General features: G+C 70.5%; 101 protein-coding genes, 6 tRNA genes and 1 pseudogene (2 of these 108 only partly in view). 47 read left to right on the plus strand and 61 right to left on the minus strand.

The window, feature by feature from the left end:
- The 3 genes from MVG78_RS13020 to MVG78_RS13030 all read right to left on the minus strand — a co-directional run.
- Window positions 1-509, minus strand: partial view of a vWA domain-containing protein gene (locus tag MVG78_RS13020; protein WP_247552090.1) — the 5' portion only. It extends 694 nt beyond the left edge of the window; 509 of the gene's 1,203 nt are visible here — the first part of the coding sequence; its start codon is at window positions 507-509; its stop codon lies off the left edge, out of view.
- The gene (locus MVG78_RS13025; protein WP_247552092.1) at window positions 496-1,380 is read right to left on the minus strand and encodes an AAA family ATPase; all 885 of its coding nucleotides are present in this window, start codon (window positions 1,378-1,380) and stop codon (window positions 496-498) included. Before MVG78_RS13025 ends, MVG78_RS13020 begins: the two co-directional genes overlap by 14 nt.
- Before the next feature lie 65 nt (window positions 1,381-1,445).
- Entirely contained in the window at window positions 1,446-2,084 is a 639-nt protein-coding gene (locus MVG78_RS13030) for an SRPBCC family protein (RefSeq protein WP_247552094.1), read from the minus strand.
- A 210-nt stretch (window positions 2,085-2,294) separates the two neighbouring features.
- Between MVG78_RS13030 and MVG78_RS13035 the strand changes: the two genes are divergently transcribed.
- A complete protein-coding gene (locus MVG78_RS13035; RefSeq protein WP_247552096.1) occupies window positions 2,295-2,798 on the plus strand; it encodes a DUF192 domain-containing protein in 504 nt (167 codons plus the stop codon).
- 84 nt (window positions 2,799-2,882) lie between these two features.
- On the opposite strand, the gene MVG78_RS13040 is transcribed toward MVG78_RS13035, so the two are convergent.
- The 3 genes from MVG78_RS13040 to MVG78_RS13050 form a co-directional block, all read right to left on the minus strand.
- Window positions 2,883-3,188, minus strand: coding sequence for a hypothetical protein (locus MVG78_RS13040; protein ID WP_247552098.1), 306 nt, complete (start codon window positions 3,186-3,188; stop codon window positions 2,883-2,885).
- Window positions 3,189-3,393: 205 nt separating this feature from the next.
- Entirely contained in the window at window positions 3,394-4,452 is a 1,059-nt protein-coding gene (locus tag MVG78_RS13045; protein WP_247552101.1) for an MBL fold metallo-hydrolase, read from the minus strand.
- A 10-nt stretch (window positions 4,453-4,462) separates the two neighbouring features.
- Entirely contained in the window at window positions 4,463-5,320 is an 858-nt protein-coding gene (locus MVG78_RS13050; protein WP_247552103.1) for an ATP-binding protein, read from the minus strand.
- Window positions 5,321-5,447: 127 nt separating this feature from the next.
- Between MVG78_RS13050 and yajC the strand changes: the two genes are divergently transcribed.
- A complete protein-coding gene (gene yajC, locus MVG78_RS13055; RefSeq protein WP_247552105.1) occupies window positions 5,448-5,798 on the plus strand; it encodes a preprotein translocase subunit YajC in 351 nt (116 codons plus the stop codon).
- 118 nt (window positions 5,799-5,916) lie between these two features.
- Here yajC and MVG78_RS13060 read toward each other — a convergent pair whose 3' ends face one another.
- Complete coding sequence (locus tag MVG78_RS13060) at window positions 5,917-6,552, minus strand: superoxide dismutase (protein WP_247552107.1); 636 nt, start codon at window positions 6,550-6,552, stop codon at window positions 5,917-5,919.
- A 98-nt stretch (window positions 6,553-6,650) separates the two neighbouring features.
- On the opposite strand from MVG78_RS13060, the gene MVG78_RS13065 reads away from it, so the two are divergent.
- Both MVG78_RS13065 and MVG78_RS13070 read left to right on the plus strand, forming a co-directional pair.
- On the plus strand, window positions 6,651-7,238 hold the full coding sequence (locus MVG78_RS13065) for a squalene/phytoene synthase family protein (protein ID WP_247552108.1): 588 nt from the start codon (window positions 6,651-6,653) through the stop codon (window positions 7,236-7,238).
- A gap of 17 nt (window positions 7,239-7,255) precedes the next feature.
- On the plus strand, window positions 7,256-7,468 hold the full coding sequence (locus MVG78_RS13070) for a hypothetical protein (protein ID WP_247552110.1): 213 nt from the start codon (window positions 7,256-7,258) through the stop codon (window positions 7,466-7,468).
- A gap of 315 nt (window positions 7,469-7,783) precedes the next feature.
- Here MVG78_RS13070 and uvrA read toward each other — a convergent pair whose 3' ends face one another.
- Window positions 7,784-10,786 (minus strand): excinuclease ABC subunit UvrA, encoded by a 3,003-nt coding sequence (gene uvrA, locus MVG78_RS13075; RefSeq protein ID WP_247552113.1) that lies wholly within the window; start codon window positions 10,784-10,786, stop codon window positions 7,784-7,786.
- A 409-nt stretch (window positions 10,787-11,195) separates the two neighbouring features.
- Between uvrA and ssb the strand changes: the two genes are divergently transcribed.
- From ssb to MVG78_RS13100, 5 genes are all read left to right on the plus strand, one after another.
- Entirely contained in the window at window positions 11,196-11,753 is a 558-nt protein-coding gene (ssb, locus tag MVG78_RS13080) for a single-stranded DNA-binding protein (RefSeq protein WP_247552116.1), read from the plus strand.
- Window positions 11,754-11,904: 151 nt separating this feature from the next.
- On the plus strand, window positions 11,905-14,586 hold the full coding sequence (gyrA, locus tag MVG78_RS13085) for a DNA gyrase subunit A (RefSeq protein ID WP_247560435.1): 2,682 nt from the start codon (window positions 11,905-11,907) through the stop codon (window positions 14,584-14,586).
- Complete coding sequence (coaD, locus tag MVG78_RS13090) at window positions 14,579-15,106, plus strand: pantetheine-phosphate adenylyltransferase (protein WP_247552117.1); 528 nt, start codon at window positions 14,579-14,581, stop codon at window positions 15,104-15,106. The genes gyrA and coaD overlap by 8 nt, the downstream gene beginning before the upstream one ends.
- Window positions 15,107-15,166: 60 nt before the next feature.
- The gene (locus MVG78_RS13095) at window positions 15,167-15,691 is read left to right on the plus strand and encodes a peptidylprolyl isomerase (protein ID WP_247552119.1); all 525 of its coding nucleotides are present in this window, start codon (window positions 15,167-15,169) and stop codon (window positions 15,689-15,691) included.
- 124 nt (window positions 15,692-15,815) lie between these two features.
- Window positions 15,816-15,888 (plus strand) — tRNA-Lys (locus tag MVG78_RS13100).
- A 32-nt stretch (window positions 15,889-15,920) separates the two neighbouring features.
- On the opposite strand, the gene ugpC is transcribed toward MVG78_RS13100, so the two are convergent.
- Genes ugpC through ugpB form a run of 4 tightly spaced genes read right to left on the minus strand, consistent with a single transcriptional unit; the run spans window position 15,921 to window position 20,136 of the window.
- Window positions 15,921-16,991 (minus strand): sn-glycerol-3-phosphate ABC transporter ATP-binding protein UgpC, encoded by a 1,071-nt coding sequence (gene ugpC, locus MVG78_RS13105; RefSeq protein ID WP_247552120.1) that lies wholly within the window; start codon window positions 16,989-16,991, stop codon window positions 15,921-15,923.
- Window positions 16,992-16,996: 5 nt separating this feature from the next.
- A complete protein-coding gene (gene ugpE, locus MVG78_RS13110; RefSeq protein ID WP_247552122.1) occupies window positions 16,997-17,866 on the minus strand; it encodes a sn-glycerol-3-phosphate ABC transporter permease UgpE in 870 nt (289 codons plus the stop codon).
- Window positions 17,866-18,747, minus strand: a complete 882-nt coding sequence (gene ugpA / locus MVG78_RS13115) for a sn-glycerol-3-phosphate ABC transporter permease UgpA (protein ID WP_247552124.1) — start codon at window positions 18,745-18,747, stop codon at window positions 17,866-17,868. Before ugpA ends, ugpE begins: the two co-directional genes overlap by 1 nt.
- 18 nt (window positions 18,748-18,765) lie before the next feature.
- Window positions 18,766-20,136 carry a sn-glycerol-3-phosphate ABC transporter substrate-binding protein UgpB gene (ugpB, locus tag MVG78_RS13120; protein WP_247552126.1) on the minus strand — a complete coding sequence of 457 codons (1,371 nt, stop codon included), beginning with the start codon at window positions 20,134-20,136 and terminating at the stop codon, window positions 18,766-18,768.
- Window positions 20,137-20,366: 230 nt separating this feature from the next.
- On the opposite strand from ugpB, the gene MVG78_RS13125 reads away from it, so the two are divergent.
- The 3 genes from MVG78_RS13125 (at window position 20,367) to msrP (ending at window position 24,003) form a co-directional block, all read left to right on the plus strand.
- Window positions 20,367-21,458 carry a glycosyltransferase gene (locus tag MVG78_RS13125; RefSeq protein ID WP_247552128.1) on the plus strand — a complete coding sequence of 364 codons (1,092 nt, stop codon included), beginning with the start codon at window positions 20,367-20,369 and terminating at the stop codon, window positions 21,456-21,458.
- An 11-nt stretch (window positions 21,459-21,469) separates the two neighbouring features.
- Window positions 21,470-22,948 carry an ArnT family glycosyltransferase gene (locus MVG78_RS13130; protein WP_247552130.1) on the plus strand — a complete coding sequence of 493 codons (1,479 nt, stop codon included), beginning with the start codon at window positions 21,470-21,472 and terminating at the stop codon, window positions 22,946-22,948.
- A gap of 86 nt (window positions 22,949-23,034) precedes the next feature.
- Complete coding sequence (msrP, locus tag MVG78_RS13135; RefSeq protein ID WP_247552133.1) at window positions 23,035-24,003, plus strand: protein-methionine-sulfoxide reductase catalytic subunit MsrP; 969 nt, start codon at window positions 23,035-23,037, stop codon at window positions 24,001-24,003.
- Between the two features lie 35 nt (window positions 24,004-24,038).
- Here msrP and MVG78_RS13140 read toward each other — a convergent pair whose 3' ends face one another.
- The 6 genes from MVG78_RS13140 to MVG78_RS13165 form a co-directional block, all read right to left on the minus strand.
- Entirely contained in the window at window positions 24,039-24,869 is an 831-nt protein-coding gene (locus MVG78_RS13140) for a hypothetical protein (protein WP_247552135.1), read from the minus strand.
- A gap of 67 nt (window positions 24,870-24,936) precedes the next feature.
- Window positions 24,937-25,386, minus strand: coding sequence for an NUDIX hydrolase (locus tag MVG78_RS13145; protein ID WP_247552137.1), 450 nt, complete (start codon window positions 25,384-25,386; stop codon window positions 24,937-24,939).
- 13 nt (window positions 25,387-25,399) lie between these two features.
- Window positions 25,400-26,467, minus strand: a complete 1,068-nt coding sequence (locus MVG78_RS13150; RefSeq protein WP_247552140.1) for a DUF4340 domain-containing protein — start codon at window positions 26,465-26,467, stop codon at window positions 25,400-25,402.
- A gap of 11 nt (window positions 26,468-26,478) precedes the next feature.
- Window positions 26,479-28,464, minus strand: coding sequence for a GldG family protein (locus MVG78_RS13155; protein ID WP_247552143.1), 1,986 nt, complete (start codon window positions 28,462-28,464; stop codon window positions 26,479-26,481).
- 5 nt (window positions 28,465-28,469) lie between these two features.
- Window positions 28,470-29,201, minus strand: a complete 732-nt coding sequence (locus MVG78_RS13160) for an ABC transporter permease subunit (RefSeq protein WP_247552145.1) — start codon at window positions 29,199-29,201, stop codon at window positions 28,470-28,472.
- Window positions 29,201-29,962 carry an ABC transporter ATP-binding protein gene (locus MVG78_RS13165; protein ID WP_247552148.1) on the minus strand — a complete coding sequence of 254 codons (762 nt, stop codon included), beginning with the start codon at window positions 29,960-29,962 and terminating at the stop codon, window positions 29,201-29,203. Before MVG78_RS13165 ends, MVG78_RS13160 begins: the two co-directional genes overlap by 1 nt.
- A 943-nt stretch (window positions 29,963-30,905) precedes the next feature.
- Between MVG78_RS13165 and MVG78_RS13170 the strand changes: the two are divergent.
- Window positions 30,906-31,202, plus strand: a pseudogene (locus MVG78_RS13170) (M10 family metallopeptidase C-terminal domain-containing protein); the annotation flags it as partial.
- A 752-nt stretch (window positions 31,203-31,954) separates the two neighbouring features.
- On the opposite strand, the gene recG reads toward MVG78_RS13170, so the two are convergent.
- Window positions 31,955-34,042 (minus strand): ATP-dependent DNA helicase RecG, encoded by a 2,088-nt coding sequence (gene recG / locus MVG78_RS13175; RefSeq protein ID WP_247552150.1) that lies wholly within the window; start codon window positions 34,040-34,042, stop codon window positions 31,955-31,957.
- A 135-nt stretch (window positions 34,043-34,177) separates the two neighbouring features.
- On the opposite strand from recG, the gene MVG78_RS13180 reads away from it, so the two are divergent.
- The 3 genes from MVG78_RS13180 to MVG78_RS13190 all read left to right on the plus strand — a co-directional run bounded on the left by MVG78_RS13180 (window position 34,178) and on the right by MVG78_RS13190 (window position 39,586).
- Window positions 34,178-34,534 carry a succinate dehydrogenase assembly factor 2 gene (locus MVG78_RS13180; RefSeq protein WP_428480655.1) on the plus strand — a complete coding sequence of 119 codons (357 nt, stop codon included), beginning with the start codon at window positions 34,178-34,180 and terminating at the stop codon, window positions 34,532-34,534.
- Window positions 34,531-37,998 carry a transcription-repair coupling factor gene (gene mfd / locus MVG78_RS13185; RefSeq protein ID WP_247552154.1) on the plus strand — a complete coding sequence of 1,156 codons (3,468 nt, stop codon included), beginning with the start codon at window positions 34,531-34,533 and terminating at the stop codon, window positions 37,996-37,998. The genes MVG78_RS13180 and mfd overlap by 4 nt, the downstream gene beginning before the upstream one ends.
- Before the next feature lie 169 nt (window positions 37,999-38,167).
- Complete coding sequence (locus MVG78_RS13190) at window positions 38,168-39,586, plus strand: MDR family MFS transporter (protein WP_247552156.1); 1,419 nt, start codon at window positions 38,168-38,170, stop codon at window positions 39,584-39,586.
- Between the two features lie 31 nt (window positions 39,587-39,617).
- Here the strand turns inward: MVG78_RS13190 and MVG78_RS13195 are convergent, their stop codons facing one another.
- A complete protein-coding gene (locus MVG78_RS13195) occupies window positions 39,618-40,286 on the minus strand; it encodes a DsbA family oxidoreductase (RefSeq protein WP_247552158.1) in 669 nt (222 codons plus the stop codon).
- Between the two features lie 187 nt (window positions 40,287-40,473).
- Here MVG78_RS13195 and MVG78_RS13200 point away from each other — a divergent pair, with 187 nt between their 5' ends.
- On the plus strand, window positions 40,474-41,439 hold the full coding sequence (locus MVG78_RS13200; RefSeq protein ID WP_247552160.1) for a D-2-hydroxyacid dehydrogenase family protein: 966 nt from the start codon (window positions 40,474-40,476) through the stop codon (window positions 41,437-41,439).
- A gap of 73 nt (window positions 41,440-41,512) precedes the next feature.
- Here MVG78_RS13200 and MVG78_RS13205 read toward each other — a convergent pair.
- A tRNA-Ser gene (locus tag MVG78_RS13205) sits at window positions 41,513-41,602 on the minus strand.
- A 62-nt stretch (window positions 41,603-41,664) separates the two neighbouring features.
- Here MVG78_RS13205 and MVG78_RS13210 point away from each other — a divergent pair.
- The 10 genes from MVG78_RS13210 to mazG all read left to right on the plus strand — a co-directional run bounded on the left by MVG78_RS13210 (window position 41,665) and on the right by mazG (window position 51,939).
- On the plus strand, window positions 41,665-42,753 hold the full coding sequence (locus tag MVG78_RS13210) for a lipid A deacylase LpxR family protein (protein WP_247552162.1): 1,089 nt from the start codon (window positions 41,665-41,667) through the stop codon (window positions 42,751-42,753).
- A gap of 121 nt (window positions 42,754-42,874) precedes the next feature.
- Window positions 42,875-43,858 (plus strand): lytic murein transglycosylase, encoded by a 984-nt coding sequence (locus MVG78_RS13215; RefSeq protein ID WP_247552164.1) that lies wholly within the window; start codon window positions 42,875-42,877, stop codon window positions 43,856-43,858.
- A gap of 130 nt (window positions 43,859-43,988) precedes the next feature.
- Window positions 43,989-44,828, plus strand: a complete 840-nt coding sequence (locus MVG78_RS13220; RefSeq protein ID WP_247552166.1) for a septal ring lytic transglycosylase RlpA family protein — start codon at window positions 43,989-43,991, stop codon at window positions 44,826-44,828.
- 121 nt (window positions 44,829-44,949) lie between these two features.
- Window positions 44,950-46,182, plus strand: a complete 1,233-nt coding sequence (locus MVG78_RS13225; protein ID WP_247552168.1) for a D-alanyl-D-alanine carboxypeptidase family protein — start codon at window positions 44,950-44,952, stop codon at window positions 46,180-46,182.
- A gap of 14 nt (window positions 46,183-46,196) precedes the next feature.
- Window positions 46,197-46,823: a dTMP kinase gene (tmk, locus tag MVG78_RS13230; protein WP_247552169.1), complete on the plus strand. Its 627-nt coding sequence runs from the start codon at window positions 46,197-46,199 to the stop codon at window positions 46,821-46,823.
- Between the two features lie 69 nt (window positions 46,824-46,892).
- Window positions 46,893-47,864: a DNA polymerase III subunit delta' gene (locus tag MVG78_RS13235; protein WP_247552171.1), complete on the plus strand. Its 972-nt coding sequence runs from the start codon at window positions 46,893-46,895 to the stop codon at window positions 47,862-47,864.
- 59 nt (window positions 47,865-47,923) lie between these two features.
- Window positions 47,924-49,447 carry a methionine--tRNA ligase gene (gene metG, locus MVG78_RS13240; protein WP_247552173.1) on the plus strand — a complete coding sequence of 508 codons (1,524 nt, stop codon included), beginning with the start codon at window positions 47,924-47,926 and terminating at the stop codon, window positions 49,445-49,447.
- Window positions 49,444-50,226 carry a TatD family hydrolase gene (locus tag MVG78_RS13245; RefSeq protein ID WP_247552175.1) on the plus strand — a complete coding sequence of 261 codons (783 nt, stop codon included), beginning with the start codon at window positions 49,444-49,446 and terminating at the stop codon, window positions 50,224-50,226. Before metG ends, MVG78_RS13245 begins: the two co-directional genes overlap by 4 nt.
- Window positions 50,227-50,239: 13 nt before the next feature.
- A complete protein-coding gene (locus MVG78_RS13250) occupies window positions 50,240-51,025 on the plus strand; it encodes an MBL fold metallo-hydrolase (RefSeq protein WP_247552177.1) in 786 nt (261 codons plus the stop codon).
- 62 nt (window positions 51,026-51,087) lie between these two features.
- Complete coding sequence (gene mazG, locus MVG78_RS13255; protein ID WP_247552178.1) at window positions 51,088-51,939, plus strand: nucleoside triphosphate pyrophosphohydrolase; 852 nt, start codon at window positions 51,088-51,090, stop codon at window positions 51,937-51,939.
- A gap of 4 nt (window positions 51,940-51,943) precedes the next feature.
- On the opposite strand, the gene MVG78_RS13260 is transcribed toward mazG, so the two are convergent.
- From MVG78_RS13260 to dusB, 10 genes are all read right to left on the minus strand, one after another.
- A complete protein-coding gene (locus MVG78_RS13260; RefSeq protein WP_247552180.1) occupies window positions 51,944-52,777 on the minus strand; it encodes an inositol monophosphatase family protein in 834 nt (277 codons plus the stop codon).
- A 7-nt stretch (window positions 52,778-52,784) separates the two neighbouring features.
- Entirely contained in the window at window positions 52,785-54,110 is a 1,326-nt protein-coding gene (hflX, locus tag MVG78_RS13265; protein ID WP_247560437.1) for a GTPase HflX, read from the minus strand.
- Window positions 54,091-54,411, minus strand: a complete 321-nt coding sequence (hfq, locus tag MVG78_RS13270) for an RNA chaperone Hfq (RefSeq protein WP_019459845.1) — start codon at window positions 54,409-54,411, stop codon at window positions 54,091-54,093. The genes hflX and hfq overlap by 20 nt, the downstream gene beginning before the upstream one ends.
- 93 nt (window positions 54,412-54,504) lie before the next feature.
- Window positions 54,505-55,101 carry an HAD family hydrolase gene (locus MVG78_RS13275; RefSeq protein ID WP_247552182.1) on the minus strand — a complete coding sequence of 199 codons (597 nt, stop codon included), beginning with the start codon at window positions 55,099-55,101 and terminating at the stop codon, window positions 54,505-54,507.
- Window positions 55,102-55,189: 88 nt separating this feature from the next.
- Window positions 55,190-56,062, minus strand: coding sequence for a D-amino-acid transaminase (locus MVG78_RS13280; RefSeq protein ID WP_247552184.1), 873 nt, complete (start codon window positions 56,060-56,062; stop codon window positions 55,190-55,192).
- Window positions 56,063-56,151: 89 nt separating this feature from the next.
- Window positions 56,152-57,561 (minus strand): nitrogen assimilation response regulator NtrX, encoded by a 1,410-nt coding sequence (ntrX, locus tag MVG78_RS13285; protein ID WP_247552186.1) that lies wholly within the window; start codon window positions 57,559-57,561, stop codon window positions 56,152-56,154.
- Entirely contained in the window at window positions 57,551-59,842 is a 2,292-nt protein-coding gene (locus MVG78_RS13290) for a sensor histidine kinase NtrY-like (RefSeq protein ID WP_247552188.1), read from the minus strand. The genes ntrX and MVG78_RS13290 overlap by 11 nt, the downstream gene beginning before the upstream one ends.
- Window positions 59,843-59,929: 87 nt before the next feature.
- Window positions 59,930-61,372 (minus strand): nitrogen regulation protein NR(I), encoded by a 1,443-nt coding sequence (gene ntrC, locus MVG78_RS13295; RefSeq protein WP_247552190.1) that lies wholly within the window; start codon window positions 61,370-61,372, stop codon window positions 59,930-59,932.
- Window positions 61,369-62,469, minus strand: coding sequence for a two-component system sensor histidine kinase NtrB (locus MVG78_RS13300; protein WP_428480813.1), 1,101 nt, complete (start codon window positions 62,467-62,469; stop codon window positions 61,369-61,371). Before MVG78_RS13300 ends, ntrC begins: the two co-directional genes overlap by 4 nt.
- A 95-nt stretch (window positions 62,470-62,564) precedes the next feature.
- Window positions 62,565-63,575, minus strand: a complete 1,011-nt coding sequence (gene dusB, locus MVG78_RS13305; protein WP_428480814.1) for a tRNA dihydrouridine synthase DusB — start codon at window positions 63,573-63,575, stop codon at window positions 62,565-62,567.
- Between the two features lie 388 nt (window positions 63,576-63,963).
- Here dusB and MVG78_RS13310 point away from each other — a divergent pair, with 388 nt between their 5' ends.
- Complete coding sequence (locus MVG78_RS13310; protein ID WP_247552196.1) at window positions 63,964-65,109, plus strand: bifunctional 2-C-methyl-D-erythritol 4-phosphate cytidylyltransferase/2-C-methyl-D-erythritol 2,4-cyclodiphosphate synthase; 1,146 nt, start codon at window positions 63,964-63,966, stop codon at window positions 65,107-65,109.
- A 21-nt stretch (window positions 65,110-65,130) separates the two neighbouring features.
- On the opposite strand, the gene MVG78_RS13315 is transcribed toward MVG78_RS13310, so the two are convergent.
- From MVG78_RS13315 to MVG78_RS13380, 14 genes are all read right to left on the minus strand, one after another.
- Window positions 65,131-66,222: an acetoin utilization protein AcuC gene (locus tag MVG78_RS13315; protein ID WP_428480656.1), complete on the minus strand. Its 1,092-nt coding sequence runs from the start codon at window positions 66,220-66,222 to the stop codon at window positions 65,131-65,133.
- Between the two features lie 163 nt (window positions 66,223-66,385).
- Window positions 66,386-66,462 (minus strand) — tRNA-Arg (locus MVG78_RS13320).
- A gap of 113 nt (window positions 66,463-66,575) precedes the next feature.
- Window positions 66,576-66,887, minus strand: a complete 312-nt coding sequence (locus tag MVG78_RS13325) for an ETC complex I subunit (protein WP_247552199.1) — start codon at window positions 66,885-66,887, stop codon at window positions 66,576-66,578.
- Window positions 66,888-66,936: 49 nt separating this feature from the next.
- Window positions 66,937-67,010: transfer RNA gene (locus tag MVG78_RS13330), tRNA-Pro, on the minus strand.
- Window positions 67,011-67,115: 105 nt separating this feature from the next.
- Complete coding sequence (gene serS / locus MVG78_RS13335; protein WP_247552201.1) at window positions 67,116-68,396, minus strand: serine--tRNA ligase; 1,281 nt, start codon at window positions 68,394-68,396, stop codon at window positions 67,116-67,118.
- Window positions 68,397-68,399: 3 nt separating this feature from the next.
- Window positions 68,400-69,164, minus strand: a complete 765-nt coding sequence (gene tatC / locus MVG78_RS13340) for a twin-arginine translocase subunit TatC (protein ID WP_247560438.1) — start codon at window positions 69,162-69,164, stop codon at window positions 68,400-68,402.
- 236 nt (window positions 69,165-69,400) lie between these two features.
- Entirely contained in the window at window positions 69,401-69,907 is a 507-nt protein-coding gene (gene tatB / locus MVG78_RS13345) for a Sec-independent protein translocase protein TatB (protein ID WP_247552203.1), read from the minus strand.
- 182 nt (window positions 69,908-70,089) lie between these two features.
- The gene (gene scpB, locus MVG78_RS13350) at window positions 70,090-70,680 is read right to left on the minus strand and encodes an SMC-Scp complex subunit ScpB (protein WP_247552205.1); all 591 of its coding nucleotides are present in this window, start codon (window positions 70,678-70,680) and stop codon (window positions 70,090-70,092) included.
- Window positions 70,670-71,452: a segregation and condensation protein A gene (locus MVG78_RS13355; protein WP_247552207.1), complete on the minus strand. Its 783-nt coding sequence runs from the start codon at window positions 71,450-71,452 to the stop codon at window positions 70,670-70,672. The genes scpB and MVG78_RS13355 overlap by 11 nt, the downstream gene beginning before the upstream one ends.
- Complete coding sequence (locus MVG78_RS13360; protein WP_247552209.1) at window positions 71,449-72,144, minus strand: site-2 protease family protein; 696 nt, start codon at window positions 72,142-72,144, stop codon at window positions 71,449-71,451. The genes MVG78_RS13355 and MVG78_RS13360 overlap by 4 nt, the downstream gene beginning before the upstream one ends.
- A 20-nt stretch (window positions 72,145-72,164) precedes the next feature.
- Complete coding sequence (nagZ, locus tag MVG78_RS13365; RefSeq protein ID WP_247552211.1) at window positions 72,165-73,151, minus strand: beta-N-acetylhexosaminidase; 987 nt, start codon at window positions 73,149-73,151, stop codon at window positions 72,165-72,167.
- Complete coding sequence (locus MVG78_RS13370; protein WP_247552213.1) at window positions 73,148-73,927, minus strand: SPOR domain-containing protein; 780 nt, start codon at window positions 73,925-73,927, stop codon at window positions 73,148-73,150. Before MVG78_RS13370 ends, nagZ begins: the two co-directional genes overlap by 4 nt.
- 65 nt (window positions 73,928-73,992) lie before the next feature.
- Entirely contained in the window at window positions 73,993-75,762 is a 1,770-nt protein-coding gene (gene argS, locus MVG78_RS13375) for an arginine--tRNA ligase (RefSeq protein WP_247552215.1), read from the minus strand.
- Between the two features lie 83 nt (window positions 75,763-75,845).
- Window positions 75,846-76,991, minus strand: coding sequence for a deoxyguanosinetriphosphate triphosphohydrolase (locus tag MVG78_RS13380; protein ID WP_428480815.1), 1,146 nt, complete (start codon window positions 76,989-76,991; stop codon window positions 75,846-75,848).
- Window positions 76,992-77,257: 266 nt separating this feature from the next.
- Between MVG78_RS13380 and MVG78_RS13385 the strand changes: the two genes are divergently transcribed.
- Window positions 77,258-77,632 carry a HesB/IscA family protein gene (locus MVG78_RS13385; RefSeq protein ID WP_247552219.1) on the plus strand — a complete coding sequence of 125 codons (375 nt, stop codon included), beginning with the start codon at window positions 77,258-77,260 and terminating at the stop codon, window positions 77,630-77,632.
- Between the two features lie 18 nt (window positions 77,633-77,650).
- Window positions 77,651-78,421, plus strand: coding sequence for an exodeoxyribonuclease III (xth, locus tag MVG78_RS13390; protein ID WP_247552221.1), 771 nt, complete (start codon window positions 77,651-77,653; stop codon window positions 78,419-78,421).
- A 21-nt stretch (window positions 78,422-78,442) separates the two neighbouring features.
- Here xth and MVG78_RS13395 read toward each other — a convergent pair whose 3' ends face one another.
- The 10 genes from MVG78_RS13395 to MVG78_RS13440 form a co-directional block, all read right to left on the minus strand.
- On the minus strand, window positions 78,443-79,399 hold the full coding sequence (locus tag MVG78_RS13395) for an SMP-30/gluconolactonase/LRE family protein (protein ID WP_247552223.1): 957 nt from the start codon (window positions 79,397-79,399) through the stop codon (window positions 78,443-78,445).
- Window positions 79,400-79,403: 4 nt separating this feature from the next.
- A complete protein-coding gene (locus tag MVG78_RS13400; protein WP_247552225.1) occupies window positions 79,404-79,700 on the minus strand; it encodes a hypothetical protein in 297 nt (98 codons plus the stop codon).
- Window positions 79,701-79,887: 187 nt separating this feature from the next.
- Complete coding sequence (locus MVG78_RS13405; RefSeq protein ID WP_428480816.1) at window positions 79,888-80,622, minus strand: 2OG-Fe dioxygenase family protein; 735 nt, start codon at window positions 80,620-80,622, stop codon at window positions 79,888-79,890.
- Window positions 80,623-80,647: 25 nt separating this feature from the next.
- The gene (locus MVG78_RS13410) at window positions 80,648-81,382 is read right to left on the minus strand and encodes a pyridoxine 5'-phosphate synthase (protein WP_247552229.1); all 735 of its coding nucleotides are present in this window, start codon (window positions 81,380-81,382) and stop codon (window positions 80,648-80,650) included.
- Window positions 81,379-82,404, minus strand: a complete 1,026-nt coding sequence (gene pdxA, locus MVG78_RS13415; RefSeq protein ID WP_247552253.1) for a 4-hydroxythreonine-4-phosphate dehydrogenase PdxA — start codon at window positions 82,402-82,404, stop codon at window positions 81,379-81,381. The genes MVG78_RS13410 and pdxA overlap by 4 nt, the downstream gene beginning before the upstream one ends.
- A 180-nt stretch (window positions 82,405-82,584) precedes the next feature.
- Window positions 82,585-84,303 (minus strand): dihydroxy-acid dehydratase, encoded by a 1,719-nt coding sequence (gene ilvD, locus MVG78_RS13420; RefSeq protein ID WP_247552255.1) that lies wholly within the window; start codon window positions 84,301-84,303, stop codon window positions 82,585-82,587.
- 234 nt (window positions 84,304-84,537) lie between these two features.
- Complete coding sequence (locus MVG78_RS13425) at window positions 84,538-87,234, minus strand: valine--tRNA ligase (protein WP_247552257.1); 2,697 nt, start codon at window positions 87,232-87,234, stop codon at window positions 84,538-84,540.
- A 121-nt stretch (window positions 87,235-87,355) separates the two neighbouring features.
- Window positions 87,356-87,997, minus strand: coding sequence for a DUF2497 domain-containing protein (locus MVG78_RS13430; RefSeq protein ID WP_247552259.1), 642 nt, complete (start codon window positions 87,995-87,997; stop codon window positions 87,356-87,358).
- A 2-nt stretch (window positions 87,998-87,999) separates the two neighbouring features.
- Window positions 88,000-89,388 (minus strand): TolC family outer membrane protein, encoded by a 1,389-nt coding sequence (locus MVG78_RS13435; RefSeq protein ID WP_247552260.1) that lies wholly within the window; start codon window positions 89,386-89,388, stop codon window positions 88,000-88,002.
- Window positions 89,389-89,657: 269 nt separating this feature from the next.
- Window positions 89,658-90,314 (minus strand): protein-L-isoaspartate O-methyltransferase family protein, encoded by a 657-nt coding sequence (locus tag MVG78_RS13440; RefSeq protein ID WP_247552262.1) that lies wholly within the window; start codon window positions 90,312-90,314, stop codon window positions 89,658-89,660.
- A gap of 145 nt (window positions 90,315-90,459) precedes the next feature.
- On the opposite strand from MVG78_RS13440, the gene MVG78_RS13445 reads away from it, so the two are divergent.
- The 6 genes from MVG78_RS13445 (at window position 90,460) to MVG78_RS13470 (ending at window position 95,295) form a co-directional block, all read left to right on the plus strand.
- A tRNA-Cys gene (locus MVG78_RS13445) sits at window positions 90,460-90,533 on the plus strand.
- A gap of 170 nt (window positions 90,534-90,703) precedes the next feature.
- Window positions 90,704-90,779, plus strand: a tRNA-Asn gene (locus MVG78_RS13450).
- Window positions 90,780-90,949: 170 nt separating this feature from the next.
- On the plus strand, window positions 90,950-91,558 hold the full coding sequence (locus MVG78_RS13455) for a flavin reductase family protein (RefSeq protein WP_247552264.1): 609 nt from the start codon (window positions 90,950-90,952) through the stop codon (window positions 91,556-91,558).
- A 43-nt stretch (window positions 91,559-91,601) separates the two neighbouring features.
- Window positions 91,602-92,756, plus strand: coding sequence for an alpha-D-ribose 1-methylphosphonate 5-triphosphate diphosphatase (locus tag MVG78_RS13460; RefSeq protein ID WP_247552266.1), 1,155 nt, complete (start codon window positions 91,602-91,604; stop codon window positions 92,754-92,756).
- Window positions 92,753-93,445 (plus strand): DUF1045 domain-containing protein, encoded by a 693-nt coding sequence (locus tag MVG78_RS13465; RefSeq protein ID WP_247552268.1) that lies wholly within the window; start codon window positions 92,753-92,755, stop codon window positions 93,443-93,445. The genes MVG78_RS13460 and MVG78_RS13465 overlap by 4 nt, the downstream gene beginning before the upstream one ends.
- Before the next feature lie 62 nt (window positions 93,446-93,507).
- Complete coding sequence (locus MVG78_RS13470; RefSeq protein WP_247552270.1) at window positions 93,508-95,295, plus strand: gamma-glutamyltransferase family protein; 1,788 nt, start codon at window positions 93,508-93,510, stop codon at window positions 95,293-95,295.
- Window positions 95,296-95,328: 33 nt separating this feature from the next.
- On the opposite strand, the gene MVG78_RS13475 is transcribed toward MVG78_RS13470, so the two are convergent.
- Window positions 95,329-95,997 carry a TetR/AcrR family transcriptional regulator gene (locus MVG78_RS13475; protein WP_247552272.1) on the minus strand — a complete coding sequence of 223 codons (669 nt, stop codon included), beginning with the start codon at window positions 95,995-95,997 and terminating at the stop codon, window positions 95,329-95,331.
- 434 nt (window positions 95,998-96,431) lie between these two features.
- Here MVG78_RS13475 and MVG78_RS13480 point away from each other — a divergent pair, with 434 nt between their 5' ends.
- Together MVG78_RS13480 and MVG78_RS13485 are read left to right on the plus strand one after the other, a co-directional pair.
- Window positions 96,432-97,319, plus strand: a complete 888-nt coding sequence (locus tag MVG78_RS13480) for an MFS transporter (RefSeq protein ID WP_247552274.1) — start codon at window positions 96,432-96,434, stop codon at window positions 97,317-97,319.
- Window positions 97,316-97,825 (plus strand): MFS transporter, encoded by a 510-nt coding sequence (locus tag MVG78_RS13485; RefSeq protein ID WP_247552276.1) that lies wholly within the window; start codon window positions 97,316-97,318, stop codon window positions 97,823-97,825. Before MVG78_RS13480 ends, MVG78_RS13485 begins: the two co-directional genes overlap by 4 nt.
- Window positions 97,826-97,905: 80 nt before the next feature.
- Here the strand turns inward: MVG78_RS13485 and MVG78_RS13490 are convergent, their stop codons facing one another.
- A complete protein-coding gene (locus MVG78_RS13490) occupies window positions 97,906-99,507 on the minus strand; it encodes an ABC transporter substrate-binding protein (RefSeq protein ID WP_247552278.1) in 1,602 nt (533 codons plus the stop codon).
- Between the two features lie 236 nt (window positions 99,508-99,743).
- Between MVG78_RS13490 and MVG78_RS13495 the strand changes: the two genes are divergently transcribed.
- On the plus strand, window positions 99,744-99,989 hold the full coding sequence (locus MVG78_RS13495; RefSeq protein WP_027280951.1) for an Lrp/AsnC ligand binding domain-containing protein: 246 nt from the start codon (window positions 99,744-99,746) through the stop codon (window positions 99,987-99,989).
- 87 nt (window positions 99,990-100,076) lie between these two features.
- On the opposite strand, the gene MVG78_RS13500 is transcribed toward MVG78_RS13495, so the two are convergent.
- Window positions 100,077-100,508, minus strand: a complete 432-nt coding sequence (locus tag MVG78_RS13500; protein ID WP_247552280.1) for a macro domain-containing protein — start codon at window positions 100,506-100,508, stop codon at window positions 100,077-100,079.
- A gap of 70 nt (window positions 100,509-100,578) precedes the next feature.
- Window positions 100,579-102,183 (minus strand): gamma-glutamyltransferase, encoded by a 1,605-nt coding sequence (gene ggt, locus MVG78_RS13505; RefSeq protein WP_247560440.1) that lies wholly within the window; start codon window positions 102,181-102,183, stop codon window positions 100,579-100,581.
- A 151-nt stretch (window positions 102,184-102,334) separates the two neighbouring features.
- On the opposite strand from ggt, the gene MVG78_RS13510 reads away from it, so the two are divergent.
- The 3 genes from MVG78_RS13510 to MVG78_RS13520 all read left to right on the plus strand — a co-directional run bounded on the left by MVG78_RS13510 (window position 102,335) and on the right by MVG78_RS13520 (window position 104,431).
- On the plus strand, window positions 102,335-102,676 hold the full coding sequence (locus tag MVG78_RS13510; protein ID WP_247552282.1) for a tRNA-binding protein: 342 nt from the start codon (window positions 102,335-102,337) through the stop codon (window positions 102,674-102,676).
- Between the two features lie 11 nt (window positions 102,677-102,687).
- Window positions 102,688-103,179, plus strand: coding sequence for a xanthine phosphoribosyltransferase (gpt, locus tag MVG78_RS13515; protein WP_247552284.1), 492 nt, complete (start codon window positions 102,688-102,690; stop codon window positions 103,177-103,179).
- A 292-nt stretch (window positions 103,180-103,471) separates the two neighbouring features.
- Window positions 103,472-104,431 (plus strand): glycosyltransferase family 2 protein, encoded by a 960-nt coding sequence (locus MVG78_RS13520; protein WP_247552286.1) that lies wholly within the window; start codon window positions 103,472-103,474, stop codon window positions 104,429-104,431.
- 44 nt (window positions 104,432-104,475) lie between these two features.
- On the opposite strand, the gene MVG78_RS13525 is transcribed toward MVG78_RS13520, so the two are convergent.
- On the minus strand, window positions 104,476-105,774 hold the full coding sequence (locus tag MVG78_RS13525; protein WP_247552288.1) for a hemolysin family protein: 1,299 nt from the start codon (window positions 105,772-105,774) through the stop codon (window positions 104,476-104,478).
- 231 nt (window positions 105,775-106,005) lie between these two features.
- Here MVG78_RS13525 and MVG78_RS13530 point away from each other — a divergent pair, with 231 nt between their 5' ends.
- From MVG78_RS13530 to MVG78_RS13550, 5 genes are all read left to right on the plus strand, one after another.
- Complete coding sequence (locus MVG78_RS13530; RefSeq protein ID WP_247552290.1) at window positions 106,006-108,891, plus strand: glycosyltransferase; 2,886 nt, start codon at window positions 106,006-106,008, stop codon at window positions 108,889-108,891.
- Window positions 108,892-108,976: 85 nt separating this feature from the next.
- Window positions 108,977-109,348: a DUF3429 domain-containing protein gene (locus MVG78_RS13535; RefSeq protein ID WP_247552292.1), complete on the plus strand. Its 372-nt coding sequence runs from the start codon at window positions 108,977-108,979 to the stop codon at window positions 109,346-109,348.
- Between the two features lie 66 nt (window positions 109,349-109,414).
- Window positions 109,415-109,678 (plus strand): hypothetical protein, encoded by a 264-nt coding sequence (locus tag MVG78_RS13540; RefSeq protein WP_247552294.1) that lies wholly within the window; start codon window positions 109,415-109,417, stop codon window positions 109,676-109,678.
- A 77-nt stretch (window positions 109,679-109,755) separates the two neighbouring features.
- Window positions 109,756-110,442, plus strand: coding sequence for a bifunctional 4-hydroxy-2-oxoglutarate aldolase/2-dehydro-3-deoxy-phosphogluconate aldolase (locus tag MVG78_RS13545; protein ID WP_428480657.1), 687 nt, complete (start codon window positions 109,756-109,758; stop codon window positions 110,440-110,442).
- Between the two features lie 5 nt (window positions 110,443-110,447).
- The gene (locus MVG78_RS13550) at window positions 110,448-111,374 is read left to right on the plus strand and encodes a sugar kinase (RefSeq protein WP_247552296.1); all 927 of its coding nucleotides are present in this window, start codon (window positions 110,448-110,450) and stop codon (window positions 111,372-111,374) included.
- Window positions 111,375-111,401: 27 nt separating this feature from the next.
- Here the strand turns inward: MVG78_RS13550 and MVG78_RS13555 are convergent, their stop codons facing one another.
- Window positions 111,402-112,759, minus strand: the 3' portion of a protein-coding gene (locus tag MVG78_RS13555; RefSeq protein WP_247552298.1) for a hypothetical protein. 67 nt of this gene lie beyond the right edge of the window; only the last 1,358 of its 1,425 coding nucleotides appear in the window; its start codon lies beyond the right edge, outside the window; its stop codon occupies window positions 111,402-111,404.

Genomic DNA, 112,759 nt, shown 5'->3' on the forward strand with positions numbered 1-112,759 from the left:
GCGGCGAGCGGCAGGGCGAGGCGACGGATCTCGCGCTTGGCGGCGGCGATCTCCTCGGCGCTCATCGCCTCGAAATCGAGCTGGCCCAGGCGTTCCGCCGCGCTGACCGAGAGGCTGGCCTCGTCCGGCTTCTCCTCCCGCTCGCCGCCGGCGGGGTCGCGGTTCGCCGCCAAAGCCTCGGCGAGGCGGCGGGCGGCGGGCAGGCGCTCCGTGGCTTCCGCACCGCTCTCCCCGCCGCCCAGGGGCAGGCCGGGGGCGCGCCACCAGAGGTCGAAGGCGCCGTCGAAGACCTCGTGGTGGTCATGAGCGTGCAGGAGCGTCGCGCGCAGCGCGGCGCGCACCGTGTCGCGCTCGGCGATCCCGGTGATCGCCAGCGCCTCGGCGGCGGCGAGGCTTTCCGCCGGGCCGACCGGAAGGCCGGCGCGCCGCAGCAGCCTGGCGAAGCCGATCAGGTTGCCGGCGAACTGCGCGCCCGAAGGCGCCGCCCCGTCGGGTTCAGGCTTCCGCACCTGACCTGGCCTCCGCCAGCAGTTGCGCCGCCTCCGCGCCGCGCAGCCGGGCGATGTCGTCCTGGTACTTCAGCAGGACGCCGAGCGTTTCCTCGACCAGGGCCGGCTCCAGCTCCCGCGCCCCCAGGGCGGCGAGGGCGCGGGCCCAGTCGATGGTTTCCGCCACGCCGGGCAGCTTGAACCAGTCCGGGCCGCGCCGCAGCGCCTGGACGAACCCCACGACCTCGCGCGACAGGCGATCCGAAAGGCCGGGCGCGCGGGCCTCCAGGATCTCGCGCTCCCGCGCCGCATCGGGATAGTCCACCCAGTGGTACAGGCAGCGGCGGCGGATGGCGTCGTGCACCTCCCGCGTCCGGTTGGAGGTGATGATCACCACCGGCGGCACCTGGGCGCGGATCGTGCCGAGTTCCGGCACGGTGATCTGGTTGTCGGCCAGGATCTCCAGCAGGAAGGCCTCGAAAGGCTCGTCGGCGCGGTCCAGCTCGTCGATCAGCAGGACGGCGGGGCTGCCCTCCAGGGCGGAGAGCAGCGGGCGTTCCTGCAGGAAGCGGCGGTCGTAGAGGCCGCGCTCCAGGGCCGCCGCATCGCCCGCGCTGCCGGAAGCCTCGGCGAGCCGGATCGCCATGAGCTGCTTGGCGTGGTCCCACTCATAGGCCGCGGCATTCAGGTCGAGCCCGTCATAGCATTGCAGCCGCACCAGCCGGCGTGGCAGGCGCGCGGCCAGGACCTTGGCGATCTCCGTCTTGCCGGTGCCGGGCTCGCCCTCCAGGAAGAGCGGGCGGCCCATCTGCAGGGCGAGATGCACCGAGGTCGCCAGGGCAGCATCGGCGACATAACCCCCCTCGGCCAGGAGCCGGCGGGTGTCGGTCACGCTGCCCGGGAGATGGGGGAAAGGATCTCGCCGCTCACGTCGCGGATGTCACGGTATGGGGAACCTCAGCCGAGGAAGATCAGCGCCATCATCAGGAGCCAGACGACCAGCCCGCCCCAGAAGATCATGCTCTGCCCCAGGAATTCGCGCGGCATCATGGCGCGTACAAGGGCCAGGCCGCTCACGGCGCTGTCGGCGGCCTTGGGAAGCGGGGATTCGACGGGGGTGGCAGCGGCGCTGGCGGCCACCTCCTCAGGCTCCGGCACGCCGATATTGGCCGCGAAGCGGTCGAAGAACTGGTCCGCCATCTGCTTGGCGGTGCTGTCCACCAGCCGGGCGCCGAGCTGGGCCATCTTGCCGCCGACCTGCGCCTTCACGGCATAGTGCAGCAGGGTGACGGCATCGGTCACCTCCTCCAGCTTCACATCGGCGCCGCCCTTGGCGAATCCCATGGCGCCGCCGTTGCCCTCGCCGGTGATGGTGTAGGATTCCGGGGCATTGATGTTGGTCAGGCTGACCTTGCCGCTGAACTTCGCCGCCATCGGGCCGATGCGCACCGCGACGCGGGCGGTGTAGCCGCCCTCCGGCGTCCGTTCCAGCGACTCGCAGCCGGGGATCGCGGCCTTCAGCGCCTCCGGGTCGTTCAGGGCATCCCAGACCCGTTGGCGCGGCGCCTCGATCCGCCGTTCACCGGTCATTTCCATTCGGGCGTCTCCATCACGGGAATCAGTGCGGTTCGGAAACTCATTCGTGCCTTAGCCTAGGGGGCGGGTATCCCGGGGGGAAGACGGGGGCCCCAAGGGAAACAGGCCGGATTTCGGGGGCCTGGCTCTTGGTGTAGAGCGGCAATGCCGGCAATCTGTGATGTGGGATTATTTCCCACACACTTCCCTCTCAGATGGAATGCAGACCCCATGGACCCGAAAGCGATGCGCCGCCGCCAGGTGACCTCCCTCCTGCTCGGTTCGCTGGCCGTGCTCCCGGCCCTGGCCGCGCAGCCGGCCCTGGCGCAGCAGGGGCCGCAGCCACCGCTGCCGGCCGAGCCGCTGACGATCGTCACCCGTGACGGCAAGCGCCATGTCTTCAACGTGGAAATGGCCACCGACACCGAGCAGCAGCGCATCGGGCTGATGTTCCGTCAGCGCGTGGCGCCGAATGGCGGGATGCTCTTCGACTGGGGGCGGCCGATGCAGAGCGGGATGTGGATGCGCAACACCATCACCTCGCTCGACATGATCTTCATCAAGCAGGATGGCACCATCGACCGTATCGCCGAGCGCACGGTGCCCCGCAGCGAGGCGGTGATCCAGAGCAACGGCCCGGTCCGGGCCACGCTGGAACTGGCGGCCGGTACGGCCGAGCGCCTGGGCATCCGCGTGGGCGACAAGGTGGAGCAGCGCATCTTCGGCAACGGCTGAGGCGGCCGGGCGGCCCCCTCAAGGGAAGCACCTCCGGGGATGCCTCCCGGGCGCAAACCTTTCCGCCCCGGCGCCGTTGGCCCTTCACGGCGGGGGTTCACGGCCCGCCGGAACAGGGGCCGCCGCGCCGGGACCCCAGCGGGTGGACCGCCGGGTGGATGCGGCGGCCGGCCCATCAGGAGAAGCCCGCTTGCGCCGAAATCCCGCCGTATCCTTCACCATACTGGGCCTGCTGGCCGCACCGCTGCTGGCCTCGCCCGCCTGGGCCCAGAGTTCCACCCCGCGCGACACGTCGAACAGCGGCAGCAGCAGCGTGGGGAAGGGCACCAGCAGCAGCCCGGCGGTGACACCGCCCCGCAGCGGCTCCACCCCGCGGGACAACTCCAACACCGGCAGCAGCCAGGTCGGCCCCGGCAGAGCCCAGAGCCCGGCGGTGACGCCCCCCAGCCCGGTGCGACGCCCCGGGACGAGTCGGGCAGCGGCTCCTCTGCCCGTGGCGGGCCCGGTACAGGCCCGGCGCGTTAAGCCGCTCCGCGACCCGGAGGGCGGGGTATGAACCCCCGCCCTTGCGGCGGCCTGCCACAAGGGTGGGCTTTCACAGGGGGAGGATCAGGGTTTCGCCAAAGGCCGGGACGCGGAAGGCCATGTCCGGCAGGCCGGCGGCGCCGCGGGCGGCCTCCAGGCCCTTCACCGGTGCGTCGAAAGCCTCCCGTGTCAGGCGGAAGGTGCCGAAATGCATGGCGATGGCCGTTTCGATCCGCAGATCGGCACGCGCCTGGACGGCCTCGGCCGGGTCGACATGCACCACATGCATGAACCAGCGCGGCACGAAGGCGCCGATCGGCACCAGCCCAACGGCGAAGGGCCCCAGCCGGGCACCGATCTCGGCCAGATGCAGTCCATAGGCGGTATCGCCGCAAAAGATCAGCCGCCCCCCGTCCCGGGCCCGCACCACGAAGCCACCCCAGAGCATACGGCCGCCGTCGAAGGGCGTGCGGGCGGAGAAGTGCTTCATCGGCAGATAGGTGGCCGTGGCCCCGCCGGGCAGAGGGGCATCCTGCCACCAGTCCAGTTCCACCGCCCCGGGCATCCCCCTGCGGGCCAGATAGGCGCCGTTCCCCAGCCCCGTGACGATCGGGACAGGATACAGCCGGCGCAAGGTCGGCAGGTCCATATGGTCGTAGTGGTTGTGGCTGAGCAGCACCGCATCGACCGGTGGCAGCTTCTCCAGCGGGATCGCAGGAGGGCGGACCCGCTTCGGCCCGGCGAAGGCGAAGGGGCTGCAACGCTCGCTCCAGACCGGGTCGGTCAGCAAGGTGGGGCCCCCGGCGAAGCGCAGCAGGAAGCTGCTGTGGCCGATGAAGGTGACCGCCACATGGCCGGGCGGCGGCTCGGCCGGGGGCGGCTGCGGCGGGTCCTCGACCCGTTCCGGCCAGGGCGGCCCGGCGGGCTCGCGCGACAGGCGCCAGAGTGCCCGCCGCGTCTGCCCGGCGCGCGTGCCGTCGGGGTTGAGGAATCGCCCCCGGACCCGCTGCGCACCCCGGGCCGGGCCGGCGGGCGCTTCGGACGATCCCCCGGCCGGTCCCGTATCGTCCAGGTTCCATACCGGGGCATCCTCCGGGACGTCCCCTGGGATGTCCCCTGGCAGGGTCATATCGGCCTGGTCATGCCGGCAGGGCATGCCCCAGGCGACCGGCGAGGTCGGTGACGAACTGCCAGGCGACGCGGCCGGAGCGGCTGCCACGCGTGACCTGCCATTCCTTGGCCTGGGCGTGCAGCTCCTCCCTCGGAAGGTCGAGGCCCAGTGCCCCGGCATAGCCTTCCACCATGGCCAGGAAGGTCGGCTGGTCGCAGTTGTGGAAGCCGATCCAGAGGCCGAAACGGTCGGACAGGCTGACCTTCTCCTCCACCGCCTCGCCCGGGTTGATCGCGGTGGAGCGCTCGTTCTCGATCATGTCGCGGGGCATCAGATGCCTGCGGTTCGAGGTGGCATAGAAGAGGACATTGGCCGGGCGCCCCTCGATGCCGCCATCCAGCACGGATTTCAGCGCCTTGTAGTCGGCGTCCTCGCGCTCGAAGGACAGGTCGTCGCAGAAGACCAGGCAGCGGCGCGGCTGGGCGCGCAGGATGTTCAGCAGCTCCGGCAGGGTGCGGATGTCCTCGCGCTGGATCTCGATCAGCACCAGGCTGCCGGGCTTCTCCCGGTTGGCGGCGGCATGGGCGGCCTTGACCAGCGAGGACTTGCCCATGCCCCGGGCGCCCCAGAGCATGGCGTTGTTGGCGGGCAGGCCCCGGGCGAAGCGCCGGGTGTTCTCCAGCAGCAGCGCCTTCTGCGCCTCGACACCCTGGAGGAGGGAGACATCGACCGCCGCCACGCTGGGCACGGGGGCCAGGCGCGGCTCGGGGGCGGGATGCCAGACGAAGGCATCGGCGCCTTCCAGTGACGGCGGGGCGGGGGAGGCGGGGGCCAGGCGCTCCAGCGCCTCGGCGATCCGGAGCAGGGCCGGCAGAAGATCGGACACTTGGAAGGGACTCGTTCGATGCGATGGACGGGAATGATGGGTTCGGCCCGTAAGGATGGGTTGACGGGCAGGGGGCGGAGGCTAGGTTCCGCCCCCATCCATCGCAAGCCGGGAAACTCCAACCCTCATGCTCGTCTCCACCGCCTACGCGCAGGACGCCGCCGGAAGTGCCGGCGCCGCCGGAATCGTGATGCAGCTCGCCCCGATGCTGCTCATCTTCGTGGTCTTCTACTTCCTGCTGATCCGCCCGCAGCAGCGCAAGGCCAAGGAGCACCGCACCATGCTGCAGTCGCTGAAGCGGAATGACCGCATCGTGACCGCGGGCGGCATCGTGGGCGTGATCACCAAGGTCAAGGAAGGCACGGACGAGGTCGAGGTCGAGATCGCCCCCAATGTCCGCGTCAACGTGCTGCGCGGCACGATCGGCAGCGTGGTGCGGCCCACCGCGGCCAACGACACGGCCGTGGCCAAGGGCTGAGGCGGGGGCCACCCGGGGCTGAACCCCTGGGGCGGTCGCGAAAAGGGGGAGCGCCAGCGATGGCGCTCCCCCTTTTCCGTTCCCGGGCGGCCCCCGCGGAGAGCCGCCCGGAGAGGGGTCAGGCCGACTGGCCGGACGTCAGGCCCTTGTCGAGCAGGCCGGCGACGAATTCCCAGTTCACCAGCTTGTCGAGGAAGTTGGACAGGTAGTCCGGGCGGCGGTTGCGGAAGTCCAGGTAGTAGGAGTGCTCCCACACATCCACGCCGAGGAGGGGCGTGCCCTCGCCGGTGGAGATCGGGTTGGCGCCGTTCGGGGTCTTGGTGATCTTCAGCTTGCCCGAGGCATCCTGGATCAGCCAGGCCCAGCCGGAGCCGAACTGGCCGACGCCGGCCGCCTTGAAGTCGTCCTTGAACTTCTGCAGGCCGCCGAGGTCGCTGTCGATCTTCGCCTGCAGCGCGCCCGGGATCTTGTCGCCGCCGCCATTGGGCGACATCACCTGCCAGAACAGGATGTGGTTCCAGTGCTGGCCGGCCTGGTTCAGCACGGGCTGGCTGTCGGCGCCGCCCTTGCCGGCTTCGGCCACGATCTGCTCCAGAGTCTTGCCGGCGAGGCCCTTGCTTTCGATCAGGCCGTTCAGGGCGGTGACATAGGCCTGGTGGTGCTTGCCGTGATGCAGCTCCAGCGTCTCCTGGCACATGCCGCGGGCGGCGAGCGCGCCGGGATCATAGGGCAGAGGCGGAAGGCTGAAGGCCATGAGAGGTCTCCCCAATGTTGAAACCGGCGGGAAGGTGGGCGGCTCCCCGTGAGGCGTCAACCTTGCGGGGCGGGCTTTGCGGCGCCAGAAGGCGGCCGATGGCTGAATTGTCGGAGATCGGCGCGATCGCGCGCCGCAGCGACCCGGATCGCTTCCTCTGCGCGCTCTTCGCGCCACCGGAGAAGCGCGAGGCACTGTTTACGCTGATCGCTTTCAACAACGAACTCGCCCGCGCCCGCGAGGTGGCGAGCCAGCCGATGATGGCGCTGATCCGCCTGCAATGGTGGCGCGATTCGCTGGACGAGATGGCGGCGGCCCGGCCGGCGCGACGGCACGAGGTGGCGGGGCCGCTGCACGCGCTCGTCACCGCCGGGGTGCTGGAGGCGGCGGATCTCCAGGCCATGCTGGATGCGCGGGAGGCGGAGGCCGAGGAGATCGAGAGCCGGGGGGCCTTCGAGAGCTATCTGCGCGGCTCGGCCGGTGGCTTCGCGGTGGCGGCGGGGCGGTTGCTGGGGGTGCCGCCGGCCCTGCTGCCGGCGCTGCAATCGGCGGGCGCCGGCTATGGGCTGGCCGGGGTGCTGCGGTCCCTGCCGCTCCAGGCGCGGCAGGGGCGCAACCTGCTGCCGGTGGAGATGCTGGCCGATGGGGAGAGGTGGAGGGGATCGCGCCCGATTCCCCCGCCGTGATCGCGGTGGCACGGCGCTTGGCGACGGAAGCCCTCCCCGTGCTGGCGCAGGCGCGGGAGGCGCTGCGGGGCCTGCCGAAGCCGGCCATCGCCGCCGCCCTGCCGCTGGTCCTGGCACGACGGGACCTGGGGCGGATCGCCGCCGGGGCCGACCTGTCGCGGCCGCCCGGGCCGCGCGGCGGCCTGGACCGGATCGCCGTGGCCTGGGCCGGGCTGCGCGGGCGGGTCTAGCGGGCACGGGTCGGTTCAGGTGCCGCGCTGCAACTGCGCCACGTAGGAGCGGTTCCAGCACGGGCTGATCATTACCTCCGCCTGGCTGCCCGAGGCGCGGATACGGCTGGCGAGACATCCTCCAGGGGCGTCGTCCGCCTTCCGGTGAGGAGGATCCCCGCGCCCTCCTCCGCCAAAGCGAGGGCCGCCGCCTCGCCGATGCCGGCCCCGTCACCCAGGCCACCTGGCCTGCCATTCCGCTCTCCCTCCACCGGAACGGGCGGGAGCGTGGGGCCGTCGCGCACCGCCTGGGAACAGGGGGTGCGGAGCCGGATGTCAGGCCCGCTTGCGCTTCGCCTTCGGTGCCGGCAGCAGGGGCGCCAGGAAGTGGCCAGTGTGGCTGTCCTTATGGGCCGCGACCTGTTCCGGCGTGCCCTGGGCGACGATGCGGCCGCCGCCCTCGCCACCTTCGGGGCCGAGGTCGAGCAGCCAGTCGGCGGTCTTGATGACCTCCAGGTTGTGCTCGATCACCAGCACCGTGTTGCCCTGCCGCACCAGCGCCTGGAGCAGTTCCAGCAGCTTGCGCACATCCTCGAAATGCAGGCCGGTGGTCGGCTCGTCGAGGATGTAGAGGGTGCGGCCGGTGGCGCGGCGGGACAATTCCTTGGCCAGCTTGATGCGCTGCGCCTCGCCGCCCGAGAGCGTCGTCGCCTGCTGGCCCAGATGGATGTAGCCCAGCCCGACCTCCCGCAGCACCACCAGCTTGTCGCGGATTGCGGGCACGGCGGAGAAGAACTCGCAGCCCTCGTCCACCGTCATCTCCAGCACATCGGCGATGGACTTGTCGCGGAAGCGGACCTCCAGCGTCTCCCGGTTGTAGCGCTTGCCCTTGCATGTATCGCAGGTGACATAGACGTCTGGCAGGAAGTGCATCTCGATCTTGAGCACGCCGTCGCCCTGGCACGCCTCGCAGCGGCCGCCCTTCACGTTGAAGGAGAAGCGGCCGGGCTTGTAGCCACGCGCGCGGGATTCCGGCAGTTCCGCGAACCAGTCGCGGATCGGCGCGAAAAGGCCCGTATAGGTGGCCGGGTTGGAACGGGGCGTGCGGCCGATCGGCGACTGGTCGATGTCGATGATCTTGTCGAGATATTCCAGCCCCTCGATCCGGTCGTGCGGGGCGGGGACGGTGCCGGAGCCCATCAGGCGCCGCGCCACGGCCTTGTAGAGCGTCTCGATCACCAGGGTGGACTTGCCGCCGCCGGACACGCCGGTGACGCAGGTGAAGGTGCCAAGCGGGATCTCGGCCGTGACGTCCTTCAGGTTGTTGCCGCGCGCGCCGATGACGCGGAGCATCTTCTCCGGATCGGGCGTGCGGCGCTCGGCAGGCACCTCGATGCGCTGGCGGCCCGAAAGATAGGCGCCGGTGACGCTGTCCGGGTTGGCCGCGACCTCCTCCGGCGTGCCCTGGGCGATGACGTTGCCGCCGCCCTTGCCGGCGGCCGGGCCGATATCGATCAGATGGTCGGCGGCGCGGATGGCGTCCTCGTCATGCTCCACCACCAGCACGGTGTTGCCGAGGTCGCGCAGCCGCCGCAGCGTGTTCAGCAGGCGCTCATTGTCCCGCTGGTGCAGGCCGATCGAGGGCTCGTCGAGCACGTAGAGCACGCCGGTCAGGCCGGAGCCGATCTGCGAGGCGAGGCGGATGCGCTGGCTCTCGCCGCCCGAAAGCGTGGCGGAGGAGCGGGACAGGCTGAGATAGTCGAGCCCCACATCCACCAGGAAGCGCAGGCGCTCGTTGATCTCGCGCAGGATGCGGCCGGCGATCTCCTGCCGCTGCACGGTCAGCGTGCCGTGGACATTGGCGAACCATTCCATGGCTTTGCGGATCGACAGCTCGCTGGCCTGTGCGATGTGGAGGCCGGCGACCTTCACGGCCAGTGCCTCGGGCTTCAGGCGGGCGCCCTGGCAGGCCTTGCAGGGGCGGTCGGCCTTGTAGCGCTCCAGATCCTCCCGCACCCAGGGGTTGTCCGTCTCGCGCAGGCGGCGCTCCAGGTTCGGGAGGACGCCCTCGAAGGGCTTCTTCACCTCGTAGGCGCGCAGCCCGTCCTTGTAGCGGAGCGTCACCACCTCGCCGCCCGTGCCGTGCAGGATGCCCTTGCGCACGGCGGCCGGAAGCTCGGCCCAGGGGGTCTTCATCGAGACCTTGAAGTGCTTCGCCAGGCTTTCCAGCGTCTGGTCGTAATAGGCGGAGGAGGAGCCGCCGGCCCAGGGGGCCACGGCGCCCTCGGCCAGCGGGCGCAGGTCGTCCGGCACCACCAGGGCCGGATCGAAATAGCTCTCCGTGCCCAGCCCGTCGCAGACCGGGCAGGCGCCCTGGGGCGAGTTGAAGGAGAAGAGGCGGGGCTCGATCTCCTCGATGGTGAAGCCGCTCTCCGGGCAGGCGAAGCGGGAGGAGAAGACGGTGCGCTCGCCGCTGTCGGCATCCTCCGCATAGGCGACGCCGTCGGCCAGGCCCAGCGCCGTCTCGAAGCTGTCGGCGAGGCGGGTCTCCATGCCGGGGCGGACCACGATGCGGTCCACCACGGCCTCGATGTCGTGCTTGCGCTTCTTGTCGAGGTTCGGCGCCTCCTCCAGCCGGTAGAGGGTGCCGTTGATCTTGGCGCGCTCGAAGCCGCGGCGCTGGAGCTCGGCCAACTCCTTCTTCCACTCGCCCTTCTTGCCCCGGGCGATGGGGGCCAGGATCAGCAGGCGCTTGCCCTCGCCCATGCCCAGGACGCGGTCCACCATCATGGAGACGGTCTGCGCCTCGATCGGCAGGCCGGTCGCGGGGGAATAGGGCACGCCGACCCGCGCCCAGAGCAGGCGCATGTAGTCATGGATCTCGGTGACCGTGCCGACCGTGGAGCGCGGGTTGTGCGAGGTGGTCTTCTGCTCGATCGAGATGGCCGGGGACAGGCCCTCGATGCTGTCCACATCCGGCTTGCCCATGAGCTGGAGGAACTGCCGGGCATAGGCCGACAGGCTCTCCACATAGCGCCGCTGCCCCTCGGCATAGATCGTGTCGAAGGCCAGCGAGGACTTCCCGGAGCCGGACAGGCCGGTGATGACCGTCAGCGTGTCCTTCGGAATGTCGAGATCGATGTTCTTCAGGTTGTGCTGCCGCGCGCCCCGGACCCGGATGGCCGGACCCTGCACCGGCCTCGGCGCCCCGCGCTCCGCGCCACATTTCGCGCCCTGCCCGGAGGCCCGGGCCGCCGCGCCGGCCTGCCGCGCCGGCCGGGTGCTGGCGGAGGCGGCGGCATCGGCAGTGGCGAGGTCGGTGTCGCGAGAGGCGGCCATGCTGGTGTCCTGGGCTGTGTCCTGGCCGGAGGCGGTGCGGCGGCCGGGACGGCGGGTCCGGGAGGGGGACCGGGGAGGAAGACTGTCGGGCAAAGCGGGTGGGTCCCTGAAGGTTCCCGTGGAACATGCTGTGAGGGGCGGATTATGGCAGGATCTGCGGCTCAGTTCACATTGTGTTCTTGCAACCGTGATACCATATCCACGCCGTGGGTGGAGGTCGCCGGGGGCGCCTCCGCCTGCTTCCCGGGCGAACTTCCCCTGGGGGTGGCGAGCGCCGCTTGCCTTGGGTAAGTTCGCCCGACCCTGTCGGCGGTGCCGCACGGGGCGATACGAGTCGGCCCGGTGTCCTGTCCCACTCTCCCCTTGGCCGGGGCGATGGGAGGCCCGATGCCAGGCAAGAGGTGGATGAATGGCCGGCAGCGTCAACAAGGTGATCCTGGTGGGCAATCTGGGGCGCGACCCCGAGGTCCGCAACTTCCAGAACGGCGGCAAGGTGGTGAACCTGCGCATCGCCACCAGCGAGACCTACAAGGACCGCGAGGGGAACCGCCAGGAGCGGACCGAGTGGCACTCCGTGGCGATCTTCAACGAGCGCCTGGGCGAGGTGGCCGAGAAGTACCTGCGCAAGGGCTCCACGGTCTATATCGAGGGCAAGCTCGAAACCCGGAAGTGGCAGGACAAGGACGGCCAGGACCGCTACACCACCGAGATCGTGCTGCGGAACTTCGGCGGCGAGCTGACCATGATCGGCGGCCGCCCCAGTGGCGGCGAAGGCGGTGAGGGCGGCGGCTTTTCCGGCGGCGGTGGCGGCTTCGGGGGTGGTGGACGCTCCGGCGGCGGCGACCGTGGCGGCTTCGGCGGCGGCTCCCCGGGTGGTGGTGCCGGCGGGCGGTCCCCGTCGCGCGGTGGCGGTGGTGGCGGTTGGGATGCGCCGAAGGGCGACCTGGATGACGACATCCCGTTCTGAGGCCCGATGACCGAACCGGCCCCCATTTTTGGCCCGAGCGAATTTCTAGGATGACAGCGTGAGCGAGACCGAGGACGGCGCCGACAACGGCGGGGATGAGAATGGCGCGGGCATTCCGCTGAGCGGGACGCCCGTCGCGCTCGAGGAGGAGATGCGCCGCTCCTACCTCGACTATGCGATGAGCGTGATCGTCTCGCGTGCCCTGCCGGATGCGCGGGACGGGCTGAAGCCCGTGCACCGGCGCATCCTCTTCGCCATGCACGAGGCCGGCTACACGCCGGACAAGCCGCACCGCAAGTCGGCCCGCGTGGTCGGCGACGTGATGGGTGTCTATCACCCGCATGGCGACGCGGCGATCTACGATGCCATGGTCCGCATGGCGCAGCCCTTCTCCATGCGGCTGCCGCTGATCGACGGGCAGGGGAATTTCGGCTCCATCGACGGCGATCCGCCGGCGGCGATGCGCTACACGGAGGCCCGGCTGGCGAAGTCCGCCGCCGCGCTGCTGGCCGGCATCGACGAGGACACGGTCGATTTCCAGCCGAACTACGACGAGAGCGCGCAGGAGCCGCGCGTGCTCCCGGCGGCCTTCCCGAACCTGCTGGTCAATGGCGCCAATGGCATCGCCGTCGGCATGGCGACGAACATCCCGACGCATAATGCGGGCGAGATCATCGATGCCACGCTGGCGATGATCCGCGAGCCCGACATCTCGCTGGAGGAGCTGATCCGGATCGTCCCCGGGCCGGATTTCCCGACCGGCGGGCTGATCCTGGGCCGCGCCGGCATCCGCTCCGCTTATGAGACCGGCAAGGGCGGCATCCCGCTGCGTGCGCGCACCGCGATCGAGGAGTTGCGCGGCGGCCGCAATGCCATCGTGGTCACCGAGATCCCCTATCAGGTCAACAAAACCTCGCTGCTGGAGCGCATCGCGGAGCTGGTCCGCTCCAAGCAGGTGGAGGGCATCTCCGACCTGCGCGACGAGAGCGACCGCTCCGGCATGCGCATCGTGATCGAGCTGCGGCGCGAGGCGACGCCGGAGGTAGTGCTGAACCAGCTCTATCGCTTCACGCAGTTGCAGATCTCCTTCGCCGCGAACATCCTGGCGCTGGACAAGGGCCGTCCGCGGCAGATGGGGCTGAAGGACGCGCTGCGCGCCTTCATCGACTTCCGCGAGGAGGTGATCCTCCGCCGTTCGCGCCACCGGCTGAGCAAGGCGCGCGAACGCGGCCACCTGTTGATCGGCCTGGCCATCGCCGTCGCCAATATCGACGAGGTCATCCGCCTGATCCGGCAGAGCCCCGATGCCAACACGGCGCGCGAGGCGCTGATGGCGCGCGCCTGGCCGGCGGGCGATGTCGGCGCGCTGCTGGCGCTGGTAGATGACAGCGGCAATGTCGTGATCGACGATACCGTTCACCTGACGGAGACCCAGGCGCGCGGCATCCTGGAACTGCGGCTCCAGCGCCTCACCGGCCTGGAGCGCGAGAAGATCGTCGCCGAGCTGGACGAGGTCGGCGGCCGGATCCGGGAGCTGCTGGACATCCTGGCCAGCCATGTGCGCCGGCTGGAGCTGATGTCGCAGGAACTCGCCGAGGTCCGCGCCCAGATCGCCACGCCGCGCGTCACCGAGATCGTCGATGGCGTGCTGGACCAGGACGACGAGAGCCTGATCGAGCCCGGCCTCATGGTCGTGACCATGACCCGCGACGGCTATGTGAAGCGCACCACGCTGGAAAGCTTCCGCGCGCAGAACCGTGGCGGGCGCGGGCGTTCCGCCGCCGGGACGCGCGAGGATGACGTGGTGGTGCGTTCCTTCAACGCGCACACGCATCAATGGGTGCTGTTCTTCACCAGCCGGGGCATGGCCTTCCGCGAGAAGGTCTGGAAGCTGCCGCTGGCCAGCCCGACGGCGCGCGGCCGGTCGTTGCGCCAGCTCCTGCAATTGCAGCAGGACGAACAGGTGACGGCGGTGCTGCCGCTGCCGCAGGATGAGAGCCTGTGGGAGAACCTGCATCTCGTCTTCGCCACGGCCAGCGGCAATGTCCGGCGCAACCGGCTGTCGGATTTCCGCAATGTCCGTTCCTCCGGCCTGATCGCCATGAAGCTGGACGAAGGCGACAGCCTGATCGGCGTGCAGACCTGCCGCGAGGGTGACGACGTGATGCTGGCGACCCGCAACGGGCGCTGCATCCGCTTTGTCGCGGAAACCGACACGCTGCGCGTCTTCGCCGGGCGTGACAGCACCGGCGTGCGTGGCATCAGGCTGGCGGATGGCGACGGGGTGATCGCGCTGTCCGTGCTGCGCCATGTCGAGGCGGACAGTGCCGAGCGCGCCGCCTATCTGAAGGCCGCCGCCGCCAGGCGCCGAAGCGGCGCCGAGGCGGAGGAGGGCGCCGAGGAGGCCGCATCCCCCGAAGCGCCTGTGGACGCGGATGAGCCTTCGGAGGATGGTGAGGAGGTCGCGCTCTCCGCCGAACGCTTTGCCGAGCTGGAGGCGGCCGAGGAGCTGCTGCTGGTCGTGACCGACCAGGGCTTCGGCAAGCGTTCCTCCGCCTATGAATACCGTGTCTCCGGCCGTGCCGGGCAGGGGATCGCCAATATCAGCCTGAGCAAGCGCACGGGACGCGAGGTCGTGGCGACCTTCCCTGCCAAGCCGGGCGATGATGTCATGCTCGTCACCGACAACGGTCGGCTGATTCGCCTGCCGGTGGATCAGGTGCGGGTCACGGGGAGGACATCGATGGGCGTCACCATGCTGCGGCTGGATGATAACGAACGCGTGACATCCTGTTTCCCGGTCGTGGATGACGGGGAGGGGGAGGATGGCTGAGTCCGGCCGCGCCGAGCGGGTCGGCCTCTACCCGGGAACCTTCGACCCGGTCACCAACGGTCACCTGGACGTCATCGGCCGGGCGGCGCGCCTGGTGGACCGGCTGGTCATCGGCGTCGCCGTGAATGCGGGGAAGGGGCCGCTTTTTCCGATGGAGGAGCGGGTTGAGCTCGTCCGGGCGGAGATGCAGGCGGTGACCGACCGGACCGGCACACCGATCGATGTGTGCCCCTTCGACAACCTGCTGATCGGCTTCGCGCGCGAGGTCGGCGCCAGAATGATCGTGCGCGGCCTGCGGGCCGTGTCGGATTTCGACTATGAGTTCCAGATGGCAGGCATGAACCACCGGCTGGACAATGGCATCGAGACGGTGTTCTTGATGGCCAGCGAGCGCAACCAGTTCATTTCCTCGCGTTTCGTGAAGGAAATCGCGCGGCTGGGTGGGGATGTCTCATCTTTCGTGCCCGCCCTGACGCTCGAACGCACGCTGGCCCGCGTGCGGAATGCCACGGGAGAGTAGTTCCAGATGCGGCGACGCACTCTGCTGACCGCCACGACGTTGATCGCCGGAGGATCCCTGATGAGCGAGAGTACCGAAGCCGCGGCGCCCGCCGACCGAGAGAACACCCTGCTGATGGACCTCAAGGACGGGCGCGTGGTGATCGAGCTGCGCCCCGACCTGGCCCCGAAGCATGTGGAGCGGATCAAGACCCTGGCACGCCAGGGCTTCTATGACGGCACGCCGTTCCACCGGGTCATCGAGGGCTTCATGGCCCAGGGCGGCGACCCGACCGGCACCGGCACGGGCGGCAGCCCCCTGCCGAACCTGCCGGCCGAGTTCAGCCCGCCGGCCAAGGCGCGCTTCATCCGCGGCACCTGCGGCATGGCCCGGACCCAGGACCCGAACAGCGCGAACAGCCAGTTCTTCATCATGTTCGCCCCGGCCGCGAGCCTGGACGGCCAGTACACGATCTGGGGCCGCGTGGTCTCGGGCATGGAGGCCGTGGACAAGATCAAGCGGGGCAGTGGCTCCAGCGGCATGGTGCGCGACCCTGACAAGCTGGTCCGCCTGCGTGTCGCGGCGGATGTGCCGGAAGGCCAGTAAGCCGGCTTCTCCTGAAGGGCGGGACCATAATGGTCCCGCCCTTCTTCTTTCGGCACCGGATGTGGGTTCCGCGCTCTTCGCGTGGCGCGGAGCCTGTGCTATCCGTCCGGCCGACCCTTCTTGGGCGCCTGTAGCTCAGTCGGTAGAGCACGAGACTTTTAATCTTGGGGTCCTGGGTTCGAGCCCCAGCGGGCGCACTCCAAACTACTCCCTCGGCTTGCCCCTGCCCTCAGGCGGCCTCCAGCCGTTTCCCGGTTCCGCCATCGAAGACATGGAGTTCCCTGGGGTCAAGGAGGGCCGTCAGGTTGCTTCCGGCGAAGGGCCCGTTCACCCGGACGGTGAGCGGCACGCCATCCGGCAGCCGGCCATGCACCACCGTCTCGGAGCCGAGCGGTTCCACGAGATCGACCGTCAGGGGCAGGGCGTCCGGCGCTTCGCCCACCAGCACATGTTCGGGCCGCAGCCCCAGCGTCAGGGGCATTCCTGCGGCACCGGGGCGCGGCCCGTCCGCGAAGACGATCCCCTGCCCCGAAGCCAGCCGCGCGCCGGTGCCGCCCTCCAGCAGCGTGGCAGGCAGGAAGTTCATCGAGGGGCTGCCGATGAAGCTCGCGACATAGGTGTCCGCCGGCTTCGCCCAGACCTCCATGGGAGAGGCGACCTGGGCGGCACGGCCCTGGTGCATCACCACCAGCCGGTCGCCCAGGGTCATGGCCTCCACCTGGTCATGCGTCACGAAGATCGAGGTTACGCCCAGCCGGCGCTGGAGGCGGCGGATCTCCGCCCGCATCTGCACGCGCAGCTTGGCGTCGAGGTTAGAGAGCGGCTCGTCGAAGAGGAACAGCGCCGGCTCCCGCACGATGGCCCGGCCCATGGCGACGCGCTGCCGCTGGCCGCCGGACAACTGGCGTGGGCGCCGGTCCAGCAGGGCGCCCAGGCCCAGGATCTCCGCGGCCTCCCGCACGCGCCGGTCGATCTCGGGGCGCGGCAGGCGGCGGATCCTGAGCCCATAGGCCATGTTCTGCGCCACCGTCATATGCGGGTAGAGCGCATAGTTCTGGAACACCATGGCGATGTCACGGTCCGCCGGCTCCAGCGGAGTCACGTCCCGCCCGGCGATCACCACCTTGCCGGAGGTCGGCGTCTCCAGCCCCGCGGTGATCCGCAGCAGGGTGGATTTGCCACAGCCCGAGGCGCCGACCAGCACCACCATCTCGCCATCCGCGACATCGAGCTCGATGCCGTGCAGCACCTGCGTCTTGCCGAAGGACTTGCGGATCTCGTCCAGCTTCAGGGTCGCCAAAGGGCTTACTTCTCCGTCTCGGTCAGGCCGCGCACGAACCAGCGCTGCATCGCCACCACCACGGCGACGGGGGGCAGCAGGGCCAGCACCGCCATGGCCATGATGGTGTTCCACTCGTTCTGGGAGTCGCCATTGCCGATGGTCTTGGAGAGGCCGACCACAATGGTCTCCAGCGAGCGGTCGGTCACGATCAGCAGCGGCCAGAGATACTGGTTCCAGCCATAGATGAAGAGGATCACGAAGAGCGCCGCGATCGAGTTGCGCGACAGCGGCAGCACCACGTCGCGCAGGAAGCGCAGCGGCCCGGCGCCATCGAGCCGCGCCGCTTCGGCCAACTCGTCCGGGATGGTCAGGAAGAACTGCCGGAACAGCAGCGTCGCCGTGGCGGAGGCGATCAGCGGCAGGGTGAGGCCGGTCATCGTATCGGTCAGGTGCAGGTTCACCATGACCTGGAAGGTCGGGATCAGCCGCACCTCCACCGGGAGCATCAGCGTGATGAAGATCAGCCAGAAGCAGGTCATCCGGAAGGGGAAGCGGAAGAACACCACGGCGAAGGCGCTGAGCATGGAGATCGTGATTTTCCCGACCGCGATGATCAGCGCCATCAGCGCGCTGTTCCACAGCATCACCCAGGCGGGCGTGGTGCGCATGCGGCCACCGCCCTGGGTCCAGGCGGTGACGTAGTTCTGCACTGCGTCCGGTCCAGGCAGCAGCGGCACCTCGCCGCGCCCCAGGGTGGAGGCGTCATGGGTGGACCCCATCAGCGCGATCCAGATGGGGAAGGCGAAGATGAAGACGCCCAGGATCAGCAGCGCATGGGTGAGCAGCTTCGCGCGCGCCTGCCGACGGCGCGTCGCGGTGGCGACATCCGCCATCAGTAATGCACCTTGCGGTCGATGAAGCGGAACTGGAAGGCGGTCAGCGCCACCACCAGCAGCATCAGGATGACGCTCTGCGCCGAGGAGGTGCCGAGGTTCAGGTTCTGCACGCCGTCCGACCAGGTCTTGTAGATCAGCGTTTCCGTGGCCCGCGCCGGCCCGCCCTGGGTGAGGGCATGGATCACGCCGAAGGTCTCGAAGAAGGCATAGGTCAGGTTCACCACCACCAGGAAGAAGATGGTGGGGGAAAGCAGGGGGAAGACCACGGTCCAGAAGCGCCGCACCGGGCGGGCGCCGTCGATCGCGGCGGCCTCCAGCACGCTCTGGGGGATGGACTGCAAGCCGGCCAGGAAGAAGATGAAGTTATAGGCCACCTGCTTCCAGGCCGAGGCGATCACCACCAGCACCATCGCCTGGGTGCCATTGAGCCGGTAGTCCCAGGCGAGGCCGGCGGCGTTCAGCGCACGGCCGATCAGCCCGATCTGCGGGTGGAACAGGAAGAGCCAGAGCACCGCCGCCACGGCCGGGGCCACGGCATAGGGCCAGATCAGCAGGGTGCGGTAGATGCTGGCGGCGCGGAGCCGCTTGTCCGCCTGCACCGCCAGGAACAGCGCCACCGACAAGGCCAGGATGGCCACGGAGGAGGAGAAGATCACCGTGTTCCAGGCTGCGTGGAGCCAGTTCGGGTCGGACAGGACCTCGCGGAAATTCTCCAGCCCGACGAATTCGCTGGAGAGGCCGAAAGCGTCCTCCCGCAGCGTGGACTGGATCAGCGCCTGGAGCGCGGGCCAGTAGAAGAAGACCGCCGTGATCGCGAGCTGGGGCAGAAGCAGCAGCAGCGGCAGCGCCTTGCCGCGAAAGGCGACCTTCTCGCTCATGGATCAGTCCCTGCCCGGTCAGCCCTTGTTGGTGCGCTCGAAGTTGCGCAGCACCTGGTTGCCGCGCGTCTGCGCATTGGCCAGGGCCTGGTCGGCGCTCTGCCCACCCTGCAGCGCGCGCTCCATCTCCTCCTGCATGATGTTGCGGATCTCGGCGAAGCCGCCGAGGCGGATGCCGCGGCTGTTCTCCGTCGTGTTGCCGCCGCCGCGCAGGAGCTGTTCCACCGGCACGTCGGCGCCGGGATTCTTGTCGTAGAAGCCGGATTCGCGGGTCGCCTTGTAGGCTCCCATGGAGACGGGGAGGTAGCCCGTGTCCTGGTGCCACTTCGCGGCGATGTCCTGGCGGCCGAGATAGCGGAAGAACTCGGCGATGCCCTGGAGCTCGGCCGGGGAGCGCTGCGCCCGAGGCCCGCCCTGCATCACCCAGAGGCTGGCGCCGCCGATGATGCTGTTGATCGGCGCGCCCTTCACGTCCGGATAGTAGGGCAGCATCGCCGCGCCCCAGTCGAACTTCGCTTCCTTCACGGTGCGGGCGCGCAGGCCGGAGGAGGCCATGATGATCGAGCACTCGCCCGCCGGGAAGAGCGCATCCGCCGCCGAGTCGCGCCCGCCATAGCGGTAGAGGCCTTCCTTCTGCCATTCCACGAGGTTGCCGAGATGCCTCACCAGCAGCGGGTTGTGGATGCGCAGCTCGGCATCCAGCCCCTCGAAGCCGTTCGCCCTGGTGGCCAGCGGGATGTTGTGGATGGCGCTCACCTGCTCGATGTTCAGCCAGGTGGGCCAGGAGGTGGTCATGGGCGAGGAGAAGCCCGCCGCCTTCAGCTTGCGCATCGCCTCGGCGACCTCCGGCCAGGTCGCGGGGAACTTCGCCGGGTCCAGCCCCGCCTTGCGGAAGGCATCCTTGTTGTAGAAGACGATCGAGGTCGAGCTGTTGAAGGGCAGGGACATCAGCCGCCCGTCCGGCAGGCTGTAATAGCCCTTGATGGCGGCGAGGTAATCCGCCGTGCCCAGATCGACCTTGGTCTGCGCCGCGAGTTCATGCAGCGGCACGATGGCGCGGCCGGCATTGATCATCGTGCCGGTGCCGACCTCGAACATCTGCACGATATGCGGCGCGGTGCCGGCGCGGAAGGCGGCGATGGCCGCCACCATCGTGTCCGGATAGCTGCCCCGGAAGCTGGCATTGATCCGGAACCTGTCCTGCGACTCGGAGAAGTCGGCGGCGATCTGTTCCAGCATCCCGCCCAGCGGCTGGGTCAGCCCGTGCCAGAACTGGAGTTCGGTGCGATTGCCAGTGCCCTGCGCCAGGGCGGGGCGGCCGAGCAGCCCCGAGGCCAGCGGGGCGGAGGCCAGCGCCAAGGCGCCGGCGGCCACGGAACGACGCCGCATGATCGCATTCTCCCTGTGTGAGCGGCCGGTCTTTCGCCGGTGCTTGTTGCGGGCATGCTACAGACATATGACAGTTCCATGAAGGGCGCATGACGGCTCGATCCGCTGCCGCACCGAAAGCGGTGTGCCCCCGGGGCGGCTGGCATGGGGCGGCAGGCATGGGGGCGTCGCGGCCCAGCCGGATGCAGCGCGCACTTCCGCCGGAGGCGCAGGGGGGTTAAGCCGCCGCCGTGCCAGCCGAACTCTCCGTCATCATCCCCTGCTACAACGAGGCCGCCAATGTGCGGCCGATGCTGCAACGCCTGGAGGCCGCGCTGGACGGGATCGCCTGGGAGGCGGTCTATGTGGACGACAACAGCCCGGACGGAACGGCGGCGCTGGTGAAATCCGTCGCGGCGGGAGATGCCCGGGTGCGCTGCATCCGCCGCATCGGTCGGCGCGGCCTGGCCTCGGCCTGCGTGGAGGGCATCCTGTCCTCCTCCGCCCCCTATGTGGCGGTCATCGACGGCGACCTGCAGCATGACGAGACACGGCTGCCGCTGATGCTGGCGGCCGTGAAGGGCGGCGAGGCGGAGGTGGCGATCGGTTCCCGCAACATCGAGGGCGGCGAGAAGGACAGCGGCTTCTCCCCGCTGCGCGCCCGGATCAGCGAGGCGGGGGCGCGCATGGCGGGGTCGATCCTGCCGACCTCGGTGAGCGATCCGATGAGCGGCTTCTTCCTGCTGCCGCGCCCGCTCTTCGAGGAGATCGCGCCGCAGCTCTCGGCGCGGGGCTTCAAGATCCTGCTCGACCTGCTGCTTTCCGCCGGCCGTCCCCTGCGGGTGACGGAGGTCCCCTACCGCTTCCGCCCGCGCGAGGCGGGGGAATCCAAGCTCGACGCCACGGTGCTGATGGAATTCCTGGGCCTGCTGCTGGACAAGGCGCTGGGCGGGGCGCTGCCCTGGCGCTTCCTCAGCTTCGCCGCCGTCGGGCTGATCGGCATCGCCGTCCACCTGCTGGTGCTCTGGGGCGCGGTGGGGCTCGGTCATTTCGGCTTCGCCACCTCGCAATGGATCGCCACCTTCGTCGCCATGACAGCCAATTTCCTGCTGAACAACCGCGTGACCTATCGCGACGTGCGGCTCAAGGGCCCGGCCCTCTGGCGGGGGCTGGTGCTCTTCTACCTGGTCTGCGGCATCGGGGCGGCCGCCAATGTGGGTATCGCCCGGCTGCTGGTGCGGGAGGAGACGCTGGGCTGGGGCCTGGCCGGTGGCGCCGGGGCGCTGATCACCGCCGTCTGGAACTACGCCGTCTCCTCGACGCTGGTCTGGCGCACGCGCTGAAGGAAAGGCCCATGACCCAGACCCTTCGCATGCCCTCCCTTCGCACGTCGTCCCTGCGCCTGCCGCTGCTGGCTCTCGCGGCCATCACCCTGGCCCGGCTGATCGCGGCGGCCACCGTGCCGGTCTCCCCGGACGAGGCTTATTACTGGGTCTGGTCCCGGGCACTCGCGCCCGGCTACTACGACCACCCGCCCATGGTCGCCTTCTGGATCCGGGCGGGGACGCTGCTGCTGGGCGACACGCCGCTTGGCATCCGGCTGCTGGGGCCAATCGGGCTGCTGCTGGCCACGCTGGCGCTGGCGCGGGCGGGCAACCTGCTCTTCCCTGATCGCCGCCCCGGCGTGGTGGCGGCATCGCTGTTCAACGCCACCCTGCTGGTGAATGCCGGCGCCGTGCTGATGACGCCCGACACGCCGCAGATCGTCTTCTGGTGCCTGACCCTCTGGGCGGTGGCTGAGGCCCATGCCCGCGGGGACGGGCGCTGGTGGTTCGCGGTGGGCCTCCTCGCCGGGTGCGCGCTGCTGTCGAAATACACCGCCGCCTTCCTGGGCATCGGCCTGCTGCTCTGGCTGCTGCTGGATGCGCGGGCGCGGGTCTGGCTGCGCGACTGGCGCCTCTGGGCGGGCGGGGTCGTGGCCGTGCTGCTCTTCTCCCCGGTGCTGATCTGGAACGCGCAGCACGGCTGGGCCTCCTTCGCCAAGCAGGGCGGGCGGGCCGGGCTGCGGGAGGGCGGCTTCACCTTCCGCTACCTCGGCGAACTGATCGGCGGGCAGGCGGGGCTGGCCACGCCCGTCATCTTCGCCCTTTGCGTGATCGGCACGGCACTGGCCGTTTCCGCCTGGGTCCGGCGACGGGACAGCGGCGCCGGGCTGCTGGTGGCGCTCACCGTCCCGGCCACGGCGATCTTCCTCTGGCAGGCCACGGGCAGCCGGGTGCAGGGGAACTGGCCCGCGATCCTCTACCCCACGGCCTGCCTCGCGGCCGCCTGCCTGGGCCCGGCCTGGCAGAGGCTGCGGCGCCCGGCCCTGGCGCTGGGCCTGGCGATCTCCGGGCTGGTGCTGGTCCAGGCGGCCGCCGCGCCCCTGCATCTGGAACGGCGCAACGACCCGACCCTGGCGCGCCTCGGCGGCTGGGACCGTTTCGCGGAGGCGGTGGAACAGGCCCGGGTCGCGCAGGGGGCGGATTTCGTGGCCTCCGAGGAATACGGGCTGGCCAGCGAGCTGGCGCTGCGCCTGCCGCGCGGCGTGCCGGTGGTGGCGATCGGCGACCGGTGGGATCTTTTCACGCTGCCGGACGGCCCCGTGCCCGTCCGGGGGCTGCTGATCCGCAGCACCCGCCGGGGCGAAGGCCCGCCGCTCTGGCCAGGGGCGACGGAATTGCCGGGCCTGATCGCGCGGGCGCGCGGCGGGGTGGAGGCGGAGCTGTACCGTCTCTACGCGGTGTCGCCGGCGCCGGACCTGTCCGTGGCGCTGCTGCCGCGCCCTCGGTAGAGGCCGCCCTGATGAGCTTTCCGTAACCGCCCTTGACGTTCCGGGAAGGCAGACGGAGATGAGGCGGCACGAAGGAGACAACCCTGATGCTCGTCCGCACACGCCGTGGCTGGGAACTGCCTGAGAGCGCCGCGACGCCCGAGGCCCTGGTGGTCGGCCGGCGCAAGGGCCTGGGCCTGATCGGCGGCGGCATCGCCGCGGGGCTCGGTGTGCTGGGGTCGCTGTCCGGGGCGGGTTCCGCCCGCGCACAGTCCGCCGCGGTGCCAGGCGGCCTGTCCCCGAACCCGCGCTTCCCGCCGGGCCGGCCCACCACGCCGGAGCGCAATGCGACCACCTACAACAACTACTATGAGTTCGGGGATTCCAAGGACGTCGTCTCGGCCGCCCGGAAGCTGAAGATGGACCCCTGGAGCATCCGCTTCGAGGGCATGGTCGCCCAGCCGCGCGAGATCGGGCTGGAGGACCTGCTGAAACAGGTGCGGATGGAGGAGCGCGTGCTGCGGCACCGCTGTGTCGAGACCTGGGCCATGACCGTGCCCTGGACGGGCTTCCCGCTGTCCGAATTCGTCCGCCTTGCCCAGCCCAGCTCCGGGGCGAAGTACCTCGTCCTGGAAACGGCGCAGCAGCCGGACGTCATGCCGGGCCTGCGGCAGATCTGGTATTCCTGGCCCTATATCGAGGGCTGCACGCTGGCCGAGGCGCAGAACGAGATGGGCTTCGTCGCCACCGGCATGTACGGCAAGCCGCTGCCGCCGCAGAATGGCGGGCCGATCCGGGTGCTCTTCCCCTGGAAATACGGCTTCAAGTCCGGCAAGTCGGTGGTCAAGGTCACTTTCACCGACAAGCGCCCCGTCTCTTTCTGGGAACAGCTCCAGAGCAACGAATACGGCTTCTGGGCCAATGTGAACCCGGCGGTGCCGCATCCGCGCTGGTCCCAGGCCACGGAGCGCCTGCTCGGCAGCAACGAGCGCGTGCCGACGCAGATCTTCAACGGCTATGGCGAGTTCGTGGCCGATCTCTACAAGGGCCTGGAGGGCGAGCGGCTCTACACCTGATCCCGCCGCTTAGCCCGGCAGGTCGCCCCGCCAAGTCAACCTGACGGGGTGAAACGCCATTCGCCCGGCGGGCGCAGTGCCAGTTGCCGCGCATCGTCATTGCCGGGCTCCCAGGCCAGGGCCTGTGGCGGCGTGTCCAGATCGGCGGCCCGGCGGGTGAAGACAGGGCGCAGCAAGCCCTGCACAGCGGACCCGGCCGGGGCGCGCAGAGTGAAGCCGGTCGTGAATCCCCCTGTGGTAAAGCCTGGGCGGGGCAGGCTGACCGCCCGCACCGAAAGGTCGCGGATACCGTAGCCACCATCGGCGAGCAGGGCGCCGAGGCGCCGGCCCGGAGCAATCTCCAGGAAATCCAGGCTCCTCGGGTCCCGCAGCCGGGCGCGTCCGGCGGGGCCGCCCTGGTCCTCTTCCTCCTGCAGCCAGTTCACCGCATAGGCCAGGGCGCCGAGCTGGAAAACATCCGGCCCGATCTGGAAGCGCCCGTCCGGCTGCAGGTGCCAGCCGACCTCCTTGTCATGCGACAGGACCAGCGTGACCAGCACCGGCGCGCCAAGGAAGCCAACCGTCCCGGTATGGTCGGGCCATCCGGTTTCCGCCCGGAAGCCCAGGGCGCGAAAGCCGCGCACCATCCCGCCGAGCGCGGCCACGATCTCCTCCGCGCTGCGGCCATCGGCGGCGCGCCAGGAGGTCCGCACCTTCTCCACCAGGGCGCGCTTCTCCGGGGTGAGGCTGGGCCTGCCGTCGGCATCCAGCGAGGGCAGCACCGGCAGAGGCTTCGGCGCGGGGGCCGCCTCCCGGCGTGGCGCGGCGAGGGCGGCGGAGCCGGGCAGGAGGAGGCCGGCGAGAGGCAGGAACTGGCGGCGGTGCATGGGCCCGGTTTCCCCATCGGTTTGCGCGCATTCTACCGACCGGGCCGCTGGGAGGAACGGGGGCCTCTCAGCCCGCCTCCGCCGCCCGCTGCAATACCGCGCGGGCGGTCTCGACGGCGCGCAGGGTTTCCGCCCAGAGGCCGAGGCCCGGCAGTTCCTCCGGCCGGAAGAAGCGCGCCTCCGCGGCATCGTCGCCGGGGACGGGCTCGCCGGAGAGCCAGGGGGCACAGAAATCGAGGATGCTGTAGTGGAAGCGGGCGCGGCCCTCCTCGTCGCGGTCGATGACATCCACCGCCACGGCGATGGAGAGCGGGCCGACCTCGATCCCGGCTTCCTCGCGCAGCTCCCGCCGCGCGGTGTCCTCCATCGTCTCGCCCACGGACTGCGCGCCGCCGGGAATGGTCCAACTGCCCTGCAAAGGCGGGCGGCCGCGCCGGACGAGGAGGACCTCCTCGCCCCGGAAGACGACGCAGCCGATGCCGACCCAGGGCCGGTCCGGGTATTCGCGGGTGCTCAAAGGAGGGAGGCGCTCACGGGATGGATGACGGGGCGGGGGGCATCACCCCGGGCTGCTCGGCCTGGCCCGGCGGGGGCGGGGTGGGGGCCTCGCGGCGCAGATCCTCGATCCGTGGCACCAGGGCCTTCTCCTTCCAGGCGCCGACCTGATAGGCCCAGCCGCGCCAGCGGCCGTTCAGCCGCACCGCCTCATTGTCGCCCGTGGCGGTCAGGCGGACCCAGACATTCCCGTCCTGCAGCCCGACCCAGACCGCGATGCCCAGATTGTCGGTGAGGGTGAAGCGCGACTCACCCACCGGATCGGCCTGGAGCTTCGCCTCCGGCAGCACGTCGCTGAAGGTCAGGAACTCGAAGGCCCCCGCCACGTCGTTCACCGCGTTGTCGTCCAGCCCGGCCGCCTCGGCGGGCACCACGACGCGCAGCGGCGAATCCGGCACATCGCCCCGCCGCAGCTCCAGCGGCGCCTCCCCGCGCGAAACGATCACGCGCAGCACGCGGTCGCGCGGCAGGTTGGCGATGTCCCGGTCGATCCAGAGTTGCGGATCGGTGTCCACCGGCAGGCGCCCCTCGGCCAGCCAGGCCTGGTTCTGGCCGGGAAAGCGCAGGTAGATGCTTTCCGGCACCCCGCCCTGGGTGCGCACGCGGCGGTGCCCGGCGATCACCTGGGCGATGGGCACGCCGGCGGCGTCCAGCACCCGTACCAGGATGGCGGTGGAATCCTTGTCCTCCGGATCGTCCACGCCCAGCCGGGGGAAGAGTTCCGGGCTGGCGGTGCGGCGCTCCACGAGGCGCAGCTCGGTCAGGCCGACCAGGAGCTCCCGGATGCGTTCGGAGCGCACCGGGTAGTCGTCCTTCTCCGGCAGGGTCCAGGTTTCCGGGTCGCGCCGGGCCAGGGTCATGGTGGTGCCGGCGCGGCGCAGCTCGATCTTCGTCGCCCCGGCGAGGCGCTCCGCCAGGCCGGGGAAGGCCAGCCGCGCATCGTCCGGGTCGGGCGTCGCGGCCTCCCGCGGGGTCAGCACCACGGCGGCACCGATCGAGGCGGCTGCCGCCGCGCCCAGGCCGATCAGGGTTCGACGTCGCATCCTGTCCCTCCTCAGACCCGGGCCGAGGCGCGGCGGCGGGACCGCAGCACCGCCAGCACGATGGCGAAGACGGTGAGCAGCACCGGCACGGCGGCGATGTTCAGGATCTTCAGCCAGGTCTGCAGCCGCTCGATATCCTGCCGCAGCTCCAGTTGCACGGCGCGGAGCTGCTGCCGCGTCGCCAGGATCTCCTCGCGCGCCTTGTCGATCTCGGCACGCTGGGCGGGGGTGATCACCGCCTGGGTGGCGTTCCTCTCGCTGCCCGGTGCCTGCGGGCCGCCCTGGGTTCCTCCCTGGGTCGTCCCCTGGCGCAGCTCCCGCAGCCGCCGCTCCGTGGCCTGGAGCCGGTTCTGCAACGCCTGCTCGGTCTGGCGGTAGCGGGCCTCCGCCCGGGCCTGCATCTCCTCCACCACCGTGAAGGGGCGCAGGGATTCGCCGCGGGAGCGCAGCGAGATCAGCGCCTCGCCGCCCGCCAGCGTTTCCGCCAGGTTGCCCATCAGAGCGCCGTTGTCGCTGAAGGGCGTGGCGACCTGCTGGCCGAAGAAGTCCTGGGTCTGGACCCAGAACCGGTCCTCCAGGATGTCGGAGTCATTGGCCACCACCAGATTAGCCGGCCCCTGGGTCTCGGCCAGATGCGCCGGGAATCCGGCGGGCCGCTCCTCCCCCTGGGGCGGCGGGGGCGGCCCATCGGGGAAGGCGCTGTGCAGCACGCCATGCACCCGGGCCATGATCACATGCCGCTGCCCGTCCGCCTTGAAGCCAGCGAGCAGGGCGGCGGGGTCCGGCGCCCGCCGCACCTTCGTGGCGTCCACCAGCATGGACTGGTCGGAACTGGTCAGCAGCGGGGTGAAGTCGATGCTGGCGCCCGGTGCCTTCCGCACCTCGCCGGCGGAGGCCACCGTCACCTGGTTCAGGTCGGCCGTCGCCACGTCGTTGCGGTCCAGGCTGTCGCCCTGGAGGTTGAACCAGGCGAGATAGTCCACCGCCTGCACCCGGTCGTTCGGGCTGGCCCGAACGCGCCAGGCGCCGCGCAGGTCGAGCACCACCTTGTCCTCCGGCGCCTCGATGCCCCAGGTCTTGTAGAGCCTGTCGAGGTTGGAGGAGGTGTCGGCCGGCGGCTGGCCGTTCGGGCCCGGATGGCTCGCCTCGCTCTCGCTGTGCGGGTCGGTCATGGCCAGCAGCCGCCCGCCGCGCATGACGAACTGGTCGATGGCGTAGAGCGTGGCATCGCTGAGGTTCTGCGCCTGCGCCACGATCAGGACCTTGACCGCCGGGTCGATCACCTGCGCGTCCGTGGGCACGTCGCGCACGGTGAAGAACTGGCGGAGCTGGTTCATGATCGCATAGGGCTGCCCGCCGCCCGCCACGCGCATCATCATCGCGCGCGGGTCGCCGTTCAGGGGCAGGGAGGACATGACGCCCACCACCGGCCGCTGCGGGTTGGACAGCTCATAGACCAACCGCGTCAGGTCGTATTCGAGGAAGCGCTCGCGGTCCGGCTGGAAGAAGGGGATGTTGCGCTCGTCGTCGAGCAGGTTGGAGCCGGCGAGGCCGAAATAGACCTGCTCCCCGGACTGATCCACGGGCACGCCCTGGAGGCCATAGGCGACGGCGCGGTCCTCGGTCTCGCTGAAGGGTTCCGGATCGAAGGTTTCCAGCCGCAGCTTGCCGTGGGACAGCGCCACGTATTCCTGCAGCATTTCCCAGACCCGGTCGTGATAGGCGCCATAGAGCGGCACCGTGGCGCCGAGGCGGCGGGAGTAGAAGAGGCGCAGCGTGATCGGGTCCTTGAGCCCGGCCAGCACGCTGCGGGTGCCGGTGCTGAGCGTGTAGAGGTGCTGCTGCGTCAGGTCGAGCCGGGCGCGCGGCAGCAGCCGGTCGGAAAGCAGGTTCAGCCCGATGGCGAGGCCCAGCGCCGCGATCAGCGCCGCAAGCGCGACCCAGAGGCGGTTGCGGGCGGGGCGGGGGCCGCGAGGGGAGGTGGTCGTGTCGCTCACGGGGGTCAATCGGCCTTGCGGTTGTCCACGGCCACGGCATTCGCGAAGAGCCAGAAGCCGGTGAAGGTCGCGAAGAAGACGAGGTCGCGTGCGGAGACGACGCCGCGCGAGAAGGCCTGCAGCCGTTCCGTGACCGAGAGGCCGCGTGCGATGTCGGAGAGCACGGGGATGTTGCGGTCGAGGAAGGCGCCCAGCACCGGCGAGCCCGCCACGGCGAAGAGGAAGCAGACCGCGACGGCGAGCACGAAGGCGATCACCTGGTTCTTGGTCAGCGCCGAGACCGCCGCGCCCACCGCCAGATAGGCCCCGGCCACCAGCAGGCAGCCGAGATAGCCCGTGGCGATCACGCCATTGTCGGGGGAGCCCAGGATGTTGACGGTGATGACCAGCGGGAAGGTCAGGGCCAGGGCGATGGCACAGAAGGCCCAGGCGGCCAGGAACTTGCCCAGCACTGCCTGCCACTGCGCGATCGGCAGGGTGAGCAGCAGCTCGATCGTGCCCAGCCGCCGTTCCTCTGCCCAGAGGCGCATGGTCAGCGCCGGGACGAGGAAAAGGAAGAGCCAGGGGACGAACTGGAAGAAGGGCGAGAGGTCGGCCACGCCGCGGTCGAAGAAGCCGCCGATGGTGAAGGTCAGCGTGCCGGAGAGCACGAGGAAGATGACGATGAAGACATAGGCGACCGGCGTGGCGAAATAGCCGGTCAGCTCGCGCCGGGCGACGGCGAGGGTGTTGCGCATCAGGCGGCCTCGGCTTCGGGCTGCGTCCCAGGGGGCGTCAGGGTCAGGTCGCGGAAGACGGTGTCGAGGTCCGGCCCCCGCGCGGCGAGCTGGGCCGGGGTCTCGTCCGCCACCACGCGGCCGCGGGCGATCACCACGGCACGGGTGCAGATGGCCGAGACCTCCTCCAGCAGATGGGTGGAGATGACGATGGCCTTCTCCGGCGCCATGCGGGTGAGCAGGTCGCGCACCTCGCGCTTCTGGTTCGGGTCGAGTCCGTCGGTCGGCTCGTCCAGCACCAGCACCGGCGGATCGTGCAGCAGCGCCTGGGCCAGGCCGACACGGCGCTTGAAGCCCTTGGAAAGCGTCTCGATCGGCTGCAGGCGCACGCCTTCCAGCGTCGTCAGGCTCATCGCCCGCGCCACGCGCTCCCGCGCCTCGGCGCCGGAATAGCCGCGCACCCGGGCGATGAAGCGCAGGAAGCCCGTGACGGTCATCTCGGGGTAGGTGGGGGCGCCCTCGGGCAGGAAACCCAGGTGGCGCTTGGCCTGCACCGGGCGGTCCACCACATCCTCCCCCAGGATGCGGGCGGTGCCGGCGGTGGGCGTCACGAAGCCCGCCAGCATCTTCATGGTGGTGGACTTGCCGGCGCCGTTGGGGCCGAGGAAGCCCACCACCTCGCCTCGTCCGACATCGAAGGAGACGTCGTTCACGGCGGTGAAGCCACCGAAACTCTTGGTCAGCCGGTCGATCTCGATCAGCGCAGTGGTATCGCTCGACAAGGGCCCGTCCTCAATCCACCCGTGGCCGCCGGGTTTAGTGCGCGGCGTCGCGAGCGCAAGACCCGGGGCGGCCCCGCTCGATCTCGGATTGTGACGATGTTACCGGGAGCGTGGCGAGGGGCCGGGCCAGGGACGTGGCGACGCTGTGGGCAAGGGCGTGGGAAGGTTGCCAGCAGATGCGGTCGGCACGGAATTTTGATTCGATATCGAATCGGTAATTCCACCTCCGGGCCGCATGATCTCCCCGGATGGCCCACCCCCTGATTCCTCCCTGGCACCATGACGGCGAGGGCACAGGGGCAGGGGCCGGCAGGGGGAGCGTGCAATGCCGGGAATCGTCTCGACCACAGCCACGGGGATCCAGGATGAGGATGCCCTGTTCATCGGCCGGCAATGGGCCACGGGCCAGTTGACCTACAGCTTCCCGGCCGATCCGGCCTTCTATGGCAGCGCCTATGGCGGCGGCGAGCCCAGCCAGGGCTTCCTGCCCCTGAACACGCAGCAACAGGCGATGGTGCGGGAAATCCTCGGCCTGTATTCCGGTATCGCCAATCTGACCTTCACGGAACTCACCGAAACGGCCACGCAGCATGCGGATCTGCGTTTCGCCATGACATCGGCCACGCCCACGGCCTGGGGCTACTATCCCAATACCGCCGATACCGGCGGCGACACCTGGTACCGGAACGACGGCACCTACAGTTACCCCGTGCCGGGCACCTATGCCTACCACACCTTCATCCATGAGATCGGCCATGCGCTCGGCCTGAAGCATGGGCAGGAGACCACGGTCTTCGGCGCGATGACGCCTGCGCACGACTCCATGGAATATTCGGTGATGACCTACCGGAGCTATCCAGGCGCCGATGGGATCTACTACTACAACGAGTATTCAGGCTACGCGCAGACACCGATGCTCTACGACATCGCGGCCTTGCAGCACATGTACGGCGCCAACTTCACGACCCGCGCCGGCGACACGGTCTATCACTGGGACCCGTCGAGCGGGCAGCTTTCCATCGACGGGATCGCCCAGACGGCGCCGGCCGGCAACCGGGTCTTCATGACCGTCTGGGATGGTGGCGGCCACGACACCTATGACCTTTCCGCGTACACGCAGGGCGTGTCCGTGGACCTGCGCCCGGGTGAATGGACGGTGACCTCGGCGGACCAGCTCGCCCAGCTCGGCCTCGGGCATCAGGCGGTCGGCAACATCGCCAATGCGCTGCTGCCGGATGGCGACACGCGGGCGCTGATCGAGGATGCCATCTGCGGGCCGGGGAACGACCTGATGCACGGCAACCAGGCGGCGAACACGCTGGATGGCGGCCTGGGCACGGACACGCTGCTGCTGGACGGCCTGCCCGGCGACTATCTCTTCGCCGGCAGCGCGGCGGATTTCACCGTCACCAGCCTGGGCGTCACCGACCACATCCTGAACACGGAACAGGTGCGCTTCCTCGGCGCGGACCTGCTCTACGCCGTCGCCTCCCTGCTGCTTCCACCCGACGACTACCGCGACACGCTCTGCGACACGGGCCTGCCGTTGGGACAACTGGCGGTCGGCGGCGCCGCGGCCGGCCATGTCGGGACGGTGGGGGATGTGGATGTCTTCGCGGTGGGGCTGGAGCGGGGCCACCGCTATGTCTTCACGCTGGCAGGCGGAGAGGGGGAGGATGGCCTGTCTGGCGGCGCGATGGAGCTTCTAGGCCCCGGCGGGAATGTCCTGCGCAGCGACGGGGATGGCTGCGGCGATGGCGCGCGGATCGCCTTCACCGCGCGCTGGTCCGGCAGCTACGACATCGCCGTGCATGGCCTCGGCGACGAGACGGGCGCCTATCTCCTCTCGGCGGAGGATGTGACGCCTGCCTGCTCCGATCCAGGTCCGGGGGGCATGGGCGGGGGGACCTCTGGGCCTTCCTGGCGCACCAGGCTGCCTGGGGGCACGACCTGCTCTGACCCTTATCCGGCGGCCTCTTATCCAGCGGCCCCTTATCCGGCGGCCAGGCGCTCCAGCGTCACGTCGTGGCCGAAGAAGGGCATCAGCCAGCGCGCCACGGCGCGGCCGCGCTCGGTGCGGTCCAGGCTGGGGTCCTTCTCCAGCAGCAGCGTGGCGTCCTGGTGCGCCATGCGGACGAGGCTGCCGTGCCGCTGCGGATCGACCATGCGGCGCCCTATCTGCCCCGCCTGCCGCGTGCCGAGGGCGTCGCCGCCACCACGGTGCTCCAGGTCGGCGTCGGCGATCAGGAACCCGTCCTCCGTGTCGCGCAGCACGGCGAGGCGGCGCTTCTCCCCGTCCACGAGGTCGGAGGAAGGCAGGAGGAGGCAGTAGGACTGCGCCTCGCCGCGCCCGACCCGCCCGCGGAGCTGGTGCAGGGCGGCGAGGCCGAAGCGCTCCGCCTGCTCGATGATCATGATCGTGGCCTCGGGCACGTCCACCCCCACCTCGACCACGGTGGTGGCCACCAGCAGCTTCGCCCGCCCGGAGGCGAAGTCGCGCAGCGATGCCTCCCGCACATCCAGCGCCTGGGCGCCGTGGGCGAGGCGGACCTCCTCGCCGAAGATCTCGCGCAGCGCGGCATAGGTGGTCTCGGCGGCGACGTTGTCGTGGTGTTCGCCTTCCTCCACGGCGCGGACCACCCAATAGGCGCGGTCCCCCTTCGCGAAGGCGCGGCGCAGGGCCGCCACCACCTCCTCCCGCCGCTCGCGGGAGATGATGCGCGTCACGATCGGCTTGCGGCCCGCCGGGCGCTCGGCGAGGCGGGAGACCGCCATCTCCCCCCATTGGGTCAGCAGCAGGGTGCGCGGGATCGGGGTGGCGGTCATCACCAGCATGTCCGTGTCCTCCCCCTTGCCGGCCAGGGCGAGGCGCTGCGCCACGCCGAAGCGGTGCTGCTCGTCCACCACGACCAGGCCGAGGTCGCGGAAGGCGACCTTCTCCTGGAACAGCGCATGGGTGCCGACCACCAGGGGGATGGAGCCGCTGGCCAGGCCGAGCAGGACGCGGGAGCGCTCCTTGCCCTTCACGCTGCCGGCCAGGAGGGCCACCTGCACCCCCGCCGCCCCGGCGAGGCGGGAGAAGGTGCGGAGGTGCTGCCGCGCCAGGATCTCGGTGGGCGCCATGATGGCGGCCTGGGTGCCGGCCTCCACGGCGCGCAGCATGGCCATCAGGGCCACCAGCGTCTTGCCCGATCCGACATCGCCCTGGAGCAGCCGCAGCATCCGCCGGGGCGCGGCGAGGTCGGCATCGATCTCGGCGATGGCCTGGCGCTGGGCGCCGGTGGGTGGATGGCCGAAGGCGGCCAGTGCCTTCTCCCGCAGGCTGCCATCGCCCGTCAGCACCCGGCCGGGCCGGGTCTGCGCGGCGCGGCGGACCAGCCCGATGGCGATCTGCCCGGCCAGGAGTTCGTCATAGGCCAGCCGGTCCAGCGGTTCCGGGCCGGGGATGCGTTCGGGCGCCTGGAGGGCACGGACTGCCCCGGCGAAATCCGGCCAGCGGCGGCGCTTCAGGATCGCGGGGTCGGCCCAGTCCCGCACCTCCGCCAGCAGCGGCAGGGCGGCATCCATGGCCTTCGCCACATCCCTGGCGGCGAGGCCCTTCACCAATGGCCAGATCGGCTGCAGGGCGGGGATCTCGTCGGGGGGGCTGACGAAGTCCGGCGGCTCCATCTGCCAACGGTGGCCATAGCGGCGGACCCGGCCCGAGACGGTGCGGACGGAATCCTCGGGGAAGGTCCGGTGCAGCCAGGGGCCGACCCAGCGCGCCCGGATGAACCAGGCGATCTCCAGCACCGAATCCTCGCAGCGCGCCCGCAGCACCCAGGGGCGGGACGGGCTGCCGGGGGGCGAGATGGCGGTCACATGGATGGTCAGCGTCGCCACGTCGCCGTCATTCGCCTCGGCCAGCGAGGTCACGCGCCGCCGGTCCACATAGCGCTCCGGCAGGTGGAAGAGCAGGTCGATCAGCCGTGATCCGCCTATCGCCTCGGCGAGGCGGGGCGCCTTGGCCTGGGCTGCGGGCAGCGTGTCGAGGGGGGCGAGCAGAGGGGGCGGGGGCTCGTGGGGGGGCTGGGCTGACATGGCGGGAGTCGGCCTCTATATGGCAGTGATCGAACGAAGGGCGAACCCTTGGCCGCCCGCGCCGTTCACCCGCTGTGTTCCAGGGGGTCCCGTCCCGGCCGGGCACGGCACCCCCATCCAACCGGTATGCCCCCGATGTCCGACAGCCCCGACGCGCCGCCCCCACAGGAACTCGACCCGCGCCGCAAGCGGCTGCTCTTCCGCGCCTGGCACCGGGGCACCAAGGAGACCGACCTGATGGTCGGGCATTTCGTCGCCCGCAACATCGCCGGCTTCAGCGAGGCGGAGCTCGATGATCTGGAGGCGGTGCTGGAGCATCTGGATGTGGACATGCAGGACTGGCTCAGCGGCCGCCGCCCCATCCCCGAGGAGGTCCGCACCCCGATGCTGGAGCGCATGGCCCGGGAATGCACCGCCAGCGGCGCCGGCATGACCGCCGAGATGCGCGGCGGGCTGGGCCGCGCGGGGGACGGGGAGGGGGTTGCCTCTTGAGCGTGACGGCGGAGCGGCAGGTCGTCGGCGCCACCGTCCATGGGGCGCCGGAAGGTTTCGATGCGCTGCTGCTCGCCCGTCAGCGGGCCGAAAGCGACCGCCCCATCCTCCATGCCTGCCGCGACGACGCGCGGATGATGCGGATGGCCGAGGCGCTGGGCTTCTTCGCGCCGGATGTCGAGGTGCTGCGCTTCCCGGCCTGGGACTGCCTGCCCTATGACCGCGTCTCGCCCAACCCGGAGATCGTGGCCGAGCGCGTGGCGACCCTGGCGCGGCTGCTGGAGCCCGGGGACCGGCCGCGCATCCTGCTCACCACCGTCAATGCCCTGGTGCAGAGGGTGCCGCCGCGCGAGTCCTTCGAGGGCGCCACCCTGCAACTGAAGAAGGGCGGGCGGGTCGAGCCGGAGAAGCTGACCGGCTTCCTGGAGGCCAATGGCTATGGCCGCACCGGCACGGTCATGGAGCCGGGCGAGTATGCTGTACGCGGCGGGATCGTGGACCTCTACCCGGCGGGCGAGCCCGGCCCGGTGCGGCTGGACCTCTTCGGTGACGAGATCGAGGGGCTGCGCCGCTTCGACCCGGAAACGCAGCGTTCCGCCGAGGCGCTGACAGAGCTCTGGATCCGCCCGGTGGGCGAGGTCTTCCTCGACCCGGACTCCATCGCGCATTTCCGGGCGGAATATCTCGACCTGTTCGGCATGGCCGCGACCGAGGACCCGCTCTACGTCTCGGTCTCCGCCGGGCGCCGCCATCCGGGCATGGAGCACTGGGCGGGCCTGTTCCACGAGAGCATGGCCACGCTCCTGGACTACCTGCCTCCGGAGCCGCAGGTGAGCCTCGACCACCAGGCCGAGGATGTCCTCGACGCCCGGCTGGAGATGATCCAGGACCATTACGAGGCCCGCCGCCTGCCGCCGCGGGAGGGCGAGCAGCCCTACCGCCCGGCACCGCCGCGCAAGCTCTACCTGGACCGCGCCGGCTGGAACCGCATGCTCTCGAAGGGCACGCTGGCGCATTTCTCGCCCTTCTCCGCCGAGGATGGCCCCGATGCCGGCGGCCGGCCGGGCCGGCTGTTCAGCGATGTCCGGACCTCCGGTGGCAATGTCTTCGCCGCGTACAGGGAACATGCCGAGGCCATGGCGGCGCAGGGGCGCCGCGCCGTGCTCGCCGCCTGGACCCGCGGCTCGCGGGAGCGGCTGGCGAACCTGCTGCGCGAGAATGGCGTGGTGGCCGAGACGACCGGCAACTGGCCCTCGGCGCAGCGCCTGCCCAAGGGGGTGGTGGCGCTGGCCGTGCTGGGGGTGGAGCGCGGCTTCACCGCTGACGGGATCGCGCTGACCGGCGAGCAGGACCTGCTGGGCGAGCGCATCGCCCGACCGCCCCGCCGCCGCAAGCGGGCCGACCAGTTCATCGCCGACGCCACCGAGATCGCCGAGGGCGACCTGGTGGTCCATGCGGACCATGGCATCGGCCGTTATGACGGGCTGGAAACCATCGAGGTCAACGGCGCGCCGCATGACTGCCTGCGGCTGATCTATGACGGCAATGACCGTCTCTTCCTGCCGGTCGAGAATATCGAGGTCCTGACCCGCTTCGGCTCCGAGACGGCCGGGGTGGCGCTGGATAAGCTGGGCGGCGCCTCCTGGCAGAACCGCAAGGCCAAGGCGAAGCAGCGCATCCGCGACATGGCGGCCGAGCTGATCCGCACCGCCGCCGAGCGGCAGGTGCAGGAGGGCAGGGCGGCCGTGCCGCCCGAGGGGGCCTGGGACGAGTTCTGTGCCCGCTTCCCCTTCGCCGAGACGGAGGACCAGCAGCGCGCCATCGCCGATGTGGTGGAGGACCTCGCCTCCGGCCGGCCCATGGACCGCCTCATCTGCGGCGATGTCGGCTTCGGCAAGACCGAGGTGGCGCTGCGCGCGGCCTTCCTGGTGGCGATGACCGGCGCGCAGGTCGCGGTGGTGGTGCCGACGACCCTGCTGGCGCGGCAGCATTTCCGCACCTTCGCCCGGCGCTTCGAGGGGCTGCCGGTGAAGGTGGCGCAGCTCTCGCGCCTGGCCACCGCGAAGGAGGCGGCGCAGACCCGGGCCGGGCTGAAGGACGGCTCGGTCAACATCGTGATCGGCACCCATGCGCTGCTCGCCAAGGGGGTGGAATTCGCCGATCTCGGCCTGGTCATCGTGGACGAGGAGCAGCATTTCGGCGTCGCCCACAAGGAGCGTCTGAAGGCGCTCAAGACCGATGTCCACATGCTGACCCTGACCGCTACGCCGATCCCGCGCACGCTGCAGCTCGCGCTCTCGGGCGTGCGGGAGATGAGCGTGATCGCCACGCCGCCGGTGGACCGGTTGGCGGTGAGGACCTTCATCGCCCCTTTCGACAGCGTGGTGATCCGCGAGGCCATCCAGCGCGAGCGCTTCCGCGGCGGGCAGGTCTTCTGCGTCTGCCCCCGGCTGGAGGACCTGCCGAAGATGGCCGAGCGGCTGCGCGAGATCGTGCCCGAGGCGCGTCTGATCGAGGCGCATGGCCGGCTTTCCGCCACCGAGCTGGAACGGGTGATGACCGAGTTCGGCGACGGCAAGCACGACATCCTGCTGGCCACCAACATCGTGGAAAGCGGGCTGGACATGCCGGCGGTGAACACGCTGATCGTCCACCGCGCCGACATGTTCGGGCTGGCCCAGCTCTACCAGCTCCGTGGCCGGGTCGGGCGCGGCAAGCACCGGGGCTATGCCTATCTCACCTGGCCGCCGGCGCACCGGCTCTCCCCCGCCTCGCAGAAGCGGCTGGAGGTGATGCAGACGCTGGACAATCTCGGCGCTGGCTTCACCCTGGCGAGTCACGACCTCGACATCCGCGGCGCGGGCAACCTGCTGGGGCAGGAGCAGTCGGGCCAGATCCGCGAGGTCGGCATCGAGCTCTACCAGCAGATGCTGGAGGATGCGGTACAGGATGTCCGCAACCGCGCCAAGGGCAAGCGGCGGCGGGACGGGGAGGAGGACACCGACTGGACGCCGAACATCAATCTCGGCCTGCCGGTGCTGATCCCCGACGCCTATGTGCATGACCTGCCGGTCCGGCTGGGTCTTTACCGCCGCATCGGCACCCTGGCCTCCGAGGCGGAGGTCGAGGCGATGGCGGCGGAACTGGTGGACCGCTTCGGGCCGCTGCCGCCGGAGGTGGAGAACCTGCTCCAGGTCGTGTCCATCAAGCGCCTCTGCCGGGAGGCCGGGGTGGAGAAGCTGGATGCCGGGCCCAAGGGCGTGGTCCTGGCCTTCCGCAGGAACCGCTTCGACAACCCGGCCGGGCTGGTGAACTGGGTCGCCTCGCAGAAGGGTGCCGTGAAGCTGCGGCCGGACCACAAGCTGGCCCTGGTGCGGGAGATGGACCTGCCGGCCCGTGTGAAGGCCGCCAGGACCATCCTGGGCGCCCTGGTCCGCGTGCTGGAGGAGGTCAGGCCCGCCTGAGAGGGGGCCTCACCCATCCCCCGTGGTTCGCATGCGTATGTCTGGGGCGGCGCGGCGGGGGTGCCAGGGCCATCCCGGCATGGTTTGATGCGCGACCCCTTTTTGCCGGCTTCACCCGGTGGTCCCTGGCCGCCCCGGAAAGGCCGCCGAGCCGCGAAAGCCCCCGCGCATGACTCGTGACCGGAACCGTTCCGTCCTGGTGGCCCTGCTGGTCGCGGGCACCTTCTTCATGGAGAACCTGGACGGCACGATCATCGCCACGGCGCTGCCCCGGATCGCGGAATCCTTCGGGGTCGAGGCGGTGGACCTCAATATCGGCATGTCGGCCTATCTGCTGACGCTCGCCGTCTTCATCCCGGCCAGCGGCTGGCTCGCCGACCGCTTCGGGGCGCGGACGGTGCTGTCCTGGGCCATCGCCGTCTTCACCCTGGCCTCGATGCTGTGCGCCGTCAGCGACAGCGTGCTCACCTTCACTGCCGCCCGCGTCCTTCAAGGGCTGGGCGGGGCGATGATGGTGCCGGTCGGGCGCCTCGCCGTGCTGCGCAACACGGAGAAGAAGGACCTCGTGAAGCGCATCGCGACCATCACCTGGCCCGGTCTGGCGGCGCCGGTGCTGGGGCCGCCGCTGGGCGGCTTCATCACCACCTATGCGGACTGGCCGTGGATCTTCCTGCTGAACCTGCCGCTGGGCGCGGTGGCGCTGGTCATGGCGCTGCGGATCGTGCCGAACGACCATTCCGGGGAACGGCGCCGCTTCGATGGCATCGGCTTCCTGCTGACCGGCGGGGCCTGCTTCGGCTTCATGTACGGGCTGGAACTGGCCGGGCAGCCGGGGAACAGGGCCTGGGCCGGTGGCGGGCTGCTGCTGGGCAGCCTGATTCTGGCCGCCGCGGCGGTCCGGCATGCGCGGCAGGTGCCGGCGCCGATGCTGGACCTCTCGGCGCTGCGCGTGCGGACCTATCGCGTGACGCTGGCGGGTGGCTCCCTGTTCCGCGTGGCGATCAGCGCCGTGCCCTTCCTGCTGCCGCTGATGTTCCAGTTGGCCTTCGGGCTGGATGCCTTCCATTCCGGGCTGATGGTGCTGGCGGTCTTCGCCGGCAACCTGATGATGAAGCCGCTGACCACCCCCGTGCTGCGGCGCCTCGGCTTCCGTGGCACGCTGCTGGGCAATGGGCTGCTGTCGGCCGCGACGATCCTGGCCTGTGCCTTCCTGACACCGCAGACGCCGGTGCCGCTGATCCTGGGTTTGCTTTTCGTCAGCGGCCTGGCGCGCTCCATGCAGTTCACCGCGCTGAACACCCTGGCCTTCGCCGATGTGCCGCCCGGGGGGATGAGCGGCGCCAACACGTTGTTCAGCACCCTGCAGCAGATGGCGCTCGGCCTCGGGATCGCCCTTGGCGCGGTGGTGCTGCGGCTGGGCCAGTCGCTGCATGGGGAGGCCGGGGCTCCGGGCCTGGGGGATTTCCGCCTGGCCTTCCTGGTGGTCGCAGCGCTGGCCCTGTTGAGCCTGGCCGATGTGCTCCGGCTGCCGCATGACGCGGCCCGCCTGGTCAGCGGCCACCGGCCGGGCGGTGCCAGGACCGGCTGAGATCTGACGGGCTGATCTTACGGCGGGCCGTTCAGGCGAACTCGCCCTCGGTGATGGCGATGTCCAGCAGCCGCTCCAGCACCTCCGGCTCCTGCGCCCCGGCGATGGCATGGCGGCCGCTCACCACGAAGCAGGGAACGCCGTTGATGCCGAGGCGATGGGCGCGGAGGTTCTCCGCATGTACGTCCTCCACCTCGGCATTGCTGGACAGGAAGCGGTGCAGCGCGGCCTGTTCCAGCCCGAGCGACACGCCGAGGGGCAGGAGCACCTCCTGCCGGCCGATATCGAGCCCCTGGGTGAAGTAGCCGGTGAAAAGCCGGTCCACCGCCTCATCCGCCCGGCCGATCCGCGCCGCCTGCCGCACCAGCCGGTGCGCATCCAGCGAGGAGACCGAGCGGTGCAGCAGGTCGAAGCGGAAGACGATGTCCTCCGCCTTGCCCAGTTCCGTCAGCGTGGCATGCAGCCGCCGGGTGCGATCCTCTCCGCCGAAGCGCCGCGCGATGTAGTCCGAGCGCTGCATCCCCCCGACGCCGACATCCGGGTTGAGGAGGAAGGGGCGCCAGATCATGTCGGCCAGCACGTCAGGCCGCGCGCGCAGGGCCCGACGCAGGCGGCGTATGCCCAGAAAGCACCAGGGACAGACGAGATCGAAGACGACTTCGATGCTGAGGCGCGCGCGTGGTGGCGAAAGGATGTTCACAGCGCCGAATATAGGAGCTCTCAACCCTAGGGGAAACCGTTCCGCGGCAGTGTGTGACCAGCCTGTGACATGAGTGTCGCGGGGCATCTTCCGCCGGCCGCGCACTGGCTGGACAAGCCCGGCGGGCCGCCCGACCCTGAGACCCCGGCCCATCCGGAGGCTGGGCCGGGCGGGAAGGCGGAGAATCATGGCGGAAGCGATGCGGCTTGCGGTGCTGGATGACTACCAGGATGCGGCGGCGAGCCGGGGCCCCTGGGAACGCCTCGGGGACAGGGTGGCGCTCACCATCTTCCGGGACGGGTTGACCGAGGAGGACGCCCTGGCCGCCCGGCTGCGGGATTTCGACGCGATCATGCTGATCCGGGAGCGCACGCCTTTTCCCCGTTCCCTGCTCCAGCGCCTGCCGGGGCTGCGGCTGCTGATCACGGCGGGCGGCCGCAACCGCTCCGTCGATGCCGCGGCCTGCGAGGAGCTGGGGATCACCTTCTGCGGCACGCCTTCGGTCGGGGCGCCGACCCTGGACCTGACATGGGGGCTGATCATCGGCCTCCTGCGCGACATTCCCGGGCAGCAGCAGGCGCTGCGCGAAGGGCGCTGGCAGACGGGCATCGGCCAGGGCTTGGAAGGGCTGACCCTGGGGGTGCTGGGCCTGGGCCATCTCGGCAGCCGGGTCGCCGGGGTGGCGCGGGCCTTCGGCATGACGATCATCGCCTGGAGCCCGAACCTCACCCGGGAAAGGGCCGAGGCCGCCGGCGCCACCCTGGTGGAGAGGCACCGGCTCTTCGCGGAGGCGGATGTGGTCTCGATTCACATGGTGCTGTCGGAGCGGACACGCGGCCTGGTCGGGGCTGCCGAGCTCGGTGCGATGAAGCCCAGTGCCCTCCTGGTGAACACGAGCCGCGGCCCGCTGGTGGAGCAGACGGCGCTGGTCGAGGCTCTCCGTTCCGGCCGGATCGCCGGCGCGGGGCTGGATGTCTATGACACCGAGCCGCTGCCGGCGGACCATCCGCTGCTGTCCTGCCCCAACACGCTGCTGACGCCGCATCTCGGCTACGTGACCGACCAGAACTACCGCGCCTATTTCACGGGGGCGGTGGAGGCGGTCGAGGCCTTCCTGGCCGGTAGCCCCATCCGGCGGATCGCGGCGGGTTAGGCGGCGGCGGGGCTTCCGCGATGGGGAGGGCTGGCGTATCCCGGAATGAAGGCCAGGGAATCTGCGGGGGAATTGGCGGATGGGGTGGGATTCGAACCCACGGTGGGCTTGCACCCACGGCGGTTTTCAAGACCGCTGCCTTAGACCGCTCGGCCACCCATCCTGTCCGCGTTCCGGGCGAGGCCCCTCCTTGCTCCGGCGCGCTCCACAAGGCAAGCCGGGGCGATGAACTCCCTGCCGCGCGCTCGCGCCATTCCTCGTTCCGGCCTGGCCGCGATCCTCCCCTGTGTGCTGGCGGGTACGCTCTCGCTGGCCGCTCCGGCGCCCGCCCAGGCGCTCGAACCCACGGCCGCGTCCTCGGTCACGCCGCCGATCACGCCACTGGCGGAGGCCACGCCGGACCGGTCCGGCACCTGGGGCCTGACGGTGGAGAACGACCTCTTCGGCGGGAATTCCGACCGCTACTACACCAACGGGCTGCTGCTGACCTGGCGTTCCCCGGCCACCGTGATGCCCGAATCGCTGGCCTGGATCGACCGCGGCATGGGCTGGCTGCTGGGGCCAGGGCCGCTTCGCTGGGGCTGGTCCTTCGGGCACAACATCTTCACGCCGGAGGACAAGGAGCTCCGGAACCCGGACCCGACGGACCGTCCCTATGCCGGCCATCTCTATGGCGCGCTCAGCCTCAGCCACGCCACGCCCACCCGGCAGACCATCTTCGAGATCCAGGCCGGGCTGGTGGGGCCGGGGGCGCTGGGGGAGCAGGTGCAGAACAACTGGCACCGGCTGATCGGGGTCAAGACCGCCAAGGGCTGGGACTACCAGATCAAGGACGAGCCGGTGATCGACCTGCTGACGGAGCGGCGCTGGCGGATCTCCATGGGCGGTTGGCAAGGGCTTGAGACGGAGATCATCCCAGCCACCACGCTGTCCCTGGGCAACGGCAACATCTATGGCGCAGTGGGCGGCACCTTCCGCCTGGGCAAGGGCCTGAAGTCGGACTGGGGGCCGGCGCGCATCCGCCCGGCCCTGGCCGGCTCCGGCTGGGTCGAGCCGACACGGGAATTCGGCTGGTATGTCTTTGGCGGCGTGGACGGGCGCGTCGTGGGGCGGGACATCACGCTGGACGGCAACACCTGGCGCGACAGCCGCAGCGTGGACCGGCGCTGGCTGGTGGGCGATCTGCAGGCCGGCTTCGCCGTGCTGTGGCGCGACATGCGCATCGCCTATACGCAGATCCTGCGCTCCGAGGAGTTCTACGGCCAGCGCGGCACGCAGTCCTTCGGCTCGCTCAACTTCTCCGTACGGTTCTGAACGGCCGCCCCGTACACTTCCGGCAGCACATCAGGGAAAGCGGGCAACACCCCGGAAAGGTTACTTGCGAGGGGCACGCGATCCGTTGCCGGAATCGGCGCCGCGTGCCACCTCTGCGCCCATGCCGGCCACACGACGCGCTCTCCTTTCCGCCCTGGCTGCCGCCGGGGCCTCCGCTTCCTCCCTGGCCCCGTTCCGGGCACAGGCGCAGGAGGAAAGCTTCGCCTCCTTCCTGCAGGGGCTGCGCGCCGAGGCGCGCCGCAGCGGGGTTTCGGACGCGACCCTGAACCGGGCGCTCAACGGCCTCCGGCCCAATGACAAGGTCATCGAGCTGGACCGCAAGCAGCCGGAATTCACCATGACCTGGGCCCAGTACCGCGACGGGCGGCTGAGCCAGACGCGCATCGACCGGGGCCGCCAGATGGTGGCCGAGAATCTGGCGCTGCTGCAGGACATCGAGCGCCGCTTCAACGTCAGCGCCCGGGTGGTGGTGGCGATCTGGGGGCTGGAAACCAACTACGGCGCCTATACCGGCAACTTCAACACGGTGGAGGCCCTAGCCACCCTGGCCTGGGAAGGGCGCCGGGCGAAGTTCTTCCGGGGCGAGCTGATCGCCGCGCTGAAGATCCTGGATGCCGGCCATGTCAGCGTGGACCGCATGCGCGGCTCCTATGCCGGCGCCATGGGACAGCCGCAGTTCATGCCCAGCAGCTTCAACCGGCTGGCGGTGGATTTCGACGGCGACGGCCGCAAGGACATCTGGGACGACCGCGCCGATGCGCTGGGCTCCATCGCCAACTACCTGGCCAAGAGCGGCTGGGAGGGCGGCGTGCTCTGGGGGCGGGAGGTGGTCCTGCCAGCCGGGCTGAAGCGGGGCGACCTGGGCCGGGACAACCGCAAGCCGCTGGGCGAATGGGCGCGCCTCGGGGTGCGCAAGGCCGATGGCTCGGCCCTGCCGAATTTCGACCAGGATGCCGCGATCGTGGTGCCCGGCGACGACGGGCAGGCCTTCATGGTGTACCGGAATTTCAACGCCATCCGCCGCTACAACCCCTCCGACTTCTATGCGCTGGCGGTGGGGATGCTGTCGGATCGCGTGGCGTGATCCACCCCTCCGCCGCGAGGGGCCGGGCCTCCCGCCCCCCGGCGCCGGGACCGCCCAGACCAGGCCGTTCCTGGCGGGCCTGTTCCTGGCGGGCCTGGCCCTGTCCTCCTGCGGCCCGCGCCAGCCTCCGGTGGCGCCGACACCCGCCGTCTATACGATCGGCCAGCCCTACAGCATGGGCGGCCTCTGGTCCTATCCACGCGAGGATTACGGGCTGGTCGAGACCGGGCTGGCGACCGTGCTGCCGGATGCGCGCGGCGGGCGGCGCACCACGGATGGGGAAACCTATGATCCGGTGTTGCTGACCGCGCAGCACCGCACGCTGCAACTCCCCACCATCCTGCGCGTGACCAATCTGGAGAACGGCCGCAGCCTTTCAGTGCGGGTCAATGATCGCGGGCCGCAGGATCCGGGGCGGGTGATCGGCCTGTCCCCGCGCGCTGCGGAACTGCTCGGCATCGCCCCAGGCCGTCCGGCCCAGGTCCGGATCGCGGTGGAGGCGGACCCCTCCCGCGCCCTGGCCGCCTCGCTCCCCCGCGCACCGGGCGAGATGCCCGCGCTGGAGATCGCCACCGCAGCGGCCGGGACCGTGCAGCGTGAAAGCCTCGATCCGCCACCCGGCGCCCATGGGGGCAGGCCGGGGCAGGCCATTCCTGGGCCCGCTCCCGGGACCGCCGCCATGCCGGAGCCGGATCGCACCCCACCGCCGGAACGGCTGCCGGAGCGCGTGAGCCAGGGGCCGGCCACGCCCGGCCGCCTGCTGATCCAGCTCGGCAGCTTCACGGGCGCCGACGCGGCCCGCCGGCTCGCGGCCCGTGTGCCCGGCGCACGGGCCGAGCCCTTCGGCCCGGGCCGGCGCCCGGAATGGCGGGTGCGGCTGGGGCCCTTCCCGGATGCGGCTTCCGCGGACCAGGCTCTTGAGCAGGTGCTGCGCACGGGCGTATCGGAAGCGCGCATTCTGGTCGATTGATTGTGGCAGGATGGATTTCCGGCTCCGGGGGCTGGCCAGGGGGCCAGTTGGGGGAACTCGTCCCGAGGGAACTCGTGGGGGGAAGCCCGGGGATGCCGGACAGGTAGGGGAATTTCTCGACATGGCGAAGCGCCGTGAATTGCTGGGGGCTGTGGCTGCGGTGGGGGCCGGGGCCGGCCTCGTGGGATGGACGGGCGAGGCCCTGGCGCAGCGCCGGGCCGCCCCCCATGCCGCCGCGAGGAAGCCGGCGGCCCCGCTGCCGCCCTCCGACCCCGCCTCGACGCCGCTCGGGCCGGTGGACACGCAGGCGCGGCAGGCCATCCTGATCGACGTCAACACCGGCGCGGTGCTGCTGGAGAAGAACGCCGACGAGCGGATGACGCCGTCCTCCATGACCAAGCTGATGACGATGTACATCGTCTTCGACATGATCCGGCAGGGCCGCCTGCGCATGGACCAGGAGCTGCCGGTCAGCGAGCGCGCCTGGCGCATGGGCGGCTCCAAGATGTTCGTCGCCCTCGGCTCCCAGGTTGCGGTGAAGGACCTGATCCAGGGCGTTATCGTCCAGTCGGGCAACGATGCCTGCGTCGTCTTCGCCGAGGCCATCTCGGGCAGCGAGGACCAGTTCGCCGAGCTGATGAACGACTACGGCAAGAAGTTCGGCCTCCGGGGCACCAACTTCCGCAACTCCTCCGGCTGGCCCGACCCGAACCACTACATGACGGCCCGCGACCTCACCATCGTCTCCCGCAAGCTGTTGCAGGATTTCCCGCAGGAGGCGCAATACTACAACGAGCGCTCCTTCCGCTGGAACAACATCACCCAGGAGAACCGCAACCCGCTGCTGGCCCGCATGGCCGGGGCCGACGGGCTGAAGACCGGGCATACCGAGGATGGCGGCTATGGCCTCGTCGGCACGGTGAAGCGCGGCGACCGGCGCCTGCTGCTGGTGGTGAACGGCCTGAACACCATGCGGGCGCGGGGCGAGGAGGGCGAGCGGCTGCTCGAATGGGGCTTCCGCGAGTTCGACAACGTCACCCTGTTCCGTGCCGCCGAGACGGTGGAGGAAGCGCCTGTCTATCTGGGCGACCGGCCGACCGTGCCGCTGGTCGGCGGGCGCGACCTCGTCCTCACCCTGCCGCGCGGCTGGCGGAAGAACCTGGAGGTCAAGGTCAGCTACAGCGCGCCGTTGCAGGCCCCGGTGGCCAAGGGGCAGGAGGTGGGCAAGATCCATGTCTCTGGCCAGGGCGTGCCGGAGATGAGCCTGCCGCTGATCGCCGGCGCCGATATCGGGAAAATGGGGCTCGTGGCCCGCATCCCGGCGGTGATCGGGCGCTGGGTCTCGGGCTCCTGAGCAGACCTGCATCCATGATGACGGGCCGGCTGATCACGCTGGAGGGCGGAGAAGGGGCGGGGAAGACCACGCTCGCCCGCGCCCTGGTCCAGCGCCTGGCCCTGGCCGGCCTGCCGGTGCTGCGCACGCGTGAGCCCGGCGGCGCGCCGGGGGCGGAGGCAGTGCGCCGCCTCGTGCTGGAGCGTGGCGGCTGGGACCCTGTGGCCGAGGCCATGCTGATGGCGGCCGCCCGGCGCGAACATGTGGCCCATACGGTGCGCCCGGCGCTGGAGGCCGGGATCTGGGTGGTCTCCGACCGCTTCGCCGACAGCACCATGGTCTATCAGGGCCTCGCGGGGCCGGTCGGGCCGGAACGCTGCCGAACCCTCGCCGATCTGGCGCTGGAGGGGCTGAAGCCCGACCTGACCCTGGTGCTGGACGTGCCGCCGGGCACCGGGACGCGCCGTGCCCTGGGCCGCGGCGACACCAACCGCTTCGAGGCGCGGGAGCAGGCCTTCCACGAGCGCGTCCGCCAGGGCTTCCGCGATATCGCGGCGGCCGAGCCGGGACGTTGTGCCGTGCTGGATGCCACGGGCACGCCGCATGCGGTGCTGCTGTCCGCGCTGGCCGCGATCCGGGACCGGCTGGGGCAGGGGGCATGAGCCCGCCGCCGGAACCGCGGGGCAATCCCGACCTCTTCGGCCAGGACGGCGCCGCCCTGGCCCTGCTGGATGCGGCGAGGGGGGCGGCCGCACCATGCCTGGCTCTTCGCCGGCCCCCTGGGGGTGGGCAAGGCGACGCTGGCCTATCGCTATGCCCGCTGGCTCCTGGCCGGGCAGCCCGATGCCGTGGAGCAGCCGCTGCGGGTCGATCCGCGCGACCCCGTCTTCGCCCGGGTGGCGAACGGTGCCCATGCCGATCTGCGGACGCTTTCGCCCGAGGTGGCCGAGGGCAAGGTGAAGCGGCAGATCTCGGTGGAAGAGGCGCGGGAGGTGCCGCGCTTCCTGTCCATGACTCCCGCCGAGGGCGGCTGGCGCGCGGTGATCGTGGATGAGGCCGCGGCCCTGGCGAACGAGGCACAGAACGCCCTGCTCAAGACGCTGGAGGAACCGCCGGCCCGGGCGGTGCTGATCCTGGTCACGGACGCGCCGGACCGGCTTCTGCCCACGGTGCGCTCCCGCTGCCGGCGGCTCGATCTGCCGGCGCTGGAGACGCCGCTGCTGGAAAGCCTGCTGGCCCGCTGGCTGCCGGAGATGGGCGAGGGGGAGCGTGCCACGCTGGCTGGCCTCGCCGCCGGCTCCCCGGGCCGGGCTCTGCGGCTTGCCGAGGGCGAGGCCCTGGCCTTGCAGGAGGAGGTGGAGTCCTTCCTCCGCAGCCTGCCGAGGCCGGAGCCGCGCGCCCTGCACAATCTGGCCGACCGCCTGGCCGCCAAGCGGGACGGCAGCAGCTTCACCACCTTCGTCAACCTGTTGCGCGACGCGATCGCCACGGCGGTCCGCCAGGCCGGCCGGGGCGCCCCGCCGCCGCCCTGGCTGGGGATGCGCCCGCTTGCGGACTGGGCGGGGCTGTGGGACACCCTGGGGCGAATGGCGGAAGAGACGGAGCTGCTGAACCTCGATCGCAAGCAGGCGGTCCTGGTCGGCCTCGGCGCGCTCGCGGAGCCCCAGGGGACGTCGCAAACCGGCGGTCCCGGGCGACGCTGACCACCGCGACCCACCGTCGCCTCCGCCCCTGATGCAGCGCGAGCGATGGGAACGCGACGATGAGCGAAGCGCAGCGCTTCTTTCTCACCACCCCGATCTACTACGTGAACGACAAGCCGCATATCGGCCATGCCTATACCGGCATCGCCGCCGATGTGCTGGCGCGCTGGAAGCGCATGGCCGGCTTTGACGTCCTGTTCCTGACCGGCACGGACGAGCATGGGCAGAAGGTGGAGAAGGCGGCCCAGACAGCGGGGGAGGACCCGCAGGCTTTCACCGACCGCGTCTCCCAGGCCTTCCGCGACCTGGCGAAGCTGGACGGGTTGTCCAACGACGACTTCATCCGCACCACGGAGGAGCGGCACAAGAAGGCCTGCGCCGCGCTGTGGCAGAGGCTCGTCGAGAAGGGCCAGATCTATCTGGGCCATTACGAAGGCTGGTACGCCGTCCGCGACGAGGCTTTCTATGGCCCCGACGAGATCGAGGAGCGCGACGGGCAGCGCTATGCCATCGCCTCCGGCGCCCCGGTCGAGTGGACGCAGGAGCCGTCCTACTTCTTCCGCCTGAGCGAATGGGGCGGGAAGCTGCTGGAGTTCTACGAGGCCAACCCGGACTTCATCGCGCCGAATTCCCGCCGCAACGAGGTGCTGAGCTTCGTGAAGGCGGGGCTGCAGGATCTCTCCATCTCGCGCACCTCCTTCACCTGGGGCGTGCCGGTGCCGGGGGACGAGAAGCATGTGATGTATGTCTGGCTCGACGCGCTCACCAACTACCTGACCGCGGCGGGCTATCCCGGCGAGGCGCCCTGGTGGCCGGCCGATGTGCATTTCGTGGGCAAGGACATCCTGCGCTTCCATGCCATCTATTGGCCCGCCTTTCTGATGGCTGCCGATCTGCCGCCGCCGAAGCGTGTCTTCGCCCATGGCTGGTGGACGAATGAGGGGCGGAAGATCTCCAAATCCCTGGGCAATGTGATCGATCCCGTGGCGCTGGTGGAGGAATTCGCCCTCGACCCGGTGCGCTATTTCCTGCTGCGCGAAGTGCCCTTCGGCAATGATGGCGATTTCAGCCGGAAGGCCCTGATCTCCCGCCTGAACAACGAGCTGGCGAACGATCTTGGCAATCTGGCTCAGCGTACCCTGTCGATGATCCAGCGGAATTGCGATGGCCGGCTGCCGCCGCTGAGCCCACCGACGGAAGCCGACCGCGAGTTGCTGGAGGCCATGGGCAGCCTGCCTGACTCGGTGGGCGAAGCCCTCGACCGCCAGGCCTTCCACGAGGCGCTGGAGCGGATCTGGGTGGTCGTGCGCCTGGGCAACGCCTGGATCGATGCGCAGAAGCCCTGGTCGCTGAAGAAGACCGACCCGGAGCGCATGGGCGCGGTGCTGCGCAACCTGCACAGCACGCTGCGGATGCTGGCCACGGTGCTGCTGCCCTTCATGCCCGGCACCATGGGGGCGCTGCTGGATCAGCTCGGCGTGGGCGAGGGGGAGCGGACGCTCTCCACACTGAAGGCCCTGCCGGAAGGCACGGTGCTGCCGCCGCCGACGCCGCTGTTCCGCAAGATCGAGGTCGAGGCGTGATCGAAACGATCACCGACAGCCACTGCCATCTCGACTACTTCAGCGAGGAGGAGGTCGAGGCGGTGGTTGGCCGTGCCCGCGAGGCGGGCGTGGGGCGGATGATCACCATCGGCACCAAGATCGCTCAGGCGGAGGCGGTGAGGGGGCTGACCGAGCGCTTCCCGGATGTCTGGGGCACGGTCGGCGTGCATCCGCTGAGCATCCATGAGGTGCCGATGCCGGAGGAGGCCGAGATCGCCGCCGCCGCCGACCATCCGCGCATCGTGGGCATCGGCGAGACCGGGCTGGACTACCACTACGCGGCCGAGCATGCGGCCATCCAGGCGGAGAGCTTCCGGCGCCATATCCGCGTGGCCCGGCGCCTTGGCCTGCCGGTCGTGGTGCATACGCGCGCGGCGGATGAGGACACGGCCCGCATCCTGCGCGAGGAGCGTGAGTCGGGTGGGGCTTTCGATGTGCTGCTGCACTGCTTCTCCTCCGGCCGCGCCCTGGCGGAGGAGGTCGTGGCGGCGGGCGGCCATGTCTCCTTCTCCGGCATCATGACCTTCCCGAAAAGCCAGGATATCAGGGATGTGGCACGCGATCTTCCAGCGGATCGTCTGCTCGTGGAAACGGACGCGCCCTATCTCGCGCCAGCACCTTTCCGCGGCAAGCGCTGCGAGCCGGCCCATGTCATGCACACGGCCCGGAAACTGGCCGAAGTCAGGGGGATGAGCCTGGAAGAGCTTGCCGCACTGACCACAGGAAACGTCAGAAGGCTTTTCAAGAAGATCGCCTAAGGAGCTGTTCTTGTTGAAAATCACTATTCTGGGCTGTGGCAGTTCCGGAGGCGTGCCGATCATCGGCGGTGCGGATGGGCATGGCGACTGGGGGGCCTGCGACCCTGGTGAGCCACGGAACCGCCGCAGCCGTTCCAGCATCCTGATCCAGGAGATCGGCGGGCAAACCCTGCTGGTCGATGCCGGACCCGACATGCGGACGCAGCTTCTGGCTGTGGGCTGCGCCTGGGTGGATGCGATCCTGCTGACCCATTCCCATGCCGACCACGTCATGGGGCTGGACGATGTGCGGCAGCTCAACCGCCTCATGGACCGGGCCTTGCCGTGCTTCGGCACGCTGGCGACGCTGGAGGATGCCGCTCGCCGCTTCGACTATGCCTTCCGTGAGCCGACACCGACCTTCTATCGGCCGGCGCTGGTACCCGTGGAGATCGATGCGGGGCAGGAGATCGAGGCCGCCGGCTTTCCGATCCGTCTGTTCCGGCAGGACCATAAGGTCATGGACACGCTGGGGCTGAGGATCGGCAACTTCGCTTATTCGACCGATGTGGTGGTGATGCCGGAGGAAAGCCTGGAGCAGCTCCATGGGCTCGATACCTGGATCGTCGGCTGTTTCGGCCGGCGCCCGCATCCGGTGCATGCGCATCTGGAGCAGGTGGTGCAATGGGTGGAGCAGATCCGTCCGCGCCGTACGATCCTGACGCATATGGGGCCGGATCTGGACTGGGCCTGGATGCAGGCGAACCTGCCGGATGGCATCGAGGCGGCCCATGACGGGCTGGTGCTGGAAAGCCGCTGAGCCCACTCCGGCCTCTGATTATTTAACATAATATATATTATCGAAATTCTATGGACAGGCCCATGAACCCAGCCAATCCGTCCTCCCCCGGCTTTTCCTCCGCTCCGGAAGGACCGGAACGCGAGGATGCGGCCCGGGAGATCCGGCGCCTCCTGAACATCATGGCGCGGCTCCGGGCTCCGGATGGTTGCCCCTGGGATCAGGTACAGGATTTCGACAGCATCGCGCCCTATACGATCGAGGAAGCCTATGAGGTCGCGGACGCCATCGCCCGCCGCGACTGGCCGGCCCTGCGCGACGAGTTGGGCGACCTGTTGTTCCAGGCCGTCTATCACGCGCAGATGGCCGAGGAAGCCGGGCATTTCCGCTTCGCTGACGTGGCGCGCTCCATCGGCGACAAGATGCTGGCGCGGCACCCGCATGTCTTCGGCTCGGCAGAGATCGCCGACGCCGCCGCCCAGACCGAGGCCTGGGAGGTCCGCAAATCCGCCGAACGGGCCAGGCGTGGCGAGACCGGGACGCTGGCGGGAGTGCCGGATGCCCTCCCCGCCCTGACCCGCGCCGCCAAGCTGACCCGCCGGGCCGGCCGGGTCGGCTTCGACTGGCCGGACGCGGAATCCGTGCTGGAAAAGCTGGCGGAGGAAACGGCGGAACTGCGGGCCGAACTGCCCGGCGCCGACCGCGCGCGGCTGGAGGACGAGATGGGCGACATGCTCTTCGTCCTGGCCAATCTGGCGCGGAAGCTGGACCTCGACCCGGAGCAGTGCCTGAACCGGGCGAATGCCAAGTTCGAACGCCGCTTCGGGGCCATCGAAGCGGCCCTGGCCAGCGAGGGCCGCGCGCCGCGCGACGCCTCGCTGGAGGAGATGGAGGCCCTCTGGCAGGCCGCCAAGGTGGCGGAACGCCAGAGGTAAGAACCTAGCCGCCCAGTAGGGTTTCCCGCAGTTCCTGCCAGGAGTCACGGTCCGGCGCGCAGATCAGCCCGCCGGCCCGCACCCGTGCCGCGCCATAGGGGCTCCCGTCGAACTGGGCGGAATAGCCCCCGGCTTCCTGGTGCAGCAGCCAACCCGGGGCGTGATCCCAGGGCATCAGGCGGTTGTAGAAGGTCGCGTGGATATGGCCGCTCGCCAGGAGCAGGTATTCATGCGCGGCGCAGCGGAAATGAAAGGTCGAGCCCAGCGCCGGCAGGCGAGTCACCACATGCGAACGCAGCGGCTCCGGCAGATAGGTCCAGGAGACCCCCGCCACCATGCGCCCCACCGGCACCGGCTCGGCCACCTGCAAGGTGCCGGTCCTGGTCCCATCCGCCGCCTCGTTCCAGGCGCCCTCGCCGCGCAGCGCCACGGTGGTGTCGTCGCTCACCGGGTCGTGGATCCAGGCGGCGATGACCTCGCCGCGCTGGAAGGCCGCCGCCATGGTGCCAAAGAGCGGCACGCCCGCGGCGAAATTCGCGGTGCCATCCACCGGATCGACCACGAAAGCCAGTTCCGCATCCGCCAGCCGGTCCAGCAATGCCGGATCGGCGGCGGTTGCTTCCTCACCCACCACCACGCAGCCCGGCAGCATGGCCTGGAGCCCGGCGGTGATGTGGCGCTCCGCCGCCTCGTCCGCATCGGTCACCAGGTCGGTCGGGCCGGTCTTGATCCGCACCGCTCCCTCCGCCAGGCGGCGGAAGCGGGGCATGATCTCACGCTGCGCCGCCTCGCGCAGCAACTGGGCAATGTCGGTCACCGCCCGGGCATTGATGGTCATGGCTGTCTCAGGGTCCCTGGCGTGTCTCGAAGCTGCCCAGATCGGCCTGGGTGAGCCGGACCCGGAGATGGATGGCATCCTCGCCATCCTCCCGGGCCAGCACCTCGCCATTCTGATAGAGCCAGGCGACGGTGGCGCCATCGGCCGGCTCCACCGAGACATCCGTCACCACCATGCCGGCGGAAAGCCGCTCGTCCAGCGCGAGACGCAGCCGGTCCAGCCCCTCGCCGGTCAGGGCCGAGACGGCGATCGCCTCCCCTGCCCCGCGCTCCGCCGCCTGATCCAGCCCGCCAAGCAGGTCGGCCTTGTTCAGCACCTCCAGCACGCGGCCGGTCCATTCCGGGTCCAGCGCCGCATCCGGGCCCTCGGCCATCTCGTTCAGCACCTCCAGCACGTCGGCGCGCTGGGCGGCCGAGTCGGGATGCGCCACGTCGCGCACATGCAGGATGACGTCGGCGGCGGCGACCTCCTCCAGCGTGGCGCGGAAAGCCTCCACGAGCTGGGTCGGCAGTTCCGAGATGAAGCCCACCGTGTCGGACAGGATCACCGTCCGCCCGCTGGGCAGGCGGATGGCGCGCATGGTCGGGTCCAGCGTCGCGAAGAGCTGGTCCTGCGCATAGACGGCGGCGCCGGTCAGGGCGTTGAACAGGGTGGACTTGCCGGCATTGGTGTAGCCTACCAGCGCCACCACCGGATGCGGCACCTTCTCGCGAGCACGGCGGTGCAGGCCGCGGGTGCGGCGGACCTGCTCCAGCTCCTTCTTCAGCTTGACGATCCGCTCGCCGATCAGGCGGCGGTCGATCTCGATCTGCGACTCACCGGGGCCGCCCAGGAAGCCGAAGCCGCCGCGCTGCCGCTCCAGATGGGTCCAGGACCGCACGAGGCGGGTGCGCTGGTATTCCAGATGCGCGAGCTCGACCTGCAGCGAGCCTTCCCGCGTGCGGGCGCGTTCGCCGAAGATCTCCAGGATCAGGCCGGTCCGGTCGATGACCTTGCAGCCCCATGCGCGCTCCAGGTTGCGTTGCTGGACGGGCGTCAGCGCCGCATCCACCACCACGACCTGGACATGGTGCTCCTTCACCGCCAGGGCGATGGATTCCACCTGCCCCTCGCCCAGCAGAGTGCTGGGGCGGCGGGTGCGCAGCGGCAGGGCCGCGCTGTGGACGATGGCGACGCCGATGGAGGCGGCCAGGCCGACCGCCTCAGCCAGACGCGCCTCGGCGGCGCGGCTGGCACCAGGGAGGTCCGGCCCGGTACGGGAGGGCTTCTCCCAGGGAAGGATGACGGCGGCGGGCGTCGGCCCGCCGCGCGTGTCAGTCAGAACTGCCGACAGGTTGCGGCTCCCGCTGCAGGGTCATGGTCGTCTCGCGCAGCGGGCGCTCGGGCGCCTGCTGACCCGACGAGGCGGCATCGAAGAGTTGGATCGGGGCACCCGGCATGACCGTGCTGATGGCGTGCTTGTAGACGAGCTGGGTATGCCCGTCGCGACGAAGCAGCACGGAAAAATTATCAAACCAGGTAATGATGCCCTGGAGCTTCACGCCGTTCACGAGGAAAACCGTGACGGGGGTCTTGCTCTTGCGGACATGGTTCAGGAACACGTCCTGAACATTCTGGGACTTCTCGGCGGCCATCGGCTCGGTCCTTCTTGTTGTGAGCGGAGCCGGTTTTCCGGCCCTCTCCTGGAAATGGGATGCGGCACCCCCGCATCCCGAAGCGGGCGAGGTTCAGCCCAAGCGCGCCGGCAATGCAAGCCCCGCCAGGGCGGAACGCATCATTTCGGCGTCCGGGTAATCCCCGTCCCGCGAGATCGCCGCCAGACCGCCATCATGTTCGGCGAGGCCCAGCAGCACGCCCCGGCAGCCGGCACGGCGCGCGGCCTCCATATCCAGGGCGTTGTCCCCCACATACCAGACATCCGGCCCCGGCAAAACGCCACAGGCGGCGCAGGCGAGGCGGATCGGCTCCGGCGAGGGCTTGTCGGCCGCCGCGTCCCCCGCCCCGACCAGGGCGCGGAAATGGCCCGTCCAGCCCAGCTTCGCGGCCTCGGCCCGCAGCAGCACCCCCTGCTTGTTGGATACCACCGCCAGCGGGACATGGCGCGCGGCCTCCGCCAGCAGGGCGCCGGCGCCGGGCATGGGCTCCAGCACCGCGAGGTGCCGGGCCCGGACCTCGGCGTAGAAGATGTCCCGCGCCCGGATCCATTCGGCCCCGAAGATCGTGGGAAAGGAGTCCCGGAGCGACTTGCGGACATTGGCCCGCACCTCCGCCAGCGACCATCGCGGCAGGCCGAAGGCCGAGAAGGCGGCGTTCAGCCCGGCCATGATGGCCGGCCAGCCATCGGCCAGGGTGTTGTCCCAGTCCCAGACGATGGCCCTTGGGAGAGTATCCAGGGGGGAGTATCCGGGGTGCTCACGCGGCGTTCGGGAGACCGCCCTTCACATGCCGGGCGAAGAGGTCGAAGAGCTGCCGCGCCACCGGCCCGGCCTTGGCGTCGCCCACGGGCTTCCCGTCCACCTCGACCACCGGCTTCACGAAGGAGGTGGCGGATGTGATGAAGGCCTCCCGCGCCCGGGCGAGGTCGTCCAGGGTGAAGCTCCCTTCCTCGAAGCGGATGCCGGCCGCCTGCATCTCGGCGATCAGCGCGCCGCGGGTGCAGCCGGGCAGGATATGCTGGTCCAGCCGCCGGGTGCGGATGGTGCCGGCCTCGTCCACGATCCAGAAGCTGGTCGCGGCGCCCTCCATCACCTCCTTCGTCGCAGGGTCGAAAAGGATGGCCTCGGAGGCCCCCTTCTCCTTCGCCGCCTGCCGCGCCAGCACGTTGGGCAGCAGGTTCACGGTCTTGATGTCCGGCCGGGCCCAGCGCTCGTCCGGGGCGGTGATGGCCTTGAGGTTCCAGCCCTCGATGCTGGCCGGATAGGGCGGGACGCGCTTGACCGTCATCACCACCGCGGGCGGCACCGGCTTCCTGGGGAAGGCATGGTCGCGCGGCGCCACGCCCCGCGTCACCTGCATATAGACCAGCCCCTCGGCGATCCGGTTCCGCCGCACCAGCTCGCGCAGCACCGAGCGCAGCGCCGCCAGCGTCATCGGCATCGGGATGCGGATCTCGCGCAGGCTGCGCTCCAGCCGGGCCAGGTGACGATCCTCGTCGATGAAGCGTCCCTTGTAGATATGGACGACCTCGTAGATCCCGTCCCCGAACTGGTAGCCCCGGTCCTCCACGTTCACGCAGGCCTGGCGCTGCGGAACGTACTGGCCGTTCACATAGGCGATACGCGACATCCTCTGCCCCCGGGGGCTTTCCCTCCGGGGTCTCCCATCAGGCCCGAAACCCGGGCAAAAAAGACTGAAGGCTCGGTCAGGGGCCCGTTTCAGGCCCCCACGCTGGCATTGGCACGCTCATCGGCGCTCACCCCCAGGAACTTCAGCTTCCGGTGCAGGGCGCTGCGTTCCATGCCGACGAAATTCGCCGTGCGGCTGATATTGCCGCAGAAGCGCAGGAGCTGCGCCTCCAGATACTGCCGCTCGAAAAGCTCGCGCGCCTCGCGCAGCGGCAGGGTCATGATCTCGCTGGAACGGTCCAGCTTCAGCATGGCCGGGGCGGCGGAGCCGATCTCGGGCGGCAGCATCTCCGGCCGGATGCTCTCCCCCGCCCCGCCCGGCGCCATGATCAGCAGCCAGTCCACGATGTTGCGGAGCTGGCGGACATTGCCCGGCCAGTCATAGGCCTGCATCGCCGCCATGGCGTCCTCGCTGATCTCGCGCGGCGGGATGCCGGCGGCCTCGGCGGAACGGGCCATCAGGGAGCGCGCCAGCACCGGCACGTCCTCCCGCCTCTCCCGCAGCGGAGGCACCCGCAGGGGCACCACGGCGAGGCGGTAGAAGAGGTCCTCCCGGAAGCGCCCGGCGGCGATCTCGGCGGAAAGGTCGCGGTTGGTGGTGGCCAGCACGCGCACATCCACCTTCACCCGCGTGGAACCGCCGACGCGCTCGAAACCCTGCTCCTGCAACGCCCGGACGATCTTGCCCTGGGTCTCCAGCGGCATGTCCGCGACCTCGTCGAGCAGGAGCGTGCCGCCATGGGCACGCTCCAGCACGCCGGCGCGGCGCGGCTGGGTGGCCGGGTCCGACCCGCCCTCGACGCCGAACAGCTCCTCCTCGAAGCGCGCGGGATTCAGCGTGGCGCAGTTCAGCGCCACGAAAGGCTCGGCGGACCGCTTGGAGCGCGCATGGATCATCCGCGCCGCCACCTCCTTGCCGGAGCCGGCGGGGCCGGTGATCAGCGCGCGTGATCCCGTCGGAGCCAGCCGCTCGATCGCCTGGCGAAGCTGGGCGATGGCGGAAGAGACGCCCGCGAGCTCCGTTTCCGGACCACTCCGCAGGCGCAGCTCGCTGTTCTCCCGCTTCAGCCGCGCGGCTTCCAATGCCCGGGAGACCACGAGTAGCAGCCTATCCGATTGAAAAGGCTTCTCGATGAAGTCGTAGGCCCCCTGCTGGATCGCCTGGACCGCCGTCTCGATGGTGCCGTGCCCCGAGATCATCACCACCGGCACCTGTGGTTCCTCGCCGTGAATGGCCTGGAGGATGCCCAACCCGTCGAGGCGCGATCCCTGCAGCCAGATATCCAGGATCACGAGGTTCGGGCGCCGCTGGCGGAAGGAAGCCAGCGCCTCGTCAGAATTCCGCGCCGAACGCGTCTCGTACCCCTCATCCTGCAGGATGCCCTCGATCAGGGACCGGATGTCGGGCTCATCATCCACGATCAGGATGTCATGCGCCATGACGAAGGCTCTCCGTTTCCCTGGCAGTCTCACCTGGCACGGCATGACCCTCCCTCTTCTCGCCCGGTTTGTCCCCAGTGCGATCACCGGGGGGCGCGAAAGGCAGGAAGAGCGACGCCCGCGCCCCCGGACCGTCCCCACGGTCGCTCAGCGTCAGCCGGCCACCATGGTCCTCCATGATCTTCTTCACGATGGCAAGGCCCAGACCGGTGCCTTTCGCCTTATGGGTCACGTACGGTTCCGTGAGCTGGTCCCTGTCGTCGCCGGTCGGCAAGCCTATACCGTTGTCCTCGACGATGAAGGCCGCCCCGTCCTTGTCCACCGCGACAGTGAACGCGATGTGCCCGCCCGCCTCGCCCCCGGGGCGCATCACGATCGCGTCGGCGGCGTTCTGCAGCAGGTTGATCAGCGCCTGGTTCAGCAACCTCCGGTCGCAGGGCACCACCGGGCCATTCTCCGGGAAGCGGGTCTCGTAGGTGATGGCCGGATGTGCGTCCCGCTGGAGTACCATGGCCTCCCGCGCCAGGCGTGACAGGTCCTCGGGGCGGATCACCGGCTGCGGCATGCGGGCGAAGGCGGAGAACTCGTCCACCATGCGCCGGAGATCGCCGACCTGCCGGACGATGGTGTCGGTGCAGGCCTGGAACGTGTCCGGGTCGGAGGCGATCTCCTTCAGGTAGCGCCGCTTCAGCCGTTCCGCCGAGAGCTGGATCGGGGTCAGCGGGTTCTTGATCTCATGCGCGATGCGCCGCGCCACATCGGCCCAGGCGGCCTTCCGCTGCGCCGAGAGCAGGGCCGTGATGTCGTCGAAGGTCAGGACATAGCCCACCACCTGCCCGGACTGCACCTCCGCCCCCATGCGGGCGAGCAGGGTGCGCCGCTCCGGTGCGGCGCCGAGGCGGATCTCGGCGGTCTGCTCGCGCTCGGGTGCCGCCGTGGCGGCGCGGATCAGCGGCGCGAATTCCGGCACCACCTCCGCCAGGGGCTGGCCGATCGCGGCCTCCATGTCCTTGCCCAGCAGGTCGGAGGCGGAACGGTTCGGCAGGTTCACCCTCCCCTCCGCATCCAGCCCCACCACCCCGGCGGACACGCCCGAGAGCACCGTCTCGGTGAAGCGCCGGCGCTCGTCGATCTGGCGATAGGCCTCCATCAGCTCCGACCGCTGGGCGGCGAGCTGGTTGGTCATGCGGTTGAAGGCGCGGGACAGGGAGGCGACCTCGTCGTTCTGCGGCCCCTCCTCCACCTTCACGGACAGGTCGCCGCCCCTCACCCGCTCCGCCGCGGTGATCAGCCGGGCGATCGGCCGGGCGATCTGGGTGGCCAGGACAAGCCCGATCAGCACCGCCGCCATCAGCACCAGCAGGGCCGCGATGGCGAAGATCATGGCGAAGGTGATCTGCAGCCCGGAGCGGTTGCGGTCGAGCTGGTCATAGGCCTGGAAGGCCCGCTCCGTGGCCCGCATATGCTCCAGCACCCCGGAATCCACCGGGCGACCGATCTGCAGGATCAGCCCTGGCGCGATGTCCAGCATCACCAGCGCCTGTACACGCGGCTCGTCCGATTCGTTGGGCAGCACCACGACCTCGCCGGAGCGGGCCAGCTCATAGGCCCAGCTTTCCAGCGGCGGCATGACCGTGGCGGTGGAAAGCCCCGCATGGGCGACCACGGTGCCCAGGACCGGCTCATAGACGATGGCATCCGTCAGGCCGCGCATGGCGGTATGGGTGGCCAGCAGACGCCCGAAAGCCTCCGGATTGCTCTGGAGCAGCATCGAGGCGCGGTTAAGATCGGCCGCCATGCCCAGCGCATCCGCCCGGATGGCGTTCCGGTGCTCGTCCAGATAGGCGCGGGAAGCGACGAGGCTGGCCTCCAGCGTCGAGCGCACGCGGTCGCTGAACCAGGCCTGGATGCCCAGGTTGAAGAAGACCGCCGCGAAGGTGCCCACCAGCAGGGCCGGCACCACCGCCACCACACCGAACATCAGCACCAGCCGCACATGCAGGCGCGAGCCGGCGCTGCCCGAGCGGCGCTCCGCCCAGACCCGCACCAGCCGCCCGGCCAGCGAGGCCCCGAGCAGCAGCAGGAAGGCGGCGTTCACCAGCACCATGGCGGCGACCTGCCCCGGCCGGGTCGGGCCGAAGGGGCTGCCATTGGACAGAAGGGTGAAGGTGCCGATGCCCAGCAGCAGCGCCCCCAGGGCCAGGCCGAGGGTCATCGCCCGGCCCAGGAGGAGGTCGGCCGCGCGCCTGGTGAGGCTGCGGGAAGCGGGAGCGGAACTCATCGGGGGCAGTCTAGAGCAGTTCCCCGCCGCCACCCAGAACCCGATCTCCGGACGGGACCCGCCGCCTGTCCGCCCATCGCCACGCCGTCAGGACAGGCCGCGGACCACGGGCAGTTCCAGCTCCCGGATCTTCTTGCGCAGTGTGTTCCGGTTCAGCCCCAGCATCGCCGCCGCCTTGATCTGGTTGCCCCGCGTCGCCGCCAGGGCCAGCCGGATCAGCGGCCGCTCCACCTCGGAGACCACGCGCTCATAGAGGTCGCGGACTGGCATCCCGTCGCGATGGGCTCCGAGGAAGCTGTTCAGGTGGCGTTCCACCGCCTGCTCCAGCGTTTCCGGGCTGCGCGGCTCGCCGGGCAGGAGCGGGCTGCTTTCCGTCTCGGTCAGCTCCGCCGCCACCGCGTCAGCGCCGATCACCTCCTGCGGATAGAGCGCGGCGAGGCGGCGCATCAGGTTCTCCAGCTCCCGCGCATTGCCCGGCCAGGAATGGTCCTTCAGCCGCTCCATCGCCTCCTCGTCCAGCGTCTTGCCGGGCAGGCCGGCGGCGCGGGCGCGTTCCAGGAAGTGGCGGGCGAGCAGCGGGATGTCCTCCAGCCGCTCGCGCAGCGGCGGCAGGCGGATGGGCACCACGTTCAGGCGATAGAACAGGTCCTCGCGGAAGGTCCCGGCCCGGATCGCCTGGCGCAGGTCGCGATGGGTGGCCGCGATGATGCGGACATTGGCCTTGATCGGCTGGCGCCCGCCGACGGTGGTGAACTCGCCCTCCTGCAACACGCGCAGCAGGCGGGTCTGCGCCTCCGGCGGCATGTCGCCGATCTCGTCGAGGAAAAGCGTGCCGCCCGCCGCCTGCTCGAAGCGGCCCACGCCGCGCGCCAGCGCCCCGGTGAAGGCACCGCGCTCATGGCCGAACAGCTCGGCCTCGATCAGCTCGCGCGGGATGGCGGCCATGTTGATCGCCACGAAGGGGCCGGTGCGGCGCTTGCCGTAGTCGTGCAGGGCGCGCGCCACCAGCTCCTTGCCGGTGCCGGACTCGCCGGTGATCATCACCGTCAGGTCGGTGGTCGTGAGCCGTGCGACGGTGCGGTAGATCTCCTGCATCGCCGTGGAGCGCCCGATGATCGGCAGGCGCTCGCTCTCCCCTTCCTCCGGCGGGGCCAGCGAGGGGGCGGGGGTGGTGAGCGCGCGCCCCACCACCGAGAGCAGCTCCTTCAGGTCGAAGGGCTTGGGCAGGTACTCGAAGGCGCCGCGCTGGGCCGCCTTGACCGCCGTGGTGAAGGTGGACTGGGCCGACATCACCAGCACGCGCATGTCGGGGCGCACGCGCTTGATCCGGGGCAGGAGGTCGAGCCCGTTCTCGTCGGGCATCACGACATCGGTGATGACGAGGTCGCCCTCCCCATCCTCCACCCAGCGCCAGAGCGTGGCGGCGGAGGAGGTGGCGCGGACATTGTAGCCGGCGCGCCCCAGGGCCTGCGACAGGACGGTGCGGATCGCCCGGTCGTCGTCGGCGATCAGGATGGTCTGCTCACTCACGGTGCGGCGGGGTCCTTGGCGGCGCGGGAAGACGGGGAACGATCAACAGCCCGGGCGGCGGGTGGGGCGGCCTGCACCACCGGCGGCATCGGCAGGGCGAGGCGGAAGACGGTGCGGCCCGGCCGGCTCTCGCAGGCGATCAGACCGCCGGCATCGGCCACCAGCTTGGCCACCAGCGCCAGGCCGAGCCCCTGCCCGCCCCGCTTGGTGGTCACGAAGGGCTCGAAGAGGTTGGCGCGGACCTCCTCCGGGATGCCCGGCCCGTTGTCTCGGACGCAGACCTCCAGCGGCAGGTGCACGCGCTCGTCGCTGCCGGGGATGGCGATGCGGACGCCGTGGCGGTAGGCGGTGGACAGGACGATCTCCCCCTCCACCGGGTCCACCGCCTCGGCGGCGTTCTTCACCAGGTTCAGCAGCACCTGCACCAGCAGGTCCCGGTTGCCCAGGACCAGCGGCAGGGAGGGGTCGTATTCCTCCACGATGCGCAGATGCGCGGCGAAGCCCGTCCCGGCCACGCGGCGGACATGGCCCAGCGCCTCGTGGATGTTCACCGGGCCCCGCTCCACCGGGCGCTCGCTGAACATGTCCATCCGCTCGACGAGGTCGCGGATGCGGTCCACCTCGTCCTGGATCAGTGTGCAGAGCTCGCGGTCGCCCTCCTCCACCGATTGTTCCAGGAGCTGGGCGGCGCCGCGGATGCCGGAAAGCGGGTTCTTCACCTCATGCGCCAGCATCGCCGCCATGGCCGAGGCGCCGCGCGCCGCGCCACGGAAGTTGAGCTGCCGGTCCAGCTTCTGCGCCGTGGAACCGTCCTGCAGCGTCAGCACCACCGCCCCCGGCAGTTCCGGCAAGGGCGCGCCATGGGCGGTCACGTCGGTCCGGTGCAGGCGGGGGCTTTCCAGGATCAGGTCATGGTCGGACACGGGCGCCTCCGCCATCCGCACCTGCCGGATCAGCGAGAAGAGCCGGCTGTCCTCGGGCAGCAGCTCGTGCAGCGAGATCTGCGCCAGGGACACGGCGGACAGGTCGAAGAAGAGCTCCGCCGCCGGGTTGGCGAAGTGGAAGCGGTCGGCCTCATCCAGCACCACGACCGGCATCGGGATCGCCGCCAGCACGGCGGCGCTTTCCGGCGGCAGCGCGCTCTTCCCGCCCCGGGGCGTCACCCGGCGTATCAGGGCACTGACGGCTCCGCTCATGCGGCAATCGCCTCCGCGCGGCCATGCTGGATGGTGACGCCGCTCTCGATCAGCGGTTCCCAGAAGCGCCGGACCTCCTCCAGCGCGGCCTCCACCGTGTCGGCGCGGTTCACGCGCCCCCGGAATTCGGCGCTGCCGGGCAGGCCGTAGGAGTACCAGGCAAGATGCTTGCGGGCGAGGCGCATGCCGGGGTCGCGGCCGTGATAATCCAGCATCGCCTCGTAGTGCCGCAGCATGATGGCGTAGCGTTCCGCCAGCGAGGGCTCCTCCGCGATCACGGTGTCCTCCGGCAGCCCGCGCAGCCGGGCCGCGACGGCGCCCATGATCCAGGGCCGCCCATAGGCGCCGCGCCCGATCATCACGCCGTCCGCGCCGGAACGCCGCAGCGCCTCGGCCGCGTCGGCGGCGTTCAGTATGTCGCCATTGGCGATCACCGGGATTCCCGCCACCGCCTTCACCTGCGCGATGAAGTCCCAGTCCGCCTTGCCCGTGTAGAACATCTGCCGGGTGCGCCCATGCACCGTGACCATGCGGATGCCGCTTTCCCGCGCGATCACCGCCAGCCGGGGCGCGTTCAGGCTGTTGTGGTCCCAGCCCATGCGCATCTTCAGCGTCACCGGCACGGAAACGGCACGCGCCGTGGCCTCCAGGATGCGCGCCGCCGCGACCTCGTCGCGCATCAGCGCCGAGCCGGCGGACTGGCCGAGCGCGACCTTCTTCACCGGGCAGCCGAAATTGATGTCCACGATGGCGGCGCCCCGGTCCACGGCCAGCTTCGCCGCCTCCGCCATCACCTGCGGGTCGCAGCCCGCGAGCTGCACCGAGGCCGGGCCGCCGAAGCCGTCCACCTCGGCCATCTTCAGCGTCTGCCGGTTCTCCCGCACCATGGCCTGGCTGGCGATCATCTCGCTCACCACCATCGGCGTGCCGAGTTCGCGCGACAGGCGCCGGAAGGGCAGGTCCGTCACCCCCGACATGGGGGCGAGCAGGACCGGGCAATCGATCATGACGCCGCCCAGGTCGATCGGGCGCAACAGGCCGTTGCCGTTTCCCTTGGTCACAGGGGAAGCGGCCGGCGAGAATTCTTGTGAGCCGTCCATGCGGGATGCCTATCCCTTGGGCATGTACATCGTCAAGCGCCAATCCGCGCGGCAGAATGCCCCCTGCCTGACGCCAATCTGACGACCGATTAATCCGCTGGGCAAGGGCTTATGAAAAACATTCCGCCTGGGCACCTGAAAGGCGGCCCCCGGCACGCCCGCGCATCCCACCTCCCCCTGGGCGCCGCCATCCCGCGCGGCTAGTTTGCGCCGCCGGGGCGCGGGCGCTCCGGAACGCCGGTCCGGGACCGGTGCCCCCGATCCCACGGGGCTTCATCCTACAGGGAGTATGCGAATGCGCGTCGTCGCGCTTCTGGTGGCCGCCGGTCGCGGCCAGCGCTTCGGCGCCGCAGAGCCCAAGCAGTTCCTGTCGCTGGCGGGCCGCCCGGTGCTGCGCCATGCCGCCGAGGCGCTGCTGGCGGACGGGCTGGTGGAGGCCGTGCTGCCGGTCTGCTCGGCCGGGGAGGAAGCGCGGGTGAGCGGAATCCTCGGCGGCCTGCCCGTGCTGCCACCCGTGCAGGGCGGCCTGGCGCGGCAGGACAGCGTGCGGGCCGGACTGGAGGCCCTGGCGGCGGACCCGCCGGACCTCGTCCTGGTGCATGATGCCGCCCGGCCGGTGCTGCCGCCGGGCACGGTCCGCGCGGTGGTCGAGGCGCTCGGACAGTATCATGGGGCGATTCCCGCCCTGCCGGTCAGCGACACGCTGAAGCTTTGCGGCGAGGGCGTCATCGCCGGCACCGTGCCGCGCGACAACCTGTTCCGGGCGCAGACGCCGCAGGGCTTCCGCTTCGCCACGTTGCTGGAGGCGCACCGGAACGGGCCGGTCGGCGCCACGGACGATGCGGCGCTGCTGGAAGCGGCCGGACACTCGGTGGCCCTGGTGCCGGGGTCGGAGGAGAATGTGAAAGTGACCTATCCCAGCGACCTGGAGCGACTGGATGCCGCGCGGCGTGGTGCCCTGCTGCCGCGCGTCGGCACGGGCTATGACGTGCACCGGATGGTGCCCGGGCGTGCGATGATCCTGTGCGGCATCCATGTCGAGCACGAGATGGGCCTGGACGGGCATTCGGATGCGGATGTCGGCATCCACGCCCTCTGCGACGCGATCTACGGCGCCATGGCGGAGGGCGATATCGGCCGGCATTTCCCACCCTCCGAGGCCCAGTGGAAGGACGCGGACAGCGCCCGCTTCCTGCGCCATGCGGCGGGTCTGGTGCGGGAGCGCGGCGGGATGATCGCCAATGCCGATGTCACCCTGATCTGCGAGCGGCCGAAGATCACCCCCCACGCCCCCGCCATGCGCGCCCGGCTGGCCGAGCTGATGGGCATCCCCCTCGGCCGCGTCTCGGTGAAGGCCACCACCTCCGAGCGCCTGGGCTTCACCGGCCGTGGCGAGGGCATCGCTGCTCAGGCAGCGGTCTCGGTGTTGCTGCCGGACTGATCCGGCCCGTGCCCAGGCAGCTCAGGGCAGATCGCGCAGGGTGATGGCACAGAGCGCGCGGATCTCCGCCCGCACGGGCCCTGGGCGGGGTTCGTCCCGCAGCGTGGTGAACCAGTGTTCCGGCGGTGCCCGGCCGGCGGCGCGGAACCAGGAGAGGCCGCGAAGCACCGCCTCGGCCGCCGGTGGCAGCCGGGCGGGGATGGGCAGGTCGTTCAGCGTGGCCCAGACCCCGGCCCAGCAGCGCCCGACGGACCAGGGGTTGTAGCCCCCGCCGCCGGTCACGATGAAGCGTGGCGACAGGCCCCGCAGCGCCCGCACCACCGCGAAATGGCTGTTGTTGGACAGGGCCAGCCGGGACAGCGGGTCTTCCTCCAGCGCGTCGGAGCCGCATTGCAGCACGATGGCCTGGGGCCGCAGGTGCCGTGCGAGGGGCAGGACGGCGTTGCGGAGCACCCAGTCCATCTCGCTGTCGTTGAAGCCCTCCGGCACCGGGATATTGCGGGCATGGCCCCCTGCCCGGTCCTCGATGGTGCCGGTGCGGGGCCAGCGATTGGCCTCGTGGATGGAGAGGGTGAAGACGCGCGGATCGCCGTGAAAGGCGAGTTCCACCCCGTCGCCGTGATGCGCGTCGATATCGACATAGAGGACGCGCTCCAGCCCGGCATCCACCAGCGCGAAGAGCCCCAGCGCCACGTCGTTGACATAGCAGAAGCCGCTGGCCCGGTCGGGCATGGCGTGATGGGTGCCGGCACCCGGCACATGGACGATGCCGCCATGCCGCACCAGCCGCGCGGCCAGGATCGCGCCTCCGGCCCCCGTCGCCGGGCGGCGAAAGACCTCGCGATAGATGGGGTTGCCATGGGCGCCGAGGTGATGGCGCTCGCGCACCGCCTCATCCGCCGACTGCTCCGCCTCAGCCCGTTGCAGGGCCGCGACGTATTCCGGTGTATGGAAGCGGGCCAGTTGCTCCGGCGTGGCCATGGGGCTGTCGCGGTAGCGTTCCGGGTCGAGCCAGCCCAGGGCCCGGATCAGATCCAGGGCGGTGGAGACGCGGGCGATGGCCAGTGGGTGTTTCCCGCCATAGGTGGAGTGGCGGTAGATCTCCGAACCCACCAGGAGCGGAGCCACAAGCGCGGAGGCTTGCCAACTGGCATCGGGGTCGGACTCTGGCTGCATCACCCCGCCATGTCGGCGCGCCGCCCGGCCTGTCGAGGGGTGACGCTATAGGGCATTCGGCATGTCAGTCGAATAATCGTGACATGTCATATCGGAAGGCTGGTGCGCCCTGAGGGACTCGAACCCCCAACCAACCGGGTAGAAGCCGGTTGCTCTGTCCAGTTGAGCTAAGGGCGCTGCCGGGATGTTCCGGGAAACCCTCCCTGAATTCTCCCTCTGGCCGGGCTGTGCCGCCTGACCGGAAACTGCTCTAGCCCAGGATAGCCGGGGCGAGAAGCGACAAGCAGGGCTCAGTGGGTCCAGTTCTGCTTGCGGCCCCAGCGGAAGTTGTCCGCGTAGGATTTCGGCTTCAGGGTCGGAACCTGGCGCCGGGCTTCGACCTCGTAGTCGATGCCGTTCGCCCGGGCGTAGTCCTCGGCTTCCTCCAGCGTGTCGAAGCGGAGGACGACCTGCTGTTCCGTATCGGCGGAGCCGGTCCAGCCCATCAGCGGGTCAATTCGCTTCGGCTGGTCGGGAACATGCCGCAGGACCCAGCCATGGGTGCGGGCCTGGCCGGACTGCATCGCGCTTTTCGGGGGGCTGTAGATGCGGGCCTTGCTCATCGCCGTACCTTCGAATCCTTTGGCGTAAACCCTGGAACCCTTGCCGGTATCGGGGCGGCGGGACTCGAACCCACGACCTCCTGTACCCAAAACAGGCGCGCTACCAGGCTGCGCCACGCCCCGTGCCGGAAAGGTTTGCGCGCGGAACCTATGGGCAGGCGGGTCCGGGCGCAAGGCACCCCGGCGGCTTTGCCGCCGGGGTCGTGAAGAGATCTGCGGATCGCGACGTCAGGGGCCGATGCGCTCCAGCCCGCCCATCCAGGGGCGCAGCACCTCCGGCACCAGCACAGAGCCGTCCTCCTGCTGGTGCGTCTCCATCACCGCGATCAGCGCGCGGCCCACCGCGACGCCGGAGCCGTTCATGGTGTGGACGAAGGCCGGCTGCGCCTTCTTCCCGCCAGGCTCGTCCTTCGGGCGATAGCGGGCGTTCATCCGCCGCGCCTGAAAGTCCAGCATGTTGGAGCAGGAGGAGATTTCCCGCCACGCCCCCTGCCCCGGCAACCAGACCTCCAGGTCATAGGTCTTGCTGGAGGCGAAGCCGGTATCGCCGGCGCAGAGCACGATCCGCCGCCAGACCAGCCCCAGCTCGCTCAGCACGCGTTCGGCACAGCGTGTCATCCGCTCGTGCTCCTCGGCCGAATCCTCGGGCCGGGTGACGGAGACCATCTCGGCCTTCATGAACTGGTGCTGCCGCAGCATGCCGCGCGTGTCGCGCCCGGCCGAGCCCGCCTCGGAGCGGAAGCAGTAGCTCAGCGCCGTGTAGCGCTGCGGCAGGGCGGCGTCCGGCAGGATCTCCCCGGCGGCGAGGTTGGTCAGCGGCACCTCGGCGGTCGGGATCAGCCAGCGCCCATCCGTGGTGCGGAACAGGTCCTCGGCGAATTTCGGAAGCTGCGCCGTGCCGAAGACCGCCTCGTCATTCACCAGCAGCGGGACGGAGATCTCCTCATAGCCATGCTCGGCATGCAGGTTGACCATCCAGTTGCCCAGCGCGCGCTCCAGCCGCGCCAGCGCCCCGCGCAGCACGGTGAAGCGCGCCCCGGAGAGCTTGGCGGCGGAGGCGAAATCCATCAGCCCCATCGCCTCGCCCAGCTCGAAGTGCTGCTTCGGCTGGAAGGGGAAGTTCTGCGGCGCGCCATGCTGGTGCAGCACCACGTTGCTGTTCTCGTCCGCGCCATCGGGCACGTCCTCGGCCAGCAGCGCCGGCAGCTCCGCCAGGGCCTCGCGCAGCGCCGCCTCGGCACTGGACAGGGCCTCGCCGGACACGCGCTCGCCCGCCGCCAGCTCGTCGATCAGCGCCTGCGCTTCCTCGTGCTTGCCGGCAGCCTTGAGCGCACCGACCTCGCGGCTCTTCCTGTTGCGGGCGGCGCGCGCCTCCTCGACGGCCGTGGTCGCGGTGCGGCGCTCGGCATCCAGGGAGATCAGGCGCTCCGCGGCGGGCGGCAGGCCGCGGCGGGCCATGCCTGCGTCGAAGGCTTCCGGGTTGGCGCGGATCGCGCGGATATCGTGCATCGGTCAGGTCTTCGTCTTGTCGGCCGGGGTCTTCTTCGGGCGGTTCATCCAGGTCGCGGCGATGATCGACAGCTCGTAGAGCAGCAGCAGCGGCACGGCGAGGCCGACCTGGCTGATCACGTCCGGCGGCGTCAGCACCGCGGCGGCAATGAACATGCCGACGATGGCATAGCGGCGGCCCTTCTTGAGCTGGTCCACCGTCACGATGCCGACCCGCGCCATCAGCGTCAGCGCCACCGGCAACTGGAAGGCCGCGCCGAAGGCCAGGATCATGTGCATGACGAGCGAGAGGTACTCGCTCACCTTGGCCTCCAGCTGCACCGGCAGGCCGCCCGCCGCGCCACCAGGGGATTCGAAGGAGATGAAGAAGCGCCAGGCCAGCGGGAAGATGAAGTAGTAGGCCAGCGCCGCGCCCATCACGAAGAGGATCGGCGAGGCGATCAGGAAGGGCATCACCGCCCGCTTCTCGGACTTGTAGAGGCCGGGTGCGATGAAGAGCCAGAGCTGCGTCGCCCAGACGGGGAAGGAGATGAACACCGCCCCGAAGAAGGCCACCCGCAGATAGGTGAAGAAGGCCTCGTAGAGCGCGGTGAAGATCATCCGCCGCTCCCCCGCGCCCTGCTGCTGCAGGATGTCGGCCAGCGGCCGCGCCAGGAAGCCGTAGATCTGCGTGGAGAAATAGTAGCAGATCGCGAAGGCGACAAAGAAGGCCCCGAAGGACCAGAGCAGACGGGTGCGGAGTTCGAGCAGATGCTCGATCAACGGCATCGGCTTGTCGTTGATCGTATCGTCCGGGTCGCGGGGCACTGGCGGTCTTTTTCAGGCTTTGTGGGTGTTGGCCGGCTCGCCGGCCGGCGGGGTCTGGGCTTCCGCCGTCCGGGCCGGGGGCACCGGCGCATCGCGAACGGGGGTCTGCGCGCCAGGGGCGGACAGTGGGGCGGATGGTGGGACGGACGGCTGGTCGAGCGGCGCGGGCTGTGGCCGGGCGGAGGCCGGGACCGGCGTCAGCGGCTCGGTCGGGATCGCCTCCGCGGGGCCGGCAGGGGCCGCCGCTTCCTGGACTGGGGCGGTGGAGGGGGCGCATCGGCGGCCCGGGCCGGGTCCGGGTCGGCCGCCACGGCGGTCGCGTCGGTGCCGGCGCCCGGGGGCGTCGCCTCGCCCACCGGGGCGGCCTGGACGGCCGGCGCGGCATCGGCGGAGGGGGTTGCGGGCTGGGCGCGGAAGGGATCGTCGTTGAAGGCGGAACGGAGCGAGCCGTCCTTGTCCACGGTGCGCTGGATCTCGCCCTTGATGTCGAAATTCCGGATCTCGCGGATCTGGTCGCGCACATCCTCCAGCTTCGCCTCGCGCACCACCTCGTCCAGATGGCCCTGCAGCTCGCCCGCCATGCGGCGCAGCTTGCCGATGCCCTTGGCCACGGTGCGGATGGTGTCCGGAAGGTCCTTCGGGCCGATCACGACGATCGCCACCACGACGATGACCGCGATCTCGGACCAGGCGAGGTCGAACATGTGCTTCGCTCAAGCCCTATAGAGGTCGTGTCCCGGAGGCCGCCGGGTTCGGAAAAGGCGCTGTCTCCGTTAGCAGGAACGCCCGGGCGCGCCAATGCGCCCGGCTTCCTATCTGGACCGGCGGCAGGCCGAGCGAAACCCCCCTGCCCCCTTTCTCCGCCCCCCGGCGGATGAAGCCGCGTTCAGGAAGCCGACTCCGCCATTTCCTCGGCCATTTCCTCCTGGGCCTCGATCAGGACCGGCGCATCGCGGGACACGAGGTCCTCCTGGCGCGGCAGCTCCGCCAGGGAGCGCAGGTTGAAATGCTCCAGGAAGCGCGGGGTGGTGCCCCAGAGCACCGGGCGTCCAGGGCTTTCCTTGCGCCCACGCGGGGCGACCAGCCCGGCCTCCAGCAGCGCCTCCAGCGAGGTCTGGGAGACCGAGGCGCCGCGCAGTTCCTCGATCTCGGCCCGCGTCACCGGCTGGCGCCAGGCGATGGCCGCCAGCACCTCCATGGCGGCGCGCGGCAGGCGCTTCGGCACCTCCACCACCCGGGTCAGCAGCGGTGCCAGGTCGGGTGCGGTGCGGAAGCTCCAGCCGCCGCCCACCTCCACCAGTTCCACGCCCCGCCCGGCATAGCGGTCGCGCAGCGTCTGCAGGATGGCGGCGGGGTCGAGCGAATCCTTCTCGTCGCCGCCGATGCCCAGGGCCTGGGCCAGCCGGGCGGTGGTGACGGGCCGGTCGGCGGCGAAGATCAGCGCCTCGGCGATGCGCAGCGCGGCCTCAGGCAGCATCGGCGGTGTCCTCCTCCTCGCTCATGCGGGCGGCGCGCAGCAGGATCGGGCCGAAGGCCGCCTCCTGCCGCAGTTCCAGCCCGCCATGCTTGGCCAGTTCCAGCCCGGCGATCAGCGTGCTGGCGATGGCCGCGCGGCGTTCCACCGGATCGAGCGCCAGCCCTTCCGGCAGGAAGCGCTCCAGCTCCCCCCAATCCGGCCCGGCGGCGCCGATCAGCCGTTCCAGCCGGCTCAGCGCCTCGCCCACCGTCCAGAGCTTGCGGGGCTTCGGGACATAGGGGCGGCGCGACTCGGCCCGGCGGATGGCTGTGGCCCAGGCATGCAACAGGCCGGGCAGATCGGCCTCCAGCTCCCCGTCCCGCCGCTGCACCAGGGATTCGGGCAGGCCGCGCCCGAAGAAGTCGCGCCCCAGCCTGGGCTGCCCGTCCAGCCAGGCGGCACCGGCGCGCAAGGCTTCCAGCCCCTGGAGGCGGTCGGTGAGCGAGACCGCGGCGGCCTCGGCATCCTCGTCCGGCTCCGGGTCGGGCAGCAGCAGGCGCGACTTGAGCCAGGCGAGCCAAGCGGCCATGACCAGCCAGTCGGCGGCCAGTTCCAGCCGCACCCGGCGGGCGCCCTCGATCACCGCGAGATACTGATCTACCAGGGCCAGGATATCGAGCCGCGCCAGATCGACCTTCTGCGCCCGCGCCAGTTCCAGCAGCAGGTCCAGCGGGCCCTCATAGCCCTCCAGCCGCAGCAGCAGGGCCTGGGGCTCCGGCGATGCGCCGCTCACAGCCCGTATCCCGCCGCGCGCATGACGACGTTGAAGGCGGGGCCGACCGCATAGCGCAGCAGCCAGCCCATCGGGTCCCAGGCCGAGGAGAGCTGCGGCAGGATGAAGAGCACCAGCACCACCAGCAGCAGTCCCAGCCGGTCCAGCCGCAGGAAGGGGATGCCCAGCCGGGGCGGCAGCAGCCCACCCAGGATGCGGCCGCCATCCATGGGCGGGATGGGGATCAGGTTGAACAGCCCCAGCAGCAGGTTGGACAGAATCATCAGCGAGAGGAGTCGGTAGATCCAGGCGGCGAGTTCCGGCGGCAGCGACACGGCATCCACCACATGGCCGGACAGGGCCGCCAGGAAGGCGAGCACCATGTTGATCGCGGGGCCTGCCGCCGCCACCGCCACCATGCCGAAGCGGGGGTTGCGCAGGCGGAACTGGTTCACCGGCACCGGCTTGGCCCAGCCGAACATGACCTGCACCGTGCCGATGGTCAGCAACTGGGAGATGACCAGGAAGCCGGGCACCAGCACGGTGCCCACCGGGTCCACATGCCGGATCGGGTTCAGGCTGAGCCGCCCCGCCCGCTGCGCCGTGTCATCGCCGAGCCAGAGCGCGGCATAGCCATGCGCCGCCTCGTGCAGGGTGATCGCCAGGATGGCGGCGATCGCCGCCGCGAGGAGTTCCGGAAGCCATTCAAGCATGGCGGGGAGCGGAACCGGGCTCAGACCGAGGCCGAAACGGCGCCGAGCGGGCGGCGGGACGCCAGCGCGGTGGCGCGGGCCTCCTCCATCCGTTCCGCGGCGCGATCCGTCAGGCGCGGGCAGGACTCCAGCAGGGCGGCGTTCTCGGCGAGGATGCCGGGGCAATGCAGCACCACGTCGCAACCAGCGGTGAGCGCCTGCAGCGCGAGGTCCTGCGGGCTGCCGGACAGCGCCTTCATGGCGAGGTCGTCGGACAGCAGCAGCCCGTCGAATCCGACCTCGTCGCGGATCACCCCCTCGATCACGCGCGGCGAGAGCGTGGCAGGCCGTTCCGGGTCCAGCGCGTCATAAAGGATATGGGCCGTCATCGCCCAGGCGCCGCGCCCGGAATCGGGGCGGCAGACCGCCTGGAAGGGGAAGAGGTCCGCCTCCAGCTCCGCCCGGGTGGCGGAAACGCGCGGCAGGTCGAGGTGGCTGTCCGCCATGGCGCGGCCATGGCCGGGGATGTGCTTGATGACCGGGATGCAGCCGGCGGCGCGCAGCCCGGCGATCCAGGCCGCGCCGATCCGCGCCACCTCGGCCGGGTCCTCGGAGAAAGCACGGTCGCCGATCACGTCATGCGCGCCGGGATGGCGCAGGTCGAGCACCGGGGCGCAGACCACGTCCAGCCCCATCTCCAGACAGGTGGCGCCCAGCAGCGCGGCATTCTCCAGCGCCGCTTCCGGACGGCCCTCGAAGCTCGCGCCCGGCGGGAAGGCGGGCCAGTGCGGCGGGCGCAGCCGGGCGACGCGGCCACCCTCCTGGTCCACCAGGATCGGCGCTTCCTCCCCCAGCACCTCGCGCAGCGCGGTGGTCAGGGCGCGGAGCTGCGCCGGGTCGGCGATGTTGCGCGCGAACAGGATGGCCCCCGCCGGGCGGTGGCGGCGGAACAGCGCCGCCTCTTCCGGCGTCAGGCTGGTGCCGGAGATCCCGAGGATCGCGGCGGCGGGCATGGCGGCGCGGCTCATCCGCCGATCGCCGCGCAGGCCGGGGCGCCCTTGGCCCTGGCGGCCTCGCAGAAGCTGCGGGCGGCGGCGGCGTCACTGAAGCCGCCGGTGCGCAGGCGCCACATGGTCGGCATGCCCGGCCGCTCGAAGCGCACCACCATGGGCCGCCGGTCGGCCAGCAGCCCGCCGAGGCGGCCTTTCAGCCGGTTCCATTCGGTATGGGCGGCTTCCTCGCTGCCCAGCGCGCCGAGCTGCACCAGCGCGCTGCCGCTGGCGGCGGGGCGGGCGGGCTCGGCATGCGCCTCGGCCCGGGTTTCCTGGCGCGGGGCAGGTTCGGGGGCGCGGGCCCCCGGGGCCGGGCTGGCGGCCGGGTTGGCAGCCGGGGCGGTCACCGCCTCGGCCGGAGCCTGCGGCGCCTCGGCGACCGGAGGCGGCACGGCTGGCGCGGTGGCCGCCGGCTGTGCCGTGGGCACCGCCGTACGCTGCGCCATGCGCGAGGCCTGGGCCGCCTGGCGCAGCGCCTCCAGGTTCGGCTGCTCGGGTGCCGGGGCGATCTGCGCCTGGGCGGGCACGCCCGGCTGTCCGGCGCGCCCACGCTGCGGCTGGTTCTGCGTCTCGAAGATGCGCTCGCCCTGGTTGGCGACGCGCAGTCCCCCGGGATCGTCCGGGCGAACGCGAAGCGGCCGGCTATCGGCCTCGATCACCGGAACGCCGTTGGAAACGACGCGCGACACGCCCCAGACGGCGGCCGCGCCGACCCCCAGCACGGCGGTCAGCCCGCCGGCCACGGCCAGCATGCGCCAGGGCAATCCCCCACTGCTCTGACGCTGAACCCGATAGGACGGGACAGTATGGAACTCGCTCACCGCATCTCCTCGACTGGCGTCACCCCCATGACGCGCAGGCCCGAGCGGATCACCATGGCCGTGGCGGCGACGAGGGCGAGCCTCGCACGCGTGGCGGCCGGGTCTTCCTCCCGGATGAAGCGCAAGGTCGCGTCATCGCGGCCCCGGTTCCACAATAGGTGAAAATCCGCCGCCAAGTCACCAAGATAGAACGCAATCCGGTGCGGCTCCCGCGCCGCGGCAGCGGCCTCCACGGTGCGGGGCCAGGTCATGATGCGCCGGATCAGCGCCATTTCGGCGGGATCGGACAGCGAATCCATCGCGGCTTCCGCCAGTTCCGCGGGTGCCGGGTCCCTCGCCTGGCGCAGCACGGAGCGGCAGCGGGCATGGGCGTACTGGACATAGAAGACCGGGTTGTCGCGCGACTGCTCGACCACCTTGTCCAGATCGAACTCCATCTGGGCATCGGCCTTGCGGGTCAGCATGGTGAAGCGGACCGCGTCCTTGCCCACCTCGTCGATCAGGTCGCGCAGGGTGACATAGGTGCCGGCGCGCTTGCTCATCCGCACCGGCTCGCCGTTCTTCATCACCTTCACGATCTGCGCCAGCACCACGTCCAGCGGCACCGGCCGGTCGCCGGACAGCGCCTTCACCGCCGCCTGCATGCGCTTGACATAGCCGCCATGGTCGGCGCCCCAGACCTGCACCAGCTCGTCGAAGCCGCGCGCGATCTTGTCGGCATGGTTGCCGATGTCGTTGGCGAAATAGGTGTTGGAGCCGTCGCTCTTGCGCAGCGGCCGGTCCACGTCGTCGCCGAACTGCGTCGAGCGGAACAGCGTCTGCGGGCGCGGCTCCCAGTCATCGGGGGTCTTGCCCTTGGGCGGCTCCAGCACGCCCTCGTAGACATAGCCCCTGGCCGCCAGCTCGGCGATCGCCTTGTCCGCCACGCCGTCGCGGACGAGCTGCGCCTCGCTGATATAGACGTCGAAATTCACGCCCAGCGCCGCGAGGTCGTCGCGGATCTCGGCCATCATCGCGTCGATGGTGAAGGACCGCACCGTGTCGAGCCAGTTCGCCGGATCGGCGGGCTTCGCGCCTGGCGCCAGGCTGTCGCCGAAGCGCGCCTTCAGCGCCTCGCCCACCGGGATCAGGTATTCGCCGCGATACTGCAGCCCGCCGGGCACCTGTGCCGCGAATTCCTCCTCCGTCAGCGCGGTGCCAAGGGCCTGGAGATAGCGCCAGTAGGCCGCCCAGGCGAGGGCCTGCACCTGCGCCCCGGCATCGTTGATGTAGTATTCCTTGGTGACGTCCCAGCCGGCCTTGGCCAGCAGGTTGGCCAGGGCATCGCCCACCACGGCGCCGCGGCAATGGCCCACATGCATCGGCCCGGTCGGGTTGGCGGAGACGTATTCCACGTCCACCTTGCGCCCGCCGCCCAGCCTGCCGTCGCCATAGGCCTCCCCGGCCTTCAGCACGAGCGGGATCTGCGCCCGCGGCACATCCTCGCGCAGCCGCAGGTTCACGAAGCCCGGCCCGGCAGGCGTGGCCTCGGCCACCAGCGGCGAGGCGGCGAGGCGCGCGGCGAGCTCGGCGGCCAGCTTCGGCGGCGGCAGCTTCGCCTGCTTGGCCACCACCATCGCGGCATTGGTCGCCATGTCGCCATGGGAAGGGTCACGCGGCGGTTCCACCAGGACACGGGCGAAGGCTTCCTCCGGCAGGTCCGGCAGGATGGCGCGGAGCTGCGCGACGACCTCGGCACGCAGGGTCTGGAAAACGTCCTGTGACATGGAAGTTCCTAGTGGGCTTTGCCGCGGGGCAAGAAAGGTCTCTCTAACGGGACAGTCCCATCCTTGGAACCATCGCGGCCGGTCTATCCCGGCATGTTGGGGTCGGTGAGCCGCCGGTGCTCCTCCAGCGCGAAGCGGTCGGTCATGCCGGCGATGTAGTCACAGACCACCGCCGCCGTGCGCATGCTGCCCGGCCCGTCCGCCTGGGCGCGCCATTCCGGCGGCAGCATGTCCGGCCCGCCATGCAGCAGGGAGAAGGTCACCTGCAGCACCCGCCGGGTCTTCTGCGCCGTGCGGTTCACCCGCCAGTGCCGGTACATGCGCTCCCGCAGGAAGGCCCGGGTCTCCTCGTTCAGCGCTGTCATGCGGGCGCTGAACACCACCACCGGGGCGGCGGCGGCGCGGATGTCGTCGGCGCTGCGGGGCTCCAGAAAGGCGATGCGGCGCTGCGCCTCGGCCACCACGTCGTTGACCATGGCGTTGATGACCCGGCGGATGATCTCCGCCGCCAGCCGCGCGCGCGAGGTGCCGGCGGGCACATGCGCCTTCGCATCCTCCATCGCCTCGGCGATCAGCGGCAGATGCGCGATCTCCTCCAGCGTGAAGATGCCGGCCCGCAGCCCGTCATCCAGGTCGTGGTTGTTGTAGGCGATGTCGTCCGCGATCGCCGCCGCCTGCGCCTCGGCGCTGGCATGGGTGGACAGTTCCAGCGGGTGCCGGGCGTCGTACTCGGCGATATAGGGCGGCGGGCGGCGCAGCGGGCCGTTGTGCTTGGCCAGGCCCTCCAGCGTCTCCCAGGTCAGGTTCAGCCCGTCGAAATCGGCATAGCGGCGCTCCAGCGCCGTCACCGCCTTCAGGCTCTGGGCATTGTGGTCGAAGCCGCCCCAGGGGCGCATCACCCCGTTCAGCGCCTCCTCCCCCGCATGGCCGAAGGGTGGGTGGCCCAGGTCATGCGCCAGGGCCAGGGCCTCGGCCAGATCCTCGTCCAGCCGGAGCTGCCGGGCGATGGAACGGGCGATCTGGGCGACCTCGATGGAATGGGTCAGCCGCGTCCGGAACTCGTCGCCCTCGTGATAGATGAAGACCTGGGTCTTGTACTGCAGCCGCCGGAAGGCCGTGGAGTGGATGATCCGGTCCCGGTCCCGCTGGTAGGGGGAGCGCGCCCCGCTGCCCGGCTCGGCGAAAAGCCTGCCGCGCGATGCCCCAGGATGCACAGCCCAAGGAGCCAGACCTGGGGCCTGAACCTGGGCAGGCCCGCCCTGGGGGGAGCCGGCGTCCCTGGCGGGACCGGCGGGCGAACCGGGGCGGATCGCGGGTGAAGGGTCCTGCACGGAAGGGGGCTCGGATCTGTCCGGATGGGAAAAGGGGCTCCGGCCCTAGCACCGGCCATGCGGGCGCGGCAACCCCGCCGCCTCCGCCCGGCCCGCGCCCCTGTCGCGGGGGCGATTGGAAAGCGGCGGCCGGACGTCCTATCTAGGAGGCTGATGGAGTTCCGATGACCATGCCGGACGGTAGCCAGACACCCCCTTCCCCGCCCTTCCGCGCCACGCCGCGCGCCCACCGGCAAATCGCCGAGATCGCCGCCCGCGAAGGCCGCCCCCATGCCGGGCTGCGCCTCGCGGTCGAGGCCGGGGGCTGCTCGGGGCTGCAATACAAGTTCGACCTCGCCGACGAGCCCGAGGCGGAGGACACGGTCGTGCGGGCCGAGGATGGCCAGGGCGCGCCGGTCTTCATCGACCCGGTCTCGCTGGATTTCCTCCAGGGCGCGGAGCTGGACTGGACCGATGCGCTGATGGGCGCGCATTTCGCCGTGCGCAACCCGCAGGCCGTCTCGGGCTGTGGCTGCGGCGTCTCCTTCGCGGTCGGCTGAGAAGGCGTCACCCCTCCCTTGCGACTCTGCAGCTTCAACGTGAATTCGGCGCGCAAGCGCGCGCCGAACCTCCGCCACATGCTGGAACGCCAGCAGCCCGACCTCGTCTTCCTTCAGGAGCTGAAGTGCAGGACCGAGGAATTCCCGGCGATGGAGTTCGAGGCACTCGGCTACCGCTGCCATGCCGTGGGCCAGCCGGGCGGCCGCAACGGCGTCGCGGTACTGTCGCGCATCCCCTTCGAGGTGCTGGGCGAGACCCTGCCCGGCGAGGCGGAGGACGACCACGCCCGCCTCATCGAGGTGCGGGCGGCGGGGATGAACCTGATCGGCATCTACCTGCCCAACGGCAATTCGGGTGGCGAGGCCGGCTATGCCTACAAGCTGCGCTGGATGGAGCGGCTGCGCGCCCTGGCCGTCGAGCGGCTGGACCGCTTCACGCCGCTGGCCATCCTGGGCGACTTCAACGTCTGCCCCACCGAGGCCGATCTCGCCCCGCGCGCCCTGCCCCCCACCGATGCGCTGGTGCGCCCGGAAAGCCGCGCCGCCTTCCGCGCCCTGGTCAATCTGGGCCTGACCGACGCGGTGCGGGCGCTGCATCCGGAGGAGACGATCTACACCTACTGGGACTATGGACCAGCCTTCGAGCAGAACCGTGGCCTGCGCATCGACCACGCCCTGCTCTCGGCCGAACTGGCGGAACGGCTGACCGGCACCCGTGTGGATGTCGCAGCCCGGGCGGAGGAAAGCCCTTCCGACCATGCGCCCGTACTGTTCGACTTGGTGGACTGAGCTTTCCCCCAGGCAGTGCGCCTATCGCAGCCGCGCCACATCCATGGCGAAGACCAGCGGGAAGAAGGTCGGCCAGGCGTTCCAGCGCTGTGACCCCGCCTCGCTGACCGACCAGAGCAGCCCGTCCCGGTCGAAGCCGAGATCCTCGATCCCGCCGGGCGCGCCATGGCTTTCCAGCCGGCTGCCGTCCAGCGGGTCCAGCCGGTGCAGCTCACCCGGCGCGGCGCCGGCGCTGCACGCGATCCAGATCCGCCCCTCCGCATCCACCGCCGCCCCCTGTGCCCGGAGCGGCAGCGGGATGTCACGCACCGCATCGGCCGGGGTGACAGGACCGCCTTCCGCCCCCAGGAAGCGGGACACGGGCACGGCATGGAGATGCGGGGCGCCGCTTTTCCGCCAGGGGCCGAACCAGAGGGACTGGCCGTCGCAGGCCAGGAAGGCCGGTCCTATGGCCTTGTCCACCCGCTGCATCGACAACCGCCGCGGCCCGTCCGGTGCCCCGATGCCCGCGGCATCCAGCGCCAGGATCATGCCGGAATTGGCGGCGAAGAGCACGTGCCCATCGGTGGCGAGACCGCCGGGATGGCCGAATTCCACCGGCAGGGCGAAGCTGCCCAGCAGCCTGCCGTTCCGGCGCGACAGGCGGAAGACGCGCGAAGGGCCGTTCGCCTGCTCGTGCACCAGGCTCTGATAGGCGGCGACCAGGATCTCGTCGCCCAGGACGGTCAGGCCCTGGGGCACATAGGCTTCGTTCAGCCCCGGGGCCCAGAAGCGGCGTTGTATCGCCGCCTCGTTGGGCACGGGACTGAGTGCCCGGCCGGTGTAGCGCGGCGCCTCCCCGGAAATGCCGTCCCGCCCGGGTTCCGCAGGAGGTTGAGCCGGAGGGGATTGGGCCAGGATCGGGCAAGGCCGCAGGGCCATGGCACCCAGCATCATGGCCCCGCCGAGGAAGCGGCGGCGGCTCGCCCCGCCCGTCATCCCGTCAGCGCCAGCCGCCCGGTTCCCAGACCCAGCCACCACGGGTCCAGACCCATTCGCCATGCCGCCACTGGCCCCCACCCGCCATGTGGCGCAGCACGTAGTGGCCCGGTTCCCAGCGATAGGCGACGCCATCCCACTGCCAGTGTCCGGGCTGCCAGACATACTCCGCGCTCGGCGGGCGCGGCGGCTCAGGCTCCACGCGCAGGGCGGGAATCGGCGGATAGGGCTGCCGCGAGGCATGGGGCGGCACCTCGGGCGGGGGCGGAGGCGGCGGCACGCAGCCGGCCAGCAGCGTCACGATGCCCAGGGAGGCTGCGAGGGGGCCGCGAGGCGTGTCATGGTGCCTGCGGCGGAGGAGGCGGGACGGAACGACAAGGTCGGAGACTCCGCACGAAGGGTAGGCAGGATGGACCGCGATGGCCCCGCCCGGAACGTGCCGCCGGATGAAAAGCGGGAGAGGCGGCGGCGCCTCCCCCGGCATGGGATCATTCCCGGTGCGGTGCCCGCTGGGCGAAGGTCAGCACCAGCACGTCCCGGTGCCCGGGCCGCGACGGATCGATCGGCACCACGGGCGTCACCCCATGCCAGACCCGCCGGTCGTCCAGCAGCACCGTGTCCAGCGGGTTCTCCAGGGTGAAGCTCGTTTCGCCAGGGGGGCTGCTCCCCCGGCCATCCACACGGATGCCGGTGACGCCGCCCGCCACATTCTCCCGCCCGATCAGGGTGACCAGCACGAAATCCACGCCGTCGCGGTGCATGCCCTCCGGCGTGGGCTTGCCGGCGGCATTGGGACGCGCCTCGATGCGGAACTGGTGCATCTCCACATGCCAGCGCGGCGCCGCCGCCCCGGCGAGTTCGAAGACCGCCCGCGCCCCGCTCAGCAGCCGCGACAGCGGCGCGCCTTCCGCGATACCAGGCTCCACCGGCTCGAACCATCGCTCATGCCCGCCGTTCAGCGGGTTGTTGTGCAGGGTCTGGTAATGCGGCTGGTGCGGGCCGCGCAGCAGCGGCTCGCCCTGCGCCGCGCCGAAGACGGCATGGCGGCGCAGGCGGTAGCGGCCGCCATCGGCCATATGCGCGTCGGGGCGAAGGTCGTTCCAACTCGCCACGAATTCCTTCCACGGGGCGCCGGCCAGGGCCTCCCCCGCGGGGTCGAGGAGTCGCGTGACCTCGTGGCCGGGCAGGAAGACATAGCCCGACTGGCGAATGGCTTCCGCCAGTTCCCCCGGCTTCTGGTAACCACAGTCATGGACGGTGCTCCAGCATCACCTGCTTCATGCGTCGCACGGCGGCGCCCAGGCCATCGAACAACGCCTGGCCGAGCAGGAAGTGGCCGATATTCAGCTCCACGATCTCCGGAACCGCGGCCATCTCGGCGGCGGTGACATAGTCCAGCCCGTGCCCGGCATGGCATTCGATGCCCAGCGACGCGACCTGCCGCGCCGCCTCGGCGAGCCGCTGCCGCTCCCGGTCCCGCGCCGGGCCGGGCGCGGCCTCGCAATAGGTGCCGGTGTGCAGTTCCACCGCCCCGGCGCCGAGCCGCCCGGCGGCCTCGATCTGGCGCGGCTCCGGGTCGAGGAAGAGCGAGACCCGCGTCCCCGCCCCGCGCAGCGCTGCCACGATGGGGGCGAGCTGCGCCTCCAGCCCAGCGGCATCCAGCCCGCCCTCGGTGGTCAGCTCCGCCCGGCGCTCCGGCACCAGGCAGGCGGCATGCGGGCGGATCGCCAGGGCGAAGTCCCGCATCTCCGCCGTCGCGGCCATTTCCAGGTTGATCGGGGCCTGGAGCCGCTCCCGCATGATGCGGACATCGGCGTCGCGGATGTGCCGCCGGTCCTCCCGCAGATGCACGGTGATGCTGTCGGCGCCGCTTTCCAGCGCCAGGACCGCCGCGGCCAGCGGGTCGGGATGCGTGCCGCCGCGCGCGTTCCGCAGCGTGGCGACATGATCGACGTTCACGCCCAGCCGGATGGGAAGACTCATGGGGCGGCTCCGGGGATGGTGTTGCGACGGGCGGCCATCCCCGCGGCCATGCGCAGGGCGGCGAGGAGGCTGCCGGGTTCGGCGATGCCGCGCCCGGCGATGTCGAAGGCGGTGCCATGGTCCGGCGAGGTCCGCACCACCGGCAGGCCGAGGGTAACGTTCACCCCGCCATCCATGTCGAGCGTCTTCAGCGGGATCAGCGCCTGGTCGTGGTACATGCAGAGCGCGGCGTCGTAGCCGGCGCGGGCGCGGGGCGTGAACATCGTGTCCGGCGGCAGGGGGCCGAAGGCGTCGATCCCCTCGGCGCGCAGGGCCTCGATGGCGGGGACGACGATGCGCCCTTCCTCGTGGCCCATGGCGCCGCCCTCCCCCGCATGCGGGTTCAGCCCGGCCACGGCGATGCGCGGCGATGCGATGCCGAAATCGGAACGCAGGCTGCGGTGCAGCACGCGCCCGGTGCGGAGGATCTCCGCCGTGGTCAGATCCTCCAGCGCGCGGCGGAGCGAGACATGGATCGTCACCGGCACCACGCGCAGTTCCGGGCAGGCCAGCATCATCACCGGCGGTTCGGCGAGGCCGGTGAGCGCGCCGAGATATTCCGTGTGGCCGGGAAAGCCGAAGCCCGCGCCGTAGAGCGAAGCCTTGCTGATCGGGTTGGTGACGAGGCCACCGACCTTCCCCGCCTGGGCGAGCCTCACGGCTGTCTCGATCGAGGCAAGGATGGCGGGCGCATGCACCCGGTCGGGCCGCCCCGGCGTGACCGGCGCGGCGAGCGGCACGGGCAGCACCGGCAGGCGCCCGGGGAAGATGGCGGCGGCCTCGGAGGGATCGGCCACCTCCGCCAGCGCCACCGGACGGCCGAGCCGGGCCGCCAGGGCCGCGAGGCGCGCCGGATCGTCCAGGGCTACGAAGACCGGGTCTTCGCCATGCCGGGCGATCTCCCAGGCGGCCAGGGTCAGTTCCCCGCCGATCCCGGCGGGGTCGCCCATCGTCAGGGCCAGGGGAAGGGCATCGGCATCCATGATCGGCCAGATCTGCTGTGGGACCGCTGAGATGGAGCAGGCAGCGGCGGTGAGGAAAACGGCAGCAGGAACATGCCTGCCCTGCCGCCAGCAGGGTGTTTCAAAAGGTGACGATCCTCCCGCGGAAGCAGGCCACTTCCTCCGCGAGACGATGGGCGTTTTCCTGACGGGAAGCCGCCCTCAGAGATCCGGGTAGGAATGTGTCTCCGCGGCTCCGCCCGGATGCGTCACCGCGCCCAGATGCGCGGGGCCGACGAGCTGGGCGTATTTCCACAGCGCGCCGCTGTTGTAGTCCGTGCCGCGCGGCTTCCAGGCCGCCCGGCGCGCGGCCAGTTCCTCGTCGGGGAGCAGCACGTCGATCGTGCCGGCATCGGCGTCGATCACGATGCGGTCGCCGTCGCGCAGCAGGGCAATGGGCCCGCCCACCGCCGCCTCCGGCCCGACATGGCCGATGCAGAAGCCGCGCGTGGCGCCGGAGAAGCGGCCATCGGTGATCAGCGCCACCTCCGCCCCCATGCCCTGGCCATAGATCGCGGCGGTGGTGGAGAGCATCTCCCGCATCCCCGGCCCGCCCTTCGGCCCCTCGTAGCGGATGATGATCACGTCGCCGGACTTGTAGGCGCGCTGGTCCACGGCGGCGAAGGCATCCTCCTCGCAGTCGAAGCAGAGCGCCGTGCCCTCGAAGCGGCGGTTCTTCATCCCCGCCACCTTCACGATGGCCCCGTCCGGGGCGAGGTTGCCCTTCAGCCCCACCACGCCGCCGGTGGGCGTGATCGCCTTCGACACCGGGTAGATCACGTCCTGGTCGGCCGGGAAGACCACCTCCGCATGGTTCTCGGCCAGCGTCCTGCCCGTCACGGTCAGGCAGTCGCCATGCAGCAGCCCGGCATCGAGCAGCGCCTTGATGATCACCGGGATGCCGCCGACCTTGTGGACGTCCAGCGCCACGTATTTCCCGCCCGGCTTCAGGTCGGCGATATAGGGCGTGCGGCGCATGATCGCGACCACGTCGTCCATGGTGAAGCGGATGCCCGCCTCATGCGCGATGGCCGGCAGGTGCAGCCCGGCATTGGTCGAGCCGCCGGTGGCGCCCACCACCACCGCCGCGTTCTCCAGCGCCTTCAGCGTGACGATGTCGCGCGGGCGGAGGTTGCGGCGCACCAGATCCATCACCGCCCGGCCCGATTCCACGGCCCAGCGGTCGCGGTCCTCATAGGGTGCCGGCGCGCCGGCCGAGCCTGGCAGCGCCAGCCCGATCGCCTCGCTCACCGTCGCCATGGTGTTGGCGGTGAACTGCCCGCCGCAGGCCCCGGCGCTGGGGCAGGCGACGCATTCCAGGGCGTGCAGCTCCTCGTCCGACATCTTCCCGGCGGCATGCATGCCCACCGCCTCGAAGACATCGACCACCGTCACGTCGCGGCCCTTGTAGGTGCCGGGCAGGATCGAGCCGCCATACATGAAGACGCTGGGCACGTTCAGCCGCAGCATGGCCATCATCATGCCCGGCAGCGACTTGTCGCAGCCGGCGAGCCCGACCAGCGCGTCATAGCAATGGCCGCGCACGGTCAGTTCCACCGTGTCGGCGATGGCATCGCGCGAGGCGAGCGAGGACTTCATCCCCTGGTGCCCCATGGCGATGCCGTCCGTCACCGTGATGGTGGTGAACTCCCGCGGCGTGCCTTGTGCCTCGCGCACGCCGGCCTTCACGCTCTGCGCCTGCCGGTTCAGGGCGATGTTGCAGGGCGCGGCCTCGTTCCAGCAGGTCGCGACGCCCACCAGCGGCTGGGCGATCTGCTCCTCGGTCATGCCCATCGCGTAGTAGTAGGAGCGGTGCGGCGCGCGCTCCGGCCCCACCGTCACATGGCGGCTGGGCAGGCGGGACTTGTCCCAAGCACTCATCTCTCGGCTTCCTTGGCCTGCGTTTCCCTGGCGTCGGTCCGGAGCGGCCGGAGGCCATTCCGGGAGCCGGGACGTCACCGGGGAGCGGATGGCCGCCCCCGGGCTCCGGTCGCGGCAAAGGCAGGATCGCCGCAGTCGCGGCCGTGCTCCACCCCAAATCGACACCGGCCCGGGCACAGGCACGCGAGGAAAGCCGCGGAGGCGGGCATCCTGCACCCGCCTCCGGTCGTCGCTTCAGGCCGCGATCCGGCCCAGGGCGGCCTCCAGCCGGGCGATCTCCGCCTGGGCGGCGGCGAGGCGCTCGCGATTCTCCTCGACCACCTCCGGCTTGGCCCGGGCGACGAAATCGGCGTTGTCGAGCTTGGTGGCGATCTTCTTCGCCTCCGCCTCGGCCTTGCCGCGCTCCTTCGCCAGGCGCGCGCGCTCGGCATCGATGTCGATGATGCCGGCCAGCGGCAGCATGATCGTCGCCTCGCCCAGCACCGCCTGCGCCACACCCTTGGGCGGCTCCCCGGTCAGCGGCCGGATCGCCTCGATCCGCGCCATGCGGGAGATGGTGTCCAGCCAGCGCTGGCCGCGCGCCAGCACCTCCGGCCCCGCACCCTGCACCAGCAGCGGGAAACGCTGGCTGGGCGGCACGTTCATCTCCGCCCGCACGCCGCGCACCGTGGAGATCAGCCCGACCAGCCAGTCCATCTCCTCGCGCGCCGCCTCGGGCTCGCTCACCCGCACGGGCTCCGGCCAAGTGGTGTGGATCAGGCTCAGCTCCGGGCCATAGCCCATCCTGTGCCACAGCTCCTCGGTGAAGAAGGGCGTCACCGGATGCATCAGCCGCAGCAGCACGCCCAGGACATGCTGCGCCGCGCCCTTGGCCTCGCGCGCCTCCGGCGTGTCGCCCGAGGCGAGCGCCGGCTTGGCGAATTCCAGGAACCAGTCGCAGAACGTGTCCCAGGCGAAGCGGCGCACAGCGGCGGCGTATTCGTCGAAGCGATAGGCCTGCAAGGCCGCCGTGGCCTCCCGCACCGCGAGGTTCGCCGCATCGATCACCCAGCGCGCCAGCGGCGTGGTGCAGGCCTCCGGCAGGAAGCCCGGATCGGCCTGGATGCCGTTCATCTCGCAGAAGCGCGCGGCGTTCCACAGCTTGGTGATGAAGGAGCGGCCGTTCTCCACGCGCGAACGCCCGAGCTTCACGTCGCGCCCCGGCCCGGCCAGCGCCGCGATGGTGAAGCGCACGGCATCGGCGCCGAAGCTGTCGATGAGCTCCAGGGGATCGATCACGTTCCCCTTGCTCTTCGACATCTTCTGGCCCTTCTCGTCGCGGACCAGCCCATGCATGTAGATGGTGCGGAAGGGCACGTCGCCCATGAAGTGCATGCCCATCATCATCATCCGGGCGACCCAGAAGAAGATGATGTCGAATCCCGTCACCAGCACATCGGTCGGGTAGTAGCGCGCGAGCTCCGGCGTCTGCTTCGGCCAGCCCAGCGTGGAGAAGGGCCAGAGCGCTGAGGAGAACCAGGTGTCGAGCACGTCCTCGTCACGGGTCAGCGCCTCGTCCCGCCCGTAATGGGCGCGGGCCTGCGCCTGCGCCCCGGCCTCGTCACGCGCCACGAAGGCGGTGCCGTCCGGCCCGTACCAGGCGGGGATGCGGTGACCCCACCAGAGCTGACGCGAGATGCACCAGGGCTCGATCTCCCGCATCCAGGCGAAGAAGGTGTTCTCCCACTGCTTCGGGACGAACTGCATGCGCCCGTCCTCGACCGCGGCGATGGCCGGCTTCGCCAGGGTCGCCGCGTCGCAGTACCACTGCATGGTCAGGCGCGGCTCGATCGGCACGCCGGACCGGTCGCCATGCGGCACGGCATGGATGTGCGGCTCGATCTTCTCCAGCAGCTCCAGCCGCTCCAGCTCGGCGACGATCGCCTCGCGCGCCTTGAAGCGGTCCAGGCCCGCCAGCGAGCGCACGAAAGCCGGGTCGGCGATGCCCTCCGCCGTGGCCAGATCGCCCTCGATCTCGTCGAGCGTCACCCGCGCCTCGGCATCCAACACCGAGAGGGCGGCGAGCCCGTGCCGCTTGCCGACCGCGAAGTCGTTGAAGTCATGGCCCGGGGTGATCTTTACCGCGCCGGTGCCCTTCTCCGGGTCGGAATACTCGTCCGCCACCACGGGGATGCGCCGCCCGGTCAGCGGCAGGATCACATGCCGGCCGATCAGGTCGCGGTAGCGCTCATCCTCCGGATGCACCGCCACGGCGGTGTCGCCCAGCATCGTCTCGGGCCGCGTGGTCGCCACGGTCAGGAAGCGGCCGGGCTGCCCCTCGACCGGATAGCGCAGGTGCCAGAGATGGCCCTTCACCTCGCGGCTCTCCACCTCCAGGTCGGAGATGGAGGACTGGAAGACCGGGTCCCAGTTCACCAGCCGCCGGTCGCGGTAGATCAGCCCCTGCTCGTGCAGGGTGACGAAGACCTCGCGGACGGCCTCGGAAAGCCCCTCATCCATGGTGAAGCGCTCGCGCGGCCAGTCCAGGCTGGCGCCGAGGCGGCGGAGCTGGCGGGTGATGGTGCCGCCGGACTGCGCCTTCCATTCCCAGACATGCTGGGTGAAGGCCTCGCGCCCGATCTCGCGCCGCTTGAGGCCCTGGGTGCCGAGCAGGCGCTCCACCACCATCTGGGTGGCGATGCCGGCATGGTCGGTGCCCGGCTGCCATAGCGTGTCCCGCCCCTGCATCCGGCGCCAGCGCACCAGCATGTCCTGGATGGTGAAGGTCAGCGCATGGCCGACATGCAGGCTGCCCGTGACATTGGGCGGCGGGATCATGATCGTGAAGGGCTGGGCCGGGCTGTCCGGCCGGGCGGAGAAGGCCCCGGACTGTTCCCAACCTTCGTAGAGCTTCGCCTCGAAATCGGCGGGCGTCAGGGTCTTTTCGAGCATGGCGCATCCCTGTGCCGGGAGGTGCCCGAACGTCAAGTGCGGAAGGGTTGCGCCCGGATCAGAACACCCCTCTCAGAACATCCTTCCGCACTCTGGTCGCAGGGGAGTCTCCCTGGGAGCCTCAGGAGGCCGGGCGGCCCAGCACCCGCTCGATCTCGGCGCGCACCATGCGCTCCACCATCCCCGGCAAATGCGCGTCCAGCCAGTTCTTCACCAGCGGCCGGATCTCCTCCCGCACCACATCCTCGATGCTCGGGCCATTGCGGGTGATGACGCTCTTCTGCTCGGCCGCCACGGCCCGCGCCAACTCGCTCAGGGCCGCGGCGGCGGCGGCGGCCGTGGAGGGCGCCAGCAGGGAACCGTGCTGGGCCGGCATGGCATCGGGCGACGGCGCCACGGGCGGCGGCCCCAATGGCGCTTCGGGCGGAGCCTCGGGGGCGACCATCATGGCCTCGGTCAGGGTCAGGGGTTCGGCGGCGGGTTCCGTGGCCGGTGCCGGGGCGGGTGCCTCCTCCGATTCCCCGCCGCGATGCGGGGCCGGGCTGGAGGTCAGCGGCGTCGAGCCCGGCAGCGCGCCCGCCGTGGCGGGCGCCGGCGCCGGGCGGGGCGCCAGGGTGGCAGTGCCGGCGCCGGGCATGGCCGCGGCCGCCGGGGCGATGGGGGCGCTGGCGGTGGGCTCATCCTCGTTCAGGATACGGCGGATGGAGGCGAGGATGTCCTCCATGTTGGGGTCCTGGCCGGCGGGCCCCTGCGATCCGGACATGCTCAGCGCTCCGTCGCGGCGGCGACCGGCGTGTAGTCGCCCAGGCCGATCCAGCGGTCGCGCACCGCCTTGTAATAAGCCGTCATGTCATAGATCTGCACCGGCAGGGCGAGGTCCTTCGCCGTCAGCCGCCCCACCGCCGCCGCGAGGGCGTAGGAGGAGGTCACGTTGCTCGCCAGGGCCTGCACCAACGCGACACGGTTGTTCAGCAGCTCCTGCTCCTGGTTCAGCACGTCCAGCGTGGTGCGGCTGCCAACCACGGCCTCGCGCTGCACGCCATCCAGGGCGACCTCGGCGGCGCGGATGGCGGCACGGTTGCCATCGACGGTGGCGCGGTTGCTCACCAGTGTCTCCCAGGCCGAGGTGGCCTGCTGGCTGGCCGTGCGGCGCTGGTCATCCACCACCTGCCGCAGCCGGGATGCATCCTGCCGCGCCGCGCGCACCGTCGCGTATTCCGCCCCGCCCTGGTACAGCGGCACGGTGACGTTGGCGGTGAACTGCCCACCCGTGAAGCGCGTGCCGTCGGTGTTGGCATTGTCGGCGCGATAGCCCTGGGCCTGCAGGCTGGCCTGCGGCAGCAGCGCCGCCATCTGCACGTCGATGGCGTCGCGCCCGGCGGCCTCGTCGAACAGCGCCGCCACCACGTTCGGATTGTTGACGGCGGCCATCTGGCTCGCCTCCTGCGAGGAGCGCACCGGCGCCTTCAGCGGCTGCGGCGCGGTCAGCCGGTTCGGAACCATGCCGATCACCTGCTGGAACACGGCGCGGGCGCTCTGGAGCTGCCCTTCCGCCGTGGCGCGGTTGGCACGCGCGGCGGAAAGCCGCGATTCCGCCTGGGCCACGTCGGTGCGGGTGATCTCGCCGACGCGGAAGCGCTCGTTGGTCGCGTCGAGCTGGCGCTGCAGCACCTGCACGTTGTTGACGTTGAGGCGCAGCTCCTCGGAATAGAGGATCATGTTGACATAGGCGTTGACCGCCTGCTGCAGCACCTGCTGCTCCGTGGCGAGGAGGCGGGCGCGCTGCGCCAGCACCTGGTTCTCCGCCCGGCGGGTGGAGGCCACGGTGCGGCCGCCGCGATAGATCGGCTGCGTCGCCGTTGCCGCCAGCGTCATCGTGTTGCGGGTGACGCGGCTGTAATAGGACACGTCGTTCTGCCGCGCGCGGGCCGTGCCATCGACATAGCCGGCGGCGCCGCTCAGCGACACGGTGGGCCGCCAGCCCGCCAGGGCCTGCGGCACGTTCTCGTCCACCACGCGAAGCTGCGCACGGGCCGTCTGCAGGGTCGGGTTGTTGGCATAGGTCTGCGCCAGGGCTTCCTGCAGCGACTGTGCCCTGGCCGCGGCGGGAAGGGCGAGCGCGGTGGCGAGGGCGAGGGTGAGGCGTCGTGACATCGGCACCGGAACTCCTTGCGCGGGCCCGAAGGCCGGGCGCCCAGGTCTCGAGGGATGGTTTCGCCGGAGCCTAGACCGCTCCGCCGCCCCATGGCCAGAAGAGCCGTCATCCGGAGACATCGTCGCGGACGGGCGGCAACAGGGGGGCGGGAGGAGGCCGGCAGGCCCCGGCGGGGCAGTGAGCCGGCCCCGCCTGGCGGGCCCGGCTCTGTCGGATCTTCGGTCGGGACGCTTCGGGCCGGATGGCCCGCGCGTTCAGCCCCGCCCGTTCAGGCGAAGACGAATCCGGCGGGCGCGGAGAAGCCGGGCAGCCGCTCCGTCTGGCAATCGAAGGCGGGAACGGCGGAGAAGGCACCCCCGGCCCGGCGGCCGAGCACCGCGCGGCCGGTCTGACCCTCCGGCCGCAGCACGGTCACGAGTCGCCCGCCCTCGGCGAGCTGCGCGGAGATGGCATCCGGTACCGCGGGCACCGCCCCTTCGATCAGGATGGCGTCATAGGGCGCGCCCTCGGGCCAGCCGGCGGCGAGGTCGCCCTGCTCCAGCCGCAGGCGCAGCCCGGTCAACCCGCCCAGGGCACGGCGCCCGATGGCGATCAGGCGCTCCTCGGATTCCAGCGCGACCACCTCGGCCCCCATCTCGGCCAGGACGGCAGCGCCGTAGCCCGAGCCGGCGGCGACCACCAGCACACGCTCCCCCGCCCGCGGGTTCAGGAGCTGGACCAGCCGCGCCAGGGCCATCGGCTGCATCAGGAAGCGCCCCTGGCCGAGCGGCACGTCGCCATCCACCATGGCGCGGTCCGCCAGGGCTGGGGGCACGAAATGCTCGCGCGGCAGTTGCAGCATGGCGTCCAGCAACCGGGTGTCGGTCACCTTGTTGGGGCGGACCTGCCCGTCCACCATGTAACGGCGCGCCTCGACGTAATCCATGCCGCCTCTGGACCCCCTGATGGTCGTATCTGGGGCCGCTTATAGGTCCGCCGGCGCATGGGGCCAAGCCTACAGCCGCGAATGTATCAGCTTCATGATGCCACCCCCTGGACAGGACCGTGCCCGCCCCGTAGATGGGCGGCGTGGCTCCGTGCCCGAGTGGTTAGGGAGCGGTCTGCAAAACCGTGTACGGCGGTTCGATTCCGCCCGGAGCCTCCACACCCCCTCCATCCTGAATACCGTGAAATCAGCCGATTGCGGCTGGTTCCTGCTGCCTTGCGCAAGGCGCTGGGCCGATATTCCGGAGAATGCCCGATTGTTTGAAAAAATCTGGCTCCCCTGTCTTGCGGCCCCCGTCACCCTCGGATAGATGAGCCCCACCACGGCGATCCCCGATAGCTCAGCTGGTAGAGCACGCGACTGTTAATCGCTAGGTCGTTGGTTCGAGTCCAACTCGGGGAGCCATCTTTCTTCCAGAAAGCCTGATGCGGTGACGGTACCGGGAACTTCCCCGGACCGGAGCACGCATCGCGGCTTTTGGTCTGGGAAAGGCCGGCAACGCCCGCAGCGCGCGGCTGTTGAACGGGCATCCCCCGGGGGAACCGGCCATCCGGGGAACCGCCAGGAAGAGTCCCATGCCCAGGCCCGCCCGGAAGGAGGATTTCCCGCCCGCCGGAATCCGCCGCTTTCTTGAGCCCGGTCCAATCGTGCTGCTCTCTTCCCATTGGCAAGGGCGGGACAACATCATGACCCTGGGCTGGCACATGGTCATGGAATTCACGCCCTCCCTGGTCGCCTGCCTGATCTCGCGCGGCAACCACAGCCACGGGATGATCCGGAAAAGCCGGGAATGCGTGATCAACCTGCCCACCACGCGCCTGACCGACGAGGTCGTCGGGATCGGCAATTGCAGCGGGGCGGAGACCGACAAGTTCGCTGCCTTCGGCCTGACCGCCGAACCGGCCAGCGAGGTCCGGGCGCCTCTGATCGGCGAATGCCATGCCAGCTTCGAATGCCGCCTGCACGACGACGCGCTGGTCGGAAAGTACGATCTCTTCGTCTTCGAGGTGGTGAAGGCGCATGTCGCCCCCTCCCCCGGCATCCGGAAACCCTGCACTACACGGGGGATGGCGTCTTCATGGTGTCGGGACGGATCATCAGCCGCCGGTCCCTGTTCCGGCCGGAGATGCTCTGACCCGGCGCATCCGCCATCGTTCCTGATGGTTTTCTTCGTGTTGTCATGATCCTGGTGCTGGCGCGACCGGGCCCGGCATGCAGAATCCGGCCATGCCCCGCGAACAGATCCTGACCAACGCCACCCTTGTCTTGCCCGACCGCCTGCTCGACGGCACCATCCTCCTCCGTGACGGGCAGATCGCGGAGATCGCGGCCGGCCGCAGCCAGGTGCCAGGCGCGCTGGACCTGGAGGGCGACCACCTCATCCCCGGCATCATCGACCTGCATACGGACAACCTGGAACGCCAGGTCCTGCCGCGCGCGGGCGCCCGCTGGCCCTCGCGCTCCGCCATGCTGTCGCATGACGCGCAGACCGCGGCGGCGGGCGTGACGACGGTCTTCGACGCGCTTTGCGTGGGCGACATCAATCCCAACGGCGCCCGGCACCGCACCTTCCTGGACGGCGTGGCCGACCTCGCGGCCCTGGCCCCGGCCGGTGTGCTGAAATGCGACCATTTCCTGCACCTGCGCTGCGAGCTGCCGGCGCCGGACATGGCGGGACTGCTGGCCGAGGTGGCGGAGCATCCCTCGCTGCGCCTCGCCAGCCTGATGGACCATGCCCCGGGCGTCGGCCAGTTCGTGGACATGGACCGCTATCGCGGCATGAAGCAGCGCGAGGGCATGGAGGAGGTGGAGGTGGAGGCGCATATCGACGCCATGACCACCCTGCGGGCGGAGAATGCCGCCCGCAACCGCGCCGCGCTGCTGGAGATGCTGGGCGGCCGCGTCCCGCTCGCCGCGCATGACGACTGGAGCGCCGCCGAGGTCGCCCGGAACCACGCCGACGGCATCGGGATCAGCGAATTCCCGGTGAACCACGAGGCCGCCCGCGCCGCCCGGGCGCATGGCATGGACATCATCGTCGGGGCGCCCAACCTCGTGCGCGGCGGCAGCCATTCCGGCAATGTCGCGGCCATTGATCTGGTGCGCGAAGGGCTGGTGGACTGCATCGCCAGCGACTACGTGCCCCCCGCCATGCTGGAGGCCGCCTGGCGCCTCGGCACGGAGGAGGACATCGGCCTTCCGGCCGCCATCGCCCTGGTCACCGCGAACCCCGCCCGCATGGCGCGGCTGGAGGATCGCGGCCGGCTGGAGCCCGGGCTGCGCGGCGACCTGGTGCGGGTGCGCCCCCTCCCCGCCTCGCTCACCGGCACGCCGCTGCCCATGGTGCGCTCGGTCTGGCTCGCCGGGGAGCGCATCGCGTGACACCCTCCGCCGAGACCGCCCGCGTCGCCCTCTACTGGGCGCCCGGGCACGACGACCCGCTGCACCGCCTCGGCGCCTCCTGGCTCGGACGCGATCCGGAAACCGGCGCCACGCTGGAACAGCCGCATATCCCGGGCTTCGATCTGGCCGAGGCGACGGCGGAGGCGCGCCTCTACGGCCTGCACGGCACGCTGAAGGCACCCTTCCGCCTCGCCACCCCCTATGCGGAGTTCCGCGAAGGGGCGATGGCGCTGGCGGCGCGGTTGCGCCCCTTCACCCTGCCGCCGCTGGCGCTGGAGAATTTCGGTGGCTTCCTGGCGCTGCGCGAGGCCGAGCCCTCGGCCGCCCTCCAGGACTTCTGCGACGCCTGCGTCGAATCCCTGGACCCGTTCCGCGCGCCGCTGAACGAGGCCGAGTTCGCCCGCCGCCGCCCGGAACGCCTGGAGCCGCGCCGCCGCGCGCATCTGGAGCGCTGGGGCTATCCGGATGTCTTCGAGGACTGGAAGTTCCACGTCACCCTGTCCCGCCGCCTGTCGGAGCAGGAGGCGGCCCAGGTCCGGCCGGTGCTGGAGGCGCATCTGGGCGATGTCCCGGCCCGCCCGCGCCCGGTCCGGGAGCTCTGCATCTTCACCCAGCGGGCGCCCGGCGCGCCCTTCCTGATCGCGGAAAGGCTGCCTCTGCTCGGCTGATGCGATTTTCGCCGCGTCCTTCTGCTGACGCGGCGCGGGGCGCGGGTCTATGACTCGCGCCCATGTTCACCACACGCCCCGAGATCGCCGGCACCTTCGGTGCCGTCGCCAGCACGCACTGGATCGCGAGCCAGGTCGGCATGGCCGTGCTGGAGCGGGGCGGCAACGCCTTCGACGCCGCCGCCGCCGCTGGCTTCACGCTGCAACTCGCCGAGCCGCACCTGAACGGCCCGCTCGGCGACTGCCCCATCATCGTCCATGACGCCGCCACCGGCACGCAGAACGTGATCTGCGGCCAGGGCGTGGCCCCGGCGGCGCTGGACGTGGCACTGGTGCGGGACTCGCTGGGGCTGGACCTGATCCCCGGCACGGGGCTGCTGCCGGCCATGGTGCCGGGCGCCTTCGACGCCTGGGCCACCATGCTGCGCGACCACGGCACCTGGCGGATCGCCGATGTGCTGGAATTCGCCATCGGCTACGCCATGCGGGGTATCCACTATGTGCCGCGCATCTGCGCCACGGTGCAGACGATGCGCCCGCTCTTCGAACAGGAATGGCCCACCAGCGCCGCGCTCTGGCTGCGCGATGGCGGGCCGAGGCCGGGCCGTCTCTGGGCGAACCCGGCCCTGGGCGAGACCTACCGGCGCGTGGTGCGGGAGGCCGAAGCGGCGGGCCCGGACCGCGTGGCCCAGATCGATGCCGCGCGCCGCGCCTGGTACGAGGGCTTCGTGGCCGAGGCGATCGACCGCTTCGTGCGCGGCACCGAGGTGCTGGACGCCTCCGGCCGCCGCAACAGGGGCGTGCTGACCGGGCAGGACATGGCGAAGTGGCGCGCCCCGGTGGAGACGCCCCTCGCCCTGGACTATGGCGATGTCTGTGTCCTGAAATGCGGCGCCTGGAGCCAGGGGCCGACCCTGCTGCAAACCCTCGCCCTGCTGCGCGGCTTCGACCTGAACGCCACCGACGCCACGGGCGAGGAATTCGTGCATCTGGTGGTCGAGGCGATGAAGCTCGCCTTCGCCGACCGCGAGGCCTTCTACGGCGATCCGGACTTCACCGCCGTTCCGATGGAGACGCTGCTCTCCGAACCCTACAACGCCGCGCGCCGGGCGCTGATCGGGGCCACGGCCTCGCTGGAATTCCGCCCCGGCTCGCCGGACGGGATCGCGCCGCGCACCGACTACGCCGCCGCCGTGGCCCGTGCCGAGGCGGCGCATGAGGCGCTGGGCGGGGGCGAGCCGACTGTATCGCGCCTCGGCGCCTCGGGTGGCGACACCTGCCATGTCGATGTGGTGGACCGCTGGGGCAATATGGTCTCGGCCACGCCCTCGGGCGGCTGGCTGCAATCCTCGCCCGCCATCCCGGAACTGGGCTTCTGCCTCGGCACGCGCGGGCAGATGTTCTGGCTGGACGAGACGCTGCCGAACGGGCTGAAGCCGGGCAAGCGGCCGCGCACCACCCTCTCCCCCTCCATGGCGCTGCGCGACGGCCGGGCCTGGATGAGCTTCGGCACGCCGGGCGGCGAGCAGCAGGACCAGTGGCAGCCGATCATGCTGCTGCGGATGCTGCATCACGGGCTGAACATCCAGCAGGCGATCGACGCCCCCGCCTTCCACACGGAGCACTGGGTCTCCTCCTTCTGGCCGCGCGGCGCGCGCCCTGGGAAGGTGGTGCTGGAAGGCCGCTACGACGCCGCGGTGGCGGCGGCGCTGACGGCGCGCGGGCACAAGGTGGAGGTCGGGCCGGACTGGTCGGAAGGGCGGCTCAGCGCCGTCCGCCGGGAGCCGGACGGGCAGATCCTGGCCGGCGCGAATCCGCGCGGCATGCAGGGCTACGCGGTCGGCCGCTGACTTCGCCGGGCGACGGCGCCGCGCACCGTCGCCTTAGCCTTGCACCGTGGCAGGGCGGAGATAGGCGAGCACGGCCTCCGTCACCATGCGCCTCTGCGCCGCCGCATCGGCCGGATCGTCCAGCGCGCGGCCGAAGATCGCCTTCCAGGTGTGACGGTTGGAGATCCGGTAGAAGCAGGTCGAGACGATCAGCAGGTGCAGATGCAGCGGGTCCACATCCCGCCGGAACACGCCATCCCGTACGCCGCGCGCCAGCACCTCCTCCAGCAGGCCCAGCACCACCGAACTGCGCGAGGCGATGGTGGGCGAGGATGAGACATGCTGGGCGGCATAGATATTGGCCACCGAGATCAGCCGGCTCCAGTCGGGATTCTCGTTGTGGTAGTCGAAGGTGACCTCCACCAGCCGGCGGATGGCCTCCACCGGCGGCAGGGCCGAAGGCGCCACCGCCTGCTCGATGCTCCGCATCTCGGCATAGACTTCCTCCAGCACGGCGGAGAAGAGCTCCTCCTTGCTGCCGAAGTGGTAGTAGACCATCGGCTTGGTCGTCCGGGCCAGGGCGACGATCTCCCCCACATTGGCGCCGCTGTAGCCCTTCTCGGCGAAGATGGCGCGCGCGGCGTCGAGGATGTTCTGCCGCGTCCGCTGCGATCCGGCCGACCGGCCGCGGGGTCGCGTGGGCTTTTCCAAGACGAGTTCCATCGACGTGTCTCCGGCAAGGTTTGGCGCAACCGGAGGCCCCTTCGCCGGGCCGTGCCTCGTCACGCGGTCATGTAAAAAATAACTCTTTAAATCTACCTTACGGTAGGTCTAAAGAGCGGATGAGAGTGCTGGCGTAACGAGCGCCTGTTCAACAGGTGCTGAGGGAGGACAGATGGCGAGAATCCTTGGGCCTGGATGTCCAGGCGTCACCCGGCATGGACCGGCTCTGGCCGCGCGGCCACGGGCGATGAGGAGCCGCAGCCTCACCGGACACCGGTATTCCGGCCCACCGTCCCGGATCGCCTGACCACCCCACCGGCGGGGCCATCCCGGCGACGCCGACTCAGCAACACCACCCTGGCCATACCGGACGCCACCCCAGAGCGGTGGCTGCCCAGGCCATGAGCCGACGGACCAGTCGAGAGGAAACAGGAATGAGCGGGCTTACAGAACACGAGCCGCATGCCCGACACCAATCCAAGAAGGCCGCGGCCAGCGGCTGGATCGGGTCGGCACTCGAATATTATGACTTCTTCATCTATGCCACCGCCGCAGCGCTGATCTTTCCGCAGATCTTCTTTCCGTCCGGCAACCCGACCGTGGCCATCGTCGCCTCGCTGGCCACCTATGGCGTCGGCTATGTCGCGCGCCCGATCGGCGCCTTTGTGCTGGGCCATATGGGCGATACCATCGGCCGCAAGCGGGTGCTGATCTTCTGCATGTTCCTGATGGGCATCTCGACCATGCTGGTCGGCATCCTGCCCACTTATCAGCAGGCCGGTATCCTGGCGCCGATCCTGCTGGTGACCCTGCGCCTCGTCCAGGGCTTCGCCGTGGCCGGCGAGATCTCCGGCGCCAGCTCCATGATCCTGGAGCACGCGCCCTTCGGGCGGCGCGGCTTCTATGCCAGCTTCACCCTGCAGGGCGTGCAGGCCGGGCAGATCCTGGCCGCCGCGGTCTTCCTGCCGCTCGCCCACTACATGCCGGCGGACGCCTTCAACTCCTGGGGCTGGCGCATCCCTTTCCTGCTCAGCTTCGTCGTGATCGTGGTCGGCTTCATCATCCGCCGCGAGGTCGAGGAGACGCCCGCCTTCACCGAGGAGGAGAGCAAGTCCGGCACGCCGCGCGCCCCGATCAAGGAGGCCTTCCGCGAGAGCTGGCCCGACATGATCCGCGTCGTCTGCATGGCGCTGATGAATGTGATCCCGGTCGTGACAACGGTGTTCGGCGGCGCCTATGCGGTGCAGGCCGCCTACGGCATCGGCTTCCACGCGGATGTCTATCTGTGGATCCCCGTCCTCGGGAACATCCTGGCGGTGTGATCCCCTTCGTCGGCAACCTGTCCGACAGGATCGGCCGCCGTCCGCCGATCATCGTGGGTGCCCTCGGCGCCGGGCTGCTGTCCTTCGGCTACCTCTATGCCATCAGCATCCACAATGTGCCGCTGGCGATCATCATGTCGCTGCTGATGTGGGGGCTGGTCTACCAGGGCTACAACGCGGTCTTCCCGAGCTTCTTCCCGGAGCTCTTCCCGACCCGCACCCGCGTTTCGGCGATGGCGATCTCGCAGAACATCGGCACGACGATCTCCGCCCTGCTGCCGGCGCTCTTCACCGCCATAGCGCCCCCGGGCTCGGCCAATATCCCGCTGACCATCGGGGCGGTCACCCTGGGCATCACGGCGATCGCGGCGATCGCGGCCTACAGCGCCCGCGAGACCTACCGGATCCACATGAACGACCTGGGCCAGGTCAATGCCCAGCCGGTGGAGAAGGGCCGCTACGAGGAGATGCGCCTGGCGTCGATCAACGCCATCGCCAAGAGCTGAGGCGATCCGGCCGGGGCGGGTTTCCGCCCCGATCCGGCGGTGGGCCGGCGGAGATGTCTCCGCCGGCCTTTTTCATGCGCTCAGGCCTTGCTCACGCCCCAGAAGAGCGGGAACGGCGCCTGCGCCACGCCCTTCAGACCGTTCCGCCAGGCGGCATAGCCCAGGAAGAAGCCGGTCGGCACATAGGTCACGAGATCCATGGAACCGGCATTGATCCTGTCCATGGCGGCCTTCTCGGCGGCGAGGTCCGGCGCGTCGAACCAGTTCGCGATATCGGCCTGAACCTTGTCCGACTTCGGCCAGCCGAACCAGGCGCCGTCGCCGCTCGCATCCACGCCCTTGTAGGGGGCGGGGTTGATGCAATCGACGCCGGAATGCCAGGAGAAGAAGATGTTCCAGCCGCCCTGCGACGGCGGCGCCTTGCTGGTGCGGCGGGAGCCCACGGTGCCCCAGTCCAGTGCCTGATAATCCACCTGGAAGCCCAGATTCTTCAGCACCTCGGCGGTCACGTCGCCCTGCGCCTTGGTGATGGGGACATCGGAGGCCACCAGCATCGTCACCTTGGCTCCGGCATGGCCGGCCTCGGCGATCAGCTTCTTCGCCGCCTCGATCTGGCGCGGCCCCTTCAGGCGCTCCGCCCCCGCCTCGGTGTAGAGCGGTGTGCCGGGCGTGAAGAAGCTCGGCAGGCGCTTCCACAGCGCCTCGTCGTCACCGACGATGGCGCGCATGTAGTCCTCCTGGTCCACCGCCATCTGCAGGGCGTGGCGCACGCGCACATCGTCGAAGGGCGGCTGCAGGTGATTGATGCGCATGGCGCCGATATTGCCGAGCGGGTCGGCGATCCCGACGTTCAGGCCCCGCACGCCCTTGAGCACGGGCACGAGGTCGGCGATCGGATTCTCCCACCAGTCGATCTCGCCGCTCTGCAGGGCGCCGGCGGCGGTGCCGGGGTCGGGCATCGTGACCCATTCCACGCGGTCCAGCAGCACCTTCTTGCCGCCGGCCAGCCAGTCGGCGGGCTCGTCGCGCGGCTGGTAGTCCGGGTTGCGCTCGAAGACCGCCTTCGAGCCGGCCATCCACTCGTCACGCTTGAAGCGGAAGGGGCCGGAGCCGACATACTCCTTGATCTGCTGGAACGGATCGGTCTTCGCGATCCGCTCCGGCATGATCACCAGCAGCGGCGTGTTGCTCTTGCCCAGGGCGAAGAGCAGCTTCGGGAAGGGCTTGTTGAGCCGGAAGCGGAAGGTGCGGTCGTCCACCGCCTCCAGCACGTCCAGCCGGGCCTTGATCATCTGGCCCATCGTGTCGCGCGCCATCCAGCGGTTCACGCTGGCCACCACATCGGCGCTGCGCACGGGCTCCCCGTCATGGAACTTCAGCCCGGGGCGCAGGCGGAAGGTCCAGGTCCTGAACCCGTCCGCGACCTCGTGCCCCTCGCACATCTGCGGCTTCGGCTGAAGGTCCGCGCCCAGGCCGTAGAGCATGTCGAAGACCATCATCGCGCCGTTGCGCACCACGAGCTGGGTGCCGGCCACGGCGTCGAGGTTCGGCAGGTCGGCCTGCGGGACGAAGCGCAGGGTCTTGCTCCCGCCGCTGCCCTGCGCACGCGGGATGCGCGGCGTGGCCAGAACGGCCGTGGCCACGGCCGCCGCCGTGCCTTTCAGAAGATCCCGACGCTGCATTGCTCTTTTCCCTCGCAGAGTGGCGGCCTGCCCAATAAATCAGCGGCCGACGCGGGGACATAAACCAATCGTGTTGATATGCCCACTGTTCGGGCGTTAATGAAAAGTTTCAGCCAGTCATGATCAAAGTAACGCCAATAGATGAAAAAATAATCAAACATCGGGGAATTTTCCGCCATCTGTGCCCTTCCCGTCCCGCGTCGCGGCGTTCATCTTCCTGCGCAACGGAGGGTGCGATGCGCGCGATCTTTGTGATGATCAAATGCGAGATGGGGCAGTCCTACCGTGTGGCGCGGGAGATGGTGGACGGCATCCCGGAACTGTCGGAGATGCATTCGACCTCCGGGCAGTACGACCTGCTGGGCAAGTTCTATCTTGAACCCGACCAGGATATCGGCCTCTTCGTGGTGGAGCGGGTGCAGACTGTGCCGGGGGTGAAGGACACCTACACGATCCAGACCTTCAACGCTTTCTCGGCCTGAGGCCCCGCCCCAGCCGCCGGGTTCAGCCCGTCAGTCCGCGTCGGTAGAGTTCCAGTGTCGCCGCGTCGAAGCAGGCGAAGATGACCTTCAGGTCCCCTTCCTCCAGCGCCCGGCGATCATGCTCACGGCGATATGGGCCGCCGGACCCGTGGGATAGCCATAGATGCCGGTAGAGATTGCCGGGAAGGCGATGCTGCGCCCGCCGGCCTGCCGTAGCAGGGCGAGCGAATTCCGGTAGCAGGCGGCCAGCAGTTCCGCCTCCCCCTGGTTCCCGCCGCGCCAGACCGGGCCGACCGTATGGATCACATGGCGGGCCGGCAGGCGGAAGCCGGGGGTGATCCTCGCCTCCCCCGTCGGGCAGGGCGCCTGGGCGCGGGAGGCGCGGACCAGTTCCGGGCCGGCGGCGCGGTGGATCGCCCCATCCACCCCGCCGCCCCCGGCCAGGGCGCTGTTCGCCGCGTTCACGATCGCATCCACCGCCAGGGTGGTGATGTCCACCTGTTCCGCCCGCATGCCCATGGCGCAGCCTCCCTGTCACGCCGTCGGCCCCGGAGCGGGGGAAGGCACTGCCCTCCCCGCTCCGGGCGCCTCAGTAGCCGAGCGCGATGCCGTCCTTGCGCGGGTCCGAACCGCCGATCAGCACGCCGCGCTCATGGTCGATCAGGATCGCCTGGCCACCGCCATGCGGGCTGTGGATCGGGCAGCAGGAATGGCCCATGCGCTGCAGCTTCTCCACCAGCTCCATGGGGATGCCACGCTCCACCTGCACCTTGCCGCCCAGCGGGAAAAGGCGTGGCAGGTCCAGCGCCTCCTGCGGGTTCAGGCCGAACTCGAAATGGTTAGCGAGGAAGAGCGTCTGGCCCATCGGCTGGAAATGCCCGCCCATCACGCCATAGGGCATGATGGCGTGGCCGTCCTTCATGACCATGCCGGGGATGATGGTGTGCATCGGGCGCTTGCGCGGCGCGATGCAGTTCGGATGCCCTTCCTGCAGCCGGAAGCCGAAGCCCCGGTTCTGCAGCATCACGCCGCTCTTCTCCGCCAGGATGCCGGAGCCGAAGCCCTCGAAGAGCGAGTTGATGAAGGAGCAGGCATTGCCGTCCTTGTCCACCACGCAGAGATAGACGGTGTCCTTGTGCCTCGCCCAGTCCGCCTCGCCCGGCGGGGGCAGTTCCGGCAGGGCGCGGTCGTCGCGGATCTGGGCGCGGATCGCGTCGGCATAGGCCGGCGAGGTCAGGTGCCCGACCGGCACCTCGACCTGCGACGGATCGGCGAGGAAGGCGTCGCGGTCGCGATAGGCGAAGCGCGCCGCCTCGATGTGCCGGTGCATGCGCTCGGCCGAGAGGGGGCCGCCGGCCGGCGTCTCGAAGCCGCCCAGGATGTTCAGCAGCATCAGCACCAGCATGCCGGAGCCGTTGGGCGGGCACTGGTAGACATCCATGCCGCGCCAGCTCGTGCGGATCGGTTCGACGAACTCGGCCACCGTCTGCCCGGCGGCGAAATCCTCCTCCGTATGCGTGCCGCCGGCCTCGCGCAGCACCGCCACCATGTCGGCCGCCACGGCGCCGGTGTAGAAGCCGGCCGCGCCCTGCCGCGCGATCGCGCGCAGCGTCTCGGCCAGTTCCGGCTGGCGGAACACATCCCCGACGCCATAGGGCCGGCCATCCTTCAGGAAGCTGCGGGCCGTGGCCGGGTGCTTCCGCAGCTTCTCGGTGCCCAGCTCCCAGTCATGGGCCACGCGCGGTGTGACCGGATGCCCTTCCTCCGCCCAGCGGATCGCCGGTTGCAGCACCGCGTCCAGCCCCAGCTTCCCATGGGTGCGGGACAGCAGATCCCAGGCCGAAACGGCGCCCGGGACCGTCACCGAATGGGCGGAGGTGTTGACCATCGCGGTCAGCCCGGCGGCGCGCAGTGCCTCCGGCGTCGCGCCGGCCGGGGCGCGGCCCGAACCGTTCAGCGCCACGACCTTGCCCGTGCCGGCCGGGGCATAGAGGCAGAAGCAGTCGCCGCCGATTCCGGTGCTCTGCGGCTCCACCACCGCCAGCACGGCGGCGGCGGCGATGGCCGCGTCCATCGCGTTGCCGCCCGCCCGGAGGATGTCGATCGCCGCCAGGGTGGCGGCGGGCATCGAGGTGGCCACCATCCCATGGGTGGCGATGGCCGGGCTGCGGCCGGGGCGGTGGAAGTCACGGATCACGGCGGGGAACACTCCTGGCGACCGGCCGCCGGAATGCGGCCGCGCGTCTCGCGACGGACGCTGGCATGGCCCCCGAGCCACGGCAACCGTGCAGGCGGCATGCCGCGGCCTCTTTCGCTGCCGGACAGCCTCGGCTAGGCACGGGGGCATGGACGCAACGGCGACGATCGACGACTTCACCAAGCTCGACATCCGCACCGGCACCATCGCCCGGGCGGAGGCCTTTCCGGAAGCCCGCAAGCCCGCGATCAAGCTCTGGGTCGATTTCGGCCCGGAACTCGGGGTGAAGCAGAGCTCCGCCCAGATCACCGCGAACTACGATCCCCATGGGCTGGCCGGGCGTCAGGTCATCGCCGTCGTCAATTTTCCGCCCCGCCGCATCGGCGGCTTCGCCAGCGAGGTTCTCGTGCTCGGCGTGCCGGACGAGAATGGCGATGTCGTTCTCCTGCGCCCCGACACGCCCGTGCCGGACGGGGCGCGCATGTTCTGAGGAACCGGTCCATGGCCGCCCCCCGCTACTACACCGTCTCCTGGGACCAGCTTCACCGCGACGGCAAGGCCCTGGCCTGGCGCCTCGTGGACAAAGGGCCGAATGGCGGCCCCTGGAATGGCATCGTCGCCATCACGCGCGGCGGGCTGATCCCCGCCGCCATCGTGGCGCGCGAGCTGGACTGCCGCCTGATCGAGAGCGTCTCCATCGTCACCTATGACGAAGAGTCGCGCGGCCAGCCAAGCGTCGTGAAGATGCCGGAGGCGGCGGGCGACGGCGAGGGCTGGCTGATCCTCGACGACCTCGTGGACACCGGCACCACCGCCCGGGTGGTGCGCGGCATGCTGCCCAAGGCGCATTTCGCGACGATCTATGCCAAGCCGGCCGGCAAGCCGCTGGTGGACACCTTCGTCACCGAGGTGAGTCAGGACACCTGGATCCTCTTCCCCTGGGACACCGAGCCACAGTTCGTGGCCCCCATCGCCAAGAGCGCGAAGAGCTGAGCGGGCCTGCCGGCCCGTGGCCTTCCATCCGCGAAGGCACTCCCGGGAGGCGGGCCCGTTCGCGGGCCCGCCTTTTGCGTTCCTGGCCCTCTGACGCTGGCCTGGTCAGCTCTCAGACCAGGTATCTCCGTATCAAAAATTTTCGTGAGTTTTAAAATTATCTCATAAGATGGACAGGTCTTGTGTATCGTCGCCAGGCGAGCATCCGCTATAGCCACAAGCCACGATGGAAAACGGGTTGAAGGGCGGTTTTCCAGCCCCACCCCCAAAGGAAGACACGAAAAGGAGAGCAATGGTCGCCCCCCTGATCACCGTTTCGGTCCCTACCTACCGGCGCCCATCCCTGCTGTTGCAGTGCTTGCACTCCGTTTTCCAGCAGAACTACCGGCCGCTGGAAATCGATGTCAGCGACAACTCCTCCACCGACGAGGCGGAGCAGCTGATCGCCAGCCTGACGCCGCCGGAAGGGATCACCATCCGCTACTGGCGGAATGTGCCCGCCTCGAACCTGGTGGGCAACATCAACAAGCTCTTCGCCGAGGCGCGGGGCGAGCGGCTGCTGGTGCTGCATGACGACGACGCCCTGCTGCCCGGGGCGATCGAGGCGCTGGACGAAGCCTATCGCTCCTCGCCCGACGTGATCTGCGCCTATGGCATCCAGGAATGCATCACCCCCTTCGGCATGGTCTCGCCGAAGGACACGGAGACCCATAGCAAGGTCGGCAACCGGACCTCCGAATATGCCGGCCTGCACTACGACCTCCTGGTGCGCGCCCTGTGGCGGCAGGTGCCCTGCGACGGCTTCCTGATCGACACCAAGGCCGCCCGCCAGATCGGCTATCGCAGCATGGATCTGGTGGGGCTCCAGCTCGACACGGATTTCGGCATCCGCCTGTCCCAGGCCTTCCCCGGCAAGGCCTTCTACTTCGTGGACCGGAAGACCTCCCTCTACCGCCTTTCCCCGGAGGGGCTGCGCGAGACCGGGGCGAATGTCAGCAGCAAGATCTACGACGTGCTGGAATCCCTGCCGAACCTCTCCCCCGCCGAGATGGCGGCGCGGGACCGGCTGATGCACCAGATCGCCGCCGAATCCCTGGTGGAGCACGCCATGGGCCGCCGGCGGCGGAAGGCGCTGCACATCTTCTTCTCGCGCTACTATCGCTCGGGCCAAAGCATGCTGAAGAGTGCCTACCACCTCGGTCTGATCGCCACGCCGAAGCTGCGGGCCGTGCGCTACATGCGCTCGGCCTGATCCTGCCCCCCGGCCTTGGGGGATCTCCCGCGGCTGGAGCCAGCCTATCCGGCCACGGTCTCGGGCGAGACCAGGACCTTGTCCACCCGCCGCCCGTCCATATCCACCACCTCGAACTGCCAGCCGGACCAGGCGATCCGGTCGCCCTCCTTGGGCACGCGTTGCAGCAGCGCCAGCAGCAGCCCGGCCACGGTGTGGTAGCTCCCCTCCTGCGGCAGGGTCGGCAGGTCCAGCCGCGCCTTCAGCTCGTCCGACGGCATCATGCCATCCACCAGCAGAGAGCCGTCATGCCGCTCGACCGCCCCCTCGGCGGGTTCCGGCTCCGGCTCGCCCAACTCGCCCACGATGGCCTCCAGCAGGTCCGAGTCGGTGATGATGCCCTCGAAGGAGCCATATTCGTCCATCACCAGCGCCATGCCGATCTTGTCGGTGCGCATCCGTTCCAGCGCATCCAGCGCCGGCAGGGTGTCGGGCAGGACCAGCGGCTGCCGCATCGCCTCGGAGAGGGAGAGCGCATGGCCGGCCAGCAGCTCGTCCAGCAGGTCCTTCACCGCGACCACGCCGACCACGTTGTCCACGCGGCCATCGGCCACGACATAACGGGAAACGCCGCCCTCGCGCACACGGGTCCGCAGTTCCTCCGGGGTCTCGCTGCGGTCCAGCCAGACGACCTCGTTGCGCGGCGTCATCAGGGCGCGCACCGGCTTGTCGGCGAGGCGCAGCACCCGCTCGATCATCTGGCGCTCCTCGCGCTCCAGCGCCCCGGCCTCGGCCCCCTCCGCCACCACGGCCTTGACCTCCTCCTCGGTCACCGCCGTCTCGGTGGCCTGGGAGGCGCCGAGCAGCCGCAGCACCAGCGCGGAGGAGGAGGAAAGCAGCCAGACCGCCGGCGAGGCGACGCGCGACAGCAGCAACAGGAGTGCCGCGAGCCGGCTGGCCACGGCCTCCGGGTTCCGCAGCGCCAGTGTCTTGGGCACCAGCTCGCCCAGGATGAGGGAGAGATAGGTGATGACGAGCACCACCACGCCGAAGGCGATGTCGTCGGCATAGGGGGCCAGGAAGGGCACCTTCGCCACCACCGGCTCCAGCGTGGAGGAAAGCCGGGCGCCGCCGAAGGCGCCGGCCAGGATGCCGACCAGCGTGATGCCGATCTGCACCGTGGGCAGCATCCGCTCCGGATTCTCGGCCAGGGACAGGGCCGTGCTCGCCCCTTTCATCCCGGCCTTCTGCAGCGCCAGCAGGCGCGCGCGGCGGGATGAGACGACCGCGAGTTCGCCCATCGCGAAGACGCCATTCAGCAACACCAGCAGGAGGATGATGCCGATTTCGATCAGGACGGACATGATGCCCTCCGTTCTAGGCGAGGACGCAGCGCAGCGATAGCGCTCCGTCGGTGCACCATCCGGAACCGCCGCCATTCGTTCCGCCGCGAAAATGCCCAATTTGCGGCCGACCGGCGCCGCAGGAACAGGCGTTCATGCTCTTTGAGACGCGGCCCCGGATTCGGCCGCGCCACCCGGAACGGCCGGGTGGCGCGTCGCCCGGAACGGGGGCCGCAAGACGCCGGACACCGCATGAACGCGAGCCCGATGGGACAGGACTGGCCACCCCGCCCGGCCACCCCGCCCGCTTCCACCGCCACCCCGCCACGGCACCGCCCGGACCCCCGCCCGGCCCCCCGCCCTGGCCGCTTCCTGTCGCGGCAGGCCGCCACGCTGGCCGTGCTCGCCCTGGTGGCGATCGCGCATCTCGGCGCCTGGTGGGCCTGGAACCGGCCGGCCACCATGCCGGACTTCACCGGGCGGGTGGAAGGATTCGCCTTCGCCCCCTATCAGCGCGGCCAGAGCGCCGAGGGCGACAACCAGCCCAGCGCGGCCGACATGCTGCGCGACCTGCGGCGCATCGCCCCGATGACCGACCGCATCCGCACCTATGCCGCCTCGAACGGGCTGGAGCGGATTCCCGACCTCGCCTGGCAGGCCGGGCTCGACCTGCGGGTCACCATGGGCTCCTGGCTGGACAAGCGGCTGGACCGCAACGCCACCGAGATCCGCAACCTCGTCCAGACGGCGCGCGAGGCCCGGAACGTGGACCGTGTGCTGGTGGGCAACGAATCCATCCTGCGCGGCGACCTCACCGTGCCACAGCTCGTCGGCTATATCCGGCAGGTGAAGCGCCAGGTGCGCCAGCCCGTCTCCACCGCCGAGCCCTGGCATGTCTGGGTGGACCATCCGGAGCTCGGCCAGGCGGTGGACTTCATCACCATCCACCTGCTGCCTTACTGGGAGGGGCTGCCGGTCGATGACGCGCTGCGCTTCTCCCTGGAGAAGTACAGACAGGTGAAGGCGATGTTCCCGAACAAGCCCGTGCTGATCGGCGAGATCGGCTGGCCCTCCGACGGCGTGGCCCAGGGGGCGGCGCGGGCGAGCCGGGTGAACCAGGCAATGTTCCTGCGCAAGTTCTTCCGCATCGCCGACCGCGAGAACCTCGACTACTTCGTCATGGAAGCCTTCGACCAACCCTGGAAGGTGAGCTTCGAGGGTCGCGCCGCCGGCTACTGGGGCATGCTCGACCTCGACCGGCAGGAGAAGTGGCCGCTGACCGGCGCGGTGCAGGAGAATCCCGGCTGGGCCGGCTGGGCGCTGGGCGGCAGCCTCGCCGCCTTCCTGGCCAGCTTCTTCTTCCTCTCCCGCCGCCCCGACATCCGCCCCGCCGGCAAGCTGATGATGGCGGGCCTCGCCCAGCTCTTCGTGACCGGCGTGGTCGCGGTGGTGCTGGCGATGTCGGAAACCTACCTCTCCCCGGCGGCGGCCGCGGTCTGGTGCGCCCTGATCCTGGGCCAGCTCCTGCTGCTGGCGCTGCTGCTCTCCGACAGTTTCGAACTGGCCGAGACCGTGTTCGGCCGCGTGGCGAAGCGCCAGTGGCCCGCTTTGCCCGCCGCCGGCACCGCCACGATGCCGAAGGTCTCGCTGCACCTGCCGATCTGCAACGAGCCGCCGCAGATGGTGCGCCAGACGCTCGATGCCCTGGCCGCCCTCGACTACGAGAATTTCGAGGTGCTGGTGGTGGACAACAACACCGCCGACCCGGCGGTGTGGGAGCCGGTGGCGGAGCACTGCGCGCGCCTTGGCCCCAAATTCCGCTTCTTCCATCTCGGCCAGTGGCCGGGCTTCAAGGCCGGCGCGCTGAACTTCGCCCTGCGCGAGACCGCGCCCGATGCCGCGGTGATCGGCGTGCTGGACAGCGACTACCTCGTCCGCCCCGACTGGCTGCGCCGCATGGTGCCCTTCTTCGACCGGCCGGAGGTCGGCTTCACCCAGTCGCCGCAGGACTACCGCGACGGGCATGAGGGCTGGTTCAAGCGGATCATGTTCTGGGAGTATGCCGGCTTCTTCAAGGCGGGCATGGTCACGCGCAACGAGCGCAACGCCATCATCCAGCACGGCACCATGACGCTGATCCGCCGCGCCGCGCTGGAAGGCGCCGGCGGCTGGGCCGAGTGGTGCATCTGCGAGGACAGCGAACTCGGCCTCAAGCTGATGCGCCAGGGCTGGGAGGCCGTCTATGTGCCCGACAGCATGGGCCGTGGCGTGATGCCGGACGACTTCGCCGCCTATCGCAAGCAGCGCCACCGCTGGGCCTTCGGCGCGGTGCAGATCGTCAAGGGTCACTGGCGCGCCCTGCTGAACCCCTTCGACCGCTCGTTGAGCCAGGGCCAGCGCTTCCACTTCGTGATGGGCTGGATGCCCTGGTTCGGCGACGCTCTGGGCCTGGCCTTCGTGATCGGCGGGCTTTTCTGGTCGCTGGGCCTGACGCTGCTGCCGCTGACCAACGAGTTGCACTATGGCGGCCTGCATGGCTGGGTGCTGCAGCATCTCGGCCTGGGCGAGGGCTTCTGGCTGGCACTGCGCAGCGTGCTCCAGGCGGTGGGGTTGTCCAACGAGTTCCCGATCCTGCTCTTCATGCTGCCGAGCCTGGGGCTTTTCGCCTTCAAGCTCTTCCAGATCTGGACGCTCTATGCCGCGCGCGTCGCCTGCGGCGCGGGCGACCGGCTGGCGGCGGCGCTGGGCGGGCTGGCGCTCACCCACACCATCGGCAAGGCGGTCTGGCAGGGGCTGTTCAAGCGCCGGGCCCATTTCGCCCGCACGCCGAAGATGGAGAACGCCCCGGCACTGGTGCAGGCCTTCGCCACCGCACGGGAAGAGTTGATCCTGATGGGACTTCTCTGGACCGCCGCCCTCGGCGTTACCCTGGTGCATCGTGGCGGAACCTGGGAGGCCGTGCTGTGGACCGTGATCCTGCTGGTGCAGTCGGTGCCCTACCTGGCCGCTGTCTCCATGGCGGCGGTGGCCGCGCTGCCCTCACCCACCAAGGTACAGGCCGCGTCGGGGAACCTGCCCGGGGCCGTCCCGGCCACCTCCACGGCCGGCCATGCGGTCGCCCGCACCGCGGCTGAATAGGCCGAGGATACGGCCCCTGGGCGGCTGGCGGGTTCCGCCAGCCGCGAGGCTTCTCGCTCTGGCCGGGCTGGTCCCCTTCTTCGGATTGGCCCTGCTTTCGCTTTCGGGCGAGGCCTGGGCGCGGCCGCCGCTGCTTCTCTACGGCGCCACCATCCTGTCCTTCCTTGGCGCCATCCACTGGGGCGCCGTCCTGCGGGCCCCCGAGAGCGAGGCGGGCTGGGACTGGCCCCGGCTGACCCTCGGGGTGCTGCCGCCGCTCCTGGCCTGGGTCGCGCTGCTGCTGCCACCCTATTGGACAGCCGTCCTGCTCATCCTCGGCCTGATGCTCACCGTGATCGTGGAATCCTGGGCGGCGCGCTTCCATGCCGTCGCGCCGCGAAGCTGGCTCCGCCTGCGCTGGCTCCTGTCGATTGGTGCCTCCGCCTCGCTTTTTCTGAGTGGATTGCTTCTATTGTGAGATTGATTCCATAATTTGAAACGTTCATACTGCGGTCCCAACCCGCTTCGCTCCTTTGGAGGTCCCATGCCGGATGCCGAGGTGATCCCCTTCCCCGTCACCCCCATGCGGCGTCTCGAAAGCGCCCTGCAGAATCTGGTCAAGGCACAGGAGGAGCAGCGCCGGGCCGTCCAGGCTTTCCAGGATTCCGTCGCTCAGCTCCGCACCCAGACCACCCTGCTGCGCGAGAGCGTCCGGGATTTCGACGAGGAGCTGCGGCAGCTCGGCCAGGAGGCGCGGCGGGCCCATGCCGCCGCCCTGACACTGGAACATACCGCCGGGCGCCTCTGAGGCCCGGGTCCCGGGCGCCCGTTTCCCCAGAAATTCCCGCACCTTGGTGTGGCGCCATCCGGGCGGGGATGACTCCCTTGCGTCCCGGGCTTATCTCGGTGCTGGAAGCGTTGTTCCACGAGGTGTGCCCTGCCATGCGCCATCCCCTGATCGCCCAGCTCGAAGCCGCCCGGATCGTGCCCGTGGTGCGCACCCATGACACCGCGCATGCGGCCAAGGCGGTCGCCTGGCTGCGCGAGACGGGGATCACCGTCTTCGAGATCACCATGACCGTCCCGGGCGCGGTGGACCTGATCCGCGAGCTTTCGGCGGAGCCGGGCCTGCTGGTCGGCGCCGGCACCGTGCCGGATGCCGCCACGGCCGAGGCCTGCCTCGCCGCCGGCGCGCGCTTCATCGTGGCGCCCTGGGTCGATTCCAGCCTTGCCCCGCCCTGCCGCGAGGCCAATGCCTGCCTGATGCTGGGCGCCGTGACGCCGACCGAGGTGCGCGCCGCCCTGGCCGCCGGGACGGATGTGGTGAAGGTCTTCCCCGCCGCTTCCGCTGGCGGTCCCGGCCATGTGAAGGCGCTCCGCTCCGTCTTCCCACAGGTCACCTTCTGCCCGACCGGTGGCGTCGATGCGCGCAACGCGCCCGACTACCTGGCGGCCGGCGCGGGTTTCGTCGGCATGGGCGGCAAGCTCGTGGACGAATCCCTGATTGCCAAGGGCGACCGCGCGGCGGTGCAGGACGCCGCTCGCGCCGCGCTCGGCATCGTCCAGGTCTGACGCGCATGGCCGCCGAACTCCTCTGCCTGGGCGAGCCGATGTGGGAGCTCAACCAGCAGTCCAAGGCCACCGACGGCCGCCCACTCTATCTGGAAGGCCATGGCGGCGATGCCTCCAACGCCGCCATCGCTGCCGCACGCGCCGGGGCCTCGGTGGGCTTCCTGGGCGCCATCGGCCAGGACCGCCCAGGCGACAGCTTCATGGCGCTCTGGCAGGGCGAGGGCATCGACACCTCCACCGTGCTGCGCAGCCCCGAGGCGCCGACCGGTCTCTACATCGTCACGCATGGCGAGACGGGGCACGAGTTCACCTATTACCGCAGCGGCTCCGCCTCCGCCCGCTACCGCCCGCAGGACCTGCCGGAAGAGGCGATCCGCGCCGCGAAGGTCCTGCACCTGACCGGCATCAGCCTGGCGATCTCCTCCAGCGCCTGCGACGCCGCGCTGCGCGCCGCCGAGATCGCGCGGGAGGCCGGGGTGAAGGTCTCGGTGGACACCAATCTCCGCCTGCGCCTCTGGCCGCTCGTCCGCGCCACGGCGATCATCCATGCGGCCATCGAGCGGGCCGATATCGCCCTGCCCTCCTATGACGACGCGACGCATCTCACCGGGCTGGAAGACCCCGACGCCATCGCGGATTTCTACCTGAATCTCTGCCCTCTGGTGCTGCTGAAGCTCGGCAAGGACGGCTCCATCGTCGCGACGCGGGACGGCCGGACCCGCATCCCCGGCCGGCCGGTGAAGGCCGTGGATGCCACCGGCGCGGGCGACACCTTCGCCGGCAATGTCCTGGCACGGATTCTGGCCGGCGACGGGCCGGAGGAGGCGACGCGCTATGCCAATGCGGCCGCGGCGCTCTCGACCACCGGCTATGGCGCGGTTGCCCCGATGCCAAGGCGCGAGGATGTGCTGGCCTTCCTGAAGCAAGGCTGAAGCCGGGGGCGCCGCCCCGGGGAAGCATCAGCCGTCGCGCAGGCCTTCCAGCCGGTGCCGCAACGCCATGTCGTGGGGCAGCAGTTCCACCGCGGCGGCACAGGCCAGTTCCGCCTCCACCGGGCAGCCTCCTTCCTCGAAGAGCCGGCTGAGATGTGCCTGGAGCCCGCCATTCCGGGCGGCGCGGGCCATGGCATCCGTCAGCGCCGCCTCGGCCTCCCGGCGGAAGCCCGGCTCCTCCAGCAGCGCCGCCAGCGGCAGGAGGTCGCCGCCATGCCGCGCGATTTCCGCGGCCACGTCGTTCACCACGGACCAGGGCTGGATGCCCGGGCGCAGCAGCCCCGGCGCGTTCTCCAGCAGCAGGTTCAGCTCCTCGTTGGCGCTGCCGGGCCCCTGCCAGATCAGCGCGTTCTCCGGCTGGCCGACCAGGCTCAGCGCCGCCGCCAGGAAGGAGGCACGCCGGTTGCCCAGCGCCTGCAGAGCCCGCCCCATGAGCAGCAGCCGCCCGCTCATCCCGATGCCATCGGGCGCCGGCAAGTCCTGCCGCGCCAGGGCCAGGGCGCGCCGCGCATCCCCGGCCTGGAACGCCTCGTCGGCCTCCAGGGTCCGCAGCACATAGGCGGCCTGGGGCCCGAGCGGCGGCGGGCCGGCGGCAGCTTCCCGCAGCACCGCCACCACCTCCTCCGCCGACAGCAGGCCATCGGGCGCGAGGCCGAGCTGGGAGGTCATGGGCCGCACTGTCAGCCCCGCCCCGACCAGCCAGTCATGCAGTTCCCCATGGACCTCGCGCCAGCTTCCCTCCGTCACCTTGCGAAAGGCGTGCAGGAAGAACCCCGCATAGATATCCAGCGCCACGCTGGACCCCGCGGCGAGCTGGTCGCCCGCGGCGCCCTCGCGGAAATGGTCGGTGAACAGGTCGCGCGGCCCGCCGGACAGCAGGAGCGGCAGGTCCAACCGGTGCAGCGCCTTGTCGGGGCGGAGCCGCAGCACGGCGTCGAAGCGCCGGCCCTGCTCCTCCTCCAGGTCGCGCTTCATCACCCCGGCCTGGAAGACCTTGTAGAACTGCCGCAGCGTATAGGGGTCGGTGCCGTGCGGAGCCCCGTCGGGATGGCGCTGGCGGTTTTCGTAAAAGCTGAAGGGAAAGGCATCCTCGATATGGATGCGCGCCGGACCGACCGCCGCCTCGATCGCCTCCCGGGTCACGGTCTCGCTTTCCGCCCGGCGCGCCAGATGGCGGCGCAGCGCGGGGAAGACCTCGAAGAAGCGCTGCGACTTCCATTCCGCCGGGAGAGCACGCAGCAGGCCCGGCGGCAGCACGAGATCCAGGCGGCTGGCATTCATCGGTCCGCTGACCTTGGCCCCACGCTCGCGCCAGGTGGCGACGA

It is taken from the genome of Roseomonas gilardii subsp. gilardii, assembly GCF_023078375.1.
Lineage (GTDB): Bacteria > Pseudomonadota > Alphaproteobacteria > Acetobacterales > Acetobacteraceae > Roseomonas > Roseomonas gilardii.

What these genes read in the sequence shown, in the direction of transcription:
- MVG78_RS13030 (WP_247552094.1), bottom strand. Translation starts at nt 2,084, where the DNA reads ATGGAAATGACCGGTGAACGGCGGATCGAGGCGCCGCGCCAACGGGTC.
- MVG78_RS13035 (WP_247552096.1), top strand. Translation starts at nt 2,295, where the DNA reads ATGGACCCGAAAGCGATGCGCCGCCGCCAGGTGACCTCCCTCCTGCTC.
- MVG78_RS13045 (WP_247552101.1), bottom strand. Translation starts at nt 4,452, where the DNA reads ATGACCCTGCCAGGGGACATCCCAGGGGACGTCCCGGAGGATGCCCCG.
- yajC (WP_247552105.1), top strand. Translation starts at nt 5,448, where the DNA reads ATGCTCGTCTCCACCGCCTACGCGCAGGACGCCGCCGGAAGTGCCGGC.
- MVG78_RS13060 (WP_247552107.1), bottom strand. Translation starts at nt 6,552, where the DNA reads ATGGCCTTCAGCCTTCCGCCTCTGCCCTATGATCCCGGCGCGCTCGCC.
- MVG78_RS13065 (WP_247552108.1), top strand. Translation starts at nt 6,651, where the DNA reads ATGGCTGAATTGTCGGAGATCGGCGCGATCGCGCGCCGCAGCGACCCG.
- uvrA (WP_247552113.1), bottom strand. Translation starts at nt 10,786, where the DNA reads ATGGCCGCCTCTCGCGACACCGACCTCGCCACTGCCGATGCCGCCGCC.
- ssb (WP_247552116.1), top strand. Translation starts at nt 11,196, where the DNA reads ATGGCCGGCAGCGTCAACAAGGTGATCCTGGTGGGCAATCTGGGGCGC.
- gyrA (WP_247560435.1), top strand. Translation starts at nt 11,905, where the DNA reads ATGCGCCGCTCCTACCTCGACTATGCGATGAGCGTGATCGTCTCGCGT.
- coaD (WP_247552117.1), top strand. Translation starts at nt 14,579, where the DNA reads ATGGCTGAGTCCGGCCGCGCCGAGCGGGTCGGCCTCTACCCGGGAACC.
- MVG78_RS13095 (WP_247552119.1), top strand. Translation starts at nt 15,167, where the DNA reads ATGAGCGAGAGTACCGAAGCCGCGGCGCCCGCCGACCGAGAGAACACC.
- ugpE (WP_247552122.1), bottom strand. Translation starts at nt 17,866, where the DNA reads ATGGCGGATGTCGCCACCGCGACGCGCCGTCGGCAGGCGCGCGCGAAG.
- ugpA (WP_247552124.1), bottom strand. Translation starts at nt 18,747, where the DNA reads ATGAGCGAGAAGGTCGCCTTTCGCGGCAAGGCGCTGCCGCTGCTGCTG.
- ugpB (WP_247552126.1), bottom strand. Translation starts at nt 20,136, where the DNA reads ATGCGGCGTCGTTCCGTGGCCGCCGGCGCCTTGGCGCTGGCCTCCGCC.
- MVG78_RS13130 (WP_247552130.1), top strand. Translation starts at nt 21,470, where the DNA reads ATGACCCAGACCCTTCGCATGCCCTCCCTTCGCACGTCGTCCCTGCGC.
- msrP (WP_247552133.1), top strand. Translation starts at nt 23,035, where the DNA reads ATGCTCGTCCGCACACGCCGTGGCTGGGAACTGCCTGAGAGCGCCGCG.
- MVG78_RS13140 (WP_247552135.1), bottom strand. Translation starts at nt 24,869, where the DNA reads ATGCACCGCCGCCAGTTCCTGCCTCTCGCCGGCCTCCTCCTGCCCGGC.
- MVG78_RS13150 (WP_247552140.1), bottom strand. Translation starts at nt 26,467, where the DNA reads ATGCGACGTCGAACCCTGATCGGCCTGGGCGCGGCGGCAGCCGCCTCG.
- MVG78_RS13160 (WP_247552145.1), bottom strand. Translation starts at nt 29,201, where the DNA reads ATGCGCAACACCCTCGCCGTCGCCCGGCGCGAGCTGACCGGCTATTTC.
- recG (WP_247552150.1), bottom strand. Translation starts at nt 34,042, where the DNA reads ATGTCAGCCCAGCCCCCCCACGAGCCCCCGCCCCCTCTGCTCGCCCCC.
- MVG78_RS13180 (WP_428480655.1), top strand. Translation starts at nt 34,178, where the DNA reads ATGTCCGACAGCCCCGACGCGCCGCCCCCACAGGAACTCGACCCGCGC.
- MVG78_RS13190 (WP_247552156.1), top strand. Translation starts at nt 38,168, where the DNA reads ATGACTCGTGACCGGAACCGTTCCGTCCTGGTGGCCCTGCTGGTCGCG.
- MVG78_RS13200 (WP_247552160.1), top strand. Translation starts at nt 40,474, where the DNA reads ATGGCGGAAGCGATGCGGCTTGCGGTGCTGGATGACTACCAGGATGCG.
- MVG78_RS13210 (WP_247552162.1), top strand. Translation starts at nt 41,665, where the DNA reads ATGAACTCCCTGCCGCGCGCTCGCGCCATTCCTCGTTCCGGCCTGGCC.
- MVG78_RS13215 (WP_247552164.1), top strand. Translation starts at nt 42,875, where the DNA reads ATGCCGGCCACACGACGCGCTCTCCTTTCCGCCCTGGCTGCCGCCGGG.
- MVG78_RS13225 (WP_247552168.1), top strand. Translation starts at nt 44,950, where the DNA reads ATGGCGAAGCGCCGTGAATTGCTGGGGGCTGTGGCTGCGGTGGGGGCC.
- tmk (WP_247552169.1), top strand. Translation starts at nt 46,197, where the DNA reads ATGATGACGGGCCGGCTGATCACGCTGGAGGGCGGAGAAGGGGCGGGG.
- MVG78_RS13235 (WP_247552171.1), top strand. Translation starts at nt 46,893, where the DNA reads ATGCGGCGAGGGGGGCGGCCGCACCATGCCTGGCTCTTCGCCGGCCCC.
- metG (WP_247552173.1), top strand. Translation starts at nt 47,924, where the DNA reads ATGAGCGAAGCGCAGCGCTTCTTTCTCACCACCCCGATCTACTACGTG.
- mazG (WP_247552178.1), top strand. Translation starts at nt 51,088, where the DNA reads ATGAACCCAGCCAATCCGTCCTCCCCCGGCTTTTCCTCCGCTCCGGAA.
- MVG78_RS13260 (WP_247552180.1), bottom strand. Translation starts at nt 52,777, where the DNA reads ATGACCATCAATGCCCGGGCGGTGACCGACATTGCCCAGTTGCTGCGC.
- hfq (WP_019459845.1), bottom strand. Translation starts at nt 54,411, where the DNA reads ATGGCCGCCGAGAAGTCCCAGAATGTTCAGGACGTGTTCCTGAACCAT.
- MVG78_RS13275 (WP_247552182.1), bottom strand. Translation starts at nt 55,101, where the DNA reads ATGGCCGGGCTGAACGCCGCCTTCTCGGCCTTCGGCCTGCCGCGATGG.
- MVG78_RS13280 (WP_247552184.1), bottom strand. Translation starts at nt 56,062, where the DNA reads ATGTCGCGTATCGCCTATGTGAACGGCCAGTACGTTCCGCAGCGCCAG.
- ntrX (WP_247552186.1), bottom strand. Translation starts at nt 57,561, where the DNA reads ATGGCGCATGACATCCTGATCGTGGATGATGAGCCCGACATCCGGTCC.
- MVG78_RS13290 (WP_247552188.1), bottom strand. Translation starts at nt 59,842, where the DNA reads ATGAGTTCCGCTCCCGCTTCCCGCAGCCTCACCAGGCGCGCGGCCGAC.
- MVG78_RS13300 (WP_428480813.1), bottom strand. Translation starts at nt 62,469, where the DNA reads ATGCCGGTCGTGGTGCTGGATGAGGCCGACCGCTTCCACTTCGCCAAC.
- dusB (WP_428480814.1), bottom strand. Translation starts at nt 63,575, where the DNA reads ATGATCGATTGCCCGGTCCTGCTCGCCCCCATGTCGGGGGTGACGGAC.
- MVG78_RS13310 (WP_247552196.1), top strand. Translation starts at nt 63,964, where the DNA reads ATGCGCGTCGTCGCGCTTCTGGTGGCCGCCGGTCGCGGCCAGCGCTTC.
- MVG78_RS13325 (WP_247552199.1), bottom strand. Translation starts at nt 66,887, where the DNA reads ATGAGCAAGGCCCGCATCTACAGCCCCCCGAAAAGCGCGATGCAGTCC.
- serS (WP_247552201.1), bottom strand. Translation starts at nt 68,396, where the DNA reads ATGCACGATATCCGCGCGATCCGCGCCAACCCGGAAGCCTTCGACGCA.
- tatC (WP_247560438.1), bottom strand. Translation starts at nt 69,164, where the DNA reads ATGCCGTTGATCGAGCATCTGCTCGAACTCCGCACCCGTCTGCTCTGG.
- tatB (WP_247552203.1), bottom strand. Translation starts at nt 69,907, where the DNA reads ATGTTCGACCTCGCCTGGTCCGAGATCGCGGTCATCGTCGTGGTGGCG.
- scpB (WP_247552205.1), bottom strand. Translation starts at nt 70,680, where the DNA reads ATGCTGCCTGAGGCCGCGCTGCGCATCGCCGAGGCGCTGATCTTCGCC.
- MVG78_RS13360 (WP_247552209.1), bottom strand. Translation starts at nt 72,144, where the DNA reads ATGCTTGAATGGCTTCCGGAACTCCTCGCGGCGGCGATCGCCGCCATC.
- nagZ (WP_247552211.1), bottom strand. Translation starts at nt 73,151, where the DNA reads ATGAGCCGCGCCGCCATGCCCGCCGCCGCGATCCTCGGGATCTCCGGC.
- MVG78_RS13370 (WP_247552213.1), bottom strand. Translation starts at nt 73,927, where the DNA reads ATGCTGGCCGTGGCCGGCGGGCTGACCGCCGTGCTGGGGGTCGGCGCG.
- argS (WP_247552215.1), bottom strand. Translation starts at nt 75,762, where the DNA reads ATGTCACAGGACGTTTTCCAGACCCTGCGTGCCGAGGTCGTCGCGCAG.
- MVG78_RS13385 (WP_247552219.1), top strand. Translation starts at nt 77,258, where the DNA reads ATGACCATGCCGGACGGTAGCCAGACACCCCCTTCCCCGCCCTTCCGC.
- MVG78_RS13395 (WP_247552223.1), bottom strand. Translation starts at nt 79,399, where the DNA reads ATGACGGGCGGGGCGAGCCGCCGCCGCTTCCTCGGCGGGGCCATGATG.
- MVG78_RS13410 (WP_247552229.1), bottom strand. Translation starts at nt 81,382, where the DNA reads ATGAGTCTTCCCATCCGGCTGGGCGTGAACGTCGATCATGTCGCCACG.
- pdxA (WP_247552253.1), bottom strand. Translation starts at nt 82,404, where the DNA reads ATGGATGCCGATGCCCTTCCCCTGGCCCTGACGATGGGCGACCCCGCC.
- ilvD (WP_247552255.1), bottom strand. Translation starts at nt 84,303, where the DNA reads ATGAGTGCTTGGGACAAGTCCCGCCTGCCCAGCCGCCATGTGACGGTG.
- MVG78_RS13425 (WP_247552257.1), bottom strand. Translation starts at nt 87,234, where the DNA reads ATGCTCGAAAAGACCCTGACGCCCGCCGATTTCGAGGCGAAGCTCTAC.
- MVG78_RS13430 (WP_247552259.1), bottom strand. Translation starts at nt 87,997, where the DNA reads ATGTCCGGATCGCAGGGGCCCGCCGGCCAGGACCCCAACATGGAGGAC.
- MVG78_RS13435 (WP_247552260.1), bottom strand. Translation starts at nt 89,388, where the DNA reads ATGTCACGACGCCTCACCCTCGCCCTCGCCACCGCGCTCGCCCTTCCC.
- MVG78_RS13440 (WP_247552262.1), bottom strand. Translation starts at nt 90,314, where the DNA reads ATGGATTACGTCGAGGCGCGCCGTTACATGGTGGACGGGCAGGTCCGC.
- MVG78_RS13455 (WP_247552264.1), top strand. Translation starts at nt 90,950, where the DNA reads ATGCCCAGGCCCGCCCGGAAGGAGGATTTCCCGCCCGCCGGAATCCGC.
- MVG78_RS13460 (WP_247552266.1), top strand. Translation starts at nt 91,602, where the DNA reads ATGCCCCGCGAACAGATCCTGACCAACGCCACCCTTGTCTTGCCCGAC.
- MVG78_RS13470 (WP_247552270.1), top strand. Translation starts at nt 93,508, where the DNA reads ATGTTCACCACACGCCCCGAGATCGCCGGCACCTTCGGTGCCGTCGCC.
- MVG78_RS13475 (WP_247552272.1), bottom strand. Translation starts at nt 95,997, where the DNA reads ATGGAACTCGTCTTGGAAAAGCCCACGCGACCCCGCGGCCGGTCGGCC.
- MVG78_RS13480 (WP_247552274.1), top strand. Translation starts at nt 96,432, where the DNA reads ATGAGCGGGCTTACAGAACACGAGCCGCATGCCCGACACCAATCCAAG.
- MVG78_RS13490 (WP_247552278.1), bottom strand. Translation starts at nt 99,507, where the DNA reads ATGCAGCGTCGGGATCTTCTGAAAGGCACGGCGGCGGCCGTGGCCACG.
- MVG78_RS13495 (WP_027280951.1), top strand. Translation starts at nt 99,744, where the DNA reads ATGCGCGCGATCTTTGTGATGATCAAATGCGAGATGGGGCAGTCCTAC.
- MVG78_RS13500 (WP_247552280.1), bottom strand. Translation starts at nt 100,508, where the DNA reads ATGGGCATGCGGGCGGAACAGGTGGACATCACCACCCTGGCGGTGGAT.
- MVG78_RS13510 (WP_247552282.1), top strand. Translation starts at nt 102,335, where the DNA reads ATGGACGCAACGGCGACGATCGACGACTTCACCAAGCTCGACATCCGC.
- gpt (WP_247552284.1), top strand. Translation starts at nt 102,688, where the DNA reads ATGGCCGCCCCCCGCTACTACACCGTCTCCTGGGACCAGCTTCACCGC.
- MVG78_RS13520 (WP_247552286.1), top strand. Translation starts at nt 103,472, where the DNA reads ATGGTCGCCCCCCTGATCACCGTTTCGGTCCCTACCTACCGGCGCCCA.
- MVG78_RS13525 (WP_247552288.1), bottom strand. Translation starts at nt 105,774, where the DNA reads ATGTCCGTCCTGATCGAAATCGGCATCATCCTCCTGCTGGTGTTGCTG.
- MVG78_RS13530 (WP_247552290.1), top strand. Translation starts at nt 106,006, where the DNA reads ATGAACGCGAGCCCGATGGGACAGGACTGGCCACCCCGCCCGGCCACC.
- MVG78_RS13540 (WP_247552294.1), top strand. Translation starts at nt 109,415, where the DNA reads ATGCCGGATGCCGAGGTGATCCCCTTCCCCGTCACCCCCATGCGGCGT.
- MVG78_RS13550 (WP_247552296.1), top strand. Translation starts at nt 110,448, where the DNA reads ATGGCCGCCGAACTCCTCTGCCTGGGCGAGCCGATGTGGGAGCTCAAC.